Annotated in this window: 102 protein-coding genes and 6 tRNA genes (1 of these 108 running past the window's edge); 60 read left to right on the top strand and 48 right to left on the bottom strand. The window is 38.9% G+C overall.

What is annotated here, in order from left to right; all coding sequences use genetic code 11:
• The 5 genes from B3C94_RS11375 to B3C94_RS11355 form a co-directional block, all read left to right on the top strand.
• Positions 1 to 216: the 3' portion of a DoxX family membrane protein gene (locus B3C94_RS11375; protein ID WP_293903615.1), read on the top strand. The gene continues 159 nt to the left of window position 1, outside the view; only the last 216 of its 375 coding nucleotides appear in the window; the start codon falls outside the window, past its left edge; the stop codon is at positions 214 to 216.
• Positions 217 to 594: 378 nt separating this feature from the next.
• A complete protein-coding gene (locus tag B3C94_RS11370; RefSeq protein ID WP_293903612.1) occupies positions 595 to 5,880 on the top strand; it encodes a translocation/assembly module TamB domain-containing protein in 5,286 nt (1,761 codons plus the stop codon).
• Positions 5,846 to 8,176, top strand: coding sequence for a BamA/TamA family outer membrane protein (locus tag B3C94_RS11365; protein WP_293903609.1), 2,331 nt, complete (start codon positions 5,846 to 5,848; stop codon positions 8,174 to 8,176). Before B3C94_RS11370 ends, B3C94_RS11365 begins: the two co-directional genes overlap by 35 nt.
• Positions 8,177 to 8,551: 375 nt before the next feature.
• Positions 8,552 to 9,490, top strand: a complete 939-nt coding sequence (locus B3C94_RS11360) for a malate dehydrogenase (RefSeq protein WP_293903606.1) — start codon at positions 8,552 to 8,554, stop codon at positions 9,488 to 9,490.
• A 311-nt stretch (positions 9,491 to 9,801) separates the two neighbouring features.
• Complete coding sequence (locus B3C94_RS11355) at positions 9,802 to 10,293, top strand: retropepsin-like aspartic protease (RefSeq protein ID WP_293903603.1); 492 nt, start codon at positions 9,802 to 9,804, stop codon at positions 10,291 to 10,293.
• On the opposite strand, the gene B3C94_RS11350 is transcribed toward B3C94_RS11355, so the two are convergent.
• Positions 10,279 to 11,499: an MFS transporter gene (locus B3C94_RS11350; protein ID WP_293903600.1), complete on the bottom strand. Its 1,221-nt coding sequence runs from the start codon at positions 11,497 to 11,499 to the stop codon at positions 10,279 to 10,281. The genes B3C94_RS11355 and B3C94_RS11350 overlap by 15 nt on opposite strands.
• 182 nt (positions 11,500 to 11,681) lie before the next feature.
• Here B3C94_RS11350 and fsa point away from each other — a divergent pair, with 182 nt between their 5' ends.
• From fsa to rnr, 3 genes are all read left to right on the top strand, one after another.
• A complete protein-coding gene (gene fsa, locus B3C94_RS11345; protein ID WP_070562966.1) occupies positions 11,682 to 12,341 on the top strand; it encodes a fructose-6-phosphate aldolase in 660 nt (219 codons plus the stop codon).
• 270 nt (positions 12,342 to 12,611) lie between these two features.
• Positions 12,612 to 13,040 carry a Fur family transcriptional regulator gene (locus tag B3C94_RS11340; RefSeq protein ID WP_209581612.1) on the top strand — a complete coding sequence of 143 codons (429 nt, stop codon included), beginning with the start codon at positions 12,612 to 12,614 and terminating at the stop codon, positions 13,038 to 13,040.
• 341 nt (positions 13,041 to 13,381) lie between these two features.
• Positions 13,382 to 15,514 (top strand): ribonuclease R, encoded by a 2,133-nt coding sequence (gene rnr, locus B3C94_RS11335; protein WP_293903595.1) that lies wholly within the window; start codon positions 13,382 to 13,384, stop codon positions 15,512 to 15,514.
• 72 nt (positions 15,515 to 15,586) lie between these two features.
• Here the strand turns inward: rnr and B3C94_RS11330 are convergent, their stop codons facing one another.
• Entirely contained in the window at positions 15,587 to 16,003 is a 417-nt protein-coding gene (locus tag B3C94_RS11330; protein WP_293903592.1) for a hypothetical protein, read from the bottom strand.
• A gap of 593 nt (positions 16,004 to 16,596) precedes the next feature.
• Between B3C94_RS11330 and rpsL the strand changes: the two genes are divergently transcribed.
• The 4 genes from rpsL to rpsJ all read left to right on the top strand — a co-directional run bounded on the left by rpsL (position 16,597) and on the right by rpsJ (position 20,188).
• Positions 16,597 to 17,010, top strand: coding sequence for a 30S ribosomal protein S12 (rpsL, locus tag B3C94_RS11325; RefSeq protein ID WP_002993550.1), 414 nt, complete (start codon positions 16,597 to 16,599; stop codon positions 17,008 to 17,010).
• A 19-nt stretch (positions 17,011 to 17,029) separates the two neighbouring features.
• Entirely contained in the window at positions 17,030 to 17,497 is a 468-nt protein-coding gene (rpsG, locus tag B3C94_RS11320; protein ID WP_172396610.1) for a 30S ribosomal protein S7, read from the top strand.
• A gap of 134 nt (positions 17,498 to 17,631) precedes the next feature.
• The gene (fusA, locus tag B3C94_RS11315; protein ID WP_293903584.1) at positions 17,632 to 19,755 is read left to right on the top strand and encodes an elongation factor G; all 2,124 of its coding nucleotides are present in this window, start codon (positions 17,632 to 17,634) and stop codon (positions 19,753 to 19,755) included.
• 127 nt (positions 19,756 to 19,882) lie between these two features.
• A complete protein-coding gene (gene rpsJ, locus B3C94_RS11310) occupies positions 19,883 to 20,188 on the top strand; it encodes a 30S ribosomal protein S10 (RefSeq protein WP_028070501.1) in 306 nt (101 codons plus the stop codon).
• Positions 20,189 to 20,263: 75 nt separating this feature from the next.
• Here rpsJ and B3C94_RS11305 read toward each other — a convergent pair whose 3' ends face one another.
• The 3 genes from B3C94_RS11305 to B3C94_RS11295 form a co-directional block, all read right to left on the bottom strand.
• Positions 20,264 to 20,878 (bottom strand): porin family protein, encoded by a 615-nt coding sequence (locus B3C94_RS11305; RefSeq protein WP_293903581.1) that lies wholly within the window; start codon positions 20,876 to 20,878, stop codon positions 20,264 to 20,266.
• Positions 20,879 to 21,177: 299 nt separating this feature from the next.
• On the bottom strand, positions 21,178 to 22,314 hold the full coding sequence (locus tag B3C94_RS11300; protein WP_293903578.1) for an AI-2E family transporter: 1,137 nt from the start codon (positions 22,312 to 22,314) through the stop codon (positions 21,178 to 21,180).
• Between the two features lie 116 nt (positions 22,315 to 22,430).
• A complete protein-coding gene (locus B3C94_RS11295; protein ID WP_293903575.1) occupies positions 22,431 to 23,051 on the bottom strand; it encodes a porin family protein in 621 nt (206 codons plus the stop codon).
• A 457-nt stretch (positions 23,052 to 23,508) separates the two neighbouring features.
• Between B3C94_RS11295 and B3C94_RS11290 the strand changes: the two genes are divergently transcribed.
• Positions 23,509 to 23,579 (top strand) — tRNA-Cys (locus B3C94_RS11290).
• Positions 23,580 to 23,612: 33 nt separating this feature from the next.
• Positions 23,613 to 23,792, top strand: a complete 180-nt coding sequence (locus B3C94_RS11285) for a spore protein (RefSeq protein WP_077437607.1) — start codon at positions 23,613 to 23,615, stop codon at positions 23,790 to 23,792.
• Between the two features lie 33 nt (positions 23,793 to 23,825).
• Here B3C94_RS11285 and B3C94_RS11280 read toward each other — a convergent pair whose 3' ends face one another.
• Positions 23,826 to 24,572, bottom strand: a complete 747-nt coding sequence (locus tag B3C94_RS11280) for a copper homeostasis protein CutC (protein ID WP_293903569.1) — start codon at positions 24,570 to 24,572, stop codon at positions 23,826 to 23,828.
• A 264-nt stretch (positions 24,573 to 24,836) separates the two neighbouring features.
• Here B3C94_RS11280 and B3C94_RS11275 point away from each other — a divergent pair, with 264 nt between their 5' ends.
• On the top strand, positions 24,837 to 25,256 hold the full coding sequence (locus B3C94_RS11275; RefSeq protein ID WP_293903566.1) for a hypothetical protein: 420 nt from the start codon (positions 24,837 to 24,839) through the stop codon (positions 25,254 to 25,256).
• Between the two features lie 45 nt (positions 25,257 to 25,301).
• Entirely contained in the window at positions 25,302 to 25,595 is a 294-nt protein-coding gene (locus tag B3C94_RS11270) for a hypothetical protein (RefSeq protein WP_293903563.1), read from the top strand.
• A 41-nt stretch (positions 25,596 to 25,636) separates the two neighbouring features.
• Here the strand turns inward: B3C94_RS11270 and B3C94_RS11265 are convergent, their stop codons facing one another.
• From B3C94_RS11265 to B3C94_RS11255, 3 genes are all read right to left on the bottom strand, one after another.
• Complete coding sequence (locus B3C94_RS11265; protein WP_293903560.1) at positions 25,637 to 26,617, bottom strand: 3-keto-disaccharide hydrolase; 981 nt, start codon at positions 26,615 to 26,617, stop codon at positions 25,637 to 25,639.
• Positions 26,618 to 26,760: 143 nt separating this feature from the next.
• Positions 26,761 to 26,834 (bottom strand) — tRNA-Pro (locus B3C94_RS11260).
• Between the two features lie 311 nt (positions 26,835 to 27,145).
• A tRNA-Pro gene (locus B3C94_RS11255) sits at positions 27,146 to 27,219 on the bottom strand.
• 436 nt (positions 27,220 to 27,655) lie between these two features.
• Between B3C94_RS11255 and B3C94_RS11250 the strand changes: the two genes are divergently transcribed.
• On the top strand, positions 27,656 to 30,031 hold the full coding sequence (locus tag B3C94_RS11250) for an ABC transporter permease (RefSeq protein ID WP_293903557.1): 2,376 nt from the start codon (positions 27,656 to 27,658) through the stop codon (positions 30,029 to 30,031).
• A 46-nt stretch (positions 30,032 to 30,077) separates the two neighbouring features.
• Here the strand turns inward: B3C94_RS11250 and B3C94_RS11245 are convergent.
• Positions 30,078 to 30,151, bottom strand: a tRNA-Pro gene (locus tag B3C94_RS11245).
• Positions 30,152 to 30,493: 342 nt separating this feature from the next.
• On the opposite strand from B3C94_RS11245, the gene rplS reads away from it, so the two are divergent.
• The 5 genes from rplS to B3C94_RS11220 all read left to right on the top strand — a co-directional run bounded on the left by rplS (position 30,494) and on the right by B3C94_RS11220 (position 36,716).
• Positions 30,494 to 30,841 (top strand): 50S ribosomal protein L19, encoded by a 348-nt coding sequence (rplS, locus tag B3C94_RS11240; protein ID WP_209581561.1) that lies wholly within the window; start codon positions 30,494 to 30,496, stop codon positions 30,839 to 30,841.
• 285 nt (positions 30,842 to 31,126) lie between these two features.
• Positions 31,127 to 32,212, top strand: coding sequence for a carbohydrate-binding family 9-like protein (locus tag B3C94_RS11235; protein WP_293903554.1), 1,086 nt, complete (start codon positions 31,127 to 31,129; stop codon positions 32,210 to 32,212).
• A gap of 123 nt (positions 32,213 to 32,335) precedes the next feature.
• Positions 32,336 to 33,946, top strand: a complete 1,611-nt coding sequence (locus tag B3C94_RS11230; protein ID WP_293903551.1) for a CTP synthase — start codon at positions 32,336 to 32,338, stop codon at positions 33,944 to 33,946.
• A 39-nt stretch (positions 33,947 to 33,985) separates the two neighbouring features.
• Positions 33,986 to 35,809, top strand: a complete 1,824-nt coding sequence (gene yidC, locus B3C94_RS11225; RefSeq protein ID WP_293903548.1) for a membrane protein insertase YidC — start codon at positions 33,986 to 33,988, stop codon at positions 35,807 to 35,809.
• 121 nt (positions 35,810 to 35,930) lie between these two features.
• Positions 35,931 to 36,716: an META domain-containing protein gene (locus B3C94_RS11220; RefSeq protein ID WP_293903545.1), complete on the top strand. Its 786-nt coding sequence runs from the start codon at positions 35,931 to 35,933 to the stop codon at positions 36,714 to 36,716.
• A gap of 102 nt (positions 36,717 to 36,818) precedes the next feature.
• Here the strand turns inward: B3C94_RS11220 and B3C94_RS11215 are convergent, their stop codons facing one another.
• Positions 36,819 to 38,168 carry an acyl-CoA dehydrogenase family protein gene (locus B3C94_RS11215; protein WP_293903542.1) on the bottom strand — a complete coding sequence of 450 codons (1,350 nt, stop codon included), beginning with the start codon at positions 38,166 to 38,168 and terminating at the stop codon, positions 36,819 to 36,821.
• 355 nt (positions 38,169 to 38,523) lie between these two features.
• Here B3C94_RS11215 and B3C94_RS11210 point away from each other — a divergent pair, with 355 nt between their 5' ends.
• The 4 genes from B3C94_RS11210 to B3C94_RS11195 all read left to right on the top strand — a co-directional run bounded on the left by B3C94_RS11210 (position 38,524) and on the right by B3C94_RS11195 (position 41,218).
• Positions 38,524 to 38,745, top strand: coding sequence for a hypothetical protein (locus B3C94_RS11210; protein WP_075994129.1), 222 nt, complete (start codon positions 38,524 to 38,526; stop codon positions 38,743 to 38,745).
• A gap of 145 nt (positions 38,746 to 38,890) precedes the next feature.
• On the top strand, positions 38,891 to 39,115 hold the full coding sequence (locus B3C94_RS11205) for a hypothetical protein (protein ID WP_293903537.1): 225 nt from the start codon (positions 38,891 to 38,893) through the stop codon (positions 39,113 to 39,115).
• Positions 39,116 to 39,241: 126 nt separating this feature from the next.
• Positions 39,242 to 40,591 carry an adenylosuccinate lyase gene (gene purB / locus B3C94_RS11200; protein WP_293903534.1) on the top strand — a complete coding sequence of 450 codons (1,350 nt, stop codon included), beginning with the start codon at positions 39,242 to 39,244 and terminating at the stop codon, positions 40,589 to 40,591.
• A gap of 72 nt (positions 40,592 to 40,663) precedes the next feature.
• Complete coding sequence (locus B3C94_RS11195; protein WP_293903531.1) at positions 40,664 to 41,218, top strand: NifU family protein; 555 nt, start codon at positions 40,664 to 40,666, stop codon at positions 41,216 to 41,218.
• Between the two features lie 121 nt (positions 41,219 to 41,339).
• Here B3C94_RS11195 and B3C94_RS11190 read toward each other — a convergent pair whose 3' ends face one another.
• Entirely contained in the window at positions 41,340 to 43,757 is a 2,418-nt protein-coding gene (locus B3C94_RS11190) for a glycoside hydrolase family 3 N-terminal domain-containing protein (protein ID WP_293903528.1), read from the bottom strand.
• Between the two features lie 169 nt (positions 43,758 to 43,926).
• On the opposite strand from B3C94_RS11190, the gene B3C94_RS11185 reads away from it, so the two are divergent.
• The 7 genes from B3C94_RS11185 (at position 43,927) to B3C94_RS11155 (ending at position 49,847) form a co-directional block, all read left to right on the top strand.
• The gene (locus tag B3C94_RS11185) at positions 43,927 to 44,775 is read left to right on the top strand and encodes a transketolase (protein WP_293903525.1); all 849 of its coding nucleotides are present in this window, start codon (positions 43,927 to 43,929) and stop codon (positions 44,773 to 44,775) included.
• A 1-nt stretch (position 44,776) separates the two neighbouring features.
• Positions 44,777 to 45,730: a transketolase family protein gene (locus B3C94_RS11180; RefSeq protein WP_293903522.1), complete on the top strand. Its 954-nt coding sequence runs from the start codon at positions 44,777 to 44,779 to the stop codon at positions 45,728 to 45,730.
• A gap of 21 nt (positions 45,731 to 45,751) precedes the next feature.
• Positions 45,752 to 46,297 (top strand): RNA polymerase sigma factor, encoded by a 546-nt coding sequence (locus B3C94_RS11175; RefSeq protein WP_293903519.1) that lies wholly within the window; start codon positions 45,752 to 45,754, stop codon positions 46,295 to 46,297.
• Positions 46,298 to 46,330: 33 nt separating this feature from the next.
• The gene (locus B3C94_RS11170) at positions 46,331 to 47,383 is read left to right on the top strand and encodes a hypothetical protein (RefSeq protein ID WP_293903516.1); all 1,053 of its coding nucleotides are present in this window, start codon (positions 46,331 to 46,333) and stop codon (positions 47,381 to 47,383) included.
• Positions 47,383 to 47,802 carry a hypothetical protein gene (locus B3C94_RS11165; RefSeq protein WP_293903513.1) on the top strand — a complete coding sequence of 140 codons (420 nt, stop codon included), beginning with the start codon at positions 47,383 to 47,385 and terminating at the stop codon, positions 47,800 to 47,802. The genes B3C94_RS11170 and B3C94_RS11165 overlap by 1 nt, the downstream gene beginning before the upstream one ends.
• 61 nt (positions 47,803 to 47,863) lie before the next feature.
• Positions 47,864 to 49,051 carry an aspartate aminotransferase family protein gene (locus tag B3C94_RS11160; RefSeq protein ID WP_293903510.1) on the top strand — a complete coding sequence of 396 codons (1,188 nt, stop codon included), beginning with the start codon at positions 47,864 to 47,866 and terminating at the stop codon, positions 49,049 to 49,051.
• A gap of 34 nt (positions 49,052 to 49,085) precedes the next feature.
• The gene (locus B3C94_RS11155) at positions 49,086 to 49,847 is read left to right on the top strand and encodes an SGNH/GDSL hydrolase family protein (protein WP_293903506.1); all 762 of its coding nucleotides are present in this window, start codon (positions 49,086 to 49,088) and stop codon (positions 49,845 to 49,847) included.
• Between the two features lie 273 nt (positions 49,848 to 50,120).
• On the opposite strand, the gene B3C94_RS11150 is transcribed toward B3C94_RS11155, so the two are convergent.
• From B3C94_RS11150 to thrA, 5 genes are all read right to left on the bottom strand, one after another.
• A complete protein-coding gene (locus B3C94_RS11150; protein ID WP_293903503.1) occupies positions 50,121 to 51,317 on the bottom strand; it encodes an MFS transporter in 1,197 nt (398 codons plus the stop codon).
• Positions 51,318 to 51,377: 60 nt separating this feature from the next.
• Positions 51,378 to 52,565 carry a class I SAM-dependent rRNA methyltransferase gene (locus tag B3C94_RS11145; protein ID WP_293903500.1) on the bottom strand — a complete coding sequence of 396 codons (1,188 nt, stop codon included), beginning with the start codon at positions 52,563 to 52,565 and terminating at the stop codon, positions 51,378 to 51,380.
• A 164-nt stretch (positions 52,566 to 52,729) separates the two neighbouring features.
• Positions 52,730 to 54,037 carry a threonine synthase gene (gene thrC, locus B3C94_RS11140; protein ID WP_293903497.1) on the bottom strand — a complete coding sequence of 436 codons (1,308 nt, stop codon included), beginning with the start codon at positions 54,035 to 54,037 and terminating at the stop codon, positions 52,730 to 52,732.
• Between the two features lie 153 nt (positions 54,038 to 54,190).
• Entirely contained in the window at positions 54,191 to 55,129 is a 939-nt protein-coding gene (locus B3C94_RS11135) for a homoserine kinase (RefSeq protein ID WP_293903908.1), read from the bottom strand.
• Between the two features lie 83 nt (positions 55,130 to 55,212).
• Positions 55,213 to 57,660, bottom strand: coding sequence for a bifunctional aspartate kinase/homoserine dehydrogenase I (gene thrA / locus B3C94_RS11130; protein WP_293903494.1), 2,448 nt, complete (start codon positions 57,658 to 57,660; stop codon positions 55,213 to 55,215).
• A 537-nt stretch (positions 57,661 to 58,197) separates the two neighbouring features.
• Here thrA and B3C94_RS11125 point away from each other — a divergent pair.
• A complete protein-coding gene (locus B3C94_RS11125; RefSeq protein ID WP_046671999.1) occupies positions 58,198 to 58,779 on the top strand; it encodes a C40 family peptidase in 582 nt (193 codons plus the stop codon).
• A gap of 107 nt (positions 58,780 to 58,886) precedes the next feature.
• A complete protein-coding gene (locus tag B3C94_RS11120; RefSeq protein WP_293903489.1) occupies positions 58,887 to 59,399 on the top strand; it encodes a phosphoribosyltransferase family protein in 513 nt (170 codons plus the stop codon).
• Between the two features lie 9 nt (positions 59,400 to 59,408).
• Here B3C94_RS11120 and B3C94_RS11115 read toward each other — a convergent pair whose 3' ends face one another.
• From B3C94_RS11115 to B3C94_RS11095, 5 genes are all read right to left on the bottom strand, one after another.
• Positions 59,409 to 60,872 carry a LysM peptidoglycan-binding domain-containing protein gene (locus B3C94_RS11115; RefSeq protein WP_293903486.1) on the bottom strand — a complete coding sequence of 488 codons (1,464 nt, stop codon included), beginning with the start codon at positions 60,870 to 60,872 and terminating at the stop codon, positions 59,409 to 59,411.
• A 183-nt stretch (positions 60,873 to 61,055) separates the two neighbouring features.
• Entirely contained in the window at positions 61,056 to 61,253 is a 198-nt protein-coding gene (gene tatA / locus B3C94_RS11110; RefSeq protein WP_046671996.1) for a twin-arginine translocase TatA/TatE family subunit, read from the bottom strand.
• 93 nt (positions 61,254 to 61,346) lie between these two features.
• A complete protein-coding gene (locus tag B3C94_RS11105) occupies positions 61,347 to 62,660 on the bottom strand; it encodes a murein hydrolase activator EnvC family protein (protein WP_293903480.1) in 1,314 nt (437 codons plus the stop codon).
• Positions 62,661 to 62,768: 108 nt separating this feature from the next.
• A complete protein-coding gene (locus B3C94_RS11100; RefSeq protein ID WP_293903477.1) occupies positions 62,769 to 63,572 on the bottom strand; it encodes a DUF4292 domain-containing protein in 804 nt (267 codons plus the stop codon).
• The gene (locus B3C94_RS11095) at positions 63,562 to 65,283 is read right to left on the bottom strand and encodes a tetratricopeptide repeat protein (protein WP_293903474.1); all 1,722 of its coding nucleotides are present in this window, start codon (positions 65,281 to 65,283) and stop codon (positions 63,562 to 63,564) included. Before B3C94_RS11095 ends, B3C94_RS11100 begins: the two co-directional genes overlap by 11 nt.
• Before the next feature lie 235 nt (positions 65,284 to 65,518).
• Between B3C94_RS11095 and rplM the strand changes: the two genes are divergently transcribed.
• The 6 genes from rplM (at position 65,519) to B3C94_RS11065 (ending at position 70,202) form a co-directional block, all read left to right on the top strand.
• Complete coding sequence (gene rplM, locus B3C94_RS11090; protein WP_046671993.1) at positions 65,519 to 65,962, top strand: 50S ribosomal protein L13; 444 nt, start codon at positions 65,519 to 65,521, stop codon at positions 65,960 to 65,962.
• 11 nt (positions 65,963 to 65,973) lie between these two features.
• The gene (gene rpsI / locus B3C94_RS11085; protein ID WP_293903472.1) at positions 65,974 to 66,360 is read left to right on the top strand and encodes a 30S ribosomal protein S9; all 387 of its coding nucleotides are present in this window, start codon (positions 65,974 to 65,976) and stop codon (positions 66,358 to 66,360) included.
• Positions 66,361 to 66,378: 18 nt separating this feature from the next.
• Positions 66,379 to 67,176: a 30S ribosomal protein S2 gene (gene rpsB, locus B3C94_RS11080; RefSeq protein WP_075994149.1), complete on the top strand. Its 798-nt coding sequence runs from the start codon at positions 66,379 to 66,381 to the stop codon at positions 67,174 to 67,176.
• Positions 67,177 to 67,371: 195 nt separating this feature from the next.
• A complete protein-coding gene (gene tsf, locus B3C94_RS11075) occupies positions 67,372 to 68,208 on the top strand; it encodes a translation elongation factor Ts (protein WP_075994150.1) in 837 nt (278 codons plus the stop codon).
• Between the two features lie 184 nt (positions 68,209 to 68,392).
• Positions 68,393 to 69,256, top strand: coding sequence for an SDR family oxidoreductase (locus tag B3C94_RS11070; RefSeq protein ID WP_293903906.1), 864 nt, complete (start codon positions 68,393 to 68,395; stop codon positions 69,254 to 69,256).
• A 127-nt stretch (positions 69,257 to 69,383) separates the two neighbouring features.
• Positions 69,384 to 70,202, top strand: coding sequence for a helix-turn-helix domain-containing protein (locus B3C94_RS11065; protein ID WP_293903467.1), 819 nt, complete (start codon positions 69,384 to 69,386; stop codon positions 70,200 to 70,202).
• On the opposite strand, the gene B3C94_RS11060 is transcribed toward B3C94_RS11065, so the two are convergent.
• Positions 70,203 to 70,463: a hypothetical protein gene (locus B3C94_RS11060; RefSeq protein ID WP_293903464.1), complete on the bottom strand. Its 261-nt coding sequence runs from the start codon at positions 70,461 to 70,463 to the stop codon at positions 70,203 to 70,205.
• A gap of 192 nt (positions 70,464 to 70,655) precedes the next feature.
• On the opposite strand from B3C94_RS11060, the gene B3C94_RS11055 reads away from it, so the two are divergent.
• From B3C94_RS11055 to B3C94_RS11045, 3 genes are all read left to right on the top strand, one after another.
• On the top strand, positions 70,656 to 71,042 hold the full coding sequence (locus B3C94_RS11055; protein ID WP_293903461.1) for a hypothetical protein: 387 nt from the start codon (positions 70,656 to 70,658) through the stop codon (positions 71,040 to 71,042).
• Between the two features lie 157 nt (positions 71,043 to 71,199).
• Entirely contained in the window at positions 71,200 to 71,976 is a 777-nt protein-coding gene (locus B3C94_RS11050; RefSeq protein ID WP_293903458.1) for an ABC transporter ATP-binding protein, read from the top strand.
• Position 71,977: 1 nt separating this feature from the next.
• Positions 71,978 to 73,657 carry a hypothetical protein gene (locus B3C94_RS11045; protein ID WP_293903455.1) on the top strand — a complete coding sequence of 560 codons (1,680 nt, stop codon included), beginning with the start codon at positions 71,978 to 71,980 and terminating at the stop codon, positions 73,655 to 73,657.
• A gap of 183 nt (positions 73,658 to 73,840) precedes the next feature.
• Here B3C94_RS11045 and B3C94_RS11040 read toward each other — a convergent pair.
• A tRNA-Met gene (locus tag B3C94_RS11040) sits at positions 73,841 to 73,914 on the bottom strand.
• A gap of 293 nt (positions 73,915 to 74,207) precedes the next feature.
• Positions 74,208 to 74,281: transfer RNA gene (locus B3C94_RS11035), tRNA-Met, on the bottom strand.
• Positions 74,282 to 74,346: 65 nt separating this feature from the next.
• Here B3C94_RS11035 and B3C94_RS11030 point away from each other — a divergent pair.
• The 5 genes from B3C94_RS11030 (at position 74,347) to B3C94_RS11015 (ending at position 79,635) form a co-directional block, all read left to right on the top strand.
• Positions 74,347 to 74,724, top strand: coding sequence for an START-like domain-containing protein (locus tag B3C94_RS11030; RefSeq protein ID WP_070563117.1), 378 nt, complete (start codon positions 74,347 to 74,349; stop codon positions 74,722 to 74,724).
• Between the two features lie 102 nt (positions 74,725 to 74,826).
• Positions 74,827 to 76,311, top strand: coding sequence for an LptF/LptG family permease (locus B3C94_RS11025; RefSeq protein ID WP_293903449.1), 1,485 nt, complete (start codon positions 74,827 to 74,829; stop codon positions 76,309 to 76,311).
• Between the two features lie 71 nt (positions 76,312 to 76,382).
• The gene (locus B3C94_RS11020) at positions 76,383 to 77,597 is read left to right on the top strand and encodes a bifunctional 3,4-dihydroxy-2-butanone-4-phosphate synthase/GTP cyclohydrolase II (RefSeq protein WP_293903446.1); all 1,215 of its coding nucleotides are present in this window, start codon (positions 76,383 to 76,385) and stop codon (positions 77,595 to 77,597) included.
• Between the two features lie 136 nt (positions 77,598 to 77,733).
• Positions 77,734 to 78,129 carry a thiol-disulfide oxidoreductase DCC family protein gene (locus tag B3C94_RS23540; RefSeq protein ID WP_414712663.1) on the top strand — a complete coding sequence of 132 codons (396 nt, stop codon included), beginning with the start codon at positions 77,734 to 77,736 and terminating at the stop codon, positions 78,127 to 78,129.
• Between the two features lie 72 nt (positions 78,130 to 78,201).
• Positions 78,202 to 79,635, top strand: a complete 1,434-nt coding sequence (locus tag B3C94_RS11015; protein ID WP_293903443.1) for an NAD-dependent succinate-semialdehyde dehydrogenase — start codon at positions 78,202 to 78,204, stop codon at positions 79,633 to 79,635.
• A gap of 20 nt (positions 79,636 to 79,655) precedes the next feature.
• Here the strand turns inward: B3C94_RS11015 and B3C94_RS11010 are convergent, their stop codons facing one another.
• From B3C94_RS11010 to B3C94_RS10985, 6 genes are all read right to left on the bottom strand, one after another.
• Entirely contained in the window at positions 79,656 to 80,474 is an 819-nt protein-coding gene (locus B3C94_RS11010) for a DUF4476 domain-containing protein (RefSeq protein WP_293903440.1), read from the bottom strand.
• Positions 80,475 to 80,551: 77 nt separating this feature from the next.
• Complete coding sequence (locus B3C94_RS11005) at positions 80,552 to 81,091, bottom strand: CopD family protein (RefSeq protein ID WP_293903437.1); 540 nt, start codon at positions 81,089 to 81,091, stop codon at positions 80,552 to 80,554.
• A gap of 175 nt (positions 81,092 to 81,266) precedes the next feature.
• A complete protein-coding gene (gene hemE, locus B3C94_RS11000; protein WP_293903434.1) occupies positions 81,267 to 82,304 on the bottom strand; it encodes a uroporphyrinogen decarboxylase in 1,038 nt (345 codons plus the stop codon).
• Positions 82,304 to 82,822, bottom strand: coding sequence for a hypothetical protein (locus tag B3C94_RS10995; protein ID WP_293903431.1), 519 nt, complete (start codon positions 82,820 to 82,822; stop codon positions 82,304 to 82,306). Before B3C94_RS10995 ends, hemE begins: the two co-directional genes overlap by 1 nt.
• Positions 82,823 to 82,832: 10 nt before the next feature.
• Positions 82,833 to 83,540: a response regulator transcription factor gene (locus tag B3C94_RS10990; RefSeq protein WP_070563139.1), complete on the bottom strand. Its 708-nt coding sequence runs from the start codon at positions 83,538 to 83,540 to the stop codon at positions 82,833 to 82,835.
• Entirely contained in the window at positions 83,530 to 84,405 is an 876-nt protein-coding gene (locus B3C94_RS10985) for a sensor histidine kinase (protein WP_293903428.1), read from the bottom strand. The genes B3C94_RS10990 and B3C94_RS10985 overlap by 11 nt, the downstream gene beginning before the upstream one ends.
• 211 nt (positions 84,406 to 84,616) lie before the next feature.
• Here B3C94_RS10985 and B3C94_RS10980 point away from each other — a divergent pair, with 211 nt between their 5' ends.
• Positions 84,617 to 85,321 (top strand): YjjG family noncanonical pyrimidine nucleotidase, encoded by a 705-nt coding sequence (locus B3C94_RS10980; protein WP_293903425.1) that lies wholly within the window; start codon positions 84,617 to 84,619, stop codon positions 85,319 to 85,321.
• A 32-nt stretch (positions 85,322 to 85,353) separates the two neighbouring features.
• Here the strand turns inward: B3C94_RS10980 and B3C94_RS10975 are convergent, their stop codons facing one another.
• The 3 genes from B3C94_RS10975 to B3C94_RS10965 all read right to left on the bottom strand — a co-directional run bounded on the left by B3C94_RS10975 (position 85,354) and on the right by B3C94_RS10965 (position 89,061).
• Entirely contained in the window at positions 85,354 to 86,163 is an 810-nt protein-coding gene (locus B3C94_RS10975; RefSeq protein WP_083663849.1) for a 3-keto-disaccharide hydrolase, read from the bottom strand.
• A 67-nt stretch (positions 86,164 to 86,230) separates the two neighbouring features.
• Positions 86,231 to 88,681, bottom strand: a complete 2,451-nt coding sequence (locus tag B3C94_RS10970) for a TonB-dependent receptor domain-containing protein (RefSeq protein WP_293903419.1) — start codon at positions 88,679 to 88,681, stop codon at positions 86,231 to 86,233.
• Between the two features lie 98 nt (positions 88,682 to 88,779).
• Positions 88,780 to 89,061, bottom strand: a complete 282-nt coding sequence (locus B3C94_RS10965) for an ATP-dependent Clp protease adaptor ClpS (protein WP_046671971.1) — start codon at positions 89,059 to 89,061, stop codon at positions 88,780 to 88,782.
• 78 nt (positions 89,062 to 89,139) lie between these two features.
• Here B3C94_RS10965 and B3C94_RS10960 point away from each other — a divergent pair, with 78 nt between their 5' ends.
• Entirely contained in the window at positions 89,140 to 90,186 is a 1,047-nt protein-coding gene (locus tag B3C94_RS10960; protein ID WP_293903414.1) for a 3-oxoacyl-ACP synthase III family protein, read from the top strand.
• Between the two features lie 69 nt (positions 90,187 to 90,255).
• Here the strand turns inward: B3C94_RS10960 and atpG are convergent, their stop codons facing one another.
• The 9 genes from atpG to B3C94_RS10920 form a co-directional block, all read right to left on the bottom strand.
• A complete protein-coding gene (atpG, locus tag B3C94_RS10955; protein WP_293903411.1) occupies positions 90,256 to 91,155 on the bottom strand; it encodes an ATP synthase F1 subunit gamma in 900 nt (299 codons plus the stop codon).
• A 78-nt stretch (positions 91,156 to 91,233) separates the two neighbouring features.
• Positions 91,234 to 92,808, bottom strand: a complete 1,575-nt coding sequence (gene atpA / locus B3C94_RS10950; protein ID WP_293903408.1) for a F0F1 ATP synthase subunit alpha — start codon at positions 92,806 to 92,808, stop codon at positions 91,234 to 91,236.
• A 54-nt stretch (positions 92,809 to 92,862) separates the two neighbouring features.
• Positions 92,863 to 93,405: an ATP synthase F1 subunit delta gene (gene atpH / locus B3C94_RS10945; protein WP_293903405.1), complete on the bottom strand. Its 543-nt coding sequence runs from the start codon at positions 93,403 to 93,405 to the stop codon at positions 92,863 to 92,865.
• A 29-nt stretch (positions 93,406 to 93,434) separates the two neighbouring features.
• Complete coding sequence (locus tag B3C94_RS10940) at positions 93,435 to 93,935, bottom strand: F0F1 ATP synthase subunit B (protein ID WP_046671966.1); 501 nt, start codon at positions 93,933 to 93,935, stop codon at positions 93,435 to 93,437.
• Positions 93,936 to 94,031: 96 nt separating this feature from the next.
• Entirely contained in the window at positions 94,032 to 94,220 is a 189-nt protein-coding gene (gene atpE / locus B3C94_RS10935) for an ATP synthase F0 subunit C (protein ID WP_021188666.1), read from the bottom strand.
• A 34-nt stretch (positions 94,221 to 94,254) separates the two neighbouring features.
• The gene (gene atpB / locus B3C94_RS10930) at positions 94,255 to 95,451 is read right to left on the bottom strand and encodes a F0F1 ATP synthase subunit A (protein ID WP_293903401.1); all 1,197 of its coding nucleotides are present in this window, start codon (positions 95,449 to 95,451) and stop codon (positions 94,255 to 94,257) included.
• A gap of 105 nt (positions 95,452 to 95,556) precedes the next feature.
• A complete protein-coding gene (locus B3C94_RS10925; RefSeq protein ID WP_293903398.1) occupies positions 95,557 to 95,943 on the bottom strand; it encodes a hypothetical protein in 387 nt (128 codons plus the stop codon).
• On the bottom strand, positions 95,940 to 96,155 hold the full coding sequence (locus B3C94_RS23535; protein WP_414712662.1) for an AtpZ/AtpI family protein: 216 nt from the start codon (positions 96,153 to 96,155) through the stop codon (positions 95,940 to 95,942). The genes B3C94_RS10925 and B3C94_RS23535 overlap by 4 nt, the downstream gene beginning before the upstream one ends.
• A gap of 83 nt (positions 96,156 to 96,238) precedes the next feature.
• Positions 96,239 to 98,464 (bottom strand): helix-turn-helix domain-containing protein, encoded by a 2,226-nt coding sequence (locus tag B3C94_RS10920; RefSeq protein ID WP_293903395.1) that lies wholly within the window; start codon positions 98,462 to 98,464, stop codon positions 96,239 to 96,241.
• A 195-nt stretch (positions 98,465 to 98,659) separates the two neighbouring features.
• Here B3C94_RS10920 and B3C94_RS10915 point away from each other — a divergent pair, with 195 nt between their 5' ends.
• The 4 genes from B3C94_RS10915 (at position 98,660) to B3C94_RS10900 (ending at position 102,274) form a co-directional block, all read left to right on the top strand.
• On the top strand, positions 98,660 to 99,157 hold the full coding sequence (locus tag B3C94_RS10915; RefSeq protein ID WP_293903392.1) for a phosphoheptose isomerase: 498 nt from the start codon (positions 98,660 to 98,662) through the stop codon (positions 99,155 to 99,157).
• Between the two features lie 229 nt (positions 99,158 to 99,386).
• A complete protein-coding gene (locus B3C94_RS10910) occupies positions 99,387 to 100,133 on the top strand; it encodes a hypothetical protein (RefSeq protein ID WP_293903389.1) in 747 nt (248 codons plus the stop codon).
• 10 nt (positions 100,134 to 100,143) lie between these two features.
• A complete protein-coding gene (locus B3C94_RS10905) occupies positions 100,144 to 101,253 on the top strand; it encodes a hypothetical protein (protein WP_293903386.1) in 1,110 nt (369 codons plus the stop codon).
• A 28-nt stretch (positions 101,254 to 101,281) separates the two neighbouring features.
• Positions 101,282 to 102,274 (top strand): hypothetical protein, encoded by a 993-nt coding sequence (locus tag B3C94_RS10900; protein ID WP_293903383.1) that lies wholly within the window; start codon positions 101,282 to 101,284, stop codon positions 102,272 to 102,274.
• A 153-nt stretch (positions 102,275 to 102,427) separates the two neighbouring features.
• On the opposite strand, the gene B3C94_RS10895 is transcribed toward B3C94_RS10900, so the two are convergent.
• Positions 102,428 to 103,537, bottom strand: a complete 1,110-nt coding sequence (locus tag B3C94_RS10895; protein ID WP_293903380.1) for a zinc finger domain-containing protein — start codon at positions 103,535 to 103,537, stop codon at positions 102,428 to 102,430.
• A gap of 23 nt (positions 103,538 to 103,560) precedes the next feature.
• The gene (locus B3C94_RS10890) at positions 103,561 to 104,715 is read right to left on the bottom strand and encodes an SPFH domain-containing protein (RefSeq protein WP_293903377.1); all 1,155 of its coding nucleotides are present in this window, start codon (positions 104,713 to 104,715) and stop codon (positions 103,561 to 103,563) included.
• Positions 104,716 to 104,882: 167 nt separating this feature from the next.
• Between B3C94_RS10890 and B3C94_RS10885 the strand changes: the two genes are divergently transcribed.
• The 3 genes from B3C94_RS10885 to B3C94_RS10875 all read left to right on the top strand — a co-directional run bounded on the left by B3C94_RS10885 (position 104,883) and on the right by B3C94_RS10875 (position 109,486).
• Complete coding sequence (locus tag B3C94_RS10885) at positions 104,883 to 106,736, top strand: DNA topoisomerase IV subunit B (RefSeq protein WP_145327946.1); 1,854 nt, start codon at positions 104,883 to 104,885, stop codon at positions 106,734 to 106,736.
• A 36-nt stretch (positions 106,737 to 106,772) separates the two neighbouring features.
• The gene (gene purU, locus B3C94_RS10880; protein WP_293903371.1) at positions 106,773 to 107,615 is read left to right on the top strand and encodes a formyltetrahydrofolate deformylase; all 843 of its coding nucleotides are present in this window, start codon (positions 106,773 to 106,775) and stop codon (positions 107,613 to 107,615) included.
• A gap of 83 nt (positions 107,616 to 107,698) precedes the next feature.
• Positions 107,699 to 109,486, top strand: coding sequence for a hypothetical protein (locus tag B3C94_RS10875; protein WP_293903368.1), 1,788 nt, complete (start codon positions 107,699 to 107,701; stop codon positions 109,484 to 109,486).
• Positions 109,487 to 109,544: 58 nt separating this feature from the next.
• On the opposite strand, the gene B3C94_RS10870 is transcribed toward B3C94_RS10875, so the two are convergent.
• From B3C94_RS10870 to B3C94_RS10860, 3 genes are all read right to left on the bottom strand, one after another.
• Positions 109,545 to 110,450 carry a class I SAM-dependent methyltransferase gene (locus B3C94_RS10870; RefSeq protein WP_293903365.1) on the bottom strand — a complete coding sequence of 302 codons (906 nt, stop codon included), beginning with the start codon at positions 110,448 to 110,450 and terminating at the stop codon, positions 109,545 to 109,547.
• Positions 110,451 to 110,556: 106 nt separating this feature from the next.
• Positions 110,557 to 111,315 (bottom strand): ABC transporter ATP-binding protein, encoded by a 759-nt coding sequence (locus B3C94_RS10865; RefSeq protein WP_293903362.1) that lies wholly within the window; start codon positions 111,313 to 111,315, stop codon positions 110,557 to 110,559.
• Positions 111,316 to 111,324: 9 nt separating this feature from the next.
• Positions 111,325 to 112,059 carry an MlaE family ABC transporter permease gene (locus B3C94_RS10860; protein ID WP_293903359.1) on the bottom strand — a complete coding sequence of 245 codons (735 nt, stop codon included), beginning with the start codon at positions 112,057 to 112,059 and terminating at the stop codon, positions 111,325 to 111,327.
• A gap of 246 nt (positions 112,060 to 112,305) precedes the next feature.
• On the opposite strand from B3C94_RS10860, the gene B3C94_RS10855 reads away from it, so the two are divergent.
• Together B3C94_RS10855 and ispG are read left to right on the top strand one after the other, a co-directional pair.
• The gene (locus B3C94_RS10855; RefSeq protein ID WP_293903356.1) at positions 112,306 to 113,253 is read left to right on the top strand and encodes a LiaI-LiaF-like domain-containing protein; all 948 of its coding nucleotides are present in this window, start codon (positions 112,306 to 112,308) and stop codon (positions 113,251 to 113,253) included.
• 45 nt (positions 113,254 to 113,298) lie between these two features.
• Positions 113,299 to 115,305, top strand: coding sequence for a (E)-4-hydroxy-3-methylbut-2-enyl-diphosphate synthase (ispG, locus tag B3C94_RS10850; RefSeq protein ID WP_293903353.1), 2,007 nt, complete (start codon positions 113,299 to 113,301; stop codon positions 115,303 to 115,305).
• The last annotated feature ends 38 nt before the right edge of the window (positions 115,306 to 115,343 follow it).

Here is a 115,343-nt window from a genome sequence, read left to right as displayed (position 1 = left end):
GTCGGAATTATTGAACTCCTGGGAGGTTTATTGTTTATTTTTCCAAAGACAAGGACTTTAGGTGCATTGGTTATCTTTCCAATACTCATTGGCATTTTTACCCATAACATGATTTTCTATAGCCAGATGGGGTTAATTATCTGGGCTGTACTTTTCATTATTTGGCTATGGGTCGTATTTGAAAATTGGGGCAAATACAGGAAACTGATGGAATAATGGTCCATTTCTCATCCTCCAGATGCCAATAAATAAGAATATGTAGTATGTTAAACACCTATTTCTTTAATAAATTGATAGGTATTTTATGCTTTTATTACCATAAAATTAAAAAACAAAAAACTTTATACGACAATAATGGTTTGGTCAATTATTTGATGTGTTTTTATAACATTCCCGCGACAAAAGACTTTACGCGTGGAAATGAAAAACTGTTAAGATTTGCTAATAGGTATAACGCATAAATTAAACTTGCATTTACAAGCAAATTTATCTTAGTTTGCTGAAATAGTGGCGATATAAGTTATATAGCTGAAAACTAAGCAAACTTTTTCCCGTTTTAATTTTTATTAATAGATACTTAAATCAAATTATACGTTGAACAGATTTACCCGAATTGCTTTCAAAACAATATTGTGGATTATTGGAGTAATAATTGCGCTGGCTATTCTAATCGTATTCTTAATCAGACTACCTTCCGTCCAGAACTATATCGCTGGAAAAGTAACTCAATATGTAGAAGGAAAGATTGGTACTCCTGTAAAAATTGGCTATATCAATATTGATTTTCCTAAAAAACTGGTTTTAGAGGACATCTATTTAGCTGACCAAAGTAAAGATACTTTGGTTGCTGGAAAAAGCATAGCAGTGGATATCAACATGCTTAAACTTCTGAAAAACACAGTTGAAATTCAAAGTCTTGAAGCAGACGGAATTACTGCAAAAATTCGCCGTACGCTACCCGACAGCTCGTTCAACTTTGATTATATTATCAAAGCATTTGCCTCTCAAAAAGAAAGCAAACCAACGGCAGACAGCAGTTCAGCCCTCCTATTTAACTTAGATAAAGTCAAATTTGACAAATTTCACATTGTCTATGCCGATGATGTTATCGGAACCAGTGCCGATGTTTATCTCGGCAGCCTGAACACGAACATTAAGAAATTTGATCTCACAAAAAACATGGCCTTTAACCTCCCCAAAGTGAAGATTGATGGTTTGAGCGCCACAATAAAACAATGGCGGCCAGTCGCTGACGGGACAGCACCTTCTGTGAAAGACTTTGGGATTACTGACAAAACAGCACAGACAACGACATTACTTCCCGAGGTCGGTCTGCAAATTGCAGATCTGACCAATATCCTGATTCGTTATGAGGATCAATCCAGCCTATTGAATACCAAGTTTTACATCAAAAATCTGCACGCAGACATTAATAAGATCGACCTCAACAAAGAAATTGTTGACATTCAAACAATCAACCTGGATGGTTCGGATAATACGGTACTCTTTGGAAAGCTTCAGAAAAAGGCGATCAGCACGGAGAAAAACACAGCAGATACCAGCAAAGTAAACTGGGTTGTATCAGCCAAAGATATTCAGATCAATAAGACAAGCCTAGCTTACCGGGACGACAATCAGGCGCGTATGAAAGGCTTTGATTACTTCAACATGAAGATTCCAGGGATGAAAACCAGTCTCAACGATCTTTACTACAGTGCCGATTCTATCAGCGGCTCATTAAAAGAGCTCGTTGCTTCAGATCATTCTGGCTTTGTGATTAAGCAATTGAAGGGTGATTTTAAATATACGAATACCGGTGCGGAGATCAAAAATCTTTATGCAGAGACACCGCGTACTCTCCTGCGTGATTACATCAAAGTAACCTATCCTTCTTTGGATATTATCGCTAAAAAACCCGAACTACTTTACGTTAATGCAACAATCAAAAAGAGTCATGTAGATATGCGCGACATCTACTACTTTGCACCGTTTTTGGATACTATGCAGGTTATGAAACCCCTGATGGACAAAAAATTTGCAATAGATGGACGCGTCGTGGGAAAAGTTAATGATCTAAATATTCCAGCAATTGATTTTCAAACCCTGTCCAATACACGCGTCATTGCGAGTCTGCATTTAAAGGGACTACCCAACGTCGATAAAATGTCCATGGATCTCAATTTGAAAAAATTGACGACAGGACGTTCGGATATCGAAAAGCTGGTTTCAAAAAAGATGCTTCCAAGTGGAATAGAACTGCCGAATACCATCGGTCTTACCGGAACGTTTAATGGCGGGATGAGCGCTTTTAACACCAACCTGTCTTTGGTAACAGAGAAAGGAACGGCCAAGTTCAATGGTAAAGTTGGCATGATCGGCAGAGATACAACGTATGATGCTTATGTAAGCATCCGTGATTTTGATATCGGTAAGATCATGAAAATGGATAGTACATTGGGGATTCTTTCCTTTGAAGGAAAAATTAAAGGCCATGGTACCGATCCCAAGAAGCTTGTAGCTAACTTCGATGGTAAAGTAAACCGGATGGATGCGATGGGCTATCGTTATCAGAATATCGACATGAACCTTACCGCAGACAAAGGAGATATTAAAGCTTCTGTTGTCAGCCCTGATCCGAATATTCAGTTAAAATTGGATGCTACTGCCAACATGAAATCCAAGTATCCACAGGTGGATTTCGAACTTATGGTGGATACCATTAATCTTAAAAATTTAAAATTAATGGACGACGAATTCAAGTATCACGGTAAACTTGTCGGAAACTTTAGTTCAGCTGACCCTAATTTCCTGAACGGAGAAGCGCATATTACAAATTCATCTATTGTTTACAATGATGCTTATTACTCGCTAGACAGTATTTCACTGATTGCAAAAGCGGATACAAGCCGCAACTTACTACTTTTAAAATCAGACTTTCTCAATGCCCACTTAGTCGGAAAATACAAAATTTTAGAATTGCAGAATGCCATTCAAGACATCTTGCAGGTATATTACCAACCAGGCCAAGCTGTTAAAGTTCCCAAGTATGAGCCTCAGAGTATCGAGTTTTCGGCTCAATTGAACAGAACCAAATTTATCAAGGATTTCCTGCCAGAACTGACTGAAATGTCTGATATTACGTTGGATGGTATGTTCAACAGTCAATCAAAAACCATTCTCGCCAAATTGGATGCCCCCAAGATGATCTATAATGGTACCGAGATTAATAACGTTACCTTAGATATCAATACCCTGGACAGCACACTCTACTACTCGGCACTGATCAATAAAATCAAGGTGAGCAATATCGAATTGGTGAATACAGTATTCAGTGGGAAAGTCATCCAAAACAATTTAGACTTTGGACTTTGGATCAAAGATAAGAAAGAGAAAGAGCAGTATCATCTGGGCGCCAATATGCGTGTTGATAACGGCGCATTTGTTTTCAGTTTACTGCAAGATGGACTTATGCTGAATTACGACAAGTGGACAATCAATCCAAACAACGTTCTCAAATTCGGGAGTACAGGTATTCAGGCCAATGAGTTTATTTTAAGCAATAAAGGACAGGAGCTGAGTATATCATCACAAGATAGCGTACTCAATTCACCACTCAACATTGCATTTAAGAATTTCCGCATAGAGACTTTAAGTAAAATGCTCGAAAGTGAGACAATCGATCTTGGTGGCGGAGTAAACGGTCAAGCAACCATTTCACGTTTAGAAAGTAGCCCGGTATTTGTATCAGACCTGGTGATCGACAAGTTCTATATTGGAAAGGACACGGTTGGTAATGTCAACATTAAAGTGAATAATGAAAAAGAAAATACATATAATGCCAATATCAGCATCAGTGAAAATGGCAATAATGTTGTGTTAAGCGGTGATTTTGTCAATCCGCCCAAGGGAGAGGCAAGCTTAGATTTCACCTTAGATATTGCTCCGCTTACGATGCAAACGGTTCAAGCATTCAGCTTAGGGTATCTGAAAGATTCTAAGGGAAATCTGGAAGGTCAGTTAAAAATAACCGGATCACCTTCTAAACCGCTCATTAATGGCGATGTCAAGTTCAAGGAGGCACAATTCAATATTGCGATGCTAAATGCGCTCTTCAAAGCCAAAGACGAAACCATTCACTTGGATGAAAGAGGTATTACGTTCCCTAAATTTGCTCTAGAAGACAAAAAAGGAAATATTGCCAAAGTAACAGGGTCCATTGAGACCAAAACATACACTGATTTTGATTTTAACCTCAATATCAACACCGACAATTTTGAGGTACTCAATTCAACGCAAAGTGACAACGACATGTTCTATGGTAAAATGTATCTTACCTCCAACCTCCGTATAAGAGGAAATCTTGATAAGCCTGTCGTTGATGGAACAATCAAAGTATTGGACGATACAGACTTTACCTTCGTGATGCCAAATGAGGATCCGGGAATGGCAGACCGCAAAGGCGTTGTTGAATTTGTGGATAAAAGTGACACCACTAGAGCTAATGTATTTGCTAAATTGGATTCCATGACTGTAACCCGATTAACGGGAATGGATGTGGATCTTAATCTTCAAACGGATAAAGACGCTAAGTTTAAGATACTCTTGGATGCGGGTTCACAGGACGCCCTGAATATTCAAGGTGAAGCGGAGCTGAACGCAGGTATTGATGCGAGTAGTAAAATTACACTTTCAGGTACCTTCACCGTAGACAAAGGTAGTTACTCGTTCAGTTTTGGCCCAGTGAAAAAAGACTTTACTTTCCGCAAAGGCAGTACCATCACCTGGAACGGTGATCCATTGGATGCACAGCTCAATATTACAGCAGCATATACGACGAAAGCTCCCACACTGGAACTTGTCGCCACGCAGCTGGGATCGGAAAATGCAAACCTGTACAAGCAACGTATACCATTCAACGTATTATTGAAAATAACGGACAAATTGTTCCAGCCGCAACTTAATTTTGATATCGATCTGGACGAAAATAACTCTGTCGTTTCCCAGGATGTGATCAGCAAAGTCAATAATGCCCTGACCACTTTACGTGAAAATCCTTCGGAACTCAACAAACAGGTATTTTCACTGATCGTGTTGGGACGCTTTATGTCGACCAATCCGTTTGAGAGTTTATCTGGTGGTGGTGGTACCGAAGCCATTGTTAGAAATAGCATCAGTTCATTCCTAAGCGGTCAATTGAACCGCCTTGCCTCCGAGCTTATCACAGGAGTAGAATTGGATTTCAACCTGACTTCGGAAGAGGATTACGCTACTGGAGCCGGACAAACCCGGACCGATCTGAATATCGGGGTATCTAAAATGCTCTTAAACGACCGGTTAAAAATTACTGTAGGTTCTAATTTTGAAGTTGAAGGAAATACACGTCCGGGAGAAACAGCCAATAATATTGCTGGGGATATCCAATTGGATTATCAACTTTCGCAAGATGGCCGCTATTTTGCGCGGGTGTATCGTAAAAATCAATATCAAGTTACACTCCAGGGACAATATGTTGAGACAGGTATCGGATTTATCATCAATATGGATTACAACAGATTTAAGGAAATCTGGATGAGTTCGAAAAAACTCAAAGAGTACTATGACACCAATAGCAAAGGTTTCAGAAAACGCTTTGATGTGGAACGTATGGAAACCGATTCGGTCTATCGGGACAGTGTACGCACGGTCATTCGGGACAGTTTGATGATCCACAGCCCTGAGTACAGAAAACGCATAGAAGATAGAGAAAAAGAGAAACGTAAACAACAGCTGGACTCCACTAAAAGTACGCCGAAAAGCGATAGTCCAAAATCAAATTTAGATACGATCAGAACCACAGCGATAAAAAATGAAGATGAAGAAAGGAGTTATCATGCAGGCTAAACTAAAATATATTATTGGAATAGTTTCCCTGGCTGCGTTTATAGCTTCCTGTTCTTCCACCAAGAACTTGAAAGAAGGTGAAAGCTTATACGTGAAGGGCAATGTCATTGTCGATTCGGATACCATTTCAAAAGAAAATAAGGAAAAGATTGCGACCCATCTAGAAGCAGCGCTGATGCCCAAGCCTAATAAACGGCTGGCTGGGGTACCATTCAAGTTGTACTTCAACAATATGGCCGGAGATTCCGCAGGGAAGAACATCATCAAAAAATTCTTTAAGAAAATCGGTGAAGAACCGGTGTTATTGAGTGATGTCAATCGCGAGTACAATGAAAATCTATTGCGCAATCGCTTGGAGAATTTCGGTTTCTTTAATGCAGAAGTAAAATCCGACACCTTAGTTGAAAACAAAAAAGCAACGATCAACTATACAGCCAAGCCCAATCTGATCTACCGAATACGATCGGTTAAATTTGATATTGACAGCACGACGCAACTGGGTAAAGACATCCGTTCAAGTTCTGACAAAAGTCTATTACAGGTGGGTAAGAACTACAGCTTAGATGTTATCCTAAATGAGCGTGACCGCATTGATAATGACCTCAAGAATAAAGGGTATTATTATTTCAGTCCCGACTACATCCTTGTTCAGGTGGACAGTTCCAATCGGAACAACAGGGTCGACATGTATGTTACAGTGAAGAAGGAAACACCGGCACAGGCGAGGGTTCCCTCAAAGATCAATAAAATCTACATTTACCCCAACTACACAGAAACAAGCACGGGTTATCAAAGGTCTACCCGTAATGCAGAATTGTATGATAGCAGCTATTACTTTATAGACCGCCAGCATCTTTATAGAAAGCCTGTTATCGCGAATCATATTTTCTTCCACCCCGGTGATGTATACAATCGTAACGCGCATAACCAGACCATCAGTCATCTCGTGAACCTCAATAGCTGGAAATTTGTTAAAAACAATTTTGTAGACAGCAAAGAGGTGCCGAATGCATTAGATGTCTATTATTACCTAACACCGTTACCAAAAAAATCACTTCGGGTAGAACTTTTGGGAAAAATGGCTTCGGTGTACAATGGTACCGAGGTCAATGTCAACTGGACTTTACGTAATGCGTTTAAAGGCGCAGAGCAATTAAGTTTTAATGTGTTCGGAGGTTATGAAACGCAAACAGGTGGATCTGCGGATCTCAATTCGAGTTATTATCGCTACGGGATGGAGGCTACTTTAACCTTCCCACGCATATTATCCCCCTTTGGGAGGATTTCACCTACACGACGTTTTATCCCGAAGACTTATGTAAAAGGCCGCTATGAATTTTTAAATCGCCGTAAAGCCTATACCCTCAACTCCATCGCACTGGATTACGGTTATATCTGGCAAGAGTCGGAGGAAAAGCAGCACGATCTTGCTTTAATGGAGATTACCTATGTCCAACCTAAAGGCATTTCGGAAAATTACCAAAAGCAAATGGATACTATTCCGGCCTTAAGACATGCTATCGACCCACAATTTACGATTGGTCCAAACTACAACTTCACGTTTCAAAATACGATGAAGCAGCATCTGAAAAACACCTTTTATTTCAAAGGCAATCTGGATCTATCGGGAAATATACTCGGATTGATAAAAGGAGCAGATTTCAATAAAGGAAAAACCTTCAAATTGTTTGATGCCTATTTCTCCCAATATATCAAGATCAGTGGTGACGGCAGGCACTATCTCAAACTATCCGAGAATTCGCAGCTTGCATCACGGGTCAGTCTGGGCTTAAGTTATTCCTATGGCAACTCGCGCTCTCTCCCCTATTTAAAACAATATTATGTGGGTGGCCCAAATAGTATCCGTGCCTTTGGTGCCCGTGCGATCGGCCCCGGAACTGTAGCTCCCGAAAAATTAAGCAATGGACTCTTCTATGCCGACCAGACGGGTGATATTAAACTCGAACTAAATACGGAATATAGAGCCAAACTGGCGGGCTTTGTGCACTGGGCTGCCTTCATTGATGCGGGGAACGTATGGTTACAGCGAGAGGATGTCAACAAACCGGGCGGCAAGTTCAGCAAGAACTTTTTAAATGAATTAGCCGTTGGTGGTGGAGCAGGACTGCGCTTCGACTTTACTTTCTTAATCATCCGTACAGATATGTCAATACCGTTCCGTATCCCCTATCTGCCCAAAGGAGAGCGTTGGGTGTTTAAGGATATTGACTTTGGAAGTTCAAAATGGCGCAAGGATAACTTGATGTTCAACTTAGCCATCGGATATCCTTTCTAGGCTACGGGATTTGATTTACAAGATAAAATAAGCGGCTTGAAGGAATTTCGAGCCGCTTTTTTATGACTATTTAGTGGTTGATTGCTGTCATTGCACCGTTTTAACAGGCGCCGTTCTCCCGAACAAATTGAGGTCGTATTGCTTATGTCAAAAAACGAGTTATTCCTACGAAATACATTGATTTACTGACAATAATTCATTAAATTCAAGAATTATTTACTAATCCACATAAATGCACATGAAATATCCAAGCGAGAAAATAGTCCAGGCATTCTTGAAAGTAGACTGGATATTTCATATGGCCATAAAACCGCCGAAGGCAGCATGAATTCTTAAGCGGAAAAATTAGCTCATGAATAAACAAATAATTTACATATGAAAGTAACTATTGTTGGTGCAGGAGCTGTAGGAGCAACTACAGCGGACAATTTAATCCGTCGAAACGTCGCCGAAGAGATTGTATTATTGGATATTAAAGAAGGGTTTGCGGAAGGCAAAGCGCAAGATATGGCACAAACCGCAGCTTTATTGGGGTTTGAGTCTAAAATCAAAGGAGTAACCAATGACTATCTGTCAACTGCAGGTTCTACTGTTGCCGTCATTACCTCGGGGATTCCACGGAAACCAGGGATGACACGCGAAGAATTAATTGGAACAAATGCAAATATTGTTAAGTCGGTTGTAGAAAACTTAGTTAAATATTCGCCAGACATTATTATTGTTATCGTTTCCAACCCAATGGATACCATGACTTACCTAGCGCTGAAATCAAGCGGACTGCCTAAAAATAGGATTATTGGTATGGGGGGGACATTGGATTCGGCCCGATTCAAATATCAGTTGAGTGAAAAACTGAATGCTTCTGCAGCGGACCTCAATGCCATTGTCATTGGTGGCCATGGAGATACAACAATGATTCCACTTATCAAGCACTCCACGTGGAACAGCATTCCGGTAACGGATTTCCTTACAGCAGAAGAGCAGGAGGAAATTGTACATAAAACCATGGTGGGCGGAGCAACACTGACTAGTCTAATTGGAACTTCGGCTTGGTATGCTCCCGGAGCGGCAACCGCTGCAGTTGTCGAAAGCATCGTCCGCGATCAAGGTAAATTATTTACGGCTTCCGTCTATCTGGAAGGTGAATTTGGCCAGGAAGATATTAATCTTGGCGTACCAGTAATCATCAATAAAAAAGGATGGGACCGGATCGTACCCCTAAAATTGGATGAAGAGGAAAAAGAAAAATTCAGCAAAAGTGCAGATGCCGTACGTACAATGAATAATGTACTCAAAGAAATTAATGCTTTGTAATCCATAAAATAACAAATATTAAGAAAGGCTATTATTCCATGAGTAATAGCTTTTTTTCTGAAAGTGCCTGTTTTCAAAGGCCATCAAGAACTTTCATGCCTGTTGTTGATCCAAAGGAATCATCAAAGTTTTTTTGAAATTACCTGTTTCCTGATCTTTTTCTCATTAAAGTATCGATGAGCCCGCAACACTTGTTTTATTGACCAGAAAGAACCTTCAGTCCGCTTTACCTAATATGGTTGGGAAAAATGAAGCAGCAAAAAACATAGATCTGACAGACAAATTCCAGTTCCTTGTATAAACTCATTACCATGTTTAAAATTTCTTTTTTAAGGGAATTTTTGGGTATGTTTGGAGATATGACAACAGTACCATTTCAATTATTGGATTTGCAAGGCCAGGGCACACACATTTTAGTTGATGTAGAAATATATAATCGTTCGTTCAAGATGGTGATTGATACTGGGGCTTCTAAAACTGTATTTGATAAAACACAATTGGGCCATCTTTTGGAAGACCAATTGCAGCTTGAACCTTCTGAAACATTGTCGACAGGACTTGGCACCAATTCAATGGAGAGTTTTAATATGAAAATTCCAAGTCTGAAAATAGGCGAATGGCAGATAAAAAAATTGAATACTGCGGTGCTGGATTTAAGTTCAATCAACTATGCCTATCAGCAAATGGATCTAGATCCTGTAATCGGGGTATTGGGTGGAGATATTTTTGCCGATTATGGTGCCGTCATTGATTATGCCAACCGTACATTAAAATTAAGAACCCGAAAATTAAAACTTAAATAGCCGCTTATGAATATGGAGCCGCAGATAGCTATAATAAACTATCGCGATCAGTATTCCCAATCCACCCATAACGTATAGTGTTGCCCTGAGGCCGCAATAGCTTGCTAAGGAGCCAATCATCAATGTACCGATGGGGAAAATTCCCTGAAAAGCCATAACGTAATAAGAGATAGCGCGAGCCCGATAGATCGGTATGGCATGCGTCTGAATATAGGTATTGATACTGGAGTTTTGCATCATCATGGCAAAAGATACCAGCATCACATAGACAAGTGCCATTTCAAGCATGCTTGAATGTGCCAAAAACAATAACGCTATTCCCATAAGTGCTGCAGCCCCCATAACTTGATAACGCAAATTCGTTCCCGATTTTAAACGGGCCATATTAAATGCACCGATCATTGCGCCTAATCCGGCTGCACTTTCAAACCAGGAGAAAGTACGCTCATCGCCATGAAACATTTCTTTTGCTATGGCGGGCAGCAACGAAGTATAAGGAATAACAATCAAGCTGGAGAAGGTCATGATAATAATGAGTGAGGAGATATGCGGGGACCTTTTAAGGTATCGAAAACCTTCGACCAAACCTTCCCAATTACTTCCTTTACTCAGCTGAACATGTGTTTCATCCACCTGCATCATCAATAGTGTAACAATGACCGGAACGAAACTGATAAAGTTGAGGGCAAAACAGACAAGTTCACCATACGTACTCAGTAAAATCCCTCCTATTGCAGGCCCTAGCATTCGTGCGCCATTGAAAATGGTGGAATTGAGCGCTATGGCATTTGGCAGATCTTTTCGGTCCCCGACCAAGTACATCATCAGCGACTGACGGCCTAAAACGTCAAATGAATTAATCACCCCTTGTATAAGTCCCAATGCGGAAAGCCATAAGACACTTTCCCATTTTAGATAAACAACTAAAGTCAAAATCCCAGCCTGTATCATCAGACCAATCTGGGTCAGCAAAACCAACTTATATTTCTTATGCTTATCAACAAAACTCCCAATAAATGGTGATAAAACTAATGAAGGCAATAAGGAGATAAACTGAACAAAGCCGAGCCAAAAAACGGATCCCGTCAATTCGTAGACAAGCCAACTGATCGCTATGCGTTGCATCCAAGTTCCCATCAAGGAGATTGCTTGTCCTATAACATGTAAACGGAAATTTCTATAATGAAGAGAACGAAAAACCTGCATACTTAAAGATAATACTATATTACAAAGTATAACAAAAAATTCGGAGAAGAGATTCGCTTTTGCAAAAATAATGGTGCAATTGATTAAAATCGATGCTTCAATACTGGAATATAATCAATAACTTTACATCATTATTTTGGACATTATAATAATCAAATAATTACCATTCAATAACATACACAATGAAATTTTTTATTGACACAGCGAACCTAGAACAAATCAAAGAAGCCCAAGACTTAGGCGTATTAGACGGTGTAACAACCAATCCAAGTTTAATGGCTAAAGAAGGTATTAGCGGTGACGAAAACGTAATCAACCATTATAAAGCGATCTGTGCAATCGTTGATGGCGATGTAAGTGCTGAAGTTATTTCTACAACTTATGAAGAAATGATTAAAGAAGGAGAAGCGTTAGCAGCTCTTGACAGCAAGATTGTTGTAAAAGTCCCTATGATCAAAGATGGCGTAAAAGCAATTAAATATTTCAGTAAAAAGGGTATTAAAACAAATTGTACATTGGTATTTACAGCTGGTCAAGCACTATTGGCAGCTAAAGCTGGTGCAACCTATGTATCTCCTTTCATCGGTCGTTTGGATGATATTTCTACCGATGGATTAGCACTGATCGAAGATATTCGTTTAATCTATGATAACTACAACTATCCTACACAAATTTTAGCAGCTTCTGTACGTCACAGTGCACACATTTTAGGATGTGCTAAAATTGGTGCGGATGTGATGACAGGTCCATTGTCAGCGATCGTAGCCTTATTGAAACACCCATTGACAGATAGCGGTCTGGCGACGTTCTTAGCAGATCATGCTAAAGCTGCCGGCAAATAAGATCTCTCTATTTTCATATAGCATTGAAAAACCGATAAGTAAGATGACATGAATCTTAAACTTATCGGTTTTCTTAATTTTAATAGATTCCGTATTTTTGTATTATCAAAAGCATATTTGCATAATTGAATCAAATCGTATCAGTTCAATATGTATATGTTTAAAGGGAAAAATGCGATGAATAAATTCGCGGGGCAGTTTTTTAAACTTGCAAATAAAAGTAAATTTCTCTTAGTTTGTATTTGATCTAAGGCTTAACGAAAGAAACCCATGGAAGATTCCAACACTGTATATCCAGAAATCCTCAAACGAAATAGTTTAAAGGTTACCCAGCCACGGCTAAAGGTTCTTGAAATTATTTCGAGAAAAGATTCGGCTATTTCACAGCCCGAACTGGAAAAATTACTGGGCAAGGACATTGACCGTGTCACATTATACCGCGTATTGGCCAGTTTTGAAGAGAAAGGGATTATCCATAAAATCTTTGACTTACATGGCACGGCAACTTATGCCATGTGTTCTACAAACTGTTCGGAACATGATCATCATGATCAGCACGTACATTTTATTTGCCGGGTATGCAATTCTGTATACTGTCTGGAAGATATGACCTTACCAAAAGTATCGATTCCAGAGGGCTTTAGTCTTGAAGCCATCGCTGTAAATGCACTTGGCGTGTGCAATCATTGCAAAAAATAAATCAGGCTGTACGAATCCAAAACTATTTATCGGCTGAACTGTCTATACATTGGCTATCGGAAGATGCTCCGTTTAGCTCGTTATTGTCGTGCCAGATGCTGTTTTTTTTCGTACCTTGTATAAACATCGATCTTGATGTGCAGCACGGTCATGCCCCTTGATAAAAACTGGTTTGCCGAAATCCATTATCGTCATCAGTTAAAGGGATTAAAGCGGCTGTCGCAGATTGACAAAGATAAAATTAATAATAATTGGGTGAAACGCAGACGCAAGCAATACAGAGATAAGAAACACGTATTGTTTACCCGAGCACCCATCAGCTAGTTAGAAAAAATAAATAGATGAAAACAAGAAAAGAGAATCCATATAAGGAGGTCTTAACACAATTGATCATCGATATCTTCGAGAAATCAGGCAACAAGCCCCTCAACTATAAACAAGTTTCGTCTAAATTGAACCTTACAGATAACGATTCGAAAGTCGCTATAGCCGATATTTTACATGATAATGTAAGAAACGGGCTTTTTATTGAGGTCGATCGAGGCAAATTTAATTTGAAGCAACTTAAGGTGTATGTCACAGGAAAAGTAGATATGACTGCCGACGGCTCTGCTTACGTGATTCCTGACGATGAATTTGAAAACGATATTTATATCGCTCCACGCAAACTGAGACAGGCACTCCATGGTGATATTGTCAAGGTTCATACCTTCGAGAAAAGAAAAGGCGGCCGCAAAAAAGAGGGTGAAGTCGTCGAAATCCTGCAAAGGGCCAAGACCGATTTTACAGGAACGATCAGCATCTCCAATAATTTTGCGTTTTTTATTGCAGATGACCGCAAGATGCTACACGACATTTTTATTCCATTGGACAATTTGAATGGAGCCAAGGATAAAGAAAAGGTCGTGGTCTCGATTATCGACTGGCCGAGCGGAAGCAAAAATCCTGTCGGAACGGTGAAACACGTTTTGGGTACCAAAGGTGAAAATAACACCGAGATGAACGCCATCTTGGCCGACTATGGTTTCCCATTGGAGTTTCCTAAAAAAGTAGAGGATGAAGCGAATAAAATTCCAGAAGAAATAAGCAAGGAAGAAATTGCCAAGAGACGTGATTTTAGAAACATTACGACTTTTACCATTGACCCGGCGGATGCAAAAGATTTCGATGATGCCATCTCTTTTCAAAAATTGGAAAATGGCAACTATGAAATTGGTGTTCACATTGCGGATGTTTCGCATTTTGTGATACCTGATACAGAATTGGACAAAGAAGCATTCAACCGCGGTACATCCGTCTATTTGGTAGACCGTGTTATACCTATGCTTCCGGAGCGCCTTTCCAATGGTGTCTGTTCGTTACGTCCGCATGAAGATAAACTTTGTTTTTCGGCTGTTTTTGAATTGGACGAAAAAGCCAATGTGCACCATCAATGGTTCGGCCGCACGATTATCCATTCAGACCGCCGTTTCAGTTATGAAGAAGCGCAGGAGGTAATCGAAACAAAATCGGGAGATTTCAGTGCAGAGATCTTAAAATTAAATGAACTGGCTTATATTCTGCGGGAGCGTAAGTTTAAAAATGGTGCCATAGCTTTTGAAAGTGAAGAGGTAAAATTCACGTTGGATGAAAATGGCAAACCCACGGGCGTATATACCAAAGTCCGTAAGGATGCACATAAACTGATTGAAGATTTTATGCTATTGGCGAACCGTAAAGTTGCCGAGTTTATTGGCAAACAAGGCCGTGGTAAAAACAAGCTAACATTTGTGTATCGTTTCCACGATGTACCTAATCCGGAGACGCTAACGACCTTCTCTCAATTTGCAGCACGGTTTGGCCATAAATTGACTATCAAAACAGATAAAGAAACTGCTAAATCTTTAAATGCGCTGATGACGAAGATAGAAGGTAGCAAAGAGCAAAATATGCTGACTTCACTTGCGGTACGTTCGATGGCCAAAGCGATCTATACGACAAAGAAGACAAGTCACTATGGACTTGCATTTGATTATTACACCCATTTCACCTCTCCTATCCGTCGTTATCCCGATGTGATGGTACACCGTCTTTTACAATTCTATCTGGAGGGCGGTACCAAGATCAATGCGGAGCATTACGAGAAAATGGCCGAACATTCTTCCCAAATGGAGAAAAAAGCGGCTGAGGCCGAACGTGCATCAATCAAATACAAACAGGCAGAATACTTGCAGGATCAGATTGGTACCGAATATACGGGTATTGTCTCGGGTGTTACCGAATGGGGTATGTATGTGGAGATTGAGGAAAACAAATGTGAAGGTATGGTCAGACTGCGGGATATCACCGATGACTTTTACGTGCTTGACGAGAAGAACTATGCGATCATTGGCCAGCGGAAGAAAAAGAAATTCCAATTGGGTGATGAAGTTCAGATCCGTGTGAAGAAAGTGGATCTGGATAAGCGTCAGATTGATTTTACGTTGCTTTCATAATATAAATCCAATTCACTAAAAAGCCCGAATCCATATACTGATTCGGGCTTTTTAGTAAATATGTAGAGGAACCTATTGTTTCGTTCCATCAAAAGAATATTCCAACTGTCCTGCTTCCGTTCTTTCCGCCAAAAAAGTTAGGCCTTTATTTTCAAAGGTGAAGATAAATTGACCTTGAGGCTCATTTGGAAGAGCTTGAATCGAGATATTATAGTTATTGGAAACCTGGATCTCTCTTACAGGAAGCTTTAGATCGGCATTTTGCGCGCTAACTTTAACTTTATTATCGCTAACCTTGCTAACTACCAATATTTGATTGAAGACTTCGGCACCACCAATAATCTTAATTTTACCTTTATATGTACCTATAGCTGCATCAATGCTTCCGCCGGTTTGCATAGGTTCATCTTTATCCTTTGAACATCCAACAAAAGCGAAGGTTACCAAGGCCAATACCACCGCATACATTAATTTCATTTTGATTTTCATAACTTGAATACATTAATTTGTTTCTATTAAATATTTATACGTTTTTAACAAACGCTTTGCCAAACAGAACGCAAAGACATGCAAAGCAAGCAATATACTCAGAAACCAGTAGAAGATAAATTTCAGGCAAAAGACGGTTTTTAAAGAATATTACGCAGAGAAAGAACAGTTTACAGTAGATAAGGTTAAAAACATATTCTCACACAGCGAGCGGCCGTCCGGCCATCCTACGACCGTCCCTATTTGTGTACATAACCAGCCGCTATACCTCAACTATTCAATTCAACAACATCTCACGGTCCACCAGGGGCCTATAGGTATTATTCCCTAGAAAAATATTAGGCTCCTGCGCAAATAGGATAAATCATCTTAAATAAATTGATCTAACCGCCCAGGTGCCGTAAATCAAGAAAGATATGGAGCGTCTCTTTTACCACGACGCAAACGGAGTGACAGTATAAGAAAAAAAGACAAGGGCTTATCAAAAAATAATCTAAATTTTATACACTAACTATTTCATATTCAAAAGGGAATCAGTATCTTTGCGAACTTAAAATAATTTAGGTATAAAATTTATAAACAAAAACAGGTAAATGCCTACTATTCAACAATTAGTTAGAAAAGGTAGAGTAGCTCTGGTTGATAAGAGTAAGTCACCAGCGTTGGACTCATGTCCACAGCGAAGAGGTGTATGTACACGTGTATATACTACTACCCCTAAAAAACCAAACTCAGCAATGCGTAAAGTAGCTCGTGTACGTTTAACAAACGGTAAAGAGGTTAACGCTTACATCCCTGGAGAAGGTCACAACTTACAAGAGCACTCGATCGTATTGATCCGTGGTGGTCGTGTAAAAGATTTACCAGGTGTACGTTACCACATCATCCGTGGTGCATTAGATACTTCAGGTGTAGCAGGTCGTAACCAACGTCGTTCTAAATATGGAACTAAGCGTCCTAAACCAGGACAAGCAGCTGCAGCTCCAGCAAAAGGTAAAAAGAAATAATTAAACGGAGGAAAGAAAAATGAGAAAGTCAAAACCGAAAAAGAGAATCATTTTACCTGATCCAAAGTTTAATGACGTTCAGGTAACACGTTTCGTAAATAACATGATGGTAGATGGTAAAAAATCTATCGCTTATGATATTTTTTACGATGCAGTAGAATTAGTAGAACAAAAAACACAAGAAAGCGGTCTAGAAGCTTGGAAAAAAGCTTTGAACAACGTTATGCCTGCTGTTGAAGTTAAATCACGCCGTGTTGGTGGTGCTAACTTCCAAGTTCCTATGGAAGTTCGTCCAGACCGTAAAATCGCATTGGGTATGAAATGGTTAATTTCATACGCTCGTAAACGTGGTGAAAAAACAATGTTCGAAAAATTAGCGGGAGAAATCATTTCAGCTTCTAAAGGTGAAGGTGCTGCTGTTAAGAAGAAAGAAGATACGCACAAAATGGCGGAAGCTAACAAAGCGTTCTCACACTTCAGATTCTAATTTTGAAGACATTCAAAAAAATATGATTACACCGACCTCCGATAAAAGAATACTCCTTTATCAAGGTCGGTGTACTTATTTAACATTACATTTAAACACACAAGGCCATTTATGGCCAGTTGCTTAAAAATATTATGGCAAGAGATTTAAAATTCACTAGAAATATCGGTATCGCTGCCCACATCGATGCTGGTAAAACTACAACAACTGAGCGTATCCTTTATTACTCAGGTGTAAACCACAAAATTGGTGAGGTTCACGAAGGTGCTTCAACAATGGACTGGATGGAGCAAGAGGCTGAGCGTGGTATCACGATTACTTCTGCTGCAACAACAGTATTCTGGAACTACCGTAACAACAAATACCAAGTAAACGTAATCGATACTCCTGGACACGTGGATTTCACGGTTGAGGTGAATCGTTCTTTACGTGTATTAGACGGATTAGTATTCTTGTTCTCTGCGGTTGATGGTGTTGAGCCTCAATCAGAGACTAACTGGAGATTGGCTGATAATTACAAAGTACCTCGCATTGGTTTCGTTAATAAAATGGACCGTTCAGGTGCTGACTTCTTAAAAGTTGTTGGTCAAGTAAAATCAATGTTAGGTTCTGATGCTGTCGCTCTACAATTGCCTATCGGTGCGGAAGATACCTTCCAAGGTGTCGTTGATTTGATCAACAACCGTGGTATTATCTGGAATGAGCACGATAAAGGTATGACCTTTACTGAAGTTCCAATTCCTGCGGATATGTTGGACGAAGTTGCTGAATACCGTGAGAAATTATTGGAAGCTGTTGCTGGTTATGATGAGACTTTGATGGAGAAATTCTTCGAAGATCCTAATTCATTAACTGAGCGCGAAATCTTAGATGCTTTACGTAAAGCAGTATTGGATAACGCAATCGTTCCTATGGTTTGTGGTTCATCTTTCAAAAACAAAGGTGTTCAAACCATGTTGGATCTTGTAATGGAATTATTGCCTTCACCTCTTGACATTGATGCTGTAAAAGGTACAAACCCTGATACAGGTGAAGAAATCTTCCGTAAACCATCTGTAAACGAGCCTTTCGCAGCTTTAGGTTTCAAAATTGCAACTGACCCATTCGTAGGTCGTTTATGTTTTATCCGTGCTTACTCTGGTAAATTAGATGCAGGTTCTTATGTATTGAACACTCGTTCAGGAAACAAAGAGCGTATCTCTCGTATCTTCCAAATGCACGCGAACAAACAAAACCCTATCCCTTTCATCGAGGCTGGTGATATCGGTGCTGTTGTTGGTTTCAAAGACATCAAAACTGGTGATACACTTTGTGACGAAAAAGCGCCTATCGTATTAGAGTCTATGACTTTCCCTGAGCCAGTAATTGGTTTGGCGATCGAGCCTAAAACTCAAGCTGACGTGGATAGATTAGGTATCGGTCTTGGTAAATTGGCTGAAGAGGATCCTACATTCGTTGTAAAAACGGATGAAGAAACTGGTCAAACAGTTATCTCTGGTATGGGTGAGCTTCACTTAGAGATCTTGATCGACCGTTTGAAACGTGAATTCAAAGTTGAGGTTAACCAAGGTGCTCCTCAAGTATCATACAAAGAGTCTATCAACGGTACTACTGAGCACCGTGAGGTATTCAAAAAACAATCAGGTGGTCGTGGTAAATTCGCGGATATCAAAGTTGTTATTTCTCCGGCGGACGAAGATTTCGATTTAACAAAATCACCTCTTCAATTCGTTAATGAAATCGTTGGTGGTAAAATTCCTAAAGAATTTATCCCTTCAGTTCAAAAAGGATTTGAAACTTCAATGAAAAATGGTGTATTAGCAGGATTCCCATTATCAGGAATGAAAGTTCGTTTGATTGATGGTTCATTCCACGCTGTCGATTCAGATTCATTGTCTTTCGAATTAGCTGCTCGTCAAGCATATCGTGAAGGATTACCTAAATGTTCTCCAGTGTTAATGGAACCAATTATGAAAATAGAGGTTTTAACACCAGAAGAAAACATGGGTGATGTCATGGGTGACTTAAACCGTCGTCGTGGTCAAATGCAAGGTTTGGATTCACGTAACGGTGCTCAAGTAATCAAAGCATTGGTTCCACTTTCTGAGATGTTCGGTTACGTAACTCAATTACGTACAATCACTTCAGGTCGTGCAACATCTACAATGGAATTTGATCACTTTGAAGAAGCTCCTCGTAACGTTGCTGAAGAGGTGATTGCAAAATCAAAAGGTAAAATCAAAGGTTCTGTAGAATAATATAGAATAAAGATAAGGGAACAAAGAAGAAGGACCTTTCGTCTTTTCTCTTTGTTCTTTCAAAAAAGTAAACACCGATTGCTAGTTGTGAATAGCTCTAATTAGCAATCATTTTAAATAAATAAAAATGAGCCAAAGAATCAGAATTAAATTGAAATCTTACGATTACAATTTGGTTGACAAATCAGCTGAAAAAATCGTAAAAACAGTAAAACCTACAGGTGCAGTTGTTAGTGGTCCTATTCCATTGCCTACTGAGAAAAAAATCTATACGGTATTACGTTCACCACACGTTAACAAAAAGGCACGTGAGCAATTCCAATTGTGTGCTTACAAAAGATTGTTGGATATCTATTCATCAAACGCTAAAACTGTTGACGCATTGATGAAACTTGAATTGCCTTCAGGCGTTGAAGTAGAAATCAAAGTGTGATAGATTTCAGTAACTGAAAAAAAGAAGGGCCTTTCGTAAGAAAAGCCCTTTTTATTTTTATTTTTTAGCCTAAATCTATAACTGATAACCGATTCCAATTGAAAATACACGATTCTTTAATGAACCTCCCTCAGCCCCAGCCATATCAACTAGACCTAGGCCATACCCACCATTAATCAAAAAGCCGTTGGATAGACGATAACCGGCTAAAAAGTTAATTCCTGCATCAAAACGTTTCAATTTATTATCTCCAAAACCAACATCGATCTTCACATTCTCTGCTTTAGCTTTAGCGGACAGCCCTAATCCCGCATATGGTCCAGCTCCTAAGAAAACGCTTCCAGAATTTCCAGTTAAAATGCTGTACACAAAATTGACGGGTAATTCTAGATACATTAAGTCTAATTTCACATTATCTCCCAATTCTTCGTAGTCAATAAGTGTCAATCCTTTCCCCCCTTTACCTTGAAGCGACAAACCAGGTTGGATAGAAAAATTATTCGCTAAAGGAGCATCTAAGTAACCCGTCAGATAAAACGATGTCGATGATTCTGTCGAAACAGATACACTTCCTAGTGACGCGGTCATCTTAGGAAAAGTTGCACCAGCCTTAAAACCATAGGAAGTCTGTGCTTTTGCCCCGGCAATAAAACATAGTACCGCAGCGATTGAGAGTAATTTTCTTTTCATTAAATAATAAATTATATATAAAACGAAAATAGAATAAAATATTTTGAAATACAACAGCAAAATAGTTACCCATCTATTAAATGATCAGGTATATATCGATAACTTACTCAACCTGATATCCAAACCTCTTGAACATATGGAAGTTATTCTTTAGCCTTTACCTATGCCGTCTAACCGAGCTACTCCAATCTTATTTCCAACGATCTGCGTTTAACATGCCTAACTAAATTGAATTTGGACATTAGCTCAAATTTCAATTTAATGATATATTTCGTATTACACGTTCGCTGCTAAGACAATTACGACTTCGTCTCGTTCTCTTCTATAATTTTCTTCTCAACCGGGTTTAACGTATCAAATAAATCCTTATATACTTCATCCTTACTATCTTCTTCCCCTAACAGAAATCCCCAAGGTTTAAGTTCTTTGATCCGGTCCATCACAATCTTAACGATAGCTAGAATTGGTATAGCCAAAAACATACCTGAGATCCCCCATATCATCTCACCAATGATAATGGAGAGCATAGCAAACAGGGAATTGACTTTCACCTTAGAACCAACAATCTTCGGCACGATGAAATTGCTGTCTATCATATGCACAACAATAAGGGCAATGATCACCAAGACGACATGGGTAAAAGAGGATGTAGCAAAAGTCAGAATGGCGATGATAAGCATAGAGGAGAAAATACCTACATAAGGCAATACATTAAAAACTCCTGTAATTAAAGCCAACAGCAGGCTATATTTTACCCCAATCAGCGACAGGACAATAAAGACTAAAAGCGAAACCAGACTCATTTGGATCAGTAAGCCAATAAGATACTTCTTGACGACATACTGAACCTGTTTTATTACATCGACAACAATTGGCCTGTCCTCAACACGGTTGACAAATAAGAGAAATTTAACCACATGCCCTCTATAGATAAGCAAGAAAAATGTGTATAGAAAAGTAAAAACAAACAGAATGAACATGGATGAAAGGGAAACCAATGCTGTCCCCAGAAATAAAGTTCCCGAATCCACAGACTTCGATGCTGTTTTATTAATAAAGTCAATCTGATCTTTATGCTGGATTCCAAATTGGTGGCTCACCCAAGTCTGCAAATTGCTCACACCGTCCATGATCTGTTGTTTAAAAGCCGGAAAATCCTCTTTAAGAAGCGTAAGCTGAGAGGCTAACAGAAAAAGTCCGTACCCGAGAACACCGAAAAACAAAATAACACTTATTATACCTGACAATGTTCTTGGAAACCGCAGCTTCTGTTCCAAAAAATTGCTTAGCGGAATCAACAGCAGGGAAAACAGTAAGCCCAAAATCATAGGAATCACGATCGTATCCCCTATTTTTGCTAAATACCCCAGTAAAATGATACTAATAAGTACACAGGCCAACTTGACATAAAAGGGCAAAGGAAGAAATCTTTTCATACTGCAATCTTTTGAATAAAAATAACAATTTCGGTTGACTTAAGTTTAATCCAATAAAAAAGTCCCCACAAATGCAGGGACTTCTTCCTCATAATAAGTTTAAGTACTTATATTTCTTATAGTCCAAATCCGATACCGACAGACCAAACGCGGTTTTTAGTTGAAAGGTTAGATACCGGAGACAAATTTGTTAAGCCAAGTCCGTAACCTGCATTGATCTGAAAACCATTAGATAATTGATAACCTGCCAGGAAATTCACTCCAAAATCAGTACGTTTTAACTCATCACCATCCCCACTACCAAATTCTACATCCTGTTCCGTTTTTACACCACCGATATTCTGTTTATTTTTACCACTTAATGCAAACCCAACATACGGACCCGCACCGATAAAGAAATTACCTGATCCACCAGTAGGTAATTTAGCAACTAAATTGACTGGAATATCTAAAGACATAATGCTTTGTTTTAGTTCAAGAGCGTTATTACCTTCACCCTCCGACCATTTCCCGCCTTTATTTTGTAAAGACAAGCCTGGCTGAATAGAGAAATATGGAGATACAGGCGCATCCAAATAACCTGTTACAAAAAAGCCTGTGTTAGACTCGGAACTTCCGTTCTCAAATGAATATTTAGGAATATTTACACCCGCACGTAGTCCGTATCCCAATCCACCTTGTGCAAAGGCTCCCAATGAACCAAATAAAATTGCTGCAGATAATAATAATTTTTTCATGTTCCCTAATTTAATTACTTTCTTTTTTCCTCATTTAATCCCATGATTTCCTGTATGAGATTTATTACAGTCCCTTTTGCAATATCTATTCCAAAATACATAAGCCTTTAATTTCCACAGCAAAACATCAGGAAAAAGTCGCGAAACCGGATTTTCCATTGTCCTTTAAAAGATACAGTCAGCCGAATACTTTTCAACTTTTGCACGCTCACGAATACGATTCGATACGGTCTATATTGTCTATTGCCAATCACATTTAGACATCAAAAGTTCATTGGCTATTTTTGAAGGAAGACAGTTGGAATATTTCAAATGAAAATTGGCTAAGTGTCCCCACAATGAAAATACTTCCTTGGTTTTCAGATTAATGCCCAAAAACACAAAAGTTTTATCACAAAGATTTTTTAATTCCAATTATAAGTTTTATTTTTGCAGACCTTCAAAAGGAAAAAAATAGGGTCGGATGGCCGAGTGGCTAGGCTGAGGTCTGCAAAACCTCCTACAGCGGTTCGAATCCGCTTCCGACCTCGTTTTATTTTAAACAATAAAAATATTATCAAAATGGGAGTTACACGTTTAAAAAGAAAAGATAGAAGAAATAAAACTGTTTCACGTGTTGAAGTTCAGTTTTTGAAATTAGGAACTAACGTAGAATTAGGTTCTAGATCAAAAATGAAAGCTAGCAACCAAATCGTTAAAAACGATGCTATCTTAAATCAATTAGCTGCAGAAGCTAAATAGTAAGAAGAATTTAATAGCCTTTAAAGTACTACTTTAAAGGCTTTTTAATAGGTCCACCATTTGGTGGACTTTTTGTTTTGAGCTCATCCACTGTGCCTCATCCATTCCATTGACCTGAGTCTGATTAAACTCCATCTTCGAAACATGCAATTCTTTAGCAGAACTATGTATGGCAACTGCTCCGGTCTCCTTTAAAATATGAACTATATTAGAAGCATCTACACCCGCACCGGGCATAATTACGATCCGTCCATTTGCCTGCTGAATCAACTGTTTCAGCAATGGTACTCCTGCCAAAGCGGAGTTCTGCAGGCCTGATGTCAAAATACGATCTATACCAATCTCAATAACATCTTCCAATGCACGGAAAGGGTCTTCCACCCGATCAAAAGCGCGATGAAAGGTGACATGCATTGGTCGGGCAGCTTCCACCAACCGTAGGGTATTTACTTTATCTACCGTCCCATCTGCATTCAGAATACCTATCACGACACCATCAATTCCCAATTCCTTACACAATTGGACATCAGCTATCATTTCTAATATCTCCGCTTCTGTATAGAGAAAATCACCACCACGCGGTCTAATAAGAACATGAATACCAATATCCACCAATTCCCGCACCAACTGCAACTGACCAAACGAAGGGGTAGTCCCTCCATTTTCCAAATTTTGACAAAACTCTACTCGAGTTGCTCCTCCTTGCTGCGCTTCAATCGCCGAGCCTACAGAATTTGAACATATCTCTAATTGGTAATTTCCAATTGCCTTTTCCTTCATCTGATTCTATTTATAAGCTATTTTTCGTTTACGCGAATAACGTAAAAAAAAAGCAAATTACCTACTTTATCCACTGCTATTAAAGTAGCCTAAATAACCAAATAATTAAAATCTAACACTTCCACTTCAAAAGATTCTCAGCAACCAGACTTTACAATTGAATTTTGGAAACATAAAACATTAGGCTCACCTATTTGTATATACCTTACATGCTTTTATTTAAATAATTAAAAACCAGCTGTATACAGTTTTAAGTAAAATATCATGGCTATTATATCAAAAAATATGGAGACCCAGGAAAAGATCATCAGTACTTTTGAAGAACTCCAGACAACTATATATGATCTAAAAAATCAGATTGTTGAGTTTGAACTGCTTTTTAATCAAGCATGCAATAGACATATTGATTCCAATTTCCAAAAAGAATGGCTACTTGACCGTATCTCCTCTCGACATGATATGATCACACTCCGACATGATGCGATGCTACTTATCCGTGAAACCGTTTCCGCTTTCCGGGATTTCGACGGTTATTTTTTAGACGTCAAACAATTATTACAATCGATCGAACTGCTCATGCTCAATCATGCCGAAGAAGAAGAATATGAAATTGCCGCTATTATCAAGAAATGGCATGATAAATTTGCTCAAGCAATTTATTTCGTTGGTGACTTGACCTATTAAGTCGGTGTTTTATTATACTTTTGCAGCATTGTAAAATATTGAGAAATGCGCAGACCATCAGCTATTGTCGACTTACATACCGATGCTTTCCTTGAAGATTGGGAGGATTATTCGGCAGAAGAACTCTTACAGGAATCCATTGATTTTATGCGGTCTAATCTAGACGCAGCCATTTATTGGGAGATGAACGAAATAAAATTCATCCATGGCAAGGGAAAGGGAATGTTAAAAAAATTGGTTTTTGAAGAATTGCAAGAATACAAAGCCAATGGCTCCATTGAACGTTATTATACATCCTACCAGAATGAAGACATCGTCGTGGTGGTGATAGGAATTTAAAAAGGCTACCTTTTTCTTCGAAGTAGCCTTATATGGTGTCCTTATTTAACAGCTGGAGTAATGATTACTTTACGGAATTCAACCGGTCCATGATCTCCCTGGAAATAAATTGGCCCTGGCTCTGCTTCTTTGCTATCTAATGCACCACCAGTTATTCCTGGGATTTCTTGGTTACTGATCACGGTCTTACCGTTTGCCACAACTGTTACCAGACGGCCCACAAGAGTAATATCGTAAGTTTGCCATTCTCCGGCTCCTTTATTAACCATTTCATTTGCAGCTAAGAAGCCATATACTCCCGCAAAAAGCACAGCATTCGGATGCGCATCTTTAGGACTGTCTTCTATCTGAACCTCATAACGACCTCTCAAATAGACACCGCTATTACTTCCTGCTGGTATTTTAAACTCAACATGTAATTTAAAATCTTCAAATTTTTGTTCAGACACTAAATTAGAACCGGATTGTGGACTGGTCAAAATACCATTTTTCACTATCCACTGATTCGTTTTACCGGTCGCCTTCCATCCAGATAGATCTTTGCCGTTAAAAAGTTGAATAGGCTTACCCCATTTTACAGCAGCTGTTCGCTTTAGTTCAGGAGCACGAACGCCTTTAAAGCGATGTGTTTTTCCATCCGGCTCCGTCACTGTACCTTGCAGTATACCATTGACGATCTCACCTTCCACGCTTAGGTTCATCTTACCACCTTCCCATTGTGGTGGGATGGTAAATTTAAACTTCCCGTTCTCATAAAATACCTGAGAAACGGGCCGAGCGCTTCCAGAGGTACTCACATAATGACCTACTAATGTTCTATAGCCGGACAATTTTACTTCAAGCCAAGATGGCGCAGGAGTACCATTAATATCCACTTCGATATCCCACCTTCCGATCAGCTCTTTGCCTTCCACGTCTTGTTGATAATTGATAGCTTTTGCCATTGAATGATTCGCAAAGGTAACTTGCGGTAATGCACAAGAGGCCAAAATTCCTAAAAGAAATGCCGCTTTTCTGTTCATATTATTTATGTTTATATTCTAATTGACAATAAATTTCAAGCAATTTAACTGTTTAACAGCGGGTTTACAAGGATATAACGTTAAAAAAAGCAAAGAAAGCTTGAAACAAAAAAAGCCCTAACTTTCGTTAGAGCTTTTTTTAGTCGGGGTGGCAGGATTCGAACCTACGACCTCCACATCCCAAATGTGGCGCGATACCGGGCTACGCTACACCCCGAAAAGGTATCACCTTTGTTTTGTGTGGCACAAAAGTACACTAAAAATATTTTGTTTTCAAACATATTTAACAAAAACTAGTTAACACACTGACTTATTGCCAAATAATTTACAAAAAGCCTTTAACCCCTATTACTTTAACACCTAAAGAAGTCCAAAAAAACGACCTTGATTGGCCTGAATAGAGATAATAGCATAGGTTTAATACGATAAACTAAGATGGAAATATTGTCTTGCGCAAAAGAAATTAGCTTTAGTGTCACCGCTGTCCCGAAATGAAAAAAGCCCCAACTTTCGTTAGAGCTTTTCTAGTCGGGGTGGCAGGATTCGAACCTACGACCTCCACATCCCAAATGTGGCGCGATACCGGGCTACGCTACACCCCGAAAAGGTATCACCTTTTTTAGTGTGGCACAAATATACGCTTCTCACAAATTATTTGCAAATGAAATACACAAAATAAAACTAATCGATTGTTACATTGCAACATACTGTTTACTTCGAAGCATTATCCCGTCTTATGCGATCTAACCCCATGTTATTTCCGCTAAACATTCCTTTCATTAAGCAGGAACTTCCCAAACATAATTCTTTTGACTTCAATTCACACAATGTTCGGATACGAACATGAGGTGTTCGATTCCAAACACTTACAGCAAGCACAAAAGACATACAAACCTCTGATTAAAAGAACATTAACCATTTGGCAGTTTTTTTGAAATTGATTTTCATCGAAAATATTTCTTCAACAAGCAGAAATTGACACGGTATTCAACATTATTGATAGCCGCGAGGTCGAAATGAACACTTATAATGAAAAGTATGATAAAAAACTATATCAAAATCGCATGGAGAAACCTTATTAAAAATAAGGCCTTTTCGATTATCAATACCCTCGGTTTGACGATAGGTATTACTGTTTGTGCAATGATTTTCCTATTTATCGCCCATCAATTCAGTGTTGATAAATTTCACAGCCAGGGCGACCGTATTTATCGGGTGATGCGCGGATTTGATCGTAGCAAAGAACGCGCCCCCTATTTATCCGCCCCCTACGCTAGCGCCCTACTAACAGATTACCCCAATGACATTAAAAAAGCTGTACGGGTATTACCCACCAATGGACTATTCTCATTTGGCAATACCGCATTCAATGAAAAGAAACTCTTAATTGCTGACACCGATTTCTTTGAACTATTTAGCTTTTCTTTGGTTAAGGGAAACCCACAGAACGTATTAAAAAATCCAACAAGCGTCGTAGTAACGGAAAAAACTGCAAAAAAATATTTCGGAAATGACAACCCCATTGGCAAAGTACTTCAGCTTGACAAAAATAGACAGCTGACCGTTACAGGAGTTGCACAAGATCCATCAATAAACTCACACCTGGATTTTGATCTCGTCATCCCATTAACAAATTATATCAATGAAGATTCGTTCAAAGCTTGGGAAAACAACAACTTATTTACCTACATCCTGCTTAACGAACATAAAGACCCCAAACAGCTCGAAAATCAACTCCCACAGTTTATGGATCGACATATGAAAACGGTCTCTAGCACTATGGGACTTCATTTTGATCTTGCGCTCACACCCTTACACGATATTTATTTTGAACCCCACAGCGCATTTGACAGCGCTAAACATGGAGACAAGAAGGTCGTTTACATTTTTCTTTCTATCGCTATATTGATATTAGTCATCGCTTGCATCAATTTCATGAATCTTTCCACAATACGTGCTGTTGATCGCTCAAAGGAGGTCGGACTGCGAAAGGTACTTGGTGCACAACGCTTTCAATTGACAGGGCAGTTTATCGGGGAATCTATTTTATTAACCTCGATATCCTGCATATTCGCAATGTGTCTACTGCAACTATCAATGCCATTATATAGCCAATTACTAGGATATACACTCACAGTCCCCTGGAATTCGTGGCCCATCTATATCTTCCTGCTGGCAGTGATTTTTATTGTAGGTATACTTGCCGGAAGTTACCCTGCACTATACCTTTCCACCTTCGCGCCCATACAGGCGCTAAAAGGTAAATTACGCTTAGGCAAGAGCGGAGCACTATTTCGCCATGTCTTAGTCGTCTTCCAGTTCAGCATCTCCATTTTACTTATCATTGGCACTTTGATTATCACGAAACAGATGAAATATGTAAAAGAAAAGGGTCTGGGCTATAACGATCAACAAAGTGTGGTGATTCCTATTGATAATGAAGAATTTTACAATAATCTGCGAACATTCAAGAATGAGCTGTCTACCAGCAGCGATATCGCATCGGTTTCATTTATGTCTGGTGAACCCGGAGGATTTTTCGACAGCCATACATTTGAAGTAGAGGGACAACACGATGAGAAGTGGAAGTCCAGAACAGAATTCACCGATTTTGGCTATGTGGGTACACTTGGACTAAAAATTATTGCAGGACGAAACTTTTCGACACAATACCCAACGGATTCCACCAGCGCTGTACTAATTAATCGTACTGCAGCATCACTGCTTGGATTTACACCCGACCAGGCCATTGGCAAATGGATTAAAAATACGATCCGAGATCAATCCAAACGAGCAATTATTGGTGTAGTAGATGATTTTAATTTCCTATCCCTAAAAGAAAACATGGATGCGCTGGTCATTTCTCCTTCTGATGACCTCAGGGTAGCTGTCGTTAGATTAAACACAAAAGATTTCCCCGCAGCATTAGAAACCATTAAAACTGCATTTGGCAAAGTAGCTCCATTGTATCCTTTTGAATATAGCTTTTTGGATCAAAAATTCGACACCATGTACAAAACCGATATTAGACAACAGCGCATACTAAGCCTTTTCTCTGGATTGGCCATATTTATTGCTTGTCTGGGCCTTTATGGTCTCGCCTCCTTTACTGCCGCCAAACGAAACAAAGAGATTGGAATCCGCAAAGTACTTGGCGCTTCCGTATCAGGCGTTACCACATTACTTTCAAGAGATTTTATAAAACCTGTACTGATTGCTTTGATAATCGCTTCACCAATCGCGTGGATAGCCATGAACAAATGGTTGGAAGACTTTGCATATCGCATCGAAATTCAATGGTGGATGTTTGTGCTAGCAGGACTATTAACGATCGGCATCGCTTTAGTGACCGTAAGCTGGCAAGCTATTCGGGCAGCTGTAGCTAATCCTATAGACAGTTTACGGGATGAATAAAAAAGGGGAAACAAAAAAGCTCTAACTTTCGTTAGAGCTTTTTTAGTCGGGGTGGCAGGATTCGAACCTACGACCTCCACATCCCAAATGTGGCGCGATACCGGGCTACGCTACACCCCGAAAAGGTATCACCTTTGTTTTGTGTGGCACAAATATCGAATCATTTTTCCATTTTGTCAATACCCTACAGAAAATTAATTACTAAACAGCTGATTGATTGCAGAATATTTTTAAAGAGAGCACATATTCTATTGAATTTAAGAACCAAAAACCCATTCCATATAGCCCACAAAGGAATATTCAAAATATCTTTAGATTATCCATTTCATTTTCATATCTTTGCATCCGATTTGAATATCAGTCAATAGTTTTTTAAAAAAGTATTTTTATATTCAGAAAATAAGTCGTAATATTGCATTCCGATTTTTACAGGATATAAATCGTTAATAATTACTCGAAATCATGGATTTAGTAAAATTTGTAGAAGAACAAGCGGTTGTAAAGAATGAAATTCCCGCTTTCAAAGCTGGAGATACCATCAGCGTTCATTATAAAATTCGCGAAGGAAATAAAGAGCGTGTTCAGGTGTACCAAGGTGTAGTAATTCAATTAAACAGCGAAGGTGCTAACGCTACTTTTACCGTTCGTAAAATCTCAAACGGTGTAGGTGTTGAACGTATTTTCCCTGTAAACTCACCAAACATTGAAAAAATTGTAGTAAACAGCTACGGTAAAGTTCGTCGCGCGAAATTATTCTATTTACGCGGCCTTACTGGTAAAGCTGCTCGTATTAAATCGAAAAGAATCTAATTACGACTACCACAGCATAAAAAAAGGCTTTGAGTTATTCAAAGCCTTTTTTTATTGAACATTACCACCTTTATTACAAAAACACCAAATACCCTTCTGTAATAAAGTTAGGACAATTATCTTTTGTTCCTTAAATCACCCCCCTCCTTTTGCCCCGCTAAAACATTTTACTTACTTTTAACACCGTATCTGAAAGGTAGAATCGTAGATGATTACAATAGCAAAAAACAACCTGAGATTGTTTCATCCTAACTTTGCTACCGTTAAAAATCAAACTGTATCTTGATGAAAATTATCGCTTTTATCCTTTCTTTTATTATCTACCCAGTATTTACTTTTGCACAGCGAAATGTGAATGAATTTCTTCAGTTACAGTCCCCTCCTCAAACTTATTATGTGCACCCGGTAACAGATGCAATAACGATCGATGGAAAGGACAATGAGACGTCGTGGTCCAAGGTTCCATGGACAGACTCATTCAAGGATATTGAGGGATCAAATAAACCCGCTCCAACACTTGAAACTAAAGTAAAGATGCTTTGGGATAAAGAAAATCTATATCTGTTTGCGAAGCTTCAAGAACCTCATATCAAAGGCTATTTAAAACAAAAAGATACCATTATCTATCATGACAATGACTTCGAGATCTTTCTCAAACCAAATCTTTTATCTCCAGAATATATAGAGATTGAAATAAACGCTTTAAATACCGTCATGGATCTTTTAATGACCAAAGCTTATCGCTTTGGCGGAAAGGCCAACCTAAATTGGGACACAAAAGATCTTGAAAGCGCCGTTTATCATGCCGGTTCCATCAACCATCCTCAAGACAAAGATGAATTTTGGACAGTAGAAATGAAAATACCCGTCAAGAGCCTTAAATATTTTGGTGAAGGGAATCAGATTAAGCCGAATGAAATCTGGAAAATAAATTTCTCACGTGTGCAGTGGCATTATGACAACAGTGAAACAGTGTATAGCAAAAGAAAAGACTCTAATGGCAAAACTCTTCCTGAAGAGAATTGGGTATGGTCACCTATTGGACTTGTTAATATGCATTACCCCGAACGATGGGGACATATTAAATTTATCGATGCTGCAAATCAGCAACCGATCGATGAACAATTCTTCGCTATTGAAAAAGTGACCTGGAATATCTTTTACCTGCAACAGATTTATAGAAACGACCAAAAGCGTTATGCTACGTCAATTCAGGAGTTAAGCAAATTATATCCTGAAATTATGAATGAACGTAAAAATTATGATATTGTATTTTCAAACAGCAATAATTTCTATCGCATTGAAATCAAGTCGAAAACGCAGCCCAAATTAAAGACAACAATAGATAGCCGTGGTAATATCTATTTTTAATTTAATTATTCGATCGATCTTCAATTCTGATTTTGAATAAAAATTGCTATCTTTGTATCCCGTACATAGAGCAACTATTATTGGTCATTTTGACCACATAAAATTGAAAATCCTTTAATTGTTATGACTAAATATATTTTTGTTACGGGCGGCGTTACTTCGTCGTTAGGGAAAGGTATTATTGCTGCTTCCCTTGCTAAACTTCTCCAAGCGCGTGGCTATAAAGTTACCATCCAAAAATTCGACCCTTACATTAACATCGATCCGGGAACATTAAATCCTTACGAACATGGTGAATGTTATGTTACGGAAGATGGTGCCGAAACTGATCTTGACTTAGGTCACTATGAGCGTTTTCTGAATGTCCCTACCTCACAAGCAAATAACGTCACGACAGGCCGCATCTATCAACACGTTATCCAACAAGAGCGTGAAGGTGCATATTTAGGAAAAACGGTTCAAGTAATCCCCCATATCACAGACGAGATAAAACGCAGAATGCAATTGTTGGGCGAGTCCGGTGAATATGATATCATCATCACTGAGTTGGGTGGAACTGTTGGCGATATTGAGTCTTTACCATTTGTAGAAGCAGTTAGACAACTGCGTTGGGAACTGGGAGCCAATAATTCTTTGGTTATCCATTTAACTTTGGTGCCTTATCTAGCTGCTGCTGGCGAGCTTAAAACTAAACCTACGCAACATTCCGTCAAAACATTGTTGGAATATGGTGTACAACCTGATATTTTAGTATGCCGTACTGAACATAAATTATCACAAGAAATCCGTAAAAAATTAGCGCAATTCTGTAATGTCAACATCAATGCTGTCGTTGAATCAATAGATGCATCGACGATTTATGATGTACCGTTATTGATGCTAAAGGAGAACCTCGATAAAACAGCATTGACTAAATTGAAGCTACCGAATAAAAATGAACCAAATCTAGAAAATTGGAAAGCTTTTTTAGGCAAGCTTAAAAATCCGACAAGTGAAATCTGCATTGCGTTAGTAGGAAAATATGTTGAGCTTCCAGATGCCTATAAATCTATTATCGAAGGATTTATCCATGCGGGCGCCACAAACGAATGTAAAGTAAAAGTGAGCTATATCGCAGCTGAAAGTGTTACAAAGGAAAATGTTGCTGAGAAGCTAAAAGGAATGGATGGTGTTTTGGTTGCACCAGGATTCGGTGAACGCGGTTTAGATGGCAAGTTAAATGCGATTCAATACGTTCGTGAAAATAATATTCCTTTCTTTGGTATCTGTTTAGGTATGCAATGCTCGGTCATCGAATTCGGAAGAAACGTATTGGGGCTAAAAGATGCCAATAGTTTTGAGATGGATGCCAACACGAGCAATCCAGTCATCAATTTGATGGAGGAGCAAAAAAATATCACCAATATGGGTGGCACCATGCGTTTAGGTGCTTACGATTGTGAAATTAAAAAAGGAACCAAGGCTTTTGCCATTTATGGTAAAACAAAAATTTCGGAGAGACACCGTCACCGTTATGAATTTAACAATGACTATTTAAAACAATATGAAGCTGCAGGAATGATTGCGTCAGGATTCAATCCGGAGACTGGATTAGTTGAAATTGTGGAATTGAAAAACCACCCATTTTTCGTTGCCGGACAATTTCATCCAGAATTAAAGTCAACGGTTGCAAATCCTCACCCACTTTTTGTTAGCTTTGTAGCCGCTGCTTTGGCCAACAAGAAATCAAAGTAGTAATAGAAGGATACAATTAATTAAGTTTAATTATTAAAAATGGATAGAAATACCCTAATTGGTTTGGTCCTGATGTTTGCCATCATCACTGGTTCATTTTACCTGATGAAGCCTTCAGAATCAGAAATCAAACAAGAACAAGCGCGACAAGAGGCTAAAGCTCGTACAGAAAAAGGATTACCTGCCGAAAGTGACTCTACGGCTAAAGCCAAAACAGCACAAACAGCAGTGATTGCTGATTCGGCCGAACTGAAAAAGCCTTTTGGTGCCACAAAATTTGGAACTGAGAAAGTCGTTACGATTGAAAATGAAACCATCATTGCCAAAATCAGCACAAAAGGTGGTAAAGTTAAATCCGTCGAACTAAAAGGTGAAAAGAATTTCAATGGAAAACCTTTGATGCTTTTTGATGGCGACGACAACAAGTTTGGATTTCAATTTAATGCAGCAGGTCAAAATGTATCAACAAATGACCTATACTTCAACACTGAATCTTCGGATATCCAAGTTTCTGGCGAAGGTAAACAATCCGTAAAATTCAGACTGAATTACAGTGCCGACCAATATATTGAATATGTTTATTCCATTGCTGGTAAAGGTTATAATGTCGGATTAGACATTAATACAAAAGGAATTCAGAACTTAATTCCACAAAGTCAAAAAACGTTGACCCTTAACTGGAATACCACGTTGAGACAAAAGGAGCAAAATATCGAGTCTGAAAGACAAAAATCTACTCTTTATTACAAAGAAGACAATAAGGTGGACCATTTGTCCGAATCAAAAGATGCTGATGAGGCATTGGAGAAAAAAGTACAATGGATTGCATTTAAGCAACATTACTTTTCCAGTATCCTAAATGCCAAAGATGGTTTTGTCAATGCAAAAGTGGATGTAAAACATGCATCAGAGACCGACATCATCAAATTCTATAATACCAATGCAGAATTAGCATTTGATAATCATAAGGACAACAACTATTCCTTGAATTTCTTCTTTGGACCAAATCAATACAACGTATTGAAAGCAGAGGGCAACGATTATCAATCGATCATCAATATGGGTTGGGGACCAATGCGCTGGATCAATCAATGGATTACAGTTCCTGCATTCAATTTCCTAGACGGCTTCCATATGAGCTATGGTATTGTAATCTTGTTACTAACATTACTATTAAAATTGGTTCTTTCTCCAATGACCTACAAGTCTTACGTCTCTATGGCCAAGATGCGTGTTTTAAAACCGCAACTGGACGAGATCAAGGCTAAGGTAGGAGAAGACAATCAAATGTTGATGCAACAAGAGCAAATGAAATTGTACAAACAGGTTGGTGTGAATCCGCTTGGTGGATGTCTTCCACTTGTACTGCAAATGCCATTTACGATTGCCTTTTTCTACTTCTTTCCAAATTTATTTGAATTGAGAGGGCAAAGTTTCTTGTTCATGAAAGACATGTCAACTTATGATACTTTGTTTACATTCGCTCCTATTTTTGGATCGTTCAACCACATCTCTTTGATGTGTATCTTGATGACATTGACAACACTATTAACTACTTGGTATAACAACGCTACGTCGGGTGCTACCGGACAAATGAAATATATGGGTTATATTATGCCATTGATTTTCTTCTTTGTTTTGAATAGCTTCCCAGCAGGTCTGAACTACTACTACTTCTTAAGTGCATTATTTACATTCTTGACGCAGTTGGTTATCCGCTCCATGGTAAATGATGAGAAAATCTTAGCTAAACTGGAGGAAAATAAAAAGAATCCAAAAGCAGAGAAAAAATCAAGTTTCCAAACAAAAATGGAAGAAATGATGCGTGCGCAACAACAGGCACAACAAAACAAAAATAAATAGTGTGATTTTATCGTACTGATAACGAAGGCTTCCAAACAGGAAGCCTTCGCTGTTTACAAACTTTTGTAGCACTTTGTCAAACCAAACGTTAGAAAGGATGTTAATAGGTTAAATTTAAAATATGAACTTTAGAAATATCGGAATATTGGCCATGTTGATCGTTGGCCTTGGAAGCTGCTCAGTTATTAAAAAAAACGCTGATGAGCAAAAATCAGACAATGCTATATCTGCTGTGACTGGAAAGAAATGGCAATTAATTGAGATTAATGGTCAAGCTGTAGCGGATCAGATCAATGGCAAAATGCCCTACCTCCAGCTGGACGAAAAAAGTTACAGTGCAAGTGGAGGCTGTAATGGCATAGGTGGAGATTTGACTTTGTCAAACAATGGACGAATCAAATTTGCACAGGGTATGTCCACGATGATGGCCTGTCCAGATATGTCTATTGAACAAGCATTATCCAAAAACCTTATCGCTGCAGATAATTATACGGTTAGGGATGGTATTCTTAGCCTGAACAAAGCGAAAATGGCTCCCCTAGCAAAATTCAAGTTGGTTCAGGATAATAAGCAATCACTTAGCGGAACTTGGGAGCTTGATTATATATCCGGCCCAAGGATCGCTTTCGATGGTTTATATCCCAATCGCAAACCAACGATGACATTTGATGCTGCCGGTGGTAAAGTAAGCGGAAACAGCAGCTGCAACAATTACAATATGACATTTAAAACAAGCGGAAATACCATTAATTTTGGGCCGATTATGTCAACGAAAATGGCCTGTGAAGGCAATGGGGAAGCTACCTTTTTTTCAACGTTAGAAAAGGTAAATACTTATAGTATTAGCGAAAATACACTAACATTTATTATGGGTGACATTGCTATCATGCGTTTTCAACGTAAATAGAGGAAATTTTTTATACCAAATTTAACTAATAAGGCTTTGTAAAAACAAAGCCTTATTATGTATATATGTTATTCACACGGAACCAAGTCAGCCAGGGTACCGTTAAACAAAAGCACTGAATCCGGTTATGCTTCGGCCAACAATCAATGAATTAATCTCTTTTGTACCTTCATATGAATATATAGCTTCAGCATCGGCCAAAAACCGTGCGACATTATACTCCAGCAAAATTCCATTACCTCCCATCACCTCCCTGGCTTTAGAAACAATATCTCGTGTGCGCAAAGAACAGAAGACTTTTGCCAAGGAGGCATGCTCATCTCTTAGCTGTCCAGCATCCTGTAATTCAGACAATCTAAAAACAAGGGTTTGCATCGCCGTCAAATTAGACAACATCTCAACCAGGTGGTTCTGAATAAGCTGAAAAGAGGCTATGGGCTTACCAAATTGCTTTCTTTTACGTGTATAATCCAGCGCATTTTCATAGGCTCCTCGCGCGCATCCGACCGCCATCCATGCAACCCCTGCCCGCGTCATCTGAAGAACCTTCCCTGTATCTTTAAAAGAATTTGCATTCTGAAGACGATCACTTTCTGGAACAACACAATTATCAAGCGTAATTAGGCCATTTTGAACAATACGTAGTGCCATCTTATCTTTAATCTTTTCTACTGAAAAGCCCGGATTATCTTTTCGAATGATAAAACCCTTCACTTCCCCATCATCAAGGTCTCTGGCCCAAACAATGGTGATATCGGAAAACGTCGAATTCCCTATCCATTTTTTTTGACCATTCAACACCCAGCCTTCCGCTGTTTTCTTACAAGTTGTGGTCAATCCGCCTGCAGCTCCCGAGCCCACTTCAGGTTCTGTCAAACCAAAAGCACCTATAATTTGCATCTGCTGCATTTTGGGTAGCCATTCTTGTTTTTGCTCTTCTGATCCACAAATATAAATCGACCCCATTGCAAGGCCGCTCTGTACACCAAAGAATGTAGCAACAGACGCATCTACACGTGCAATTTCAGCTGCTATAACACCCTCCATTAAAGAACTTCCGCCCATACAGCCATAGCCGTCATAAGTATAGCCGCAAATATTTAGAGCCGCTAGTTTCGGTACAATTTCAAAAGGAAATTCATCTCTCAGCCAGTATTTATTCACTATTGGCTTGACTTCGGTCTCCATAAAAGCCCTTACTTTCAATTGCAATGCACGATCCGATTCGTTTAATTTGCTATCCATATCATAAAAATCACCATTTATAGGAGGTAATTCTTTTTTTTCCTTTCCAGCACTTAGCATCTTCATTAAACCATGGAGCTGCTTATCATCCATTTTTGATACGGCATCCATCACTGCTCCCAAATCCACTTTCTTTGATATTTCTTCCAATTTGCCAAAGTCTATTGATTTTGCCAAATCCATTATATTCTTTACTTTATCAAACATAACTGCAATTTCTTTTAAGTGTCCATTTCTTAAAATAAGAAAAATAATCGAAAATTGTTTGTTATTCGCACCATCTTATCCCCTAGATTGGCTAAATATACGTTCACACAAGCTCAGCACAACAATCACACAAGCACGACACAACAATCACCCTTTCTTAACCCTTGTTAAGCTAAAGGATGGCACAAGCCGAGATCTATGGGATAGCATTTTATTTTAAATAAAATAAAAAACTTAAAATCAGATACTTATATATTATTTTAAAAAAAATATATTTTTTGGGTTACCTTTTTTGGTTACGTGTATTAAGAGATGAAAAAGAAAATTATTTCAATTTAAATTAGAAAATTAGAAAATGAAAAACGCATTAAAATTCGGTTTCTTAGGTTTAGCTTTAACTGTAGCTTTCGCATCTTGTAACAATTCAGAGAAAAAAGCTGAAGGTGCTGCAGATTCAGCTTCTGCTTTAGTTGATTCAGCTGCTAACACATTAGATTCAGCTGCTACTAAAGTTGACTCAGCTGCTGCTAAAGTTGATTCAGCTGCTGCTAAAGTTGATTCAGCTGCTACTAAATAATTTAGGACTGAATAACGCATTTGGAAGGCTTTTTATACAAAAAGCCTTTCTTTTTTTCAAAAAACAAAAAATGGGGGTTACCTTTTCAATTTAATGGTATTAATCCTTAAATAACAAGATTTAAAAATATTTTAATTTTAATAAAATGAAAAACGCATTCAAATTCGGTTTCTTAGGTTTAGCTTTAACATTAGCTTTCGCATCATGTGGTGAAACAGCTAAAAAAACTGATGCTGCTACTGATTCAGCTAACGTTGCTTTAGATTCAGCAAACACTCAATTGGATTCAGCAAAAACTGCTGTAGATTCGGCAAAAACTGCTGTAGATTCAGCGTCAGCAAAAGTTGATTCAACTAAAGCTGCTCACTAATTCTTTGAAATAGAATTTACGAGTATAGAAAAGCTTCCTTCAATAAGGGAGCTTTTTTTATATCTGCGCCAATTAAATTGCTAAGCTCCAAGCATTTTTTTACCTTTGCCAAAAATCATTCAATCTATGGCTTTATCATCTTTAACAGCAGTTACGCCTATTGACGGACGCTATTACAATAATACGAACGAACTTTCAGCTTTTTTTTCTGAATTTGCCCTAATAAAATATCGGGTACGCGTAGAAGTCGAATATTTTATTGCATTAAGTGAATCAGGTATTGCTCAATTGCAACAGTTTGACAAAACATTAAATGAAAAATTGCGCGATATCTATAGAAATTTTTCTGAAGAAGATGCTATTTGGATCAAGAATACAGAGAAAGTTACAAATCACGATGTTAAAGCCGTTGAATATTTTCTAAAAGATCAATTTGAAAAATTAGGACTGCAGGATTATCTTGAATTTATCCATTTTGGTTTGACTTCACAAGATATTAATAACACGGCGATTCCACTTTCCTGGAAAGAAGCCATCAATGAGAGCTATACACCTGCGATCGAAGAATTGCTTCATGAGTTAAAATCGCTCGCAACTTCCTGGTCAGACATTCCAATGTTGGCACGTACCCACGGGCAGCCCGCCTCTCCAACACGTTTGGGCAAAGAATTTTATGTATTTATCGAACGGATAGAGCGCCAATTACAATTATTACACCAAGTACCCTATTCAGCCAAATTTGGTGGAGCAACGGGTAATTTCAATGCACACCATGTTGCCTATCCAGCAACCAATTGGGTTGATTTTGGCAATAATTTCGTAAACAATATTTTAGGTTTAGACCGTTCTCAAACGACGACACAAATTGAGCACTATGATAATTTTGCGGCAAGCTGTGATGCATTGAAACGGGTCAATACTATTATCATTGATCTATGCCGTGATATCTGGACTTATATTTCGATGGAATACTTTAAGCAAAAAATTACGGCTGGTCAAATCGGATCTTCGGCGATGCCCCATAAAGTCAACCCGATTGACTTTGAAAATGCTGAAGGAAATTTAGGAATTGCAAATGCTATTTTTGAACATCTTGCAGCTAAGTTACCTATATCGCGTCTTCAACGCGATTTAACAGATTCTACGGTATTACGTAATATCGGTGTCCCTTTTGCGCATACTTTAATTGCCATTAAATCGACTTTAAGAGGCTTACGTAAATTGATCTTAAACGAACAAGCTTTGGCCAATGACCTTGAAAATAACTGGGCAGTGGTTGCAGAAGCTTTGCAAACTATATTAAGAAGAGAAGGCTATCCAAAACCATATGAGGCATTAAAAGATCTCACACGTACAAATACACATGTAACGAAAGAGACCATCGCAACATTTGTTGATAATCTAAATGTATCAGAAGAGGTGAAAGAGGAATTGAAAGCGATCAGCCCTGCTAACTATACGGGTGTCAGTTTATAAGCTTTGACTTATAGATGACCTTAAGAAAGCTTCTTTTGACCTATATTTGCTTGGAATAAAAATAGATAATACATGGCTACGATTAACGTATATACAGAGTCTACACCCAACCCTTCTACAATGAAGTTTTTGGTCAATAAATTGTTGATCAATGGTAGTGTAGATTTTCCAAATAAAGAGGCAGCACAAGATTCTCCGTTTGCACTTGAACTTTTCAAATTTAATTTTGTCAATGGGGTATTCTTTGCAAGTAACTTCGTGACCATTACCAAAACAGAAGATGCGGAGTGGGAAGACATTGAAGCCTTGCTAAAAGATTTTGTAAAAGGTGCTGTGGAGTCTGAGCTCGCTGTAAAAACGGTACACCACGATACAGAGGTTAATTTTGAAGGCACCGAAACCGAAGTCAAGATACAACAAGTATTACATGATTATGTACGACCTGCTGTTGAACAAGACGGTGGTGCTATTCACTATAAATCCTTCAACGAGGGTATAGTGACCGTTGAACTTAAAGGCTCTTGCAGCGGTTGCCCTTCTTCGACAGTTACATTGAAAGCAGGTATTGAAGGTTTATTGAAACGTATGGTTCCAGAAGTGACCGAAGTTGTTGCAGAGGCCATGTAATTACAGCTATTCAACAGAATAAAAAAGGATTCAGCATTGTATTTTGCTGAATCCTTTTTTTATCCTAGTCTTAAAAAGAAATAATCTCTATCCGTTGTCTGATTGGTATGGGATTTTTAATCTAATTAACTACTTCAAATGAATCTTTAAGTGGAAGATTAACAGAAGAATTACCGATAAATAGTTCAAATTTACCTGGTTCAACTGTCCATTTATTGTGCTGATCCAAAAGTTCAAGGTGGGCAGGTAAGATAGTAAACTGTACGGTCTTCTTCTCCCCTGGATTAAGTTCAATTTTTTCGAATCCTCGCAAATCCATCTCATAGGTCGTTACCGAAGACAGTACATCTTTGATATAAAGCTGTACAACTTCAGCACCTTTTCTCTTACCTATGTTTTCAACATTAACTGAAACTGTGAGCGAATCAGCGGGTTTAATCTGTTTCTTTGTGAGTTGCAAATTAGAAAAACTAAAATCCGTGTAGCTTAGGCCATAACCAAAAGGATATAAAAATCCAACAACGCGACTATTCCCCCATCCATTAGGGCCAACCCCGGGCTGTCCAGCCTGTGCTGCAGGCTTCGTCGGAAAATTCATCTCAACCTGTCCGACCGACTTCGGGAAAGAAATGGGCAATTTCCCGCTTGGATTATATTCCCCAAATAACATTCCAGCGAGCACATTTCCAGATTGATTGCTCAGAAACCAGCTTTCCACAATTGCAGGTAAATACTTATTTTCCCAATTGATAGAAAGAGGACGACCATTAACAAGGACCAAAACAATAGGCTTACCTGTTTCTTTCAATTTCATCAAATAGTCACGTTGCTTACCTGGCAAATTTAGATCTGATCTCGACCGGCTTTCACCGACTTCCCGTTCCGACTCACCCATCACAGCTATGATCAGGTCTGATTCTTTACCGAGACGAACGCCCTCTGCCATAGTATCCATTTCCTCGCTTGACAGGGCTGTTGGAATAATTTCGCTCTCTGGCCAATTTTTATCCACTACGTCTACACCTTTGGTATAATCAACCCGAAGTGCCTTTGTCTTTGCATAATTTATGATTCCATCTTTGATTGTAGTGATCGGATTATTGGAAGGCCCATATCGACTTGTCGTATAATTTGTTGCTTCTGCCATTGGCCCCGTCACCAAAATGCGTTTGTATTTATTCAGGTCTATCGGGAGTATATTTTGTTCATTTTTTAGGAGAACAATAGATTCTTTATTCATCTGTAGAGATATTTCCTCATCAGCTGCTGTATGCACTTTTTTATCGGCAATAGCTGTATCTTCTCGCAATGGATGATCAAATAGTCCGAGTTTAAATTTCACGGTCAGGACTTCGCGAACCCGCTGATCCAATATTTTGATATCGAGGCCTCCCTCGTTGATCAATTCCATTAATGGCGTTAAATAAGTACTTGGCGGGTCGAAATTCGTCCGCACATTCAGCCCAGCCTCCAGCGCCTGTTTAATAGCTTCTTTATAACTTGCCGCAACGTGATGTTTATTGTAAATAAACTCTAAGGCCTCACTGTCGGACACCACATAACCTTCAAAGCCATAATCTTTGCGTAATAAATCCTGTAAGAAATAGCTGCTAGCGGATACAGGTACACCATCATAATCATTATAACTACTCATGACTCCCAGCGGTTTGGCTTCCTTTATGACTCTTTTAAAGGGGTACAAGTGCAGAGAATGCATTTCACGAAAGCCAACATGAGGATCCGTGCGTGCATTTCCATCTCTTCCACCCTTAGGTACAGAATAGACCGCATAGTGTTTCAATGTAGAGGCGACGCCATTTTGCTGGATTCCTAAAACAACCTGTTTCCCCATCTCGGCGATATGAAATGGATCTTCGCCATAGGTTTCAACCACTCTTCCCCAGCGTGGATCTCTAGAAACATCAAGAATAGGCGTATAGACATTGGTATAGCCCAGATATTTGGCTTCCTTGCCAATTACATCGCCAGCTTTACGCACCAGCGAAGTATTCCATGTACTTCCAATATTGATTGGTGCTGGTAAGGAAGTAGCCCGATCGTGGTTGAGTCCATGAATACCTTCGTTTGTAAAGTCCACGGGAATACCAAGCCTTGTATTTTCCACAAACCATTTTTGAACATTATTTAGTGCTTGCGCATGGCGGCTAAAGGGGTATGAAAATGAACTTTTTGCAGATTTGTTATAAGCTAAGCTATTTAACATTTCGTCGATATTGGCCAAGCCATATTTCCAGATCTCCTGATCCCAAGCCGCTGTAGGCTGTTCATCTTTCAAGACCCTTCCGTAGCCATAGAGTGTGACTGTCTGATTGGCCTTTTCTTGAACAGTCATCTGACTCAACAGATCTTCCACACGGCTGGCTATGTCCTGTTTGGGGTCTTCATAAATATCCTTTTTCCCATTTTTGTTAAAATCGATCCAATCCTTATGGTAAATGTTGATGTGCTGGGCAGAAGAATTCAAATAAAGGGCTGAGAGTGCTGATATAATAAGGTAGCTTTTGAGTTGATTAGGCATTATGCTGAAAATTGTTGGTCTTATAAAGTAACACAAGGTACAAAAAAAATAAAAATCTCAAATCAAACACATCATCGTTTCGGAATAAGTCAATATAAATTCATTTTTTAACAAGCATCTAGCTTAAAAATAGTTAACTTTACGACCAATTGTGAAACCAACAAAAAAAATGAGTGCAGATATTAACAAACTAGAACAAATTGCATCACAGGTAAGACGTGATATCGTACGTATGGTACACGCTTGTCAATCAGGACACCCAGGTGGTTCGTTAGGTTGTACAGATTACTTTGTGGCGCTTTATTTCAATGCAATGAAACGCAATCCTTCCTTTGACATGGATGGAAAAGGAGAAGATCTATTCTTCCTGTCAAATGGACACATCTCTCCTGTATTTTACAGTACATTAGCGCATGCGGGATATTTTGAAGTGAGCGAATTAGCAACGTTCAGAAAGATCAATTCCAGACTTCAAGGTCACCCAACAACACACGAAGGTCTTCCAGGTATTCGTATTGCGTCGGGATCATTGGGCCAAGGATTATCTGTTGCAATTGGAGCCGCACAGGCAAAAAAATTGAATAAAGATAATAATCTAGTTTACGTATTAATGGGTGATGGCGAATTGCAAGAGGGCCAAGTTTGGGAAGCTGCAATGTACGCGCCACACAATAAAATCGACAATTTGATTGCTACCGTTGACTATAACAAAGCACAGATTGACGGATCTACAGATCAAGTATTATCTCTTGGTGATCTACGTGCAAAATGGGAAGCTTTTGGATGGGATGTCATGGAAATTGCCAAAGGCAATGACATGAGTGCTGTTGTTGCTGGCCTAGCAGAAGCTAAATCACGTACGGGAAAAGGCAAACCGGTCATTATTCTGATGCATACAGAAATGGGAAGCGGTGTTGATTTTATGATGGGTTCTCATAAATGGCATGGTGTTGCTCCAAATGACGAACAATTGGCGTCGGCGTTGAATCAGCTTACAGAAACTTTAGGAGATTACTAGAATGAAAAAATATACTTATACAGAGTCAAAAGATACACGCTCAGGATTTGGTGCGGGCTTACTAGAAGCAGGAAAGCAAGATGAGAATGTAGTTGCATTATGTGCTGATTTGATCGGTTCATTAAAAATGAACGATTTTATCAAAGAATTTCCAGAGCGTTTTTTCCAAATCGGTATTGCCGAGGCAAATATGATGGGTATTGCTGCCGGACTGACTATCGGTGGTAAAATCCCATTCACAGGTACGTTCGCAAATTTCTCAACTGGACGTGTGTACGATCAGGTTCGCCAATCGATTGCTTACTCGGATAAAAACGTGAAAATTGCTGCCTCACACGCCGGTCTAACGTTAGGTGAAGATGGTGCAACTCACCAAATTTTAGAAGATATCGGATTGATGAAAATGCTACCAGGAATGACGGTAATCAATCCTTGTGATTTCAATCAAACAAAAGCGGCTACAATTGCAGCTGCAAAATATGAAGGACCAGTTTATTTACGTTTTGGCCGCCCTGTAGTTCCTAACTTCACACCTGCTGATCAGGAGTTTATCATTGGCAAAGCTGTGTTATTAAACGAAGGAACAGATGTAACAATCATTGCTACCGGTCACTTAGTATGGGAAGCTATTCAAGCTGGTGAAAAATTAGCTGAATTAGGAATCAATGCTGAAATTATCAATATTCATACGATCAAACCTTTGGATGAGGAGGCTATTTTGAAATCTGTTGCGAAGACAAAATGTGTCGTAACGGCAGAGGAGCACAATCGTCTAGGCGGTTTAGGTGATAGCGTTGCCCAGGTACTTACAAGAGAGCTACCTACTCCACAAGAGTATGTTGCTGTAAATGACAGCTTTGGAGAATCAGGTACACCAGCTCAATTGATGGAAAAATACGGTTTGAATGCAGATGCGATTGTCGCTGCAGCTCAAAAAGTAATCAAAAGAAAATAACAAAACTACGCAGGTCAATATATGGATGACGCTTTAATTATAGCAAAATTCGCAGAAGAGAGTACGCGAGAAGAAGCTTTCCGTTTATTGTTGAAGAAATATCAACAGAAGATTTATTGGCATGTGCGAAGAATGGTCATCGATCATGACGATGCAGATGATGTAGTACAGGATATCTTTGTGAAAGTATGGAAGAACCTTGGGAACTTCCGTGAAGATTCACAATTATACACCTGGCTTTATCGTATTGCAACAAATGAATGTATCACCTTCTTGAATAAGAAAAAGCAAAAGCAGAACGTGTCGTTGGATGACGACACGACTGCTTATCTAGCAGAGACACTTGCAGATGGCAACTACTTTAATGGTGATAGAGCCCAAATGAAATTACAACAGGCTTTACTTACCTTACCAGAGAAGCAGAAATTGGTCTTTAATATGAAATATTTTGAAGACATGAAATATGAGGAGATCTCAGCAGTACTCGGAACAAGTGTTGGTGCACTAAAGGCATCCTATCATTTGGCCGTCAAAAAAATAGAGTCTTTTTTTAACAATCATGATTAAACCTTTTAGCGAAATTAGGTTCTAACAGATACTATGAAGGAAAATGGCACATATCATGATGGGCTGGAGCCTACCAATCTTCCAGCATCATTGCGTAAAAATCCATTTGGCGTACCTGAAAATTATTTCAACGATTTAGAATCAAAAATAATTACACAAGTCAAATTGATCGAATGCAAGGACGAATCCATCTTTGAGGTACCAGAAGGATATTTTGATAACCTGTCTGACGCCATCATGTGCAAAATAGCGGAAGAAAATTTAAAAAATCAAGTCTCTACTGATGGTTTCGAAATCCCATCACAGTATACTTTCGAATTAACTTCAACGATCTTCAATCGAATTGCTGAAGACAGATTAAAAGAAACGATTGCATCGGATGGATTTACAATACCTTCTGACTACAATCAATCTCTTGAAAATTCCATCTTCGGCCGCATTTCTGAAGACAGATTAAAAGAAACGATTGTATCGGATGGATTTGCTATACCTTCTGATTACAATCAATCTCTTGAAAATTCTATCTTCGCCCGTATCGCTGAGCAAAAATTAAAGGAAACTAATTCTACTGATGGTTTCACCATTGCAGCTGGCTATGAGGAGACATTAGAATCGGCTATTTTGGCGCGTATTGCTGAAGAAGAATTAAAAGAATCGATTGTTGAGCCCGGATTTGGGCTTCCACAACATTACTTTGAAACGCTTTCGGATAGAATTATTAACGCTGTACAGGAACCTGAAAAAAGTAATACGCCTATCCATCAAATAGGAAGACCAAAAAAATGGTATGCTCGCTATGCTGTTGCAGCATCTTTTGCTGCCATGTTGAGCATAGGAGGATATTGGGGCTATCAGTATCAACAACAAAATGCTACTCCTGTAGAAACTGTTGCAGAAGAGCAATTGAGCCAGCATTTATCGGAAATTCCTAAGCAGGAGATCATCAATTACCTTGCTGCATCAGCTTCTGGTGATGATATGATCTATATGTCTCAGTATACTGATGAAACAAATCTCCCTACAACGGGATTTGGGAGTAATATATCTAAACAAGAAATAGAAGATTATCTAAACTATACCTTATAATGATGTTCAATAGAAAAAACATATGGATAACATTGTTCTTTAGTATATTTTCTATTGCCTTGGGCTTTGCACAAGACAAAAATCGATTTCAAGCTATAGAAAATGAAAAGATAGCTTACATTACTAAAGAACTAGATTTAACTCCAAGAGAGGCTCAGCAATTCTTCCCGCTCTATAACGAGTATAGCCAGACATTGTGGGATATCAGGAAAGAGAAGTTGAATGGCGCTCCTAAAAATAGTTTTAGAGGAGGTTCCAGGGATGTGTTGCAATATGATGCAAAAGAAGTAGAAATCAAAAAAGAATACCGTGCCAAATTTGCAAAGGTCATAGGTAATGCCCGGGCATCCCAATTTTTTGAAGTAGAACAGGAATTTAGAGAACATCTCTACAAATCCTTACAGAATAGAAGAAAATAATCCGGAAAATAAAAAAGAAGTCTTGAAGACTTCTTTTTTATTTTCGGACATTTGTAAGATCATGTTAAGCAACAGAGAATTATTTTTAATGAATACCGCTCAAACGTCTAGCTCACCTAGATTAGTTGAAGTGGTCAAGGCGGAAGGGGTCTATCTTTACGGCCCCAATGGAGAAGAATACATGGACCTGGTTTCCGGTTTTAATGTCAGCAATATAGGTCATCGTCATCCGAAGGTTCTGGAAGCCATCAAATCACAGTTGGATCAATATTTACATGTCACCGTGTATGGGGAATTTGTACAAGCCCCTCAGGTGCAGTTTGCGACAGAATTACTCGCAGAACTCCCTCCTAATTTTCAATCGGTATACTTCACCAACAGCGGTACGGAAGCGGTAGAAGGCTCCATGAAAATAGCAAAGAAATATACGGGTCGCAAACAGATTATCGCGGCGAAAAAAGCGTATCATGGAAGTACCCAAGGTGCACTAAGTCTTATCGGAAACGACGAGTACCGTCAAGCATATGCTCCACTCCTACCCGAAATTGATTTTATCCAGTTTAATGACCTGGAAGATCTAACAAAGATTACCGAACAAACTGCTGCTGTTATCCTTGAAGCTATTCAGGGGGAAGCTGGTGTTCGGGTACCCGATATCGCTTATATGCAAGCCGTCAGAAAACGTTGTGATGAAACAGGTACTCTACTGATATTTGATGAAATCCAAACTGGTTTTGGCCGCACGGGTCGTTTATTCGCTTTTGAGCATCTTGCTATCGTTCCGGATATTCTGATGCTTGCCAAAGGCATCGGTGGCGGTATGCCCCTGGGCGCATTTGTTGCAGCTAAAGAAGTGATGGACGTTATTAAGGATAATCCTATGCTTGGACACATCACGACTTTTGGAGGCCATCCTGTGAGTTGTGCAGCAGCGCGAGCTTCGCTTGCGGTTATCAAAGAAGAAAAACTGGTTGAACAAGTAGAACGAAAGGCTCTTTTATTTAAAGAGAAACTCAAGCATCCTGCAATCAAAGAGATCAGAGGATTGGGACTTATGATGTGTCTACAGTTGGATTCTTTCGATCAAGTTTACAATGTCAGCAAATACTGTGCAGAAAACGGTGTTATGATCGATTGGTATCTGCATTGTGAAACAGCACTGCGTGTGGCACCTCCATTGACGATTACAAACTCTGAAATCGAAAAAGCTTGTAACATCATTATAAAAGGTTTGGAAAAATATGCTTAAAGTATGTAACTTTAAACATAACAAAAACCTAATAATGAACACAAACCGCAGATCTTTTATCAAAAAAAGCATTATTGGCACTGGTCTATTGACTGGCGCCAATTTACTTGGAAACGATGTATTCGCGCACGAATCAGCAGCTAATTCCTCAAAAATCAGTTTAAATAACGAAGACATTATTTTATTTCAGGGTGATTCCATTACAGATGTAGGCCGTGATAGAAATAACAAAAATGCTAATGACACCGCAGCGCTGGGGCATGGTTATGCTTTATTGGCGGCCAGTCAACTTTTAAATAAATATCCGGTAAAGAAACTAAAGGTATATAATACAGGCATTAGTGGAAATCGTGTGCCCGATCTTCAAAAACGTTGGCAGGAGGATACGCTGGCAATTAAACCAACTGTATTAAGTATCTTGATCGGTGTAAACGATTTCTGGAGAACGATCGACCGCGGAGCGCAAACGACCGTTGAGGAATATAAATCCCAATATCAACAGTTGTTACATGAAACACTTCAAAAGCTTCCAAATGTCAAATTGATCATTGGAGAACCCTTTGCGGTGAAAGGAGTCGGACACATCACTGACGCCTGGTATCCTAAATTTTTAGCTTACCAGGAATCTGCTCGAGATATCGCAAAAGAATTCGGAGGGATTTTAATTCCCTATCAAAAAATATTTGACAATGCCCAGAAGAGTGCACCAGGTGCCTATTGGGCAGCAGATGGCGTGCATCCTACACTTGCCGGGGCACAGATGATGGCATCCGCATGGATGAACTGTATCAAATAGTAGATCAACAGGAACAAAAAGAGCGAATGGTCAAAACATTCGCTCTTTTTTCTTAAAGGGTATTGTCTATTGATTCGTGTTTTTTCACTAAAGTATCAACAAGCTCACTATGCCCGTTTTTATTGAGAACTATTTAGTTTCACACTTTAATAGAACTCGCGGCAACGAGTGATAGAACAGAAAAACATCCTGTCAATTTTCGAGCTATTGATGCTCGCAAACAATCGTCAAGTTTTTTTATCTAACATACACGTGTGTGAAATGACCTGTGATCTAAATTTCTTTATAAGGCGTTTTTTGTAAGTCAGGGAGAAAGTAGGCCACGATACCAATCAATGGAAGATAAGAGCAGAGATGGTAGATAAACTCGATGGAAGTATGGTCTGCCTGCCATCCAAGTACAGCAGAGCCAATTCCTCCCATTCCAAATGCAAAACCGTAAAATAAGCCTGATACCATACCTAACCTTTTAGGTAACAGTTCTTGTGCGTAAACAATAATTGCCGGAAAGGCCGAAGATAATATTAAACCGATCATTACAATTAATACACCGGTCATCGTGAGGCCGACATAGGGTAATGCCAGTGCAAATGGCGCTACACCCAAAACGGAGAACCAGATAACGTATTTACGGCCAAATCGATCTCCGAATGCACCCCCCAATAAGGTTCCCACTGCAACTGCTATCAGAAAATAAAATAGATAGAGCTGTGCTTCCACTTCATTAATTCCAAATTTCTTTATTGTATAAAACTGGAAGTAGTTTGTAATGCTTGCTATATAGAAGTATTTTGACACAATCAATAATAGGAGTATAATTACGGTCATGACGATCCGGCTATTGGACAGATCAGGAACTCGTATTGTTCTCTTAGTTGATTTTGCTGTATTTTGGAGTCTTTTTTTATACCAAGAACCGATATAATACGATATGAATTGGCCTAGAATGGTGAATAAGCACATCCAGGCGATTGCCTGCTGGCCTCTCGGCAAAACTAAGAAAGCGACAATGATGGGCGCCATAGCGGTACCCGCATTTCCACCAATCTGAAAAATAGACTGCGCCATACTTCTCCGTCCACCCGATGCCATATAGGCAACGCGCGAAGATTCGGGATGAAATATCGAAGAACCTATCCCTACAAGAAAAACAGAAAATAAGATCCATTCATAGCTATGTGCTTTAGAAAACAAAAGCATACCGAGGAGCGAAAAAGACATCCCTATAATCTGCGAATATGGGACAGGGTGTTTGTCTGTAAATGAACCCACAACTGGTTGAAATATGGAAGCGGCAATTTGATATACCATCGTGATCATTCCAACCTGAGAAAAACTCAGATGATGCTCTTCTTTAAGTAAAGGATAAGTTGCAGGTATCACAGCTTGAATCATATCATTCAACAGATGCACCATGCTCACGGCAAACAAAATCGAAAAAATAGGTCTAGTCGTTTTCTCTTTTATCATGATTTCGCTAAAAATTAAAAAGGTTGATTTTCTCAAATCAACCTCACTATCTTTATATAACTATACTACACGTACCAATAATCCCTTCAGATACTCGCCTTCGGGAAATGATGCCCGCACAGGATGATCTTCAGGTTGGTGAAATTGTCTGATAAACTGAATTTCCTTACCGGCATCCAATGCTGCCCATGCAAGCACCTGTTTAAAGGTGTCCATGTCCATTGCACCTGAGCAAGAAAAAGTCGCTAATAATCCACCACTGTTTAGTAGCATTAATCCACGACGGTTCAAGTCTTTATAAGCCCGTGATGCTCTCTCCAAAGCGGATCGAGAAGGAGCATATTTGGGTGGATCCAAGACGATTAGATCAAATTTCTCACCTTCATCAATGAATTTTCGCAATTGTTTATTTACATCAGACAATATTGCTTTGTGCCGCTCCGGTTCAAAACCGTTTTCAGCAATATTCTTTTCCAGTGTTTCAATAGCCAGAGCCGAGCTATCAACTGATACAACTTCTGATGCTCCGTTTTTCAAGCTATTTAATGTAAAGCCCCCAGAATAGCAAAAACAATCTAGAACTCTTTTATTTGAGACGTAGTTGGCTGTCAGCTGGCGGTTTTCACGTTGGTCGCAATAGAATCCGGATTTTTGTCCATCGATAATGTTAACCTTATAATGAATACCATTTTCGATAACGTCGACAAACTCAGACGGAAGCTCACCATGCAAAAGACCATTTGTATCAGGAAGCCCCTCATGTTCGCGTGATTTCAGGTCGCTCCGCTCATAAATTCCTTTAGGTTGCAATAAAGCATCCAGTTCATCGATAATAATTGATTTGACTTTTTCAACCCCTACGGAGTGAACTTGAATGGAAATAAAATCAGCATATTTATCAGCAATCAGCCCAGGAAGGAAATCTGCTTCTGCAAAAATCAGACGTACAGTATTTGTAACACCTTCTTGTAACAGATGCTGTCTTGCAGCTACTGCCTTTCGAATACGAGCTCGCCACCAATCGGCATCAATCTGTGTTTGAGGATTCCATTCCAATAGGCGAATGGCTACACGTGAGCTATTGTGAAATAAACCATAGGCTATAAATTCACGTTCAGCATTGTAAACGCTAACAACTTCGCCATCTTCAATTTTATCGGACAATGATTTAATTGCTCCAGAAAATACCCAAGGATGCAATTGCCAGGCAGCCTTATCCTTACCCTTATTCAAATAAACTGATTTCATTGTTGCAAAATTAACTTAATAATTCGACATCCTAACGAAACTTTCCGGATAAAACAATCCAAGATCCTCAATATATTAGATATTTTCCAAAAACCCCTTCAATCCAAGAATTTAAAATACTTCGGTATAAAAATAAAAAGGGCTCCTAAAGGAGCCCTCGGTATTTAGTTATGGTTGATTAGATATTTTTTGAACGCTTCAAAATCCACTTTCAAAGGTTCTGCTAATTTTTCTTTTCCTTGCAATTCTTCTGCACCGGCAGGCAACACTATTTTTTCAAATACATCAGCAGCTATAGCATCAGGGAATTTGCAGGGATGTGCTGTGGATAAGAAAACCGAAGCATACTGGTCCGGATTTTCTTTCGCATAAGATCGAGCACCGAGCCATGCGATTGCTGTATGAGGACAGGCGGTATACCCGAATTCTTCAAACAGTTCTCGCATTCCTTCTTTTGTTTCTTCATCTGTAAAAATATAGGAAGAGAGCATATTTTTTAATTCGTCGACGTTACCACCAAAGAGATCCTGGATACGTACCCAATTACTCGGATTCCCAACATCCATGGCGTTGCTTAATGTCTGAATAGAAGGCAGGGGCTCATATTTACCAGAAGAAAGAAATCTGGGCACAGTATCATTGACGTTTGTTGCAGCAACGAAATGCTTTACAGGAAGTCCCATTTTATAGGCTAATAGACCCGCTCCAATATTACCAAAATTACCACTAGGCACCGTAAATACGACTTCATTAATTCCCTGTGATTTCAGTTGTGCATACGCATAAAAATAATAGAATGTCTGTGGGATCAATCTTGCGATATTAATTGAATTGGCAGATGTCAAACGTAGTACATGGTTGAGTTCAGCATCACTAAAAGCCTGTTTTACCAATGCCTGACAATCGTCAAACGTTCCTTCTACTTCAATAGCCCTTATATTCTGACCATTGGTGGTTAGCTGTAATTCCTGCACTTCAGAGACTTTACCTTTGGGATATAAGATCGTCACACGAGTCCCTTCTACACCGAGAAAGCCTAAAGCCACAGCACCACCGGTATCACCGGATGTTGCGACCAGTACATCCAATAATTTATCATCCGTTTTCGAAAAATAGCCCATAACCCTACTCATAAACCGGGCACCAAAATCTTTAAAGGCATAAGAAGGCCCATGAAAAAGTTCAAGCACTGCCGTACTGTCTGTCAAAAATTTTACGGGAGCGTCAAAATTAATCGCATCATTCACAATCTGCTTTAGATCGGCTTTGGGTATATCATTTCCCAATAGGGTGGATGCAACTTCAAAGGCAATCTCCTGTAAGGAGTATTGCTGTATATTCTTAATGAACAGGGGATCCAATTGGGGGATCACCTCAGGCATATACAGTCCTTTATCGGCAGGTAGCGAATTGAAAACTGCATCTTTAAAGGACACTTCTAATGCTTTATTATTTGTACTATAAAATTTCATATGCTAATCATCTGTTTTAAAGGGCATATGGAGTATCCAGTTATCTTCATTTGTATTTTTAGAAAATGGATATTCCATTTAATTATCTTCTTTTGGGGTGGTGATCGATTAAAACCCGATTTCATCCCCCTTGATTCTATCAGTAAATATATTTCAATTTAATACTCTTGGTCCCTCCACATTAACACGGGAAACGTAACCAAAACTTTCTATCTCATTTTCTTTGAGGTGTGCCTGAATTTTATCCGCGATATCCCTTGCTATGCTTTCGTCCCGTGTTATTGCTACAACGGAAGGGCCGGACCCAGAAATACCAAAACTCAATGCCCCACTTTTCAGAGCAATTTCTTTCATCTCATAAAACTGAGGAATTAGAATTGCACGGGTTGGTTCTATAAGAATATCTTTCATGCTTCTTGCGATAAGGTCATAATCTTCTTTGAATAAAGCAGCTACTAATCCCGCTATATTACCCCATTGGGTCACAGCATCTTTTAATAATACTTTATCTTTTATAAGCTGTCGGGCATCGCGTGTCGGCACATCCACCTGGGGGAAAACAACTGCTGCAACAAGTTCTTTCGGTGAAGGAATGGAGATAACATCCAAGGGCTCATTTCCCCGGATCAATGTTATGCCCCCATAAAGTGCCGGAGCAACATTATCGGCGTGCCCTGTTCCACAGGCCAAACGTTCACCTTCCACACAGAATGGCAACAATTCTTCTTTAGTCAACGGATTGCCAAGCATGGTATTTATGGCAAAAAGTCCTGCGACGGTGCTTGCCGCACTGGATCCTAATCCAGAACCAATAGGCATATGTTTATGCAACTCAATTTCGACCCCTACCTTTGACGAAATATTCAATGCCTGTAGTAGATATTGAACACAGGCCGAAACAGTATTCTTCCCGGGATCCAGCGGAAGTCTTCCATCGTCGCCTGTAATTGTCCGGATTGTAACTCCCGGCTGTTGCGTTCGCCGCATAACCACTTCATCGCCGGGTTCTTCAACAGCAAATCCCAATATATCAAAACCACAGATCATGTTTGCGACAGTTGCAGGTGCAAAGACCCGAACTTCCGACAGCATACTGTCTAGATTGATTACTTTATCCTTCAGATATTCTACATTTAAATTATTGGCCATCACGTAATAATTATTTTTCCTTGTTTTTATGCTCCAACATTTACCAAATCTGCAAATACACCTGCGGCTGTCACCTCAGCCCCTGCTCCAGGCCCCTTTACAACCAGAGGACGTTCCTTATAGCGCTCTGTAGTAAATGATATAATATTATCGCTACCTGATAATGCATAGAAAGGGTGGTTTTCATCAACAAACTGAATTGAAATGGAGACCTTCCCATTTTCAAGTTTTCCGATATAACGGATGACTTTATTTTCATCGGCAGCCTTCTTCTTCATTTCTTCGAAATATCCATTTTCCCGTTGCAGTTCTGTATAGAAAGAATCTACTGTATCCGCTTTTAAACACGCTGGAGGTAAAATTGCACCAAGGTCCACATCTTCTGCTTCAATGGCATAACCGGCATCTCTCGCTAAGATCAGCATTTTACGCATAAAATCTATACCTCCTAAATCATCCCTCGGATCTGGTTCGGTATATCCCAGTTCCTGCGCCTGTTTTACCACATTATAAAAGGAAGCATCCGCTTTAAAATTGTTAAAAATATAGGATATTGTTCCGGAGAGAATCGCTTCAATCTTCACTATACGATCGCCGCTCAGCATCAAATCTTTAAGAACCCTAACAATAGGTAACCCTGCGCCTACATTGGTTTCATAAAAGAAATCTACACCGTGTTTATGCGCGGTATCTCGGAGGATCTTATATTGTTCATATTTTCCTGAATTGGCAATTTTATTACAAGTGACAATAGAAATATTGGATTTAAAAATATCTTCGTAGTAGGTAGCGGGAAGTTTACTGGCCGTATTATCAATAAATACACAGTTTGGTAAATTCAATGTTTTCATCCGCTCAACAAATAATGCTAAGTCTGATTCGGTTCCATTCTTAGCGAGCTCATCGGACCAATTGCTTAAGTCGACGCCTTCGGTATTAAAAAGCATCTTACGGCTATTTGAAATTCCGACAACCTTAATTTCAATATCATTCTTATCCAGCAGGAAATCGTGTTGATTTTCCAATTGTTTAAATAACGTTGCACCGATATTACCTGTACCGATATTAAATACATGCAACGTTTTCTTTAATTCCGCAAAAAAAGCGTCGTGCACAGCGTTGAGTGCCTTAGCCAAATCACCTTTACCAATAATAACAGATATATTGTATTCAGATGAGCCTTGAGCAATAGCACGAACATTGATCCCGTTACGGCCAAGAGCAGCAAATAACCGGCCGGACATACCAGGTGTTCTTTTCATATTTTCACCTACAATGGCCAAAACAGATAGATTATCTTCGATCGCCGGAACGACCAGTTTATTGGCTTGAATTTCCAGTTCAAATTCTACTTCAATCAATTGGATGGCACGTTTGGCTTCCGATGGATTGACAGCAAATGTGATACTATGCTCTGAAGAAGACTGTGTGATCAGTACAACATTGATCTGTTCTCTAGCGAGGAGTGTAAAAAGCCGTCCACTAAAGCCCGATTTACCAATCATACCAGATCCACTCAGGTTAATTACCGATATATCCGAGATTGAAGAAATTCCCTTTATTGGCAGCGCAGTTTTTCCACTATCAAACTGAATCACTGTTCCGGAGAAATCAGGTTCAAAGGTATTACGAATAACAATCGGTATTTTCTTTAAAAAAGCCGGAATCATAGTCGGCGGGTAAATTACCTTCGCCCCAAAATATGATAGCTCCATGGCCTCGGTGTAAGATAATACCGGTAACGAAAAAGCTTTCTTCACAATCCGTGGATCAGCAGTTAGCATGCCATTTACATCGGTCCAAATTTCGATCGCCGTTGCGCCCAGTATTGACCCGAAAATAGCTGCGGTATAATCCGATCCCCCTCTTCCTAATGTAGTGATACGGCCATTTTCGTTACTACCGATGAAACCTGTGACAAACAGAAGTTTATCGCCGTGTGTGATGTACAGCGATTTCACCAATTGCTCTGTTAAAGTTTCATTTAAATGAGCGTTACCAAAATTTGAATCAGTTTTCACATAATGAGAGGCATCTACAAATAGAGACTCAGGAATATACTGCTCCATGACCTTGGACACCATATAATTCGAACAACGTTCTCCGTAACTAAGGATCAAATCCTTACTTTGATTGCTTAGTTCCCTTAGCGCAAAAATTCCTTGGAGAAGGTCCTCTATTTCATTAAAAAATAGTTTCAGTTTGGTAAACACAGGATTTTGGTATTTCACTGACAGAAGCTCTTTAACCACCATAAAATGCTTATCCTCCAAGGATTTTAGACCATCGGAGAAGGATTTTCCTTCTGCAGCATCCTCAGCCAACTGGGTAAGTAAGTTTGTTACACCTGACATGGCTGACAATACAACTAATGGCTTTTCCTTTGCATCGTAAGATTTTTTAACAATACTTAGGACCGCCTTGAGACTTTCCACTGTGCCAACCGATGTTCCTCCAAATTTTAAAACTTTCATACTCTTTTATACTGTTTGTTTAGATTGATGATTTTTGTGATAAAAAAAGAAGCGCTTTCCTTTGTTGAGGAAAGCGCTTCTAAATATTGTGTCTACAATTATATACAACGAAACTACTTCCTCCTAAGTTTTATCCCGGTGGTAATAATAATCGACGTAATAATTGTATTTGTGTTCATTGCCTTTGCTTATGTTTTGTAAATATAGAACAAATATTATCACTTTACCAAAGAAAATTAATATTTTTTTTAAGATTCACAACAGGAACGCGAATAGAGTGGCATTCTATCATAATAGCAATGTTTTTAGAGGTAGCAAAAGATCTACTTTGTGTAGTCAATAATTGACAATGCTATTAATTTACAATATGCCCAAGATGAGCTTTAGCAAGATGTTAAAATTGTTAAAATTTCGTTAAATACCTTAAAATAAATTTGACCTTAAACTGATATTGTATTATATTCGCAACAGTGCTGTCCAAAATAGATGACAGTGTTGAATTTTTAAAAGTTAAATGTTGTACAAAAAAGCGATTTAATGAAAACAAAGAAATTTATAGCGTCAATGCTATTTATCGGCTTATGTCTAGTGTCGCAGGCACAAACCAACAGAAACTCCAAACCCGAATCAGATCCTGATAACCTAGCGAAAGAATACTTTTCACAAATCATGGGAGTTGCAGTCTCAGCAACAACAAATACCAAACTTTACCAATTTGTTTATGAATGGCTAGGTACTCCATACCGTTTAGGGGGAGATTCAAAAAGAGGCATTGATTGTTCTAAATTTTCTTATGAATTATACGATAAAGTGTTTAACACTTCATTAGGTTATAATAGCAGAAATCAGTATTCTCAAGTCAAAACTGTCGAAAAGAATGAACTTAAAGCAGGCGATTTGGTATTTTTCAAAATTAGAAGTAAAAGTATCACCCATGTGGGTGTTTATATCGGGGACAATAAGTTTGCACATGCATCTTCGAGCAAGGGGGTTATGATCAGCAATTTGGATGAGCCTTACTGGCGACGTTATTATTACAATGGAGGTCGTTTACCGGAAGATAATAGATCGCTTACAGCGGAAATATTGAAAGCAGAAAAAGATAATAAATTGAATTAATAAAAATTGATTCGATCACGGAAAAGTCCAAAGCGTTTAACTCGTTTTGGACTTTTTTTATACAATATAATATCCTATTTTTACCTTATAATCATCGGAATACTATTATGTCTTCAAAGAAAACGCTCATCTTAAATAAAGAACAAATAAAACAAAAATCTATTCGGATTGCCTATCAAATTTTGGAAGACAATTTTGAGGATGAAACGCTCGTATTAGTAGGAATTGCTGACAGGGGTTATGTATTTGCGCAACGTCTACAGGCGATCTTGCAGGACATTTCAGACAAGGAAATCCTATTGATTAAAGTCACTATGAAAAAAACTAGCCGATCGTTAAGTGCAAGCACAGACTTACCTGTTGATATCGCAAAAGATAAGACGATTATCCTCGTTGACGATGTGCTCAATAGCGGCAGAGCATTAGCTTATGGATTAGGCGTATTCTTGAATGTTCCGCTTAAGAAAATGAGAACGGCTGTATTAATTGACAGAAGCCACCATAAGTTTCCTATATTTAGTGACTACTATGGAACGAAACTTTCCACGATATTGAGAGAACACGTTACTGTTACTCTCGAAGAATTCGATAATGAAGAAGATGCAGCATGGTTAGTCTAAACCATGCTGTTATTTTTTTGATACTTTCAATTTCATTCCCGGCTTAATCCGATTTCCACTTAAATCATTTTCACTTTTAAGCCGACGGACGGATGTTCCATTTTTATCGGCAATATCAGATAATGTATCGCCTTTCTTCACAATATAATACGCTGTACGCGTAACATTAGAGGCACGTTGTTGGCTCTTCTTAGAAGATCTTTCCGTATTACGGGCTAATTTAGCATCTACAAAATCATTCTCTTTTTTTATCAGTAGATTTTGCCCAGGGACAATCTGATTGCCACGCAGATTATTCCAGGATTTTATATCCTGTACGGTTACCTCAAACTTATCAGCGATGGAAGCAAATGTCTCCCCAACTTTAACTTTATATCTGCCATTCTGAAGGAACTCTCCTAAATTTTCAGTCTGACTGACATCTGCCGAAGGTACTGGCGTGTTAAGAGCGGCATACAATTCCTCTGTGGCTATCTTTTTATCTACTACAGGTAAAACTAGTCGTAATGGAGAGTCTTCAGTACCGTTTAATACATTCTTTTTAAAACTAGGGTTCAATGCGCGTAATGTCTCTTTCGACACATGCAAAGCATCCGCTATTTGATTCAGTGAAATCCGTTTATTGATATCTAATGTCTGCGTCCGCAATGAAAGTTCGGTATCCGCCGCATTAATATCATTTTCATCCGCATATTTCATCGCATATGTCATAGCGATAAATTTAGGAATATAGTTTTGGGTCTGTTGTGTCAGATATGGAGCGATATCCCAAAAGGTAGCTTTCTCCTTTCCCGAGCGTTGAATCGCACGGCTAACGGCGCCTTTACCACCATTATAGGACGCTATCGCCAATAACCAATCACCATACTCATCATAAGCTTCTTTCAAGATCTTTGCGATCGCATAACTTGAGGCAATCGGATCCATACGTTGGTCAGTATAACTGTCTACAGTAAGATGATAGGTTTTGGCCTCATAGTACATCAATTGCCATAAGCCTGTTGCTCCGGCACTAGAGATATCACGTGGATTTAAAGATGATTCAACGACACTTAAATATTTCAGTTCCCGCGGCACGCCGACCTCATCCATGATTTTATCAAACAATGGGAAATAGTATTGCCCTAATCCCATCATCCGGCACATATAGGGGTTGTAGTTATCAGATGTATATTTAGCGACCAAATCTTTTACCCGTGGCGAGTAATCCAACGGCACTTCACGCTCGATGGCTTTCAATTTCCGAACCAGCTGTATATCTTCATCTGTAATTTCTGAATCATGCCTGTTATTTCCTGAAGATTTTATACTGTCTAGGTATTGATAAATCTCCTGTTTTTCCTTTTCGATGCTTTTTTGAAAGAAGGTCTGGGTCGCTTCTTTCATGCCTTCTACAGCGCTTTCTTGGGCCATGAGTGGCAGCACATAGCATACCCCTCCTAGTATTGAAATTAACGTCTGTTTTCCGATCATAAATTTACTGTTAAATCCGAGTCTGATTCGTCTGCTGAAAAATCAACAATAATCTAAACGCTTAGAAATGGATTTTAGTATAAAAATGGTTTTCGTCCTATTTTGCTGTAGGTCGAGTATAAAACAAAATACGATTTTGTTCCTCACAAAATCGTATCTATGCTATATGGGATCAAATTTCCCTTATTTGTTATCTTCTACTTCAGATTTTTTTTCAGGTGAAGACTCATCTTTTTGACCTTCTTTAAACTCCTTTACTCCTTTACCCAATCCGCGCATCAATTCAGGAATCTTCTTGCCACCAAATAATAGTAACAATATTACTACAATGACAATTAACTCTTGCCCCCCGATTCCCATGATTAATAATGATGTTGACATAACTATAATTTCTTGTTTTTCAATTCTTTTAAACTAAAACTTTTCTCTTTCATTACAAATGTAATGATAATTATTAAATATAGTAATTATTTCTTATCTCGCCAACCACGACATCGGATTCATTGGTGTTGTTCCTTGTAATACAGAAAATTCTACCATTGGAACACCTGTATCCGAGTCTACATCTGCCGTTCCAATAGTTTGTCCAGTGCTTACTTTCTGTCCTTTTGAAACACTTACTCCAGCCAAATTCATATATACCGTAAAGTACTCACCATGTTTAATCATAACAATACGCTGCCCCATCATCGATACTATACTCAAAACTTCTCCATTAAATACCGCCTTCACGGCCGCACCGCTTGATGTTTGTATTTTAACAGTTTCGTGATCCCAATTGACATTTCTTCCGACACTTTCAGAACCAAACTCTTGCATAATCTTCGCATTAGAAACAGGCCAAGGTAAACTACCGCGGTTAGATCTAAAGTCGTTTGAAAGTTTGACTGCTTCAGGGGTACTACGTAAGACTTCAGAATCTGATTTTCGCGTGGTATTACTGCTTTTCGAACTTGTATTGTTCTTACCTTTTGTATTCGATCCAGATTCATTCGCTTTGCGGTTACGCTCCGCAGCAGCTTCTGCTGCACGACGTGCCGCCTCAGCCCGCCGGCGTTCAGCTTCAATCTCTCTTCTAATGATTTCCTTAATGGCCGCATTAATACGACGTTCCTCTTTTTGCTTTTGTGTAATATCTTTCTTCACCCCACGTTCTGTAACGATCAGATCACTTAATTGTCCTGAAAAAACAGATCGTTGTTGTGATATAGTTCTTTTCTCATTTTCTTGCTCTTTCATCAAAGCAACCTGTTTATTTCGGTCGGCCTGCAATTGAGCGATTTTTTGTTCAATCTGTTTCTTGGTATTTTCAATATCGGCAGCTTTCAGCTTCCTCGAATCGTTGAACTGTTGCAGGTACTTTACCCGTCGGAATCCTTGATTAAAATCCTTCGATGCAAAAATAAACATCAATTTATTGTATGCATTTCGATTTCTAAACGCAAACATCACCATCTTCTCATAGTCACGTTTCATCTTTTCCAACTCAGCCTTCAACTTACTTACGGCAGCCGTATTTGCGTTGATATGCTTATTAATTACAGCTACTTCCGAAGTGATGGTATTTATCTTCTGCTCGCGTAAATTAATTTGCTTACTCAATGCTGTTACTTGTTGTTGGGTCAGTGATTTTTCTTTTGCAATCTCTTTGACCGTATTTTGTAATTCAGCAATTTCACGATTGAGTTTCTCGCGCTGTTTTTCAAGTTCAGCCCGAGTCTGTGCCGACGAAATCCCAATCATGAATAGGAAAGCAGCTATACTAAGTATCGTCTTTTTAAAGTTCATTTACAGTACTATTTTTTGTGTTTGCCATCTTTCTACCCCTATCAGTTTACGCCCAACTTTAGCAAATTAATTGCGAAAGTAATAAATCTAATGGAAATAGACAGCTTCTCATCGGATTACTTTATAACGCGACGATACTGAAAAAGGCATTTCGACTGGTTCATTAAAAGTCACTTTATTGAAATTTATCTCTGTTTTTATCTCTTGGCGCCCATCAGAAATAATCATTTTTAACAGCATCGGAAATTCTTGTCCAGAAGCCATGGCATATTCTCCATAATTAGCTTCCAGCAGCTGTTTTTTGGACAGTTGCGCCAATCTGAATTGATAAGGTCTATTGTTATTATTTAATTTATATAAAAAATCTAATTCATTCAGTCTACCATCTAGCTGGACAGACATCGAGTCCTGTTTAAAATTAACCTGATCGATATCTGACAATAGATTCACAGACAAGTTAGCCAACAATAGATCCTGTAAGTTTCCAAAAGTCAGATCCGGACTGGCAAAACGATAAAGATAATCGAATGGTTTAACCATATATTCACTCTGGAATTTATTTAAGATCTGTACACTATCGGGTGTTATCAGTACCCGAGCCACTTCGATACCTAATGTAGCGGAAATGGAAATCCATATTCTCTTGTCTTTCTCTATTCGAATATTCGAAGTGACATCGTAATTATCCTTGCCAAGGTCAAGACGCATTTTAGCTTTTCCGGAAAAAGTAGAATAATTCAAATTGGTCAAAAAAAGATTCCGTAAGCTGTTTTTCTTTGCTTCCCTTGTATTATCCTTTATGATCAATTCATTCTCAGCTTTGAGGTCAGCATCCTTTAGCAGCTTCTTCTTGGAACTACAAGAAGAAAGCAAAAAGACCACAGCACTCACCCAAACAATTTTATTCCACATAACTTTTAGTCTCAATCTTCTTTTTCAATTTCAGCTTATTTTCTTCGGTATCAACTCCCTTTTCTAAAGCTAAATTCCACTGTTTAACAGCGTCTGTTGTTTTCCCAAGCTTCATTAGAATGTCCCCATAATGTTCCAGCAAAACCGAAGTTTGGGGATTGGTGTTCTTCAGTGCTTTTTGAATCCATACCAACGCATCATCATATTTACCATTCGCGAACAGCACCCAAGCATAGGTATCTTCAAAAGTTCCATTATTGGGTTGCAGCTTCGTAGCCATTGCAGCATATTTTGTTGCCTCATCAAGCCGCTCTTTTCTTAACGACAAATAGTATGCTAAATTGTTCATGGCCGTCACATTTGTGCTATCCAACCGAATAGCTTCGATATAAGCCGCATCAGAAGCTTTGTACATTTTAAGGGAGTTATAAATGTCACCTAATCCCCCATAAATATTAGCTTGCAGAAAAGGAGATTCATCCTGGGCATTATTAAGCGCGGCTTCCATAAACTTGCGGCTATTATCCATATCCTTCTTCATCAGATAAGCCATACTTGTAAAATAAAGTATAGTCGCATTGTTTGCGACATAATGTAAAGCCTCCCCACCATGAGCAATTGCCTGATCAAATTCTCCCTTGTCCATATCCAAGCTCATCAGCATTCGCCAAGCATCAATCTGGTAAGGATTCATACTAACAGCTACCGCTAGGGAACTTTGCGCTGCGGACTTATCGTCTTTCAACCAGAGCACCTGTCCCTTGGCCATATGGCTTTCGGCAATCCGTGGATGAACTTCTACCAAGATATTGGCTAATTCCAAAAGCTGTTCTTTAGTATAAGGGCCTTTTGGATTCAATAAGGTCATTATAATCCTATTTTTATCTGCAAAATCAATTTTTTTGGATTGAAATCCTTGCTTAAGGGCATCGAAAGATAATTTTATCTTTTTATCAAATCGATAAAGATCCGCTAAATCAAAATAAAGAAAATCCTCCTTTGTCGTCTGAATACCCTTATTAATATAGTCCAGCGCAAGCTTTGAATTTTTGGAAAGGTTATAAGCCTGAGCCAGTTGACCATATACCTGAGCAAGAGTAGTGCCCTTATCGGCCCAAGGTTTTAGCAGATCAATTACAGCTTTATAATTCCCGGCATCATTTAACAACACGCTGCCAACCATATCCAATGTATCAGAAACCGTTGCGATTTCTTTTGTTTTATAGAAATACTCTAGCGCGACATCCTTGTAGCCTCCGTTGAATAGGAGCATAATACGTTCACGTTTGAGCGAAGCGGTATTATTATCATCCTGGTCAATTAGCTTATCGAGATAGATTAATGCGCTATCGGCGTCGTTTTTGCTTTTAAAAGCATCAACAGCAAAGCTGAGGTATTCGGGTTTAGATTGGATTTCCAAAGCTTCTTTTATAGCTTCTATCGCACCGTTTTGATTTCTCATCTGTGCAAGCAGAATTGCCTTTGTAAAATAGATATCATCTGCTTGCGGATAATCTGCAATTATGGCGTCCAGAGAGTCCATTCCCGGACCAATTTTCCCCTGCTTCAATATCTCCTGTACGTTTTTGAATCGTGCATCGTATGGTTTCGGCTTTTTATCCGGAGACTGTGCGTGCACTGAGCCCAGTGCCATAAGGAATAAACCAATAAAACTTATAAAAAATTGTTTATCTAAAAAATTCAATCTCATCTACTTCCGCTATAATAATTTAAAAATTCTTCCTGCAATATACTAACTAATGTAACAATAATCATTCGAGGAAGTTGTAAAAATATTGAGATTAGTGGGGTTCGTTTGAAATTCGACTCGTTTTCAACAAAATAAGTAAAATAGATTTTAAAATATAGAATATTAGATGTACCTTTGCAGACCCTTGAGATAAGGGAAAGAAAAATATTTTAATAAATTATTTAAACAAAAGCAAGTGAATACGTTAAGTTACAAAACTGTCTCTGCCAACAAGAACACCGTTAACAAAGAGTGGATCGTTGTTGACGCTGAAGGAGAGATTTTGGGGCGCTTGGCTAGTAACATCGCGAAAGTAATTCGTGGTAAGCATAAGCCTACATTCACCCCTCACGTAGACTGCGGAGATAACGTGATCGTTATCAATGCGGACAAAATCAAATTGACAGGAAACAAATTAGGCGACAAAGTTTACGTTCGCTACACTGGCTACCCAGGTGGTCAACGTTTTGTTTCTCCAAAAGAGTTAATGGCTAAATTCCCTGAGCGCATTATTGAAAAAGCTGTTCGTGGTATGCTTCCTAAAAACCGTTTAGGTCGTCAATTGTTTAAAAACCTTTACGTTTATGCTGGTACTGAGCACAAGCATGAAGCACAAAATCCAAAACCAGTTAAATTTTAAGGAGAATCGTCATGTCAACAACTAACACTTCAGGAAGAAGAAAAACTGCTGTTGCCCGCATTTACTTAACTGCTGGTAGCGGGAACATTATCATAAACGGTAAAGACTTTAAAGAGTATTTCCCAACATTACCTTTGCAATACATCGCTACACAATCATTGAACGTAGCTGGTGAATTAGCAAACTTTGATGTAAAAGTAAACGTTAACGGAGGTGGTATTAAAGGTCAAGCAGAAGCTGTTCGCTTAGCGATCTCAAAAGCTTTGGTTGAACTTAACCCAGAAGTTAAACCTGCATTACGCGCTAAAGGTTTAGTAACACGTGATGACCGTATGGTTGAACGTAAGAAACCAGGACGTCGTAAAGCTCGTAGAAGATTCCAATTCAGTAAACGTTAATCAAAGGAGGATCAAAAAATGGCAAGAACTACTTATCAAGATTTATTGGATGCAGGTGTGCACTTTGGTCACCTTACACGTAAATGGGATCCGAAAATGGCTAAGTACATTTTCATGGAGCGCAACGGTATCCACATCATTGACTTGAACAAAACCCTTACGAAATTAGAAGAAGCTGCTTCAGCTATCAAACAAATCGTAAAATCAGGTCGCAAAGTTTTATTCGTAGCTACGAAAAAACAAGCAAAAGAGATCATCGCACAACAAGCAAAAGAGGTTAACATGCCTTTCGTGACTGAGCGTTGGTTAGGAGGTATGCTTACAAACTTCGCTACAGTGCGTAAGTCTATCAAAAAAATGTCTAACATTGACAAAATGCAAAAAGATGGTACATACGATGTATTGTCTAAAAAAGAGAAGTTGATGATTCAACGTGAGCGTATCAAATTAGAAAACCTTTTAGGAGGTATCGCTGATTTGAACCGTTTACCAGCTGCTTTATTCATCATCGATGTTAAAAAAGAACACATCGCTGTTTCTGAAGCAATGAAATTGAACATCCCTACTTTTGCAATGGTAGATACAAACTCTGACCCTTCAAACATTGATTTCCCAATCCCTGCAAATGATGACGCTAGCAAATCTATTAGCTTAATCGCAGGTATCATTGGTCAAGCAATCCAAGAAGGTTTGGACGAGCGCAAACGCGACAAAGAAGAAGAAGCTGAAAAAGATGCTGCTGCTGCTAAAGCAAAAGCTGACAATGGTGAAGCTTCAGAAGCTAAACGTCCTCGCAAAGCGAAAGACGGAGAATAATATTTTTATTCCAAACCGGATGGCGTAGCGTTAGTTTCTGGAAAAGTTTACTTTTCTTGAACTAGCCTCTCTGTCCGGTTTTTTGGTTTAACAACACTCGTTTATCAAGGAATGTTAAACTTCATATTAGCTTAACATGTTTTAAGTTAATATTGTACAAATTTCAGTCGTAAATAATAATAAAAAGAAATAAACATGTCAGTACAAATTTCTGCATCAGATGTAAACAAATTGCGTCAACAAACTGGCGCTGGTATGATGGATTGTAAAAAAGCTTTAGTTGAGTCTAATGGTGACTTTGAAGCTGCTGTAGATTACTTGCGTAAAAAAGGCGCTAAAGTAGCTGCTAGCCGTCAAGATCGCGACTCTAACGAAGGTGTTATCATCGCTAAAGCTACTGCTGATGGTAAATCAGGTATCGTAGTTGAAGTTAACTGTGAAACTGACTTCGTAGCTAAAAACGCAGACTTCGTAGCTTTCGCTGAAAAAATTGCAGATCTTGCATTAAACAATAAACCTGCTTCTTTGGAAGAATTAAAAGGTTTGGAACTTGATGGAAAAAACATCGCTGATTCTTTAATCGAGCAAACTGGTGTAATTGGTGAGAAAATAGACGTTTCTAAATACGAAACTATCACTGCTGAAAAAGTTATCGCTTATATCCACGGTAACTACCGTTTAGGTGTATTAGTGGGTCTTTCTGCTGATGCAGCTGGTGCTGAAGAAGCTGGTAAAGATGTTGCAATGCAAATTGCTGCAATGAACCCAATTGCAATTGACAAAGATGGTGTTGATCAAAACACAATCGAGCGTGAAATCGCTATTGCTAAAGAGCAAATCATTGCTGAAGGCAAACCTGCTGAAATGGCTGAGAAAATCGCTCAAGGTAAATTGAACAAATTCTTCAAAGATACAACTTTGTTAAACCAAGAATTCGTAAAAGATTCTTCTAAAAACATCGCTCAATTCTTGGATTCAGTTTCCAAAGGATTAACTGTAACTGCTTTCAAACGCGTACAATTAGGCGCATAAGTTTACAGCCATTCTATTCAGAATGGAAATTTTTAAAACAGGAGCTATTCGATGAATAGCTCCTGTTTTTGTTTATATCCCGCCCCATTTATGCCCGAACTATTTTTTCCGCTACACCATGGTTTTTATTTTATCCCAAATTTGTGTAACTTAAGAATACATAAAAACTGGACAGCATATGGGCATGTTAAAGGAAAACGCTTTAAAAGGAAAACGCATTTTAATTACAGGTGGCGGCACAGGCCTAGGAAAAGCGATGACAGATTATTTCCTCGAGCTTGGGGCATCCTGTCTGATCACAAGTCGCAAAGATGACATTATCCAACATACAGCAAACGAATTGTCCGAAAAACATCAAGCGAAATGTCTTGCCATTGCTGGGGATGTCCGCAATTATGAAGATGTCGAGCGCGTAGTTTCCTATGGCTATGAGCAATTGGGGGGAATAGATATCCTCATCAACAATGCAGCTGGAAATTTCATCTCGCCAACAGAACGTTTAAGTCACAGAGCCTTTGAATCTGTGATTGGTATTGTTCTTCAAGGTAGCATAAACTATACCCTAGCATTGGGAAAACGCTGGATTGGAGCCAAAGAACATACTAAAGCGATACTGAGTATCGTAACAACCTATGCCTGGACCGGCTCAGGCTATGTAGTACCTTCTGCAACAGCTAAAGCTGGTGTTCTTGCACTCACCCGATCTCTGGCCGTAGAGTGGGGTAAAAAAGGAATACGCCTCAATGCCATAGCCCCTGGTCCATTTCAAACCTCAGGTGCCATGGAGCGTCTACTCCCGGGTGAATTGGGTGAACTTCTTTCGCCTACCAAACGCATTCCTTTGGGCCGTTTGGGTGAACTACAGGAACTTGCGAACCTCGCCGCTTATCTAGTCTCCGATTATGCCAGTTATATTAACGGTGATGTGATCACAATAGATGGAGGCGAGTGGCTTAAGGGAGCTGGAGAGTTCAATGGACTGGATATTATTCCCGACGATCAATGGGATAATATTGAAAAGATGACCAGAAATGCAAAAAGCACTTAGTAGATATTCCAGCAACAAATAGTTTATTTATAATTATAATGTATCGATATTTAGGAGGGAAAAAGCAGAGCCTTTGATCCATTTTGCTTAGGTTTGTAGTGATTATTTCTCAAATAGGCTTATACGTATGAATTTATCTTTCGCTTCTCAAAAAATCAGGCACAAACAAAAAATAGAACTAGCCAAAGCGGGCTTTGATTTCGCACTAGTCTATATTTCCGAAGGAACACTCGTATCAAAGGTAAATAATTTAAAATTCCCTAAAGAAAACCTGCTTTTTATGAACAGGGATTCCGAAATACTTGAAACAAAAAAAGATTCAATTGTATCTGCACTTTATTTCTCCAGCTCCTATTTCAAAGATCTACACTACATACAGCAAAATTTTAGATTGTTCCACAACCCCGTCGATATCTTTAATTCAAAAACTTTATTAAATAAAAGCCTTTCACTAAAAAAAGAAAACAAAAAAATAATTGAACGCGTAATCTCTCTGATTCAACAATATGAACATGAGGATGCTGTTGTTTCTAGTTTTATTTTCCATCAAACAATGTCGCTTTTCGCCATCGTCGAAAACATATTAAAAGATTTGGAGTTACCGGTTGATGAGTCTTATGATATGGCTCAAGAGATGGAGCAATACATCCAGCAGAATATCTATTTTCCCGATAAACTGCAAATAAAATCTATCGCTGATCAGTTTCAGATATCGGCAAATTATTTTGGTGCATTTTTTAAGAAAAGATATTCAAAAAGCTACAAAATTTACGTAGATGATATTCGTATTGAACTGATTGAAGAGAGATTAGCCTCGAATAAATACAGCATGAGACAAATTGTAGCGGAGCTAGGGTTTAACGATGAAAGTCACCTGACCAATTTCTACAAGAAAAAAAGAAATATTACACCGAGCTCTTATAAAAAATCTAAAAATAGTGCTTAGTTAATGATCAAGCTGTATGATCCCATTGAGATCATGATTTAAAGAACGTTGAATAGCCTCGTCTAAAATCAGAATCTTCTTTCCTTGAAAGGTAGTAGTATCATCACTTTCAAATTTTGAACGGTCAGCATTCAAAGACTCTAATTTCATGGGGAAATAAATTGGATTCTCGTCTTCAGCGCGCCCGATGGTCAATAAAATATTGTAGCCCTGTAGGCGTAAACTCTGTAAAGTCTGATAATTTAAACGCTTGAAGATCATAATTCCTGTTTTAAAATAGAACAAAGATAGATTTACATTGTTTGCCTGCTTCGATCATTTTTTTGTGTTTTATTTTTCAAATAATCCCTCAGATTTCTAATCGCCTAATACCGCAGGAGTAAGCGTTTTGACGAACAAATCCAAAACTTTTTATTGTGAGAACTGTTTTACATATGAATAAAAATTAGCAAGATGATGTCGAAAAAAGAACGTAAAAATGGAAAAGTCGAAGAAGATTATCCGGATATGGAGCAGGACCTTGCTTTTAACGAAGAGCTTGACAGCTATGAAATGGACGTCAACGATAATGATCCAGACTATGATCACCCCGCTGATTACGATACAATAGCCGAGGGCGCTGTCGATGATGATTCAACCTATGACGATTCAAATCCTTTTGTCGGAGACGAATATGCAACTCAAGGTGAACTCGAAGAAGAAGATCTTGATGAGGCAAATATGCGAATTGAGACTTTTAACCATGAAAAGCTTTCGCCTTTAGATAAGAAATTGGCCGAGAATGAGGAAGATTTGAGAGATGACCTTGATGAAGAAGGATATCCTAAAAATGACAGATAGTTTTCCAAAAATAAAATTGCAATAAAAGGGACCGAGGTCCCTTTTTTATTACATAATCAATTAGACTTCGTTTTCAGAATTTCAATCTATTTACCATTCAATTATAAACTAATAACTCCAAATTTTTACGTAAGTTTACTTTGAAGATTATAATTATATGGAAAGTATATTACCCCTCATCCGTATTGTTGACCTAAAAAAATCATACGGAACAAAGGAAATATTAAAAGGAATCAATTTAGATATATTCCCAGGTCAGGTTATCGGATATATAGGTCCAAATGGCGCCGGCAAGTCCACTACTGTTAAAATACTGACAGGACTGATCGAAGATTTCACAGGTACTGTGGAGATTAATGGTATCAATATTCAAGAAGATCTGCTTGCCGTCAAGGCGCTGCTAGGCTATGTTCCTGAAAATGCTGAGCTGTATGAAGTCCTGACTCCCATGGAGTACTTAGATTTTGTTGGTAAGCTGTACGGAATGGAAGACAAAATTATTCAGGAGCGCTCCCTAAAGTTATTGGGTGCCTTTGGTCTTGAACCCAATGCAAATAATAGAATGGACACCTTCTCCAAAGGAATGCGCCAAAAAGTGCTTCTTATTTCAGGTATTATACACAATCCCCAAATTATCATTCTAGACGAACCACTATCTGGCCTTGATGCCAATGCGGTCATATTTGTTAAGGAACTCATTTCTTTGCTTGCAAAGGAAGGAAAGACTATTTTCTATTGCTCCCATATGATGGACGTTGTTGAAAAAGTCTCCGACAGAATTTTACTTATAAACCAGGGAAGTATTATTGCCGATGGTACGATTGAAGAATTAAAATCCGACCCTAACGAATCGTTGGAACATATATTTGCAAAATTAACCAATAGTGACAGTAGCGCGTTAGATGCTTCAAATATCATTACAGCAATTCAATAACATGGAAAAACTCATCTTACGGTTTATTCTTCTTTTCCGTGGCATCTGGAAAAGTTTAGGAATTAACTATGAACAATTTAAGGTCATTTTAGAAACGAAAATGACCTTAGAAAATAGAAAACCTATTAGCTTCCGGAAGCGCAACTCAGGCAAATCCTCTTCCTCCTCCTCCATCATACAATTTGTATTGTATCTCATATTCGGCTTGATATTCATGGCCATTATTTTATCAATTCCAGATAGATATTTGGCTGTTTCGATTATGCTACTAAGTTTTATCAGTATGCTGAGCATTACGTTGGTTTCCGATTTTTCTCCTATACTTTTAGATACGCGAGATCAATATATCATTATGCCAAGGCCGGTCGATGATAAGACCTTGGCTATTTCTCGAATTACTTTTATTGCAATTAAGCTCTTTAACCAAGTCATCGCTTTAACTTTGCCTGTACTTATCTATGTCGCATTCGACTGGGATATAGGCTCTGTCCTTATTTTATGCTTACAACTTATACTATGTACATTAATCGCGCTGATATTTGTCAATGGATTTTATCTGATTAGCATCAAATATCTCCCCATACAAAAGTTTAAAGATGTCATTACTTATATACAGATCGGTCTCTCACTGGTTCTTTTCCTCTCCTATTATCTTGGTCCAAATTTGATCCAATCTATTGTAGAATCTCATTTGACCATGGAACAGCTTCGATTCCTTTGGCTATTCCCTAGCACTTGGATCGCATCTTTCCAGCCGCTGATCCTTGGCAATAGCAGTTTGCCGATTATCTTCTTATCAGCACTGGGTATATTAGCTCCTCTTGGTGGCATCTATGCTTGCAGCAAACTATTTTCGCGAGGATTTAATGCCAAAATAGCTGCGCTCGCAAGTGCCGATAACCTTCCGAACGAAAGCTCGCCGATACTCCTAGATAATACAATCAAATTCCCTTTATATAAAAAGCTTGCTGCAAAGGTATGTTCATCACCGGTTGAAGAGGCCGGATTTAGCATTGTGTGGCTTATAAGTTCGAAAACAAGAGAATTCAAACAGCAACTTTATCCCTCATTGGCCTATCTGCCTATTTACTTTGTTTTTCTATTTCTACGTACAGGAGATGATCTCCCCATGGCCGGAAAGATATTAAAACTCCGGGATTCAGGCCTGTATATTGTCATGTTTTATCTTTCTTTGCTCACCATATTAACCGTCTTTCATCTTATTACCCAGAGTAATAAATATAAGGCTGCCTGGATATACCACATAACACCTATACAAAAACCAGGGCAATTAATGACTGGCGTTCTTAAAGCATGTCTTATTAAATATGTTTTGCCATTCAATATCCTATTTCTTTGTATATGCATACCCATATTTGGTATCTCTTCTCTTAATGATCTATTATTGTCTTCTGCAATCGGGGGCATCGAAAGTATTCTCGTTATGCTTTTTCTTGTTAAAAATTATCCATTTTCAAAAGCGAATCATTCCAGTTCAAAAACAGTGACTAATCTATTGATATTAGGGCTATTGGGGCTTCTGGGATATTTGCATAAAACAATCTTCCATTATGAGACTTTAATTTGGATCTTGGCCGGGTTTGGATGGATTGTATTTTTTCTTATGTTAAAATATCTACAGAGAGAGGATTGGAAAAGCCTAGCCTACGACGACAATTGACAACACAGATAAAAAAGCAAAATAGGGTCAGTATAGGTCTTATATTCATTCATAAAATATTATCAATGAAACAATACAAACATCGATGTACTATTGTCATCGTCGAAAAGTGGGTATTGTGATAACAGGGAAATACATTCAATCATAAAAAAAGCATCAATCTTAACAGACTGATGCTTTTAGTAGCGGGGAGCAGAATCGAACTGCCGACCTTTGGGTTATGAATCCAACGCTCTAACCATCTGAGCTACCCCGCCGTTTCGGTATGCAAATATACCACTTCATGCGTCAATTCAAAAGATTTTTTTATTTTTTTATCAATTCTTACCTATTTAAAACTCGTATTAAACACAACAAACTCATTTTTAACTCAATAAATTTATTATTGAAAAATAGAAACTGACATTGAAAAAATTGATAGTCCTAAAAACAACATCTTTATCAAAAAACAGGGGCAACTTTTTATAAAAAAACTTGCAATAACAAAATAAATATGTATTATTACAAATAATAAGTTGATGCAATAAAAAGCAATTTTGGAAGAGATTTGTAGCGGGGAGCAGAATCGAACTGCCGACCTTTGGGTTATGAATCCAACGCTCTAACCATCTGAGCTACCCCGCCATTTTGGGAATGCAAATATAGCTTATTTTTGATTTAAACAAACTAAAATTTAAAAAAACATTTTTATGGCAGATAAAATAAAATTCCAACTAGAATATATCATCAACTCTTCACCTAGAATTTTATTTCCGTATTTGCAAGAACCAAACGAATTGGCGCAATGGTTTGCAGATGATGTAAACTATAAAGACACCGTTTATACTTTCATTTGGGATGATGAACCTCACCGAGCAAAAATTGTGGCATCGAAAGAAAACAAATCTGTACGCTTTAAATGGCTCGATGATGATCCCTATTATTTCGATCTGGAGATCGATCAGGACGAGCTAACGAATGATGTTGCTCTTAAAATAACAGATTACGCTAAAGAAGAAGACCTTGAAAATAGAAAATTAATTTGGAAAAATTCAATAGTCTATCTTCAAAGTGTTATAGGTGCATAAAAAAGCCTATCTTTGCAATATATTTCCAGGAAGGGCTCCTATAAGGGTTCCTTCGCTGGAAGATGCTTTAATGTAAAGGCATCAATTTGCTTTGCGTCACGGATGAAAAAAGTTCATTTACTTATTCTTCAAGCTTTCATAAAACCATTCATTGTCACATTCTTTATTGTGATGTTTGTCTTATTAATGCTTTTCCTATTCAAATACATTGATGATTTGATTGGAAAAGGATTTGAATGGTATACAATCATGGAGTTAATTGGTTATCAGTGCGTTGTTCAAATTCAAATGGCAATGCCTTTATCCATGCTTCTCTCTTCCATTATGACTTTCGGAAATCTTGGTGAAAGCTATGAATTGGTGGCGATCAAGGCGGCTGGTGTTTCTCTGCGCAAAGCGATGACTCCTCTATTTGTTCTCGTAGCCATCTTCGCAACAAGTTCTTTCTTATTCTCCGACTATATCCTTCCCGTCGTGAATTTGAAAATGGGAACCTTACTTACAGATGTCCGAAATAAAAAGGCGGATTTTCTGATTAAACCCGGAATCTTTAATAATACTATCCCTGGCTACTCCATTCGCGCCAGAGGGAAAAACAAAGAAGGAACGATTCTTTATGACTTGATGATCTATGATCATCGTGGTGGCAATACAGCCAATAATGTGCTTATAGCTAAAGAGGGATATATCTATAACTCCCCAGACAACAATTATATGATCCTAAAGCTTAAGGATGGTATACGTTATGAGGAAGCTCGGACAAAAAACTCCAAAACCTACGACCCACGCCAGCAATTTACCCGATTTAAGTTCAAGGAAACAGAACAAAAGTTTGATATGGGAAGTTTCCAACAGGGCAAAACAGATGAAAATCTTTTCAAAAGCCACCATGCCATGTTAAATTTGAAACAGTTGGATATGTACATCGACTCCAACCATATCAAAATCGACAGTATGGGCAAAGCAATTACACGTACGTTAGACACCCGATATAATATCTATTCGAAATATTTTAGTGCCAATCAACCCGGACAGCCAAAAGTCAAAGAAGCTAAAATCAAGCCTTTTAAAAATTTGCTCACAGATCTTGTACCTCAGGAGCAGCGTTCGCAGATCACGATGAATGCGTTAAACCAGCTTAATTATTTAAAAGAAGATTTAAATGGCCGTACACTTGAGTTTAAAGATTACAAATCGAAAGATATTCGCTATCGTATTGAATGGCATCGCAAATTTACCCTGGCTGTCTCCTGTCTTTTATTATTTGCTATCGGAGCACCGCTAGGAGCCATCATCAGAAAGGGCGGCCTCGGTCTTCCTGTTGTTATGGCTATTATTTTCTTTTTGATCTATCACATTATCTCGACAGTAGCAGAAAAAACGGCTAAAGATGGCGCCATATCATCAGCCGTCGGCATGTGGATGGCAATTATTGTCTTGACACCCCTTGCCGCATTTTTGACGTACAAGTCGACTACAGATTCTGCTTTATTTGACATTGATCAATATAAATTAAAGGCAGAGGCTGCATGGAAATGGGTGAAAGAAAAGTTTGGAAAAAAGAATAAATTAAAGGAATCACATTAGATTGTGACAACGCTATTATAAATAAATTTAGATTCTACACTAACTTTGTACCAATTACAATATATCAATAAATGGATTTCAAATTAAACACGATCGAAGAAGCGATCGCTGATATACAAGCAGGAAAAGTAGTAATCGTCGTGGATGACGAAGATCGCGAAAATGAAGGAGATTTTGTCACTGCTGCCCGCAATGCTACTCCCGAAATCATAAACTTTATGGCAACCCACGGCCGTGGATTAGTATGTGCCCCAATTACAAAAGAAAGAGCTGAGGCTTTACACCTCGATTTAATGGTTGGGCAAAATACCGCGGTATATGAGACTAACTTTACGGTTTCCATTGACCTGCAAGGATATGGCTGTACAACTGGAATTTCAGCATCAGATCGTTCAAAAACAATTAAAGCAATGATCGATCCTAATATTCATTATGAAGAATTAGGAAGACCAGGACATATTTTCCCACTAATCGCAAAAGATGGCGGTGTATTACGTCGCACAGGACATACCGAAGCGACTGTTGACCTTGCTCGATTAGCTGGTTTTGAACCTGCTGGTGTATTGGTTGAGATTCTAAAAGAAGATGGTGAAATGGCCAGACTTCCAGAACTCATGGAAGTTGCTAAGAAATTTGATTTAAAGATCGTTAGTATTGAAGATCTTATTGAATACCGGCTTAAACACGATTCTTTAATTAATGAAGAAGTTACTGTTAATATGCCTACCCAATATGGCGATTTTAAAATGAAAGCCTTTACACAAAAGGATACTGGTGAACAACATTTGGCGCTTTATAAAGGCGAGTGGAATGAAGATGAACCTATTTTAGTACGAGTGCACAGCTCTTGTGTTACGGGTGATATTTTTGGTTCTTGCCGTTGTGACTGTGGACCTCAATTGCACAAAGCAATGGAAATGATCCAGCTAGAAGGCAAAGGTATCATTGTCTATATGAATCAAGAAGGTCGCGGCATCGGACTGATCAATAAGCTACATGCTTACAAATTACAAGAAAATGGCTTGGATACGGTAGATGCCAATGTGCAATTAGGATTTAAGGCAGATTTAAGAGATTACGGTGTAGGAGCCCAGATTCTTAGAAATCTTGGCGTCACCAAGATGCGCCTGATGTCAAATAACCCAACAAAACGAGCTGGTTTAGTAGGCTATGGTCTTGAAATCGTAGAAAATGTGCCCATTGAAATAACTGCAAACCCCTTTAACGAAGAATATTTAAAAACTAAACGGGATCGTATGGGGCATACGATCATGAAAAATCTATAAAAAAGTTCAGAAAAAGCGGTGTTAAAAAACATCGCTTTTTCTTTGGACTATAGCTCAACAACCTTCCTTCATAGTAACCTTCTTTTTATGATCTTGCAATGGCAGTACTTTCCATAAATAAAAGTAACTTTATACTATGGAACAACAAGGGAAACATATCATCTTTTTCGATGGTGATTGCTTGATTTGTAATCGCTTTGTTCAAATACTATTAAGGATAGATCGCAAAAAGAAATTCTTATTTAGTTCCCTGCAATCTGAATTAGCGCAGACTGCGCTAGCAAATATTCCCAAAAACATAGACTCCATCGTTTACTTATCTCCAACAGGCAGCTATATTAAAAGTGAAGCTGTTCTCAAGATTTGTAAACAATTGGGGTTTCCTTACAATGCATGCTATTTGTTTAATATCTTACCGCTTAAGTGGAGAGATGCACTTTATGATTACTTTGCCAAAAACCGTTATCGATGGTTTGGAAAGAATGAATGTTGTACCATACCGACGAAGATTGAGCGACAAAGATTCATTTAATCAGGCAACAATTATATGAAGGTGAAATTTAGCAAACTTTAAATTTTATTTGTGACCATTAAATTTACATCGATGAAAAATTCACTTTTAATTGACAGCGCCTATATCAATGGGAAATTTATTATATCAAAACATACTTTTGACGTGGTAAATCCTGCGACAGGAAAAGTTATTGCTTCGTTGCCCGATCTAAAAGTAGTTGATTGCACGAAGGCTATAATTGCTGCGGACAAAGCTTGGAGAAGCTGGAAAAACATAACGGTAACGGAACGTTGTAACATCGTTCGTAAATGGTACGATCTTATTCAACAGCATAAAGATGATCTAGCAGAGATCATGACCTTAGAAAGCGGTAAGCCTTTGAACGAATCTAAAGTTGAGGTTGACTACGGCAGTTCCTTCGTAGAATGGTTTTCGGAGGAAGGAAAAAGAGCCTATGGAGAAACGATACCTGCTCTTAAAAAGGAAAATAGAATGCTGACCATTAGACAAGGCGTTGGTGTCGTAGCTGCTATCACGCCGTGGAATTTCCCTTTAGCAATGATTACCAGAAAAGTAGCTCCAGCATTGGTCGCAGGTTGTACTGTTGTGCTAAAACCAGCCTCCCAAACCCCATTTTCTGCTATTGCATTAGCCAAATTAGCGGAAGATGCAGGCCTACCTAAGGGTGTATTTAATGTCATTACGGGAAAAGACAGCGCTGGTATCGGAAAGGAACTAGCAACGAATGATCTAGTCAGAAAATTATCCTTTACAGGCTCCACCGAAGTAGGGAAAACACTTATTGAACAGTCAGCCTCAAACATCAAAAAAGTATCTATGGAGCTCGGTGGTAATGCCCCATTTCTAGTTTTTAATGATGCCGATATTGATGCTGCCGTAGAAGGTGCCCTCGCCGGCAAGTTTAGAAACTCTGGACAGACATGTGTATCTATTAATAGATTTCTAGTTCAAGAAGATGTTTATGATGAGTTTGCGCTGAAACTTACACAGGCCGTTAGTAAACTGAAAGTTGGCAATGGGCTTGATAAAGGTGTTCAGGTCGGTCCACTCATCAATGCAAAAGGTTTAGAAAAAGTACAGCATCATGTCCAAGATGCCTTAAATCACGGCGCAGAATTGGCTACAGGGGGCGAGGTAATCAAAGATCTGTTCTTCCAGCCTACTGTTCTGACCAACATTCCGAAAGAAGCACTTATATTCCGGGAAGAGACCTTTGGTCCAATCTGTGCCCTTTTCAGCTTCAAAACAGAAGAAGATGGAATAGCAATGGCTAACAATACTGAATTTGGTCTAGCTTCCTATTTTTATAGTACAAATATCAATCGCTGTTTTCGGGTCGCAGAACAACTTGAAGCTGGTATGGTAGGTGTCAATACAGGCCTTATCTCAAACGCAGCCGCACCTTTTGGCGGAGTAAAACAATCGGGAGTCGGTCGAGAGGGATCTAAACATGGCTTGGATGAATATATGGAATTAAAATATCTCTGCTTCGGTGGAGAATAAAAAAGGAGCGAATGCTCCTTTTATTTTTTTAGAAAATCCATTAATTTTTCCCGTGTTGAACTAAAAGATAAGGCATCCCCTACTTTCTGATAGTTTTGTTTATCCACACAAGCCGGATAAGCATATTTAGCGAAAGTGAGCTTATTATCATCCCTTATAAAAAGTTCCATTAAATCGACAATTTCGGAAACACGAAGCCGCATATCTTTTAACTCTTGAGCGGCTATTGCGAGTCGATCTTGATCATTTTCTTTCTGATTCAACAGATCGTTCAATCGATTGGAATCTGTTTTATCCATCCGATTACTGTCAAATTGATTATTATCCTCATTCTCTGAATATCCGCTGTCGTTTTCTGCGCGGTCGCGATAAATCTCCCGATCTCCTGATGGTCGATATTCATCGTCGATCTCCTGTCCGTTATCATATCCATCCCGGTTATTATAAGGTAAATCTCCTCGGTAATTGTCCTTATTATAACGTCCGATAGGATTCATAGATTCTAAAATAATTCCTCTATTTCCACGTCTACTACTGACAGAAAACACAACATCCATATATTGCCCATTTCGATTAACAAGTTGAACACCGCTCCCATTAAGTGTACGCCGCTGACGGTCAGCAAAAACAATCTGTAAATCATAACGTGGACTTGTCAAATTAGCCACACGGAGATCCGTTGAAGCTCTATTATTGTACAAAACGTTATTGATATAAAGAAAAAAAGGAGCATCTGTAGAATAGATATTTAGAGCTCCGCCGACCGGTCTATACCGCTGTGCAAATCCAGCTGTTGCCACGACAAGCAACAAGACCATAACCAAAATTTTTCTGTACATAATCCTCTTCAATTTATATTCGTTCGACTACAAAGAATATAAAAGGATTAAGAAAACAGAGAATTTAATATTTGGCACTAGGCACTCTTGTTCCTGAACTTCTTATAAAGTTTTACAGCCATCATCAGAGCAATAGATAAGATTAAAAGTCCTAAAACACCAAATATCCAATTTAGGGCTGATTTTAGAACAACTGTAAATACAATTGCAAATAATAAAACTGTGGCAAGTTCGTTCCAAAGTCTTAATTTCGTTGAAGACCAGTTGGACGACTCACTTTGTAATTGAAACATGATCCGCTGACAGGAAAAATGATAAAGAATTAATCCTAAGACGAATGTAAGCTTAACATGCATCCAGCCCATCGTCAGCAAACCAGGATTAAGATAGAGCATCACAAGAGCTGCTACAATAGTGAGGTACATGGCGGGCGTTGTGATAATCCACCACAGTTTACTTTCCATTAAAGTAAATTGTCTATGCAAAATCCCATATTCTTCAACTGACTTAGATTTCGCTTCTGTATGGTAGATGAATAGTCGTACAATATAAAACAATCCAGCCATCCAACAAACTACAAAGATAATATGAACCGCTTTCGCATACAAATAGACCATAGTTACAAAAATAAGAAAAGTTAATAGTAATCAATATCTTCAATTGCCAATTGCATAAATCTTACATCCAATATACAAAAATTGAAATGTCGTATTCTTGAATAAAGAAATAACTGACTTAAAATAACAAAGGACTTGCACAAGCAAGTCCTTTGTTATTAAATAATACGCAAAACTAATAGCGAAACTCTTTCACTACCTCAATGGCATATTTTACATTATCAAAAGGAATATCTGGCATAATACCATGGCCCAAGTTGAAAATAAAGCCATTTTCGCCTCTCATGCGTTCAAATAAGTCTATGATTTTCTTTTTGATAACAGATTTATCGGCGTAAAGAACAAATGGATCCAAATTCCCTTGGACAGCAATACCTTGTGGTAGAGATTGTTTCATGTTTTTTAAATCTGCATTCCAATCAATAGAAACAACATCAGGTTGTGCTTCGACCATCATAGGTGCAAAAACAGACGATCCTTTGCAAAAGGAAATGACTGGAATATCCTTACGATTTAACTTAGCGATAATCTGCTTATTATAATAATGCGAAAAATCACGGTAATCATTCCATGATAGAGCCAAGGCCCAGCTATCAAATAATTGAATCGCATTTACGCCAGCAGCAATCTGCATGTTCAGATATTCAACCGTGACATCGGCGATCTTTTGAAGAATCATATGCGCCAATTCAGGCTGATTATTCAACATCAACTTAGTCAGCTTAAAATCTTTTGAAGATCCACCTTCAACCAAATAACTCAAGATCGTAAATGGAGCTCCTGCAAATCCGATTAGGGGAATACGATTATCAAGACGCTGCTGGATTACTTTGATGGCATCAGCAACATACTGCAATTTATCCAAACAGTTGGTGGACAAAGCTTCTGCATCCTTTATAGAACGAACAGGATTAGAAAAACGAGGGCCTACGCCTTGTTCAAAAGACAGATCCCCTCCCATCGCTTCAGCTGTGACTAAAATATCAGAAAATAAAATAGCCGCATCAATGCCTAGCAAATCTACCGGAAGCATAGTGACATCCGCAGCAATTTCTGGTGTTTTGCACATCTCCAAAAAGGAATATTTATTCTTGATATCCCAATATTCCTTCATAAAGCGTCCAGCTTGACGCATCATCCACACAGGAGGTCTTTCCGTTTGCTGCGAAAATGCAGCTCTAATCAATAAGTCGTTTTGTAAAGTAGTACTCACTATAAATGTTTTGAAATTTCGTTTTCTATTTTTGTAATAATGCTGTTCTGTCTAGCCGTCAGATGTAACTTATTGGCAACATCTGTATAAGCTCTCGCTCTTTCATAATCCAACTTTCGCAACGCTATATTTGCCAGATTAATCATAACCATCCCCTTTTCATTATCTTTTTTCCAAGGCAGACGCGAAGCTAGCTGAAAATGATATTCAGCCTCATCGACACGTTCTTCTTTAAGCGCAATATTTCCCATCATAAATTCATAGAAATTGCGTCTGCCTTTACGAAGTGCGTCGGGATTCCTTATCTCAGCGAGCAAATTTTTTGTCTTTTCATAATCTTGCCTATGGAAAGCCTGCGTTGCCAAAAAAACGGACCCTTCTCTAAAATGACTCCAAATCAAGTAGCCAATTCCACCTGCTATTAGCACAGCAGTTTGATAATGCCCTTGGTATAAGCCATAGCCCAAAAACAATGCAGCAATAAAAATAACGGCTATTCTAGCCCTGATCGTCATCATCTCTTTCTACCTATGCGTTATTGTCGGTAAACTTATAACCAACACCTCTGATAGAATGGAAATAGATAGGATGTTTTTGATCTGGCTCGAAATATTTCCGGAAAGTTAGGATAAAGTTATCGATCGTACGTGTCGATGGATAAACATCGTAATTCCATACGGTCTCCAATATTTGCTCACGCGATACAGCCTCATTACGCCTTTCAATCAACAGCTTCAATAACATCGTTTCTTTCTTGGTCAAAGAAGTGATGGTACCATCCGCATGATGCAGTTCATAAGAATTAAAATAGATCGTTTTATCACCGATTTGGTAAGAATTTAACTCCTTCAGATCGTCCGGTTTCATACCACGACGCACCAGATTTCCGACACGAAGGATCAGTTCCTCCAAGTTGAAAGGTTTTACCAAATAGTCGTCAGCTCCCTTTTTAAGACCTGTAATTCGATCCTCGCTGCTATTTTTCGCAGTTAAAAACATGATAGGAACTTCAGTGTTTTGCAGTCGAATAGTTTCAGCAACTTGGAATCCATCAATTTCCGGAATCATCACATCTAAAACCACCAAGTTGAAACGTTCTTCCTTGAATACCTTTAATGCTTTTTTTCCGTCGGTAGCCGTAGTAACACGGTAACCTTCCATTTCGAGATTCAACTTGATAGCTTCTAACAAGTGTTCTTCATCTTCGACAAGTAATATTCTTTGTTTACTTTGCATTTCTTTCAAATGTTACTTCAAAAATACTCCCTTTAGGAGTGTTATCTTTAACTTTTATGGTCGCGTCGTGTTTCTGCAACACAGTTTTCACGATATATAACCCCAAACCTGTACCTTTGGTTTTCCGTGTCGCTTCACTACCCACGCGATAAAACTTATTAAAGATAAGTTTTTTCTCCTCATCACTGATACCGATACCATGGTCAGCAACAGAAAAAATTATTTTATTATTCTCCGTATATAATTTCACATCCACCATAGCACAAGCCGGTGAATACTTAATAGCATTTTCAATTAGATTGGTAACTACATTGCTTATCGCAAACTTATCAGCATGAATAATAATATCCGCTTCCAAATAAGGTTTCAAAACTTGCGAACTACAAGAATTCTTTTGAAGCCTGTCAACGATCTGCTCTACCAAAGAAGTAAAATTAAAATCTTCTTTCGGCATACTGTAATTGCGGCTGTCCAATTTGGTGGTCATCAACACATTTTCCACTAAATCATCTAAACGTTCGATATCCTTTAGTGAATTCCTCAAGAATGTCTGCTGCTGTTCCTTATCCAGATCGCGTCTCAAAATCGTTTGAATATATAATTTGACAGAAGCCAACGGTGATTTCAGTTCATGTGTAATAGCCAAAAGAAAATTCTGCTGTTGCTGTAATAATTTTTGTTCTCTTTCAACCAGTCGCTTCAAGCGCCATGCTCCCCATAAAAAGATGATCAAAAAGAATATTCCTTCTCCTATAATCATGTTCTTTTTACTAGGATCAAAGCGAATAAACATCACTCCCCACCATATCAGTTGCATAACCGCGTAGAACAATAGAAAATAAAAGAGTAACAGCGCTTTCTTCATGTGACAAAAATAGGTATTCACCCATGTATTCGGAAATATCCGAAGGATTATGACACAAAGAAGAAAATTAACCGATTCGCAATAAGACTAAAATCATCAAACAGTCATATAAACAATCGGAAAAGCGATATCGCTAAAAGTGACCTTTAATTTCATCACTGGATAACCCAACTGACTTGGAATTTTAGGTTAATTTGTTTTAATTTTGCATATGTTTAATCACGAGAAAAAAGACATTTTCTTCGACCTCGATCATACAATATGGGATTTCGATAAAAATGCCGAAGAAAGTCTGCACGAGCTATATTTTAAATACAAGTTTGATCACTTGTTCAACCAAGATTCATCCACTCGTTTTATAGAAACTTATACGGTTAATAATCATCGACTTTGGGGACTCTATCATCATGGAAAGATCTCAAAACCGGAATTAAGGAAAGCACGGTTTGCGGATACATTTACAGAACTTGGTGTGGATCCTGAATTATTTCCTGAGGAATTTGAACTGGAATATCTCGCTATCTGCCCCCAGAAAACAAACCTGTTCCCTCACGCACATGAAACGCTAACGTATTTAGGTGACAGATACAATCTTCACTTGATATCTAATGGCTTTAAAGAGGCTTGTGAGACCAAACTGGAAAAGAGCAACCTAAAAAAATATTTCAAAAATATTTTTATTTCAGAGGTCATCGGTGTGAACAAACCCGATCCCCGAATATTTGAGTTTGCTATGACGACTGCTCAAGCGCAGGCGCATCAATCACTGATGATTGGAGATAACCTTGATGCAGACATCCGTGGAGCTGCAAATGTAGGTATGGATGCCATTTTCTTTAATCCAAATATCGTCGAAAAACCAGCAGATGTATCGCATATGATCATCGATTTAAAAGAACTGCAATCGATACTATAAAAAATAGAAAAAGCAGCTTAAAGCTGCTTTTTCTATTTTAGAACCTTTACGGTAATATTCTTAAACCAGACATCGTTTCCGTGATCCTGAAGACCGATAAGCCCTGATTTGCTATCGCCACCAACATGACTCAACAATTCAAAAGCCAATGGCCATTTCTCTTCGCTGAATTTACTTTTTTGCAATAGATCAATCCACGACTTATCCCATAAAGTATATTCAACAACTTTTACACCGTTTTGAAAATGTTCAACCTTTCCATTATTTACTCTGATCTTAACTTTGTTCCACTCACCATAAGGTTTGCCGTTTTGCGGCTTAGCAGGTATCATGTCGTATAATGAAGTGGATTTACGGTTTCCGTCAACCCCCATTTTAGCATCAGGATGATTTTCATTATCCAAAACCTGACATTCTGGAGAGGAGATATAAATCGGTTGTCCTTCAACTTCTTTTGCTAAAAAGAAAATACCTGAATTAGCCCCTTTAGCAACTTTCCACTCCATTTCCAATTCGAAATTCTTGAAATCATGTGCAAACACCAAATCTCCACCTTCTTCTTTACCAACATTGGCTTGGCTGTCAAATTTGATCGCTCCTTCGTTAATCACCCATCTTTTTGGGACTACAGTTTTGTCGTAACCTCTCCATCCTTCCATAGAAGTACCATCAAAAATAACATAAGCACCGGCTTTATTCTTTTTAAATTTCTTGATATCTACACGTGGTAAATCTAAGATTTTGTAAGCAGGAACCTCTTTTTTCGCTTGCGCTACGGCAGTATTAAGATGTGCTGAAAAAGCAATCACCGATACCGCAAGAACTGTTTTTAATAACTTCATTCTTTTTAGTTTTAGGTTTGTTTTAAAATTAAATTTAAGCATTTGGGCTTATAAAGAGGAATATTTTTTAATATTCCTCTCCTCCACCCATTTCATTTGTATTTGACACTTTCTTTTTTGATTTGTTTAAATCTTGGCTACCGAATCTGTAAGAAAGTGATAGTGTGAACATTCTCTTCATCCAACGATGCTCAAAATTAGAACTTAATTGCGGTGTTTCGGTAAAGCCCTGCATTTTTCTTGTGTTAAATACATCCCTGACATTAAACATGATGGACGCTTTCTTATTTAGCACATCTTTTTTCAAAGCTATATCAACACCCTTCATTGCATTCATCTTTCCTTGTGCCATCACCCGGGAGGAATTATATTCGCCACGAACTTGAGCGGAGAACGTTGGCGTGAAACGATAATTAGCCGTTAAATTGGTATTGTAGGCAAATCCATTGGATGCTTTAACGTTATAAGCCTCATTAGCTTTATAATTAATATTGATCAGATTAAGATTGAATGTAAAATCAAAGTCCTTTGTTGCATTTACTTTAGAAATAAATTCAAATCCGGAGAGATTTCTGCTTGTCAGGTTTTCCCATCTACTATAGGTTACGCTACTCAATGTGTCAACAAAATAAACATAAGGCTGCATCACCTCACTTGTATGATTAAAATATGCGGAGGAAATCAAATTCACCTTCCCAAAGGTTTTTGCAAAACTAAGTTCAAATCCGTGCACGTCCTCGGGTTTAAGATTTGGATTTCCCTGCCGTCTGTTCATATCATCCGACACATTCAAAAATGGGTTGACTTGCCAGCCTCTCGCACGCTGTACCCGTCTAGAATAACTCAATTGAATCTTATCCCCATCTTCACCTACATTATAAGTCAAAAATACGGTAGGATATAACCTAAAGAAATCTTGTTTTGCTTTCGTCTCCTTATCGACCACATCCGGATCTTTTGAAAAATAGGTAGAACTCAGGTTAAACTGCTCTGCACGCAGACCGACTTGATAACCGATCTTATCGGACAGTTTGCCCTGATAATTTGCATATAAGGCATGAACAGTAGAAGTAAAATCAAAGTCATTACTGATACCGTAGTCGGTTAAATATTTCCCACTGGCAACAGCCAAGGTATCTGAAAGCTGGGTGTCGAATGATTTCCTGATCTGAGAGCGATAACCGGCCTCAAACTTACTATCTTCCGAGAAAGGTAAAACATAATCTGCCTGGATATTTATATTTTTTCCATCTTCTGAGCTCACATTATTCCGGCCCGTGCTAGGAGTACCAGAATCAAATTGCTGTAAAAAAACATTCGTGCCATCTTCTTTATCCCTTCCATAACTCGCATTGGCCGTGAGTTCCTCTCCAGACCTTTTAAATTGATGTCTAAAGTCCATCGTAAACTCGTAGCCCAAATCATCTTCAACCTGTCTAGAGGTTCTCGTACTCGTGCCAGATAAGGTTGGGTGATTAATATAACGATACCACAAGTCCTCTCCACGATTATTATCCCTTACGCTAACATTACCAGAAAGACTCAATGAAGTCTTATCAGAAAGATTATAGTCCACCCCCGCTTTTATTGTATGACTATTACCTTTCCTCGACGATTCAGAATTATTCGATATCTGGCTATTATTGTTTTTAAATATATTATCCACAGCGCCGCTTCCAACCATATTGCGCTTGTTGAAATTATAAGATCCAAAATAATTAAACTTCCGGTCTCGATAATTCAAAGTCAATCCGGCCATATAATTATCATAAGACCCAGCTGAAGTATTTACAGATCCATTTAATCCCGTCCTCACATTTTTCTTAAGAACGATATTGATTATCCCTGTCTGACCTTCCGCGTCATATTTAGAGGAAGGGTTGGTAATAACCTCAACTTTATCAATTGAATTAGCTGGTAGACTTTGTAGCAAAGAAGTAACATCACTCCCCGCAAGGGCTGATTCTCGCCCATCTATTAGGATCTTCACACTACTTGATCCACGCAAACTGACAGATCCGTCCTGATCAACCTGCAAAGTGGGCACATTTGCTAGCACATCGGTTGCTGTCCCACCGGCACTGACCAGGCTCTCCCCAACGTTGAAGGTTTTACGGTCTATACCGATTTGCATTGCCGGAGCTCTCGCCTCAATCACAACTTCATTCAGTAAATTACCTGTAGATTTCAAAGCAATTCGACCCAGATCTTTGCTTTTAGTACCGACAACCTCCACACCTTGGATAGTTTGTGTCTCGTAGCCGATATAAGTGATACGAAGATTATATTTACCAGGTTTGATATCAGATAACAAAAGAAATCCTTGATCCACGGACTGAGCGCCTTTAACAAAGGCGTTATTGCTGGCATCCAAAAGTGCTGCACTGGCCGAAGAAATAGGTTTAGAAGTTTCGCTATCGACTACAATAGCTTTGATCTGGCCTTTTTGAGCAAAAAGAACAAAAGGCAAAAAGAATAAAAATAAGAAAGATTTAAACGATTTAGCGTTAAAAAACATGCTTCAGCTTAGTTTATAGTTATAGTGCAAAGAAAACTAAAACTTATAGACAAAATTGAAGCGTAACCATATTATTACGGTAACAAAAGAATAGCAAATTACTCCACAGAGACTGTTAATCCTTCCGCTTTCAGGATCTTACGATAGATTTCCATTTCTGTATAGGTCCCTTCCAATACAGCGCATTTTCCTTCGGTATGAACCTTCCAGGCAATCTTTTCGGCTTGCTTCTCGGTATATTGCAAATGATAGATGAGACAATGAATCACATGCTCAAATGTATTGGTTTCATCATTCCACAAAATAAGTCGATTAGACTCTTTCACAGAGGCTAATATCTCTTCTAACGTAAAGGTTTCTTCAGCAGTTTGGGTACCCATGCTGCAAAAATAGAATATTTTTTTCTAAATTAACGATAATATAAAAGGGAAGAATACAATCAATTAGCGGAATTTATTATGTTACAGTCAAAAATTGCTGGAATTGGCTATTATGTTCCAAAAAACGTATATACCAATAACGACCTTACACGCTTTATGGATACCAGTGACGAATGGATTCAGGAACGGACAGGTATTAAGGAACGTCGATATGCAGACCGAATCGGCGAAACCACCACAACGATGGGGGTCGAAGCTGCTAAAATTGCCATTGAGCGCGCGCATATTACAAATGAAGATGTAGATTTTATCATCTTTGCAACCTTATCTCCGGATTATTACTTCCCGGGCTGCGCGGTCTTGCTCCAACGAGAAATGGGAATGAAAGAGGTGGGAGCGCTGGATATTAGAAACCAATGCTCTGGCTTCATATATGCCCTGTCTATCGCAGATCAATTCGTCAAAACGGGCATGTATAAAAATGTGCTTGTTGTCGGATCCGAAAAACACTCCTTTGCACTCGATTTTTCCACCAGGGGCCGTGCTGTCTCCGTTATTTTTGGTGATGGAGCAGGAGCTGTAGTTGTGCAACCAACAACGGAAGATGGCAAAGGGATTCTGAGTACCCATTTACATTCAGATGGAGCCGACGCCGAAAAGTTGGCCATGTATTACCCAGGAGCATCCAGTGGAATTTGGTTGGATAAAATGCCAGATTGGCCAGATCAGGAATTGGGAGGACTATTAATGACCAAAGAAATGCTCGAAGACGGAACTGCATTTCCAAATATGGACGGACAGGCGGTCTTCAAAAAAGCTGTTGTCAAATTTCCGGAGGTCATTCATGAAGCGCTAGCAAAAAATAATTTAAAAACCAGCGATATCGATTTATTGATTCCACATCAGGCCAATCTTCGCATTTCGCAATTTATACAGAAAACACTTGGATTAAGAGAGGATCAAGTATTCAACAATATCCAAAAATATGGAAACACAACTGCAGCCTCTATACCTATCGCCTTATGTGAAGCTTGGGAAGAAGGAAAGATTAAAGAAGGAGACCTGGTCTGCTTAGCGGCTTTCGGTGCCGGGTTCACCTGGGGATCAGCCCTGATTCGATGGTAGAACCTCCCCAATAAAAAAAGGTGCTAATCGTATGATCAGCACCTCTTGTATGTTCTTCCGAATCAAAAATTATCCATTTGACAAAGCAGCTGCACCGGATACGATCTCTGTCAATTCTGTTGTAATTGCAGCCTGACGCGCTTGGTTGTAAGAGAGCTTTAGCGATTTCAATAAATCACCCGCATTCTCTGTAGCTTTATCCATTGCCGTCATACGGGCTCCATGCTCAGAAGCATTCGAGTCTAAAACAGCTTTGTATAATTGAATCTTGATTGCTTTAGGAATCAGTTCCTCGATAATCTTCTCTTTGGAAGGCTCGATGATATAATCCACCTCAGCTTCTATTTTTGCTTTATGCGTATGTTGTTTGTTTTCCTCCGCAGGTAATAATGGTAAGATCTGCTCTGCAGTCAACTCTTGAACTGCTGCATTTTTGAACTGGTTATAGACCACTTCAATACGATCAAAATTACCTTCTTTGAATTGTTCCATGATAAATTCAGTCACCACAGATACAGAACCAAAATTTAAATCCGAAAACAAATCAGAGTGATTAGCTACCACATTGAAGTTACGTTTCGAATAGAAGTCGTAACCCTTTTTACCAATACCAATGATACTCAAATTACCTTTTGCATGTTGCTCAGCATATTTGTTAAAGATCAAGTTATTGGTCGCTTTGATAACATTTGCATTGAATGCTCCTGCCAAACCTCTGTTAGAAGAAACGACAACAATCAACACCTTATTTGGCTCGCGGTCTACTGTAAAAGGAGAATTACTCCCCTCCACACTAGCAGAAACATCCGCCAAAATATCTCTTAGTTTATTCGCATATGGGCGCAATTGTAAGATAGCGTTGGTAGCGCGCTTCAATTTAGCAGCCGAAACCATTTTCATAGCTTTCGTAATCTGCTGTGTTGATGATACCGAGGTAATCCGGTTTCTTACTTCTTTTAAATTTGCCATATTTGTTTTAAGTATTAAGTACCTAGTATTGAGTATTGAGCCTTGTCAATAGGACTCAATACTAAATACTCATTACTATTAATATTTCGATGCTAAATCCTTAGCTACTGTTTCTAATACTGCAGTCAACTCATCAGAGAACTTACCTGCTTTAAAAGCCGATAATACTTCAGGATGACGTTGTTCCAATTGAGTCAAGAATTCTTCTTCAAATTCTCTCACCTTGTTTACAGGAACATTACGCAATAAACCTTTTGTTCCGATATAAATGATCGCAACTTGTTTCTCTACAGAAACTGGAGAGTATTGACCTTGTTTTAAGATCTCAACGTTACGAACACCTTTATCCAACACAGCTTTCGTAGCAGCATCTAGATCAGAACCAAATTTCGCAAAAGCTTCCAATTCGCGGTACTGAGCTTGATCTAACTTTAATGTACCAGATACCTTTTTCATCGGTTTGATCTGTGCGTTACCACCTACACGAGATACAGAGATACCTACGTTGATCGCTGGACGGATACCTGCGTTAAACAAGTTAGACTCCAAGAAGATCTGACCATCTGTAATTGAAATTACGTTTGTAGGGATGTAAGCAGAAACGTCACCAGCTTGCGTTTCGATGATCGGAAGAGCAGTCAATGAACCACCACCTTTTACCAAATGTTTGATTGACTCAGGTAAATCATTCATATTGCGCGCGATCTCATCTGAAGAGTTGATTTTCGCTGCACGCTCTAACAAACGGCTGTGTAGATAGAATACGTCACCTGGGTATGCTTCGCGGCCCGGTGGACGACGCAATAACAAAGAAACCTCACGGTAAGCTACAGCTTGTTTAGACAAATCATCATAAACGATCAATGCCGGACGACCAGTATCACGGAAAAACTCCCCGATAGCAGCACCTGCCATTGGCGCGTAGAATTGAAGTGGAGCAGGATCAGCAGCAGACGCAGCCACAACGACTGTATAAGCCATAGCACCTCTTTCCTCCAATGTACGTACGATATTTGCAACTGTAGAATTCTTTTGACCTACGGCAACGTAGATACAAAATACAGGTTGTCCTGCATCATAGAATTCTTTTTGGTTCAAGATTGTATCGATACAAACAGCTGTTTTACCTGTTTGACGGTCACCAATAACCAACTCACGTTGGCCGCGACCTACTGGAATCATCGCATCGATCGCTTTGATACCTGTTTGTAATGGCTCAGTTACCGGTTGACGGTAGATAACACCCGGAGCTTTACGCTCGATAGGCATTTCATACAAATCGCCTTGAATAGGTCCTTTACCATCAATTGGCTGACCTAAAGTATTTACAACACGTCCCAACAAGCCTTCACCAACTTTGATGGATGCAATACGGTTAGTACGTTTAATAGTATCTCCTTCTTTGATTTCATCAGAAGGACCTAAAAGTACAACACCAACGTTGTCTTCTTCTAAGTTTAATACAATACCTTGTAATCCGTTATCAAATTCAACCAACTCACCGGACTGAACTTTAGTTAAGCCGTAAATACGAGCAATACCGTCACCTACAGCAAGTACGGTACCCACTTCCTCTAGTTCGGCTTCTGATTTAAAGCCCGACAATTGTTCTCTTAGAATTGCCGAAACTTCATCTGGTCTTACCTCTATCATTTTAATTATTATAAGGGGTTTTTTGATTTATTTTACTTCAAGTATCAGAACAAACTAATTATTCTGATTCAAATATCTTTCCAATTTATTCAACTTACCAGCAATACTTGCATCAATTTGGCGATCACCAATATTGACTACAAACCCACCGATCAAACTATGATCAACTTTATTGATCAATATTACTTGAGCGTTGGTTTCTTTCGCAAGTACATCTTTCATCGCTGCCAAATTAGCTTCAGAAAGTGGTGCTGCAGATGTAACTGTAGCTTTCACAATTCCTTTTACCTCGTTATACTCACGAATAAATTCTTGAGCAGTGGCATATACAATCTCGCCACGACCTTTATTGATCATGATCTTAAAGAACGCCAAGATGTTTGGATTGATCTTATCTTTAAATAGCGCATCCAATATGTTTTTCTTCTTGTCCAAAGGAACAATAGGATTGGCAAAAACTGCTTGCAATTCTGTACTGGATTTTAAAACAGCGATGAATGAATCCATATCTGTCTTGATTGTTTCCAGTGAGCCTTGCTCGCCTGCCAAGTCGATTAATGACTTAGCGTATCTCGATGCTACTTTAAATACTGACATAATTCTATTTCGTAATTTGAGTGACCGGATTAGTTCAATTTAACGTCATTAAGCAAATCTGCTACTAAAGCTTCTTGCTTTCCTTGGTCCTCAAATTCTTTGTTTAACACTTTACGAGCAATATCCAAAGACAAAGAAGAAACCTGAGACTTAACCTCAGCCAAAGCTTTGTTCTTTTGTTCGTTGATCTCGATTTTTGCTTGTGCAATCAATTTTGCACCTTCAGCCTGAGCCTGAGTTTTTGCCTCAGCTACAATCTTATCTTTAAGTTCTTTTGCTTCCTTAAGGATAACATCGCGCTCAGCACGAGCTTCCTTTAGTAATTGTTCGTTCTCATTTGTCAAACGAGCCATTTCTAATTTAGCTTTTTCAGCAGCCTCTAAAGCACTTGCAATACCTTTTTCACGTTCGTCTAGGGCATCAACAATTGGTTTCCATGCGAATTTACCTAATAAAAAGATAATAACCACAAGGACGATGACCATCCAAAAAAACAAACCGTACGAAAACGAATGTATTAATTTATCCATTGTTATACTATATAATGATAATTCTTATTTTTTAAGATTCAGGAATAATATAACCTGCAACCAACCGTTGCAGGTTATACCATAAAACCGTTGTGACTATTTACCTAATAATAAAGCACCGAATGCTAAACCTTCAAGTAAGGCACCAATGATAATCATTGCAGTTTGGATTTTAGATGCTGCTTCTGGTTGACGAGCGATAGCTTCCATTGCAGAACCACCAATTTTACCTAAACCTAAACCTGCACCGATAACGATTAAACCGGCTCCAATTAAATTGTACATAATGTATGATTTGAATAATTAAAAAATTTACTGATTAATGATCGTGATGCTCTTCAACAGCCATGCCAATAAACAGGGATGACAACATCGTAAAAATAAACGCTTGTAAGAATGCTACCAATAATTCAATAACCATCAAGAAGATTGTTAAGAACATGGAAACACCTATACTACCCACAACTGTCAGTTGGTGTTGCAATAAATAAACAATTGCAATCAGTCCCATTACGACAGTGTGACCAGCTGTAATATTTGCAAACAAACGTACCATCAAAGAGAATGGTTTTGTAAACAATCCCAATACCTCAATCGGAGCTAAAACAAATTTAAATGGAACCGGAACCCCTGGCATCCAAAAAATATGTTTCCAATAGTTTGCGTTTGCTTTGATATTTACAATTAAGAATGTAAAAAGAGCCAAACATAAAGTTACTGTAATGTTACCTGTGACGTTAAACCCTAGTGGTGTCAAACCAACCAAGTTTAAAATCCAGATCAAAAAGAATACAGACAATAAATAAGGCATAAATTCCTTGTAACGATGACCAATGTTTGGAATAGCCATCTCGTCACGCACATAAATAACCAAAGGCTCCAATACACGACCAACACCTTTAGGCAAATTGTTAGCCCCTTTTTTATACGTTTTAGCCAAACTGATAAATGCCCAGAACATTAAAAACGCTGCCAAAAACAAACCGACAACACTTTTAGTGATCGAAAAATCCAACGGCATATCTACAGATGGATGAAAATCTGTTGCTTCATGAATTTCGTGAGAACCAATCACATAAGAAGTTTCAAATTCTTTCTTTTCTTCTTTTCCGTCCTCATTTACAGTCATTACATAACTGCCATCAGCATTTTTACGATACTCATGACCAGCCAAATTACCTGTAGCATCAGTTTTATAAATTTTCCCGTGGTATAATGCATAATATTGACCATCAACCTCAGCAACCTTATTGCCGTGATCGAATGCCGAAGCCATAAAAACTTTCAAGCCGTTATCAATCAAAATGACGGGCAATGAAAAACCATAGTGTTTACCTGTCTCTTCATCCGAAAAGAAGCTAAAATAATAATCATCTTGTAAGTGATGCTCAATATGGCTATTGATTTCCTCAGCCTGCGATTTTTCTCCGTGTGCATCCTCATTCGCCTTTGTTAAAAATGGCGCAACTGCAAACAGAATAACTGCTAAAAATTGAAGTGTTCTTTTAAGACTCACGATACTACTATTATGTTATTTAAAATTTTTTGCGAAAATACTACATATAAAGCACAAAAGCTACTTTAATATTACATTTTTTTGAAAAAACTATCGTTTTCTCCCTTAGGATTTGTTTAAAGCCTTATAAGCAAATACAACATCGTAAAAAAGGAATAAAACGACAACGATCAAATAGTTATATTTTAAAATATCAGCCTGCGGTTTTGCCAGCCCATTATGGATAAATAAATAATTTAGGACAAACTTTAACGTCAATAATCCTAAAAAAACAAAACCGACATATTGCGGAAATTGCTGCGAACAATAGCTTATTCCCACCATGATGATGATGGATAAAATCAATTGAAAAATATAAATCTCGTATAGCGGAAAGCCCAGATTATCTAACTGTTGTATTCCAGCAAAAGATTTTAACAAAAAGAAATGAACGGCAAAAATCAATACCGCAACAAAAAATAAAATAAGAACCTGCTTTATATATACTATCATCTATCGTTTAATCGATTCACTTGCCTAATGACTTGGTACAGAGAAATCCCAATCCCCACGAGGGTGCAGACTTTCATCCATAATTGGTTATCAGCATGTAACTTCCCATCCAACCAATCTCCCAATAAATAAAATATGTAAATGGTAAAAACCATCTGGGTAGAAATAGTTGTCAACACAAGCCACTTGTTAGGATCTTTCTTGTCTTCCATAAGCAATCTTAAGGTTATCAATGGGCTTTCAACAAACTATATCACAATATTTGTTACAAATATACGCTATAAATTTTTATTGCCTACAATCCCAAAACTTTTTGTCCAATTTTAATATCCGGATAGTCAATATCCGCCCCCAAAAGCATCTTAAGTTCGGATGAGGACTTATCCGGGTTTGCACGTATCACACCAAGAATACGATCCAACTTCTCCTGCTCGATCAACTCTGTCGCTTCCACTTCTGTACCAACAAAATTAATCAAATGTCCGTAAATCGTACCTGCAACCATCCCGCGCTTACCTGCTATATCAACAATACTCATCCCTTCCTTAAACATTTCCAAGGAAATTTCTTTTGTATCCAACTTTTTAGGACCTTCCTCGTCCGCACTTTGCGCAGCTAATTCATCTTTTTCTTTGGTCTTCACACTGGCCGCAACGTCAAGCATCGCCGTTTGAAAATCTTCCCTTCTTGAAAGCGTTTCCGCAATAAGCAGACAATGCTGCAATTGCTCGCGTTTTCGCTTGTAATCAAGCAATAATGCTTTTAACTCGTCAATGTATTTCTTTGTACGTTTTCGTATCTGGTACTCTTCAATATGTTTGGTTAAAGCCTCAATCAGATCGATATCCATTTTCGGTAAAAACCAATTGACCGCAGCAGTGGAACGTTCACAGATGATATCATAATCAATTGCATCTTTATCTCGCAGCAGCTCATATAACACAACAATAAATTTATGCGCAACTTTCTCCTGTGTCTGGAGGTGCTTTACTAATTGTTGAAAAAATAACACCGCCTGTTCCTTACCGTCAATATTACGCTCTTCAAGTGATTTCAATAACTCTGAAGTCTCTGCCAGCAATCCATCCCAGCGAAAACCGTGCATTAAAATCTGACCAAGATAATTCCGCTGGCATTGTTCCAGAATCTCATTGACATTAGCCTGCCCCTGAGCACGCTGCGCAAATTCGACTACCTGGTAATCTGTACGGATAGCATAGGAAGGAATAATAGATTTTAAGACAAGTCCATCCAAACTCGTCAATCGGCTCAATGCAACATACACCTGTCCAGCGGCAAAAGAGGTTCCCGCATCAATAATTGCTTTCTGAAAGGTCAAGCCCTGACTTTTATGAATAGTGATCGCCCAAGCCAAGCGAAGTGGAAATTGCGAAAATGTACCCAATATCTCCTCCTTGATCTGGTCTTGCCCCTTATCGTAATTATAACGAATATTTTCCCAAGTCTCCCTTTTGACGGTTACAGACTCCGATCCATCAGGGAATGTCACCGTTACTGTGCCATGTACGGTATCTATGTCCTTTACCGTACCGATCTTACCATTGTAATACTTGCGTTCATCTCCCGAATCGTTCCGAATAAACATGACTTGCGCCCCTATTTTCAATGACAATGTCTCCTCTGCAGGATAGGACCCCTGTGCAAAGTCGTCCTTTACAACTGCTTTAAGGTTTAACATCTTACCTGACAACGAAGCCAACTTAGCGCCGTTTATCTCATCTGCATTTCGATTGTGGGAGGTCAATGTGATATATTGCTCTTCTTCATTTGGAACAAAGTCCTGTTGATAATAACCATTTAAGGTCTTGAGCATATCACTTGTACATTGATTGTTTCGTATGGCATTCAGAATGGAAATAAAACCCTCATCTTGTTGGCGATAAATTTTATTAAGCTCCAACATCACCACAGGATTATCTCTCAAAATTTTGGCATTGAAAAAGAAAACAGAAGAATAATGATCCCGTAAAACATTCCACTCGGCATCCTTGACTACGGGTGGCAACTGGTATAAATCACCAATAAATAACACCTGTAACCCGCCAAAAGGGCGCATATCACGACGAACTGACTGTAGTATAACATTAATTGCGTCCAACGTATCGGCCCGAACCATCGACACCTCGTCGATCACCAATAATTCAAGTTCCTGCAAAATAGCCCTACGTTGTTTGGTCAGTTTAATGGTACTGAATAGACGTGATTTATTGTAAATATGGCTATCCTGTTCGTCCCAACGCAATTCATAATCTTCAATAAAGGTTCCAAAAGGAAGCCAAAATAGAGAATGTAAAGTCGTTCCACCCGCATTCATCGCCGCAACGCCTGTAGGTGCCGTAATAGCCATTTTTTTATAGCTATGTTCACGGATATATTTCAAGAACGTCGTTTTTCCCGTACCAGCCTTACCCGTAATAAATAAGTTTTGGTTCGTTTGGTTAACGAAAGCAACAGCCTGCATAAATGCAGTATTTTCCCGATCGACTTGAAAGTTTGACATATCCTAAAATTAGATTGACCACAAAATTAGCGATTTCCTTTTTAACTTCTTGCCAAAATCCCAGTTAGGGATAGCTAAGCGATGCCTTTTATAACGTATTTTTATAAAGCTAAAACGGTTAACTTAAAATATTAATGTATTTTTTTTATATTTAGCTGCTGAATTAACGAATAACAAATTTTTAGAATTTTTAACATGGCTATAGATAAAATCGCATTGTTTGAAAAAGTACAGGAGATGCTGACATCCAAAGGTTTTCGTATTGATAAATCAGATGCAGCACGTCCTTGGGGAGGATTCTTCGTGATTGATGAATCCCAGGCACAAGAATTCGCCAATGAATATTTCGGTGGAATGGATGTACAGGAACTAAGAATCTCAGGAAAATTAAGTCCAAAAATTTTAATTGTTGCTCCTGAAAAGAGACTTTCATGGCAATATCACCACCGCCGTGCAGAAATCTGGCGTGTTATCCAAGGTAACGTAGGTGTGATGGTTTCTGACACTGATGAAGAGTCTGTTGTTTCTACATTGAAAGAAGGAGAAACAATTAGATTACGTCAAGGACAACGTCACCGCTTAATTGGATTGGATGGTTTCGGTATTTTGGCCGAAATCTGGCAACACACAGATGCAAACAACCCTTCTGATGAAGATGATATTGTTCGCGTGCAAGACGATTTTGGTAGATAGTAAGCTATTACTGCTACAACGAAGATTCCCGATCAACAATTGGGAATCTTTGTTTTTTATACCCCATTAGAAACACCAGCCCCATCAATTCATCCTAAGCAACCAACTATTTTATCACTTTTATTCCAGTTGACCTCCTCGCTAAGCTTACCGTTGGTTACCACAACACAATCCGTTAGAAGAGAAACTTAATTTTTATTATTTTAGTAGAGATATAATCAACTATGACATGATGAGCAACGACGACACCAAAAGAGGATCCAGTATATTAAACAGTCTGAAGAAGTTAATTTTTGAGGATGATCAGCCCCAGCAAGCTCCATCGGTACACACACCGCCGGTTCCTGCTCCTACCGCTGTTCCTGAAAAACCTACTATTCCGCCGGCCTATTCATCGCCCGCGGAATCGGCTACAACTGGAAAAACACCTCCTCCAATCCCTATCACAGCCAATGATGGCACCACCGATCTCAAAGAAATGAAAATAAAGGTCTATGCCATTCTTGAAAAACTCAACGAACAAGGTGTGGATTTTTTTGAAGTTTGGAACGCCGCAGCAGCAATGGGAAAAGTAGAGGAAAATACATTAAAGGCGGCCTATACCTCACTGAAATTTGTGGACAGTTCGTTATCCAAAGATAAACTGATCGCAACTGGCACAAATTATGCTAATAAACTGAAAGAAACCATTGCCAAAGAATCGGAACAAAAACAGGCTGAAAAGAAAAAGACTGAACAGGACCGAACCATAGAGATTGCAAATCTGAACAATGAGATCAAAACAATCACAGAGAATATCGCCAGATTGCAAGCTGATCTACAGAAAAAACAACTCGCACTGGGACAGATTAATGAAAAGTACGAACCCAAAATTAAAGACATCGAACAAAAAATAAACATCGGTAATGCGGCTGTTGACGAAGTGGTCTCCGAAATCAACAATGCATTACGCATGATTAATCAATCAATAACATAAAAATAAATCAATGGAAAGAAAAGATCAGTATGTTAATATTCCCGCTGAGATAAAGACGCAACTTCCGATATTTCAAGTATTGGGCGATCATTTACCTGCGCAGCTAAAATCACCAGAAGCGAAGAAGACGATCTCCACAATTTTCTTTTGGGCACTTTTAATTGGGGGAGCATTTGCTTTTTTCAAATACTTACCGGTCATGTTGGAGTATGCCGGAAAAAGCATACTTTTTGTCGTATTCAGCATCATCCTAATTACCTTATTACTGCTGGCTCCTAAAATCATTGCGCTGTTGCATAGACTTGGCACTGTCTTACTTTTTAAAGGCGAAAAATCCATCATTAGAAATAACCCCATAGAAACTTTACAATTGCTTTCAAGAGATGCCAAAGACACCCTTAAACGTGTGAAGGAAAAAATCAGCAATGTTGATGGAGTCCGTATCGATATGATTCAAAGTGGTGAAACTGCACAAAAGACGGCGGAAGAAAAATATACTTATGCCAAACGTTTTACAGCAGAAGCCGCAAATCTAGACGAAAAATCAAAAGAAGAAGCGAGCAAAAATAACGCAGAGAAAGCTAACGCTTATGCGAGAGATGCAAAGGAAACCCGTACCAAAGCCTTTCTATTGGGAAAAGAAGGCGAATCAGAAGAGCAAAATGCACGCAGCTATGTCCAATATGCCAATCAGTTTGCAAAAGTATTGGAAGTTCTGAAGGACAATGAAAGTGCCGCTCGCATTTATGTAAGCACCTTGGATAGCAGCATTTCTATTATTTCCAAGAAGCTGGAAGCAACTCAAAAAATGAAAAATGCGACCGACGGGCTGGCCGATGTGTTCAACATCAAAGATGGCTGGGCATTCCAGGAGGCCATGAATGCCGCAACTGGTGCCATTAGTCAGAATATTGCTTCCATCCGATCCAATTTGGATTTCTTAGATCAAAACAACAACATTACTGTTGGAGGAACGCCTACACAGGGTGAGTTGGAAGAGTTTATCCGCAAAGTTGATGAGCGTAATCTCAATGTATTAAACGTTACGCAAATGGCCGATGCAAGCTATGAACTCAAACCTGAAGAAAAAGTGGACAAAGGATTTACATTACTTGATTAACTAACAAAAATCATATTACTTCAACATTATGGAAGAAAAATCAACATGGGCAAGATTAAGATGGCCTATCAAAGCAATTATTATCGCCTTACCTATTCTGGCAATCGGTTACTGGGCCATGCAATCTGGCAAATTTGATGCTAACCCCACTGTACAAACAGATTCGACCAGTCACCACAATGCCGCTGCAACTCCCGCATCGGGCTCGGAAAGCACACGTTCATTCAACTATCAACCCGAAAAACCGGTTGATGGTGAGTACAAAGGCGTCGTTGAAGTTGGCGCTTCTGGTTTCAATTCCTTTGTTGTCAATATGGACAAAGAAAACCGTTGGGAGATCATTTCCAAAGATTTTGGAAAGTCTTTTGCCTATGAAGGACTGGCAAATACGGAAGACATCCGCAAAGGATTAAAAGATTATATCGGCATGATGCTGGATAAAGGCGTCAAATCCAAAAACATACATTTCGTCATTAGCTCCGGCGCCCAAAAAGAGCCCAAAACTGGTGTTATCAGTGCTGAACTAAGAAAAATGGGATTTGTGGTCAATTTAGTTACTGCCGAGCAAGAAGGAAAACTGGCGTTAAAATCTGTACTTCCAAAAGCTTATGAAGACAATTCTTTTGTCGTTGATATTGGCTCTGGTAATACTAAAATCTCGTGGATTGACGGTGACACCAAATCAGTGGAAGCACCGGGTGCAAAGTATTATGAGAAAGACCTTAAAGACGATGCTGTCTACGCCGAAGTAAAGAAATTAGGTGAGAAGATTCCAGCAAATAAAAGAGAAGTTTGTTTTATTATAGGTGGGGTTCCATTCGAATTGGCTTCCCAGACTCGTCAAGGTGAAGAACGTTTTACGGTCCTAAATGATCCGACATCCTATAAAGCAGATAAAATAAAAACAAAAAGTGGTGTCAACATCTATAAAGCAATTAAAGATGCAACCAACTGCGACACCTTCGTGTTTGATTGGGATGCTAATTTCACAATTGGTTTCCTACTTTCATTAAACAAATAGTTCTTACTATTTTGTATAAAAAAGGGACTATCCAAGCTTTTTGGATAGTCTCTTTTTTATACAATTTTATACGCCCTTCCTCACAGTACTTTATCAGATATGGTATTTCTAAACGGTTTGGTCAATTTTCCAGACTTTTTAATTTTCTTAAGATTACAGCATAAAACTCAAAATGTACAAAGCAACAATGACTGCCAAGACCAAAAAAGCGATTTTCCAAAAGCTATAGGGTCTTTGTCCATACACTTTACCGTTAAATGCATTGACCATAATCTGATAACTTTTTCCCTTGTATTGATATGCAGACAACCATACCGGTAAGAGGATATATTTCAATTTTATGGATTTAAAATCACTATCAATAGAATCAATGTCCTGAGTGTCCCCACCTATATCATTCTCCACCTGCCGCTCGATTTCCTGATCCATAATTACCCGAGCTGATCCTGCAGCTTTCACATAATCCACACTAAAAGTTTCTGCAATAAATCCACTTAGGTATTGTTCATTGAAAGGCTTTAGATAGCCTAGGTTCCAAGGACCAATTTTATCAGAGAACTTTTCAGGAAGAGATGTCGAGCCCGAAATGACAATATCTCTAAATTGACTGTAGATACTTCCGGATGCCGGATACCAATTTGTGCGCCTTTCCTCGTATTCTTCCGTCTCGCCGTCTGAATTACGTCTAGTACGCGTCACATAATAATACTCTCCACGTGATCCTACATAATCGGAGTGTACATCTGCGTCATAGGACCAAAAAGGCACATAAACTCCTTTTAAGCGATCATTTCTTGAATTAAAAATTCGCTTAAAGTCATTCGGAGCAAACCATACTTTGCCGGCCCATTGTGTTAATAGCCCAAAAGCATTTTTGTAATCAACGGAAAAGGGAACAAGACCATGTGGCTTCACAATACGCTTTTGCTGATGTTCAATGACCAACGGTGAAGCACAAAAAGCACATAAATCTGCGGTAACATGAGGATTCAAACGCGAGTTTGCCCCACAGTTACTACAATGCACAACTTCTGCCAGATAGCTATAGCGCTCATCGGCGACTCCTTCCATTGCTTGTCCAAAGACTTTATAATCTGTAGATTCAATATGCCCATTTTCCGGTAGCTGATCAGCTATTTCATTTCTGGTTCCACAATAGGAACATTCTAAATAGGAAGTACCGGGCTGATAAGTCAAAATAGCACCACAACCCTGACATTTTAACCCCTGCTCTATTTCGGAGGTTTTTTCTTCAAAACTCATAAAACTCGGTCCTGCATTTTACCCTAAACTCCTGGTATCGGTGGCGGGTTCTGCGAAAACAGATCCTTTAATTCGCTTACCTTTTCAGCCTCAATCCAGTTTTCAAGCCCCTCTTTCCAGACTAGGGTAGCAAGTGTCATCGTCCCCTCTTTTATCAGACCACGCAGCTGTTCCGGATCAAATGGCCCTTCCTGTTTACCTTTAATGGCCAGGTAGTAAGCTACCGTTTTGGGCAATGGAGGCGGTCCAACAGGCCCTGCAGAAGATGCCGCAGCAGCAGATCCCTTACCAGTAGGATTATTTCCATCAAAGCTATTTTGCTGAAACACGTTCCCCATTTGGCCGACCATCCCAGCACCAAGGCCAGCACCGAACCCCGCTCCGACAATCCCCCCGCTATTTGGGTTTTCAGCAGCCTTTTCCATGGAATTCGCTGCTTGGAATTGCGCATACGCTCCCAGATTACCGACTACTCCCATACTGCTCCGTTTATCAAGTGCTTTCTCCACCTCCTCGGGAAATGAAATATTTTCGATTAAGAATTTCGTTAAGCTCAAACCCATCTCCTCAAAATCAACGCCGATTTTTTGCTGTATCAAAGCCGAAACTTCATCATAATTTGAGGCAAGATCTAACGCTGGAATCTTAGACTCTGCAATAGCATCCATCCCTCGCGACACAGCAATGTTCCGAAGCTGTTCTGTAATATCTTCAACGGTAAACACAGGAGTTGTTGCAACAAGCTGTTTCATAAAAACGGGAACATCTTTCACCTGAAAGGAAAAGTTCCCAAAAGCCCGAAGCCGGATTGGTCCAAATTCAGGATCCCGTAGCATGATTGGATTTTTAGTCCCCCATTTCTGGTTGACAAATTGCCGCAGGTTGACAAAATAGACATCAGCTTTGAATGGGCTATTGAATCCATATTTCCAACCTCTGATCGTTGTCATGATGGGCATATTCTGCGTTGTGAGTTCGTAGCGCCCAGGCTGAAATACATCTGCAACCACACCTTCATTCAAGAAAACCGCCGCTTGCCCTTCCCGTACGGTCAATTGCGCCCCCATTTTAATTTCATTCTGATACCGCGGAAACTTCCACACAATCGTATCTGTGCTATTATCGACCCATTCGATAATATCGACAAACTCATTCCTGATTTTATCAAATAATCCCATAAATTATTCTCTTTACAATTACTTACACTAAATGTAAACATTTCCACGCAAACCAACAATTTTCTCCATTAGCTCACAAACTACCGATATCTAAAAAATTTAGCCTTTTAAACTACTTATCGTAGTTTATTTTTTTTACTTTTGTTAGCTAAGTTCTACAAAAATTTATGAGTACATATAACGAAGACAGCATTAGGTCCCTGGATTGGAAAGAGCATATCCGCCTCCGTCCGGGAATGTACATTGGAAAATTGGGGGACGGTTCGGCCTATGATGATGGGATCTATGTTTTACTGAAGGAAGTCGTTGACAACTCGATTGATGAGTTTGTTATGGGCGCCGGTAAAACGATTGATATCACCGTAAACGAAAATAAAGTTTCGGTACGCGATTATGGCCGTGGAATCCCAATTGGTTCTGTGGTTGATGTTGTTTCTAAAATCAATACGGGTGGTAAATATGATAGTAAGGCCTTCCAAAAGTCCGTCGGTTTAAATGGCGTCGGTACCAAAGCTGTGAATGCTTTGTCCAGCCAGTTCACCGTCCAGTCATACCGTCAAAATATAACACGCATTGCCCAATTCTCTAAAGGGGAATTAGTCAATGATGAACAAAAAGACACAACGCAGCGAAATGGTACATCTGTAACATTCTATCCTGACGATTCTATTTTCAGAAATTACAAATACCGTCCCGAATTTGTAGAAAATATGATCTGGAACTATGTTTTTCTAAACTCAGGTCTGACGATCAACTTTAATGGGCAAAAGTTTATTTCTGAGCACGGACTAAAAGATCTATTGGAACGGAATATTGATGCCGAATCCATGCGCTATCCAATTATCCACTTACGGGGGGATGATATTGAAATTGCGATGACTCACGGCCAGCAATATGGAGAAGAATATTATTCTTTTGTCAATGGTCAGCATACTACACAGGGTGGAACACACCAGGCAGCCTTCCGTGAAGCACTAGTCAAAACAATCCGCGAGTTCTACAAAAAAGAATTTGACGCATCGGATATTCGGTCATCAATCATCGGTGCTATCGCTATCAAAGTGCAAGAACCTGTTTTTGAATCGCAGACCAAAACAAAACTAGGATCTCAAAGTGTAGGCCCGGAGGGCCCTACGGTAAGAGGATTTATCAATGACTTTGTCAAAAAAGCATTGGACGATTACTTACATAAAAATCCGGCTACGGCGGACGCACTTCAAAAACGTATTCTACAATCTGAACGTGAACGTAAAGATATAGCCGGCATCAAAAAACTGGCGAACGAGAGAGCAAAGAAAGCCTCTTTACACAACCGTAAACTACGGGACTGCAAAGTGCATTTCAGCGATAAAAATGAGCGCAATCAAGAAACGACCTTGTTTATCACAGAGGGGGACTCTGCGTCCGGTTCCATTACCAAATCGCGCGATGTACAGACCCAGGCCGTATTCAGTCTCAAAGGAAAACCGTTAAATTCTTACGGCATGTCCAAAAAGATCGTTTATGAAAATGAAGAATTCAATCTCTTGCAGCATGCCCTTAATATTGAGGATGGTCTGGATGGATTGCGCTACAACAATATCGTAATCGCTACCGATGCCGATGTCGATGGTATGCACATCCGTCTGCTGTTATTGACATTTTTCTTGCAGTTTTTCCCTGATCTAGTCAAAGCAGGACATGTTTCTATCTTACAGACACCACTTTTCCGTGTCCGTAACAAAAAGGAAACGATCTATTGTTACTCGGATGAAGAAAGACAAAAAGCCATTGCAAAGTTGGGAGCCAAACCTGAAATCACCCGATTCAAAGGTTTGGGTGAAATATCACCTTCCGAATTTGGATTATTTATCGGAAAAGATATCCGTCTTGACCCGGTTATCTTGTCCAAAGACAATAAAATTCAACAGTTATTAGAATATTACATGGGCAAAAACACACCAGACCGGCAAAAGCATATTGTCGAAAATCTGCGTGTTGAAGTTGACCTAGAAGAAGAACTAACAAAAAAAGCGGGTTAAAATAACCCGCTTTTTTTTACAACCTACAACCACTTAATGCACAACCAAACCTTAATTCTGATCCAATGTCAAGATGCCGTTGGATTGGTCGCCAACATATCAAATACGCTGGCAAAATATCAGCTTAATATCGTCACCATGCGCGAATATGTGGATGAAGAAGCCAATAAATTCTTCGTGCGTGTTGTCTGCAACGGCCTCGTAGCTGAACAAAAACAACTTTCCGATTCCTTGACCGAAGTACTTCCGCCATCCGCTCAAATACAGATCAACCCCAATAACCGAAAGAAAATCGTTGTTCTCGTCACTAAAGAGCATCATTGTCTTGCCGACATCTTGGTACGCCAACATTTCGAAACCTGGGGTGCCGAAGTGCAGGCAGTCATTGGAAATTATGAGTCACTACGTTCGTTTACTGAAAAATTTGATATTCCATTCCATTGTATTTCACATGAAAACCTGACCAAGGAAATATTTGAAAAACAGCTGATCGCACAAATCAAACAGTATAACTTTGATTTTATCATATTGGCAAAGTTCATGCGGATCTTATCACCCGAATTTGTCAGTATCTTTGAAAATAAGCTGGTCAACATCCACCATTCATTTCTACCCGCATTTATTGGTGCCAATCCATATAAACAGGCCCATGCCCGCGGTGTTAAAATTATTGGTGCTACAGCCCATTTTGTTACGGACCAGCTCGATGAGGGGCCAATCATCGTCCAGGATATACGGCATGTCAATCATACCTACACCGTAAAAGATATGGTAACTGCAGGAAAGGAAATAGAAAAAGCTGTTTTGAGCAGGGCAATACGTTTACTTAGTGAAGATAGGGTCATGCGCAACGATTACAAGACAATCGTTTTTGAATAGTGATTACAATCATCTCCAAGCAAAACAACCATTACTTTTTTTTCGCGTTATTCTCAATTATTTCGTAAAAGAAATATTTAAGAATGACGCATACTTTTCATATCCCCGTACTAGGTCTGGCTTTCTCTATAGACTCTGCAGTCAAAGTCGCACAATACGGAATTTCCTCCGTAATGTCTATCGTTGACGATGAACTCATAGAGCGCATGCGCCACTATTACTGCGGACAATATCAAATCCCCTATCATCCGATAGCTAAAACTGAAGAAGATTACCGGGCAAAAAGAATTACAGCCTATCTCAATCTTGTACAATTTGTCGTTAATAGGCAAATAACAGCCCTAAAGCAACAACCCTTTACCGAAAGCTCAGAAGTAACCAAATATTTTCAGCTTCTACCGGATTCTCACCCTTCAAAACCGATCTATCATGCGATGGAGGTTGAGACCAATCTCGCCATTAAAACGGAACTTCAAGATCTATTGATCAATTACCTGAAACCAGGAGACATCGATGTCAATATCATGTCCAAGGTCGACAAAATGAATTACAAGGACGGTAAGGTATTGGAACAGCAGCATTCTGATGCTTTAGCAGCCTTGCGGGGTTTCGCAAATTCCAACTTGCATTCCTCCCTTATACTTTCAGCAGGAATGAATCCTCATTTATACGCTTACCTCGCTGAATTACCGGCTTTCTTTCCCAATAGTGAAGGTGTATTTGACAAAAAAATCGCTTTAAAAGTAAGTGATTTCCGATCAGCTCTGATTCAGGCAAAATATCTCGCTAAACGAGGCGTTTGGGTATCCGAGTTCAGGGTAGAATCTGGTTTGAATTGTGGTGGCCATGCCTTTGCAACGGACGGATTTTTGATGGGTCCTATTCTAGAAGAATTTAAAGAGAAAAAGGAAAGTTTTAAGGTAGAGCTTTTCGAATTATACAAGGAATATTGGGCATTGCAAAAGATCTATCTAATGCAAGCTCCTTCCATTAAGTATACAGTTCAAGGTGGTGTAGGTACCGCCTCCGAACATCAGTTTCTCATGGACTATTATGGCTTTGATGCTGTCGGCTGGGGATCACCATTTCTGCTGGTCCCAGAAGCTACTACGGTAGATCGAGATACATTGAAGGCACTTGAAATGGCCGAAAAAGACGACTTTTATTGCAGCGGATCCTCCCCCCTAGGAATCCCCTTCAATAATTTCAGACAAAGTAGTGCTGAGCTGCTGCGATTAGAACGGATAAAAAAAGGACGCCCCGGAAGCCCCTGTAAAAAAGAGTACCTTATTTCGAATACAGAGTTTAGCGATAAACCGATCTGTACCGCCTCACGCGTGTATCAGCATCAAAAGATCCAGGAGCTACAGCGCCAAAATCTGCCCGCAGCTGAATACGATAAAGCCTTTGACGCCATTACAGAAAAAACCTGCTTATGCGAAGGCCTCGCCGCACCAGCCTACCTCAAGTATAATATCCAAAAGACCAGGGAACAGACTGCCGTCGCCATTTGCCCGGGGCCAAACTTAGTTTGGTTTAAAAAACAATATTCATTACGGGAAATGATCGACCATATTTATGGCCGCATTTCAGTTTTTGAAAATGAAAACAGGCCATTTGTTCTTATCAATGAACTCAATCTTTATATCGATTATATTCAAAAATATGTAGCGGACAATCAAAATATGATTAATGATAAAAAGATAAAATATGTCGCTAAATTCAAGGCACAGTTGCAGACAGGGATCTCTTACTATGACAAGCTTACACAACACTTAGCACATATTCCCCAAAATATCGCAGCCGCGATACCTAAGCAGCTTGAACTTGCATCACTACGTCTAAACGACATCCATATCCAACCCCGATAAAAACAAATGCGGGACACTTGAATAAGCGCCCCGCATTGTTAAAATCTTTCGACAAGTTTTACTTGGCTGTTTTACGGAATTTACCAAATACCCCAAGCGGAAGCTTTGGACCTGCAGTTGCCTGTAAAAACAGTTCGCCTATTTCTAAGTTTTCCACTTTTGGAAAAGCGGTCTTAATTAAATTCTCAACAATAACAGAGGAAAAGCCTAATGAATAGGTATTCAAAATCAAGAAGTGTTCTTTAGGATCCAAGAGCTGAACAACCTCAGTCATCATCTCCATAATATGATCTTCTAATTTCCATTTCTCGCCCTTCGGCCCATGACCATAGGCCGGAGGATCCAAAATAATCCCATTATACGTATTACCTCTTTTCAGCTCACGCTTCACAAATTTCAACGCATCTTCAACAACCCAGCGAATATTATCCAAATTGGAAATTTCCATATTTTCATTCGCCCAGGTAACCACCTGTTTAATGGAATCAACGTGAGTCGTATCCGCACCTGCAGCTTTCGCAATTAAGGACGCTCCGCCAGTGTAAGCAAAAAGATTTAAAACCTTTGGTTTCTCCGTTTTAAATGAACGAACCGATTCGGAAATATAGTCCCAATTCACGGCTTGCTCAGGAAATATCCCAACATGCTTAAAAGAAGTTAACCCCAGTCGAAATTTGATGGCTACATCATCATTTTTATATTGAATATGCCAACGGTCTTGGATCTTTGGATTTTTCTTCAACCACTCTCCAGAAGTAGCCGAACGCCCCTTGAATTTGATATGATAACGTTTGTTCCATTCCGCATCGCCTAGTGCTTTAGGCCATACTGCCTGAGGCTCTGGACGGATAAGGATCAGATCACCAAAACGTTCCAGTTTTTCAAAATCTCCACAGTCAATGAGTTCATAGTCTTTCCAATGCTGCGGGGTCAATAGTTGTATATTTGTTGCTGCCAAAATCAAAATTTTCCGACAAAACTAAGCTAAATTTCAATATAAAAGAAATTTGCATGATCCTAACATAGATCAGACATAGAAATTAAGCACACTAAAACAGGGTTTACAGCCCTTATTCCCCCATAGAAGCTTTGGCACTTTTCATCAGTGGACTCGCAAAAACAAAATTGTTTAATTCTTCTACATCCGAGCGCATCATATCCTTATTGGAGCCTTCCCAGAATTTCTCTCCCTTATAAAGAAACAAGATATACTCGCCGATCCCCATCACAGAGTTCATGTCATGGGTAACCACAACTGTCGTGCATTTCAATTCTTGTGTAATTTTCAGAACCAATTCGTCAATAACAATGGAAGTTTCCGGATCCAATCCCGAATTGGGTTCATCACAAAAAAGATATTTAGGGTTCATACTAATTGCACGTGCAATTCCAACCCGCTTCTTCATCCCTCCCGAAAGCTCCGCAGGGAACAATTTATTTCTTCCCTCCAGATTGACCTGTTCCAGACAATGATTTGCCCGGTCTAATTTCTCCGCCTTGGACATATCCGTAAACATGTCCAACGAAAACATGATATTTTGTTCAACCGTCATCGAATCAAACAGCGCTGAATTTTGAAAAAGCATACCTATTTCTTTTCGAATAGGAACACGCTCTTCAAAATTCATCCGTGTGAAATCTTTTCCATCGAAAATTACTTTACCTTTCTCCGGCTGATGTAAACCCACGACACACTTCAACAAGGTACTCTTTCCCGAACCCGACCCTCCAATAATCAGACTCACCTTTCCGGGTTCGAAATTTGCACTGATACCCTTCAGAACATGGTTGTCACCAAATGACTTGTTAATATCTTCGATTTGAATCATAAAATCTTTTTAAAGCATTAATGCCGTTATCACATAGTCCGCAGCAAGAATGGTTATACAGCCAACGACAACTGCTTCCGTACTAGCTTGCCCAACTTCCAACGCTCCGCCCTTCACATTATACCCTTTATAAGCTGATATCGAGGTAATAATAAACCCAAACACGACAGCTTTAACAAGGGCAACGGTCACAGTGAAGCCGTTGAAGCCATCTTGAATTCCTAAAATATAATCTGCCTGTGTCACAGCGCCCGAAAGGGATCCACCTAACAAACCGCCCACTAAGGCGCACACGATGGCAATAATTACCAACATCGGAATCATGGTAATGCCCGCTAATATTTTAGGCAATATCAAATAACCGGGAGCATTGATCCCCATAATCTCCAATGCATCAATCTGCTCTGTAACACGCATGGAACCGATCTGAGAAGATATGGATGAACCAATTTTCCCCATCAATACCAATCCCGAAATCGTCGGCCCCAATTCCAAAATATTCGAATCCCTATTGATCGAACCTATAATAGAATTTGGAATCAAGTCCGAAACCATTTGAAAGGCAATTTGCATAGTCATAACCGCTCCAATAAATGTGGAAATAATAACAATAAGCCCCAGAGAGCCTATACCAATATCAGTCATTGCCAATACGGTTTCTTTCCAATAAATCCGACCTTTCTCCGGTCTTTTAAAAACTGATTTCAGGAGTATGAGATATGCACCAATGTGATGAAAGATCATATTATCTATTTAATTTCAATGAATTATGCCAAATATAGACTGTAATTATCCCAATCTATCCATTAAAGGTAATTAATTCCGTTAAATATATAAACAAGCGAAAAGCCAAAAAGTAAACGAAAAACGAAATTACTTACCGACCAATTAGTCACATTTACCGATTTTTTATGTATAATAGCCTAAACATTCATACGGTATCTACCAAAGCGACTTACTTTTGGGATATATTAACAAACGGAATTAGTTATGAATACACGAAGAATAACAACTGGTATCACCATTCTCTTTATAGGAGTTGTCTTATTATTATCACAGCTCAATACAATCTCATTTAACTGGGTAGGTATTTTTAGATACTGGCCTTTATTTATTGTCCTTGCTGGAATACGTATGCTGGTTCCGAAAGATCAGCAGATCGGTCAGTTCGTCGCCATCGGTTCTACCGTAGTGATTTTAGGTTTTCTTACGTACATAGGATTGTCGACACCAAAGGAACCACTGCTAACACAGCTCTTAAAAAACAAAGGAGTCAATATCAATATTGACGACCCCAATGACAAAACAAACTATTCAACAGAAAAACTCACGGTACCGCTAAACGATAAAATCCATAGCGCGACTTTAAACCTGGATTTAGGAGCCACCTCATTACGAAATGACAGCAGCACGACATCAGAAATCTTCACGGCCTTTAACACCTCTAAGGAATACCTATTGGGCGTTACCGTGCACGATGAGTCGGCGGACAAGGTAGATATCAACCTGAAAGGGAAATTCAAAAACAAGGATTTTAACAGCAAAAATAACAACACTTACATCGCTTTGAATCCAAATATACGCTGGAATTTAAATTTCGACGTCGGTGCTATCGACGCGAATTTGGATCTCTCACCTTACAAAATCGAAACGTTGGATATTGATGCAGGCGCGACAAGTTTAAAACTAAAATTAGGCCAGCCGCAAGCCATGACTAAAATTTCTATGGACGCAGGAGCTTCCTCTATCGAAATTTTAATTCCCAAAAATGCAGCTTGTCGCATTACAAGTGACAATGCATTGTCATCGACAGATTATGAAGGTGATTTCCTGAAAAGCGAAGGCGAAGTAAAATCTACAAATTATGATTCTGCAGCGCAAAAATTCGATTTCGACATCAATGGTGGAATCGCATCAATAAAAATCAGAAGATATTAATTAACACCTGATTTTTAGTCAAGAAAAACTAACTTTGTGTTAGATATGGACACAAGTAAGATGTTGACATTACCTGGAATCTATTGTAATTCTAAGGTAGATTATTCGAGATGGAAAACAAGGGAAATTCAAATTGGTGATATTCCCATGGGTGGCGATAATCCCATTCGTATTCAAAGTATGACTACTGTAGATACAATGGATACGATTGGGTCAGTTGAACAGACCATTCGAATGGTTGAAGCGGGTTGTGAATACGTTCGTATTACCGCTCCAAGTATAAAAGAAGCGCAAAATTTAGCAAACATAAAAAATGAACTTCGTAGAAGAGGATATAAAGTACCTTTAGTTGCGGATATTCATTTTACACCAAATGCGGCAGAGGTAGCCGCGCGCATTGTCGAGAAAGTAAGGGTCAATCCCGGCAATTATGCAGACAAGAAGAAATTCGATCAGTTATCCTACACTGACGAAGCATATCAACTTGAGTTAGAACGCATATACCAAAAATTTACGCCACTTGTAAATATCTGTAAGGAAAACGGTACCGCCATGCGAATCGGCACCAACCATGGTTCACTATCCGACAGGATCATGAGCCATTACGGAGATACCCCCGAAGGAATGGTCGAATCTGCCATGGAATTTATCCGCATGTGCGAAGACCTGAATTTCTACAACCTCTGTATTTCTATGAAATCATCCAACCCTCAGGTCATGGTCAAAGCCTATCGTCTTTTGGTTGAAAAAATGGTTTCTGAAAACATGAACTATCCATTACATCTTGGTGTAACAGAGGCGGGAGACGGTGAAGACGGACGTGTCAAATCTGCTGTTGGTATCGGAACACTATTGGAAGATGGACTTGGAGATACCGTGCGGGTATCTTTAACCGAGGAACCTGAACGCGAAGCCCCAGTCGCTATAGCACTCGTCAATCGTTATACTAAAAGAAAGAAAGACTTAGAAAGCCGATCGAAAGAAGATATCATTCAACTATCTCCAGAAACAGCGCTCACTCCCTATATCAGTCAGGAAGTAAACACCTTTATCGGTGGCTCGTTGGTCCCTAGAATTGTAGTGGATATTTCCAAAGAAAATTTAAAAGACGCCCAGATTCTTGCGAAAGTAGGTTATCGCTACGATATACTATTAGATAAATATCACATGGGTGAGCAATCCGTGGACTTTGTTTATCTTGCGGACAGCTTGCCTTCCTTTACGATGCCAGCAAACCTGAAGCAAGTCTACAACTACAGTACTTGGTCTAAGCTTTCTGATAAAACCAATATTCATCCACTCTTTACGCTGGAAGAATTTGTGAAGGCCGACCACAAGGATAAGGTCCTGAATATGGTCAGGATCTGTAATTCAGATTTAACTTCTTCGGTATTTGAATCCCTACAGCTCGACAAAACAATCGTATTTATCCTTGAAACCAACTACCTACACGGTATGGCAGATCAAAGGCAGTTTTTCCGAAACCTGCAGGAGATAGGTATCGACAATCCAGTCATCATTAAACGTTCCTATCAAAAAGAAGATTTTTCGGGACCTCTTGGTGAATTTATGAATCCGGAAGAGCCTATTTCAAAAATACAGCTTTACGCTTCGACAGATCTAGGCGCACTATTGATTGATGGTTTAGGTTCGGGAATCTGGCTAGACTCTCCGGCGACCCCCTTAGAAAATATAGCTTCACTTTCCTTCGGAATTTTACAGGCAACACGATCCAGAATATCGAAAACAGAATATATTTCCTGTCCAAGCTGTGGAAGAACATTATTTGATCTCCAAGAGACTACACAAATGATTCGAAGCCGCACCAACCATCTAAAAGGATTAAAAATTGGTATCATGGGCTGTATTGTGAATGGTCCCGGGGAAATGGCAGACGCAGACTATGGCTATGTTGGCGCAGGACCGGATAAAGTTACTTTATATAGAGGTCAGCAGGTCGTTAAGAAAAATGTAAGTTCCGCACATGCCTTGGACGAATTGATCAAAATCATTAAAGATGATGGACTGTGGGTCGAAGAAAAACAAGATTAAAATTCGGCAAAGAGACTTTAGATAAAATAGCAAAGGGG

The organism is Sphingobacterium sp. UBA5670 (genome assembly GCF_002420705.1).
In the GTDB taxonomy this organism is placed as follows: Bacteria; Bacteroidota; Bacteroidia; order Sphingobacteriales; family Sphingobacteriaceae; genus Sphingobacterium.
The sequence above is the reverse complement of the archived record's forward strand: the minus strand, read 5'-3'. Positions and strand labels throughout refer to the sequence as shown.

Bases quoted from the DNA above. Each gene is read 5' to 3' on its own strand.
- B3C94_RS10940 (WP_046671966.1), bottom strand. From the start codon at position 93,935: ATGGATAAATTAATACATTCGTTTTCGTACGGTTTGTTTTTTTGGATG.
- B3C94_RS11030 (WP_070563117.1), top strand. From the start codon at position 74,347: ATGGCAGATAAAATAAAATTCCAACTAGAATATATCATCAACTCTTCA.
- B3C94_RS10890 (WP_293903377.1), bottom strand. From the start codon at position 104,715: ATGGGATTATTTGATAAAATCAGGAATGAGTTTGTCGATATTATCGAA.
- B3C94_RS11330 (WP_293903592.1), bottom strand. From the start codon at position 16,003: ATGAAAATCAAAATGAAATTAATGTATGCGGTGGTATTGGCCTTGGTA.
- B3C94_RS11060 (WP_293903464.1), bottom strand. From the start codon at position 70,463: ATGATCTTCAAGCGTTTAAATTATCAGACTTTACAGAGTTTACGCCTA.
- B3C94_RS11100 (WP_293903477.1), bottom strand. From the start codon at position 63,572: ATGTGGAATAAAATTGTTTGGGTGAGTGCTGTGGTCTTTTTGCTTTCT.
- B3C94_RS10860 (WP_293903359.1), bottom strand. From the start codon at position 112,059: ATGATCTTTCATCACATTGGTGCATATCTCATACTCCTGAAATCAGTT.
- rpsI (WP_293903472.1), top strand. From the start codon at position 65,974: ATGTCAACAACTAACACTTCAGGAAGAAGAAAAACTGCTGTTGCCCGC.
- B3C94_RS11355 (WP_293903603.1), top strand. From the start codon at position 9,802: ATGTTTAAAATTTCTTTTTTAAGGGAATTTTTGGGTATGTTTGGAGAT.
- B3C94_RS11360 (WP_293903606.1), top strand. From the start codon at position 8,552: ATGAAAGTAACTATTGTTGGTGCAGGAGCTGTAGGAGCAACTACAGCG.
- B3C94_RS11005 (WP_293903437.1), bottom strand. From the start codon at position 81,091: ATGGTCTATTTGTATGCGAAAGCGGTTCATATTATCTTTGTAGTTTGT.
- B3C94_RS11015 (WP_293903443.1), top strand. From the start codon at position 78,202: ATGAAAAATTCACTTTTAATTGACAGCGCCTATATCAATGGGAAATTT.
- B3C94_RS10905 (WP_293903386.1), top strand. From the start codon at position 100,144: ATGGAAAGAAAAGATCAGTATGTTAATATTCCCGCTGAGATAAAGACG.
- B3C94_RS10895 (WP_293903380.1), bottom strand. From the start codon at position 103,537: ATGAGTTTTGAAGAAAAAACCTCCGAAATAGAGCAGGGGTTAAAATGT.
- B3C94_RS10865 (WP_293903362.1), bottom strand. From the start codon at position 111,315: ATGATTCAAATCGAAGATATTAACAAGTCATTTGGTGACAACCATGTT.
- B3C94_RS10900 (WP_293903383.1), top strand. From the start codon at position 101,282: ATGGAAGAAAAATCAACATGGGCAAGATTAAGATGGCCTATCAAAGCA.
- B3C94_RS11145 (WP_293903500.1), bottom strand. From the start codon at position 52,565: ATGAAATCAGTTTATTTGAATAAGGGTAAGGATAAGGCTGCCTGGCAA.
- B3C94_RS11150 (WP_293903503.1), bottom strand. From the start codon at position 51,317: ATGATAAAAGAGAAAACGACTAGACCTATTTTTTCGATTTTGTTTGCC.
- B3C94_RS23540 (WP_414712663.1), top strand. From the start codon at position 77,734: ATGGAACAACAAGGGAAACATATCATCTTTTTCGATGGTGATTGCTTG.
- B3C94_RS10915 (WP_293903392.1), top strand. From the start codon at position 98,660: ATGGCTATAGATAAAATCGCATTGTTTGAAAAAGTACAGGAGATGCTG.
- B3C94_RS11170 (WP_293903516.1), top strand. From the start codon at position 46,331: ATGAAGGAAAATGGCACATATCATGATGGGCTGGAGCCTACCAATCTT.
- B3C94_RS11115 (WP_293903486.1), bottom strand. From the start codon at position 60,872: ATGATCGGAAAACAGACGTTAATTTCAATACTAGGAGGGGTATGCTAT.
- B3C94_RS11095 (WP_293903474.1), bottom strand. From the start codon at position 65,283: ATGAGATTGAATTTTTTAGATAAACAATTTTTTATAAGTTTTATTGGT.
- B3C94_RS10925 (WP_293903398.1), bottom strand. From the start codon at position 95,943: ATGATAGTATATATAAAGCAGGTTCTTATTTTATTTTTTGTTGCGGTA.
- B3C94_RS10975 (WP_083663849.1), bottom strand. From the start codon at position 86,163: ATGAAGTTATTAAAAACAGTTCTTGCGGTATCGGTGATTGCTTTTTCA.
- thrC (WP_293903497.1), bottom strand. From the start codon at position 54,037: ATGAAATTTTATAGTACAAATAATAAAGCATTAGAAGTGTCCTTTAAA.
- ispG (WP_293903353.1), top strand. From the start codon at position 113,299: ATGGACACAAGTAAGATGTTGACATTACCTGGAATCTATTGTAATTCT.
- B3C94_RS11300 (WP_293903578.1), bottom strand. From the start codon at position 22,314: ATGAAAAGATTTCTTCCTTTGCCCTTTTATGTCAAGTTGGCCTGTGTA.
- atpA (WP_293903408.1), bottom strand. From the start codon at position 92,808: ATGATAGAGGTAAGACCAGATGAAGTTTCGGCAATTCTAAGAGAACAA.
- B3C94_RS11050 (WP_293903458.1), top strand. From the start codon at position 71,200: ATGGAAAGTATATTACCCCTCATCCGTATTGTTGACCTAAAAAAATCA.
- B3C94_RS10970 (WP_293903419.1), bottom strand. From the start codon at position 88,681: ATGTTTTTTAACGCTAAATCGTTTAAATCTTTCTTATTTTTATTCTTT.
- rpsL (WP_002993550.1), top strand. From the start codon at position 16,597: ATGCCTACTATTCAACAATTAGTTAGAAAAGGTAGAGTAGCTCTGGTT.
- B3C94_RS11135 (WP_293903908.1), bottom strand. From the start codon at position 55,129: ATGCTGTCGGAAGTTCGGGTCTTTGCACCTGCAACTGTCGCAAACATG.
- B3C94_RS10910 (WP_293903389.1), top strand. From the start codon at position 99,387: ATGATGAGCAACGACGACACCAAAAGAGGATCCAGTATATTAAACAGT.
- B3C94_RS11180 (WP_293903522.1), top strand. From the start codon at position 44,777: ATGAAAAAATATACTTATACAGAGTCAAAAGATACACGCTCAGGATTT.
- B3C94_RS11065 (WP_293903467.1), top strand. From the start codon at position 69,384: ATGAATTTATCTTTCGCTTCTCAAAAAATCAGGCACAAACAAAAAATA.
- B3C94_RS11205 (WP_293903537.1), top strand. From the start codon at position 38,891: ATGAAAAACGCATTCAAATTCGGTTTCTTAGGTTTAGCTTTAACATTA.
- B3C94_RS10960 (WP_293903414.1), top strand. From the start codon at position 89,140: ATGTTACAGTCAAAAATTGCTGGAATTGGCTATTATGTTCCAAAAAAC.
- B3C94_RS10885 (WP_145327946.1), top strand. From the start codon at position 104,883: ATGAGTACATATAACGAAGACAGCATTAGGTCCCTGGATTGGAAAGAG.
- atpE (WP_021188666.1), bottom strand. From the start codon at position 94,220: ATGTACAATTTAATTGGAGCCGGTTTAATCGTTATCGGTGCAGGTTTA.
- B3C94_RS10985 (WP_293903428.1), bottom strand. From the start codon at position 84,405: ATGAAGAAAGCGCTGTTACTCTTTTATTTTCTATTGTTCTACGCGGTT.
- atpH (WP_293903405.1), bottom strand. From the start codon at position 93,405: ATGTCAGTATTTAAAGTAGCATCGAGATACGCTAAGTCATTAATCGAC.
- B3C94_RS11010 (WP_293903440.1), bottom strand. From the start codon at position 80,474: ATGTACAGAAAAATTTTGGTTATGGTCTTGTTGCTTGTCGTGGCAACA.
- B3C94_RS11285 (WP_077437607.1), top strand. From the start codon at position 23,613: ATGGGAGTTACACGTTTAAAAAGAAAAGATAGAAGAAATAAAACTGTT.
- B3C94_RS11175 (WP_293903519.1), top strand. From the start codon at position 45,752: ATGGATGACGCTTTAATTATAGCAAAATTCGCAGAAGAGAGTACGCGA.
- B3C94_RS11165 (WP_293903513.1), top strand. From the start codon at position 47,383: ATGATGTTCAATAGAAAAAACATATGGATAACATTGTTCTTTAGTATA.
- B3C94_RS11055 (WP_293903461.1), top strand. From the start codon at position 70,656: ATGATGTCGAAAAAAGAACGTAAAAATGGAAAAGTCGAAGAAGATTAT.
- B3C94_RS11265 (WP_293903560.1), bottom strand. From the start codon at position 26,617: ATGAACAGAAAAGCGGCATTTCTTTTAGGAATTTTGGCCTCTTGTGCA.
- B3C94_RS11210 (WP_075994129.1), top strand. From the start codon at position 38,524: ATGAAAAACGCATTAAAATTCGGTTTCTTAGGTTTAGCTTTAACTGTA.
- B3C94_RS11350 (WP_293903600.1), bottom strand. From the start codon at position 11,499: ATGCAGGTTTTTCGTTCTCTTCATTATAGAAATTTCCGTTTACATGTT.
- B3C94_RS11270 (WP_293903563.1), top strand. From the start codon at position 25,302: ATGCGCAGACCATCAGCTATTGTCGACTTACATACCGATGCTTTCCTT.
- B3C94_RS11155 (WP_293903506.1), top strand. From the start codon at position 49,086: ATGAACACAAACCGCAGATCTTTTATCAAAAAAAGCATTATTGGCACT.
- B3C94_RS11220 (WP_293903545.1), top strand. From the start codon at position 35,931: ATGAACTTTAGAAATATCGGAATATTGGCCATGTTGATCGTTGGCCTT.
- rpsB (WP_075994149.1), top strand. From the start codon at position 66,379: ATGGCAAGAACTACTTATCAAGATTTATTGGATGCAGGTGTGCACTTT.
- B3C94_RS11340 (WP_209581612.1), top strand. From the start codon at position 12,612: ATGGAAGATTCCAACACTGTATATCCAGAAATCCTCAAACGAAATAGT.
- B3C94_RS10875 (WP_293903368.1), top strand. From the start codon at position 107,699: ATGACGCATACTTTTCATATCCCCGTACTAGGTCTGGCTTTCTCTATA.
- atpG (WP_293903411.1), bottom strand. From the start codon at position 91,155: ATGGCAAATTTAAAAGAAGTAAGAAACCGGATTACCTCGGTATCATCA.
- B3C94_RS23535 (WP_414712662.1), bottom strand. From the start codon at position 96,155: ATGGAAGACAAGAAAGATCCTAACAAGTGGCTTGTGTTGACAACTATT.
- B3C94_RS11280 (WP_293903569.1), bottom strand. From the start codon at position 24,572: ATGAAGGAAAAGGCAATTGGAAATTACCAATTAGAGATATGTTCAAAT.
- B3C94_RS11105 (WP_293903480.1), bottom strand. From the start codon at position 62,660: ATGAACTTTAAAAAGACGATACTTAGTATAGCTGCTTTCCTATTCATG.
- B3C94_RS11305 (WP_293903581.1), bottom strand. From the start codon at position 20,878: ATGAAAAGAAAATTACTCTCAATCGCTGCGGTACTATGTTTTATTGCC.
- B3C94_RS10995 (WP_293903431.1), bottom strand. From the start codon at position 82,822: ATGATGACGATCAGGGCTAGAATAGCCGTTATTTTTATTGCTGCATTG.
- B3C94_RS11230 (WP_293903551.1), top strand. From the start codon at position 32,336: ATGACTAAATATATTTTTGTTACGGGCGGCGTTACTTCGTCGTTAGGG.
- B3C94_RS10990 (WP_070563139.1), bottom strand. From the start codon at position 83,540: ATGCAAAGTAAACAAAGAATATTACTTGTCGAAGATGAAGAACACTTG.
- B3C94_RS11120 (WP_293903489.1), top strand. From the start codon at position 58,887: ATGTCTTCAAAGAAAACGCTCATCTTAAATAAAGAACAAATAAAACAA.
- B3C94_RS10855 (WP_293903356.1), top strand. From the start codon at position 112,306: ATGAATACACGAAGAATAACAACTGGTATCACCATTCTCTTTATAGGA.
- B3C94_RS10920 (WP_293903395.1), bottom strand. From the start codon at position 98,464: ATGTCAAACTTTCAAGTCGATCGGGAAAATACTGCATTTATGCAGGCT.
- B3C94_RS10980 (WP_293903425.1), top strand. From the start codon at position 84,617: ATGTTTAATCACGAGAAAAAAGACATTTTCTTCGACCTCGATCATACA.
- purU (WP_293903371.1), top strand. From the start codon at position 106,773: ATGCACAACCAAACCTTAATTCTGATCCAATGTCAAGATGCCGTTGGA.
- B3C94_RS11190 (WP_293903528.1), bottom strand. From the start codon at position 43,757: ATGCCTAATCAACTCAAAAGCTACCTTATTATATCAGCACTCTCAGCC.
- purB (WP_293903534.1), top strand. From the start codon at position 39,242: ATGGCTTTATCATCTTTAACAGCAGTTACGCCTATTGACGGACGCTAT.
- B3C94_RS11195 (WP_293903531.1), top strand. From the start codon at position 40,664: ATGGCTACGATTAACGTATATACAGAGTCTACACCCAACCCTTCTACA.
- B3C94_RS11365 (WP_293903609.1), top strand. From the start codon at position 5,846: ATGAAGATGAAGAAAGGAGTTATCATGCAGGCTAAACTAAAATATATT.
- thrA (WP_293903494.1), bottom strand. From the start codon at position 57,660: ATGAAAGTTTTAAAATTTGGAGGAACATCGGTTGGCACAGTGGAAAGT.
- tatA (WP_046671996.1), bottom strand. From the start codon at position 61,253: ATGTCAACATCATTATTAATCATGGGAATCGGGGGGCAAGAGTTAATT.
- tsf (WP_075994150.1), top strand. From the start codon at position 67,372: ATGTCAGTACAAATTTCTGCATCAGATGTAAACAAATTGCGTCAACAA.
- rpsJ (WP_028070501.1), top strand. From the start codon at position 19,883: ATGAGCCAAAGAATCAGAATTAAATTGAAATCTTACGATTACAATTTG.
- B3C94_RS11045 (WP_293903455.1), top strand. From the start codon at position 71,978: ATGGAAAAACTCATCTTACGGTTTATTCTTCTTTTCCGTGGCATCTGG.
- rnr (WP_293903595.1), top strand. From the start codon at position 13,382: ATGAAAACAAGAAAAGAGAATCCATATAAGGAGGTCTTAACACAATTG.
- B3C94_RS11160 (WP_293903510.1), top strand. From the start codon at position 47,864: ATGTTAAGCAACAGAGAATTATTTTTAATGAATACCGCTCAAACGTCT.
- fusA (WP_293903584.1), top strand. From the start codon at position 17,632: ATGGCAAGAGATTTAAAATTCACTAGAAATATCGGTATCGCTGCCCAC.
- rpsG (WP_172396610.1), top strand. From the start codon at position 17,030: ATGAGAAAGTCAAAACCGAAAAAGAGAATCATTTTACCTGATCCAAAG.
- B3C94_RS11235 (WP_293903554.1), top strand. From the start codon at position 31,127: ATGAAAATTATCGCTTTTATCCTTTCTTTTATTATCTACCCAGTATTT.
- fsa (WP_070562966.1), top strand. From the start codon at position 11,682: ATGAAATTTTTTATTGACACAGCGAACCTAGAACAAATCAAAGAAGCC.
- B3C94_RS11275 (WP_293903566.1), top strand. From the start codon at position 24,837: ATGGCTATTATATCAAAAAATATGGAGACCCAGGAAAAGATCATCAGT.
- B3C94_RS11020 (WP_293903446.1), top strand. From the start codon at position 76,383: ATGGATTTCAAATTAAACACGATCGAAGAAGCGATCGCTGATATACAA.
- B3C94_RS11025 (WP_293903449.1), top strand. From the start codon at position 74,827: ATGAAAAAAGTTCATTTACTTATTCTTCAAGCTTTCATAAAACCATTC.
- B3C94_RS11295 (WP_293903575.1), bottom strand. From the start codon at position 23,051: ATGAAAAAATTATTATTATCTGCAGCAATTTTATTTGGTTCATTGGGA.
- B3C94_RS11215 (WP_293903542.1), bottom strand. From the start codon at position 38,168: ATGTTTGATAAAGTAAAGAATATAATGGATTTGGCAAAATCAATAGAC.
- B3C94_RS11250 (WP_293903557.1), top strand. From the start codon at position 27,656: ATGATAAAAAACTATATCAAAATCGCATGGAGAAACCTTATTAAAAAT.
- B3C94_RS10965 (WP_046671971.1), bottom strand. From the start codon at position 89,061: ATGGGTACCCAAACTGCTGAAGAAACCTTTACGTTAGAAGAGATATTA.
- B3C94_RS11070 (WP_293903906.1), top strand. From the start codon at position 68,393: ATGTTAAAGGAAAACGCTTTAAAAGGAAAACGCATTTTAATTACAGGT.
- B3C94_RS11125 (WP_046671999.1), top strand. From the start codon at position 58,198: ATGAAAACAAAGAAATTTATAGCGTCAATGCTATTTATCGGCTTATGT.
- rplS (WP_209581561.1), top strand. From the start codon at position 30,494: ATGGATTTAGTAAAATTTGTAGAAGAACAAGCGGTTGTAAAGAATGAA.
- B3C94_RS11185 (WP_293903525.1), top strand. From the start codon at position 43,927: ATGAGTGCAGATATTAACAAACTAGAACAAATTGCATCACAGGTAAGA.
- yidC (WP_293903548.1), top strand. From the start codon at position 33,986: ATGGATAGAAATACCCTAATTGGTTTGGTCCTGATGTTTGCCATCATC.